Below are 87589 nucleotides of genomic sequence, written 5' to 3' on the forward strand. Positions count from 1 at the left end.
CCACAGGCCGCACAGCGGGAGGTACCAGCGCAGCGGGCCGCGGTAGCGGCCGACCTTCAGCACCGCGATGCCGAGGACCAGCATCCCCAGGTTGGACAGCGGCCAGCACGCGTCGATGATCGCCAGCCAGGGCGGCAGGTCCTCGTACGTGTGGCCCACATACGACATCGAGAGCAGGTTGAACAGGAACGCGCCGGGCGTCAGCGCCAGCACCGCGATCGGGAACGCCCGCCCCTTCCGCGCGCCCGTCCCCCCGGTGCGCAGCACGACCAGCGCCAGGCAGAACAGCCCGGCCACATAGCCGAGCCCGGTCACGCAGTCCACCAGCGTGATCCCCTTCTTGACCTCCTCCCCGACGACGACGAGCCCCACCGCCCACACCGCCGCGCCGGCGGCCAGCATCACCCCCGCCAGGCGCACCGCGGCCGCCGTCCGCGGCGCGGGCAGCCCCGGCCCCCCGGAGGCCGCGGGCGCGCCGGCCTGGCCCATGTTGACGAGCCTGCTGCGTTCCACGCGGACCGGCGGCTCCGGCGGGTGCGGGTGTTCCGTGGGGTCCTGTCCCATCGGCCGTATCGACATGCTCACTCCACGATCTTCCATGCGGCGCCCCCTGCGCCGCGGTACGTCCACCATCGGCGGGGGACGTCCCGGGCGGGCAGGGGCGGCGCGCACTCCGCCGTCCCGGATCTGCCCGGCCGGACCGGGATATCGTCCCCGCTGGTCAGGGGCGCCCGTCCCGGCCCGCGGGACGGCGGGCATGGGATCCTCGGTGCGTGAGAAAACCGCTCCCTGCCTCCCGTTTCCGGTGGTCCGGGCGGTGGCTCACGACCGCGGCGGTGGCCGCGGCCGTCGCCGTCGCCGCGGGTACCGCCGCCGGGTTCTGGCTCGACGCGCTGAACGGCGACGGCCGCCGTCCCGAGCCCCTGGCCTGGTCGGCCTGGGGCTCCACGGTGCCGGGGCTGGCGCTGGCGCTGGCCGGCGCGATCCTGGCCACCCGCCTGCCCCGGCACGTGATGACCTGGCTGCTGGTCGGCGGCGGCGTGCTGGCGTGCGGCAACGGCGTGGCCGCCGCGTACGCGTCGTTCTCGCTGCTGGAACATGGCGGCGCCCTGCCGCTGACCTCGCTCGCCGCCTACATCGGCGGCCGCACCGGCCCCTCGCTCAACCTCATCCCGCCGCTGTTCCTGCTGTTCTTCCCCGACGGGCGGCTGCCCTCGCCGCGCTGGCGGTGGCCGGTGGGCATCTCGCTGGCCTGCACCGGGCTGGCGCTGCTGTTCGGCCTGACCGCCCCGTGGCGGGTCTTCGTCTCCGCCGAAGGCGAGAGCCCGGACGGTCCGAGCATGGCCGGCCTGGCGCTGGACCCGACCACGCCGCCGCTGCCCGACGCCGCATGGCGCACGCTGCTCGGCCTCATCCTGCCGCTCATCGCCGTCAGCCTGTTCGTGCCGGTCGCGGCGTTCGTCCGCCGGTTCTTCGGCGCCGACCCCGAACGGCGGGCGCAGCTGCGGTGGATGCTGCTGGCCGCGCTGCTGAACCTCGCCCTGATGGCCGTCCCGCTGCTCGCGCCGGGGAACTGGGTGAACGACGCCGCGTTCGCCGCCGGGTTGGTGGCGCTGGCCGCCGCCGTGCTGATCGCGGTGTCCCGGTACCGGCTGTACGAGGTGGACCTGCTGCTCGGCCGCACCCTGCTGTACGGGGGGCTGGCGGCCGCGGTGGTCGCCATCGACATGGCCGTGTTCCTGAGCGTGGGCACGCTGCTCGACGAGCCGCTGGCCGCGATCACCGGCGCCGGCGTCGTGGCCGTGCTGTACGCGCCGCTGCGGGCCCGGCTGCAGCGCTCCGTGGCCCGGCTGGTGACCGGCCGCGGCGACCCGTACGACGTGGTGTCGGCGCTGGCGCGCCGCCTGGAGGACTCCAGCGGCTCGGGCGAGCTGCTGGTGGAGGTCGCGCAGGCGGTGGGCGCCGCGTTCCGGTCGCCCTACGTGCGGGTGGAGATGAACCGCACCGACGGGCACACCGTCGTCGCCGAGCACGGCACCGCGAGCGCCGGCGCGGTGGTCCTGCCGGTGGCCTACCGGGGCGTGCCGATCGGCCGGCTCACCCTCGTGCCGCAGACCGGGACGCGCCTGTCGGACGCCGACCAGCGGCTGCTGGCCGACGTGGTCCGGCAGGCCGCCGCCGCCGTCCGCGCCACCGCGCTGACCGAGGAACTGCAGCGCAGCCGGGAACACCTGGTCACCAGCGTGGCCGAGGAACGCCGGCGGCTGCGCCGCGACATGCACGACGGGCTCGGCCCCGCCCTGGCCGCCGCCGCCCTGAAGATCGAGGCCGCCCGCAACCTGGCGGCCCGCGACCCCGCCGCCGCCGACCGGACCCTGGCCGACGTGCGCCGCGACCTGTCGGCCGTGCTCGCCGACGTGCGCCGCCTGGTGCACGACCTGCGCCCGCCCGCCCTCGACCAGTTCGGGCTGGTCGGCGCCGTCCAGCGGCAGATCAGCCGGTTCGACGGCGCCGGCCTGGCCATCACCCTCGACCTCGGCGCACCGGGCGCCGCCGCCGGCTCCGGCGAGGCGCTGGCGGACCTGCCGGCCGCGGTCGAGGTCGCCGGCTACCGCATCGTCTGCGAGGCGCTGGCCAACGTCACCCGGCACGCCGCCGCGAGCCGCTGCACCGTGCGCCTGGCCGCGCCCGCGGACGCCCTGGAGATTGAGATCACCGACAACGGCCGCGGGATGGCGCCGGACGCCGTCGTCGGCGTCGGACTGCTCGGGATGCGCGAGCGGGCCGAGGAACTCGGCGGGCAGTGCACGGTGACCTCTCTGCCGTGCGGCGGGACACGGGTGCACGCCGTCATCCCGTACCGCGCCTCGGCGCGGCGGCACGACCACGAGAAGCGGGACGCCGGGATAGAGTCGCTGCCCGCCGCCGACCTGGGAGGAGCCTGATGACCGCTGCGGAACGGCCGCGGGTGCTGCTGGCCGACGACCATCCGATCTATCGCGATGGCCTGTCGCTGATGCTGACCTCCACCGGTGCCGTGGAGGTGGTCGGCACCGCGGCCGACGGCGTCGACGCCGTCGACATGGCGCGGCGGCTGCAACCGCATGTGGTCGTGATGGACCTGCAGATGCCCAAGCTGGACGGCATCGAGGCGACCCGCCGCATCACCGGCAGGCACCCCGACATCGCGGTGCTGGCGCTGACGATGCACGAGGACGACGAGAGCGTCCTGGCCGCCATGCTCGCCGGCGCCCGCGGCTACCTGGTCAAGGGCGCCGACCAGGCCGAGATCCTGCGCGCCATCACCGCCGTCGCCAACGGCGAGATCATCTTCGGTCCCGCGCTGGCCGCGCGGGTCACCGCGTACTTCGCCAGGCTCGCCGCCCCCCGCGCCGCCGAGCCGGACCCGTTCCCCCACCTCACCGCGCGCGAACGCGAGGTGCTCACGCTCATCGCCGGGGGCCTGACCAACCGCCAGATCGCCGACCGGCTGTCGCTGTCGCCCAAGACGATCCGCAACAACGTCTCCGCCGTGCTCGCCAAACTCCAGGTCGCCGACCGCACCCAGGCCGTCCTGCGCGCCCGCGAGGCCGGCCTCGGCCCCTGACCCCGCCCACCGCACGCGCGTTCGTCAGCGGAGCCTGCTCTCGATCCAGGTGACGGCGTAGTCGACGGCTTGCGACGCCTCGAACAGGTGACTGTCGGCGGCGCCGACCCTGCCCTTCCGGCCGATTCCCTCGGCGAGCATGTCCTCGGCGATGACCGCGAACGGGTCCCGCCCTCGGGCACCCGCCGCCCTCATCCGCCTGGCCCATCCGATCGACGACGAACGGTACGCCCTCATCGCCGACATCTAGTCACCCGGCGACGCCCACCACGAGAGCCGTACGGCGTCGACGCGCGGCGAGCGCCTTCGGCCATGCCCGTAGAGGTACCGACCATGTGGCCGGTGGTGCTGGTGATGTTGCCGAACGGTGCCGGTCAGGCGGCGTCGTCGGGTGTCCCGGGTGCTCGGCCCGCTCAGCGCAGGACGGCCGCCAGCAGGTCGGCCCCCAGTGCGGTCAGATCGGTCAACTTCGCGGTGTACCGAACGTAGCGGCCCTGCCGCTGGGCCGTGAGCAGGCCTGCGCGGCGCAGGACGGCGAGGTGGCGGGAGACCTCCGGGGGCGAGAGCTCCCAGGCGTGGGCCAGCTCACCGGTGGTGTGCGGGCCGCGGGCCAGGGTGCGCAGCAGCCGCAGCCGGACCGGATGCGCGAGCGCCTCCAGCCGTAGCGTGACCGTTTCCAGCGATACCGGTTCCGATGGACTCGCCTCGGCGACGGGGTACTGCACCACCGGCTGCCACCCGGGCGCGTAGACCGCCACCAGATGCGGGCGGCCGAAGACGCTGGGGAGGAAGGTGACCCCGGTGCCGCGGGCGGCGGTCGCGCTGTCCTGCAGCTTGTCCACGATGATGTGGTCGCCGTCCGGTGCCAGGGTCACGGCGCTGGAGACCGACGCGAGTGCCGCCCTGACGCCCTGCTGCTTCAGCAGGTCGTTCTTCAGACGCAGGTCGGTGGCCAGTTGCGCGGCGACGCCCGTCCAGGCGAGGTCGAAGAAGGCCTCGGCGCACTGTTCGAGGGTGTCGCGCACCCGGGCTCGCACGCCGGCCGGGTCCGCGAGCAGCCGTTCCGCGAACGCCTCCTGGAGCGCGCCGCGGGCCTGGGCCAGGTCCAGGGCCCGCTCGCGCGCCGCCGCGTCGGCGAGCGGCGACGGCGCGGCGAAGTGGACCCGGTTGCTGCCGCACGTGGTGATGAGCGCGGCGGTCACATAGGTCTCGTCGTCGATCCGGTCCACCTCGTCCAACTCCTCGGCGAGGGTCGGCCGGGGACGAGCGGGGACCAGGAAGTCCGCTCGTGAGGAACGCCAGAGGAACTCCGCCTCCCTGAGCCGCTCGGCAAGCTCCGGTCGCAGTCCGGCCCAGACGCCCCCGGCCCAGCCGGCGAGCCCCGGGTGATGCCCGGGTTCGGCCAGCACGTGCAGCATCGCGGTCAGCTCGGCCAGCGGGGAGGCGGCGAACCGCAGCCGCCCGGCGGGCAGATCGCCGATGTCGATCCTCAACGTCATCCCTTCATCCTCGCTGGTCGGACGGCCTACCGCCGTCTCGGTTGACGGTCTTCGTCAACCGAGACGGCCGGCCGGGCGGCCGGACGCACCGTTGACGCCATGGCGACCACCACCGAGATCCACCCGCGCGCCCTCCTCCGTGCCTCCGGAGGCCCCCGCTATGCCGTCGCCCTGGCGGTGGACGCGCTCGGCACCGGCTTGCTGCGGCCCTTTCTGCTGCTCTACGGGGTGATGGTGCTGAGGCTGTCCGCGTCGGGCACCGGCATCGCCATGACGGCCGGCGTCGTCGCGGGGCTGGTGTGCATGCCCGCTGTCGGCCGTTGGATCGACCGGGGCGCACGCAGCACGGTCGTGGCGGCATCGATGCTGGTGAGGGTGCTGGGCGTGGCGCTGCTGCTGGCCGCTCCCGCAGGGCACGCCTGGCTGTTCGCGGCGGCGGCGCTCTTCCTCGGTATCGGCAACCAGGCGTGGCCGGCCGCCCACGCCGCCCTCGTGGCCACGGTCGCCCACGGCCGCGAACGCGACGCCGCTCTCGCGGGAGGCCGCGCCCTGCGCAACGCCGGCCTGGGCGCGGGCGCCCTCCTCGCCACCGCATGCCTTGCGGGCGGCGCCACCGCGCTGCAGGCGCTGGCGGCCGTCACCGGGCTCGCCTATCTCGCTGCGGCCGCCTTGGCATGGTCGGTCCGCCTGCGCACGCGTCCGGCTGTTCCGGCCAAGGGCGGGGTCGGCGGCCCCGCACCTCGGATGCGTGCGCTGCTGGCCGCCAACGTGGTCTACGTCTTCTGTCTCAACGTCCCCGAAATCGCGGTGCCTCTGGTCCTGGTGACCCAGTTGCACGCATCCCCGCTGTGGTCGGCGGGCGTCTTCGTGGCGAACACGGTGCTGGTGGTCACCCTGCAAGTGCCGGTCACCGTCCTGATGTCCCGCTTCTCCCGGCGGACCGTGCTGGCTCTCGCCGGCGTGGTACTCGCCGCGTCCTACCTCGGTTTCCTGGCGGCCACGTCGCCGGGACACCGCTGGAGTGCCCCGGCCGTCGCCGCGGTCTCCCTGGTCTGCGCCATCGGCGAGATCATCTATGCCGGCAGCGCCACCGCGCTCGTCACCGCCCTCGCCCCGGCCCCGGTCCTCGGACGCGCCCTCGCCCGCTTCCAGCTCTCCACCGGCTTCGGCCTCGCCGTCTCCCCGGCGGTCATCACCGCTCTCGCCTCCTGCGGCCCGCTCGCCCTCTGGGGCGGCCTCGCCGCTTCGACGCTCCTCTCCGCCTCGGCCGTCGCCACCGAGAAAGATCAAGGACCACGCCCGGCTGGTCGCCGCCGCCCGGCGAGAGCGGATTCGTGAGCTCGGCGGTCGCCCCGGGGCCGGCTTGAAGCAGCTACGGCGGACTTTCACTGGCTTCTTGTGCCGGGACTTCGCCATTAGCGTCAAAGCAAGGCGTCCTGTTCACCGGCGGGTGCCTCGCCCGTGCACCGCTCATTCGAGAGGAGTGGAAGATGATCTTACTGAGCCGGGGGCGGTCCTCTGTGACCGTAGAGGCCGAGGGGCCGGAGCGCTCGTCAGAGTGGCCCGGCTCCTCGGCCCGCTCTTTACTGGGCGCACCCGGGCGCCCTGGGCGGCGTGCGACTGCATGAACGCCCAGCACCTGACCGGGTCGACTGTCGGTGCTCGATGGCACATTGCTTCAATGCCTGAACTCGGATCGATCTCTGCTTTCTGGGACGCGGCCGCCGACTCCTTCGACGAGGAAGCCGATCACGGCTTGCGCGACCCGGGGGTCCGGGCCGCCTGGGCTGACCGCCTGCGTTCATGGATGCCCGCCGCGCCGGCCAGGATCCTGGATCTGGGCTGCGGGACCGGCTCGGTCTCCCTGCTGCTGGCGGAGCACGGGCACCTTCTCGTCGGGGTGGACCTGTCCGCCCGCATGATCGAAGTCGCCCAGGGCAAGATGCGCCGGCACCGGCGGCAGGTCATGCTCCTGGTGGGAGACGCCGGCGATCCGCCGCCCCAGGCCGGAAACTCCTTCGACGTCGTCCTCACCCGGCACCTGATTTGGACACTGCCCGACCCGCAGACGGCATTGCGCCGCTGGACAAGCCTGCTGCGGCCGGGCGGCCGCCTGATCCTCATTGAAGGCCGCTGGGGAGCCGTCGACGACGACATGCCCTACACGCCCGGAGCAACGCCGTTGCCCTGGAGCGGTGGAGTGACCGCGGAACACCTTTCCGAAGCCGTCCGTCCACTGGTTCGAGACCTGCGGACCGAGCCGCTGGACGATCCGGTCCTCTGGGGCCATCCGATCGACGACGAACGGTACGCCCTCATCGCCGACATCTAGTCACCCGGCGACGCCCACTACGAGAGCCGTACGGCGTCGACGCGCGGCGAGCGCCCTTCGGGCATGCCTGTAGAGGTGCTGGTCCTGTGGCCGGTGGTGCTGGTGATGTTGCCGTACGGTGCCGGTCAGCGGCATGGGCTGGGCGGCCGCGATGCCGCTCTACCTGATGCTGGGCCGGGCACATTTCGCGATGGACCACGGTCCCCGCCGCGCACCCCGGGGCTCGGCGGCCGGCTTGGTGGTGTCGGTGGCGATCGTCATCTGGCAAGACCCGACGATCCTCCGACCTGTCGCATTCCGATATGGGCATATGATGACGGCCATGGCACGGGCAGCGACGACGTCGGACGTCTTCAACGCGATCGCCGAGCCGCAGCGCCGGGAGATCCTGGCGCTGCTGCGGGCTGGTGAGCGGTCGGTGACCGAGTTGGCCCGGGAGTTGGGGATGACCCAGCCGGGGGCGTCCAAGCACCTGCGAGTGCTCCGGGAGGTCGGGCTGGTGCGGGACCGCAAGGCAGGCAAGCAGCGCCTCTACGACCTGGACGCCCGCGGGCTGCGGCCGATCCATGAGTGGACGGGCGGGTTCGAGCGGTACTGGAACGAGAGCTTCGACCGGCTGGACGCGTACGTGCAGGACCTGAAGCGGGCAAGGCAGGAAGAGGAGTAGCTGATGAGCGCGACGGGACGAGGAGCGCCGGCGCAGTCCGCGACGGCTGACCGCGAGATCGTCATCTCCCGGGCCATCGACGCCCCACGGGAGTTGGTGTTCGAAGCGTTCACCGAGGTGCGGCACCTGTCGCAATGGTGGGGGCCCGATGGGTTCACCACCACCACGCGGGCGTTCGAGTTCCGCGTCGGCGGGGAGTGGGACTTCGTGATGCACGGGCCGGACGGGACGGACTACCCCGAGTGGATCTCCTGGACCGAGATCGCCCCACCGGAGCGGATCGCGCTGCTGCACGGCGAGTCCCGCGACGACCCCGACGCCTTCGAGTCTGTCCTGACGTTCGCGCCCGACGGTGCGGCGACCCGGATCGAGATGCGCACGGTGTTCCCGACCAAGGAACTGCGTGACGAGGCGGCCGAGAAGTACCACGCGATCGAGGGCGGCCGGCAGACGCTGGGCAACCTCGCCGCCTACGTCACCGAGATCGTTCGGAAGGGGGCGGAGGGCTGAGGCCGGGAAACGCTCAGGGTTGAGGAACATCAGTCACAGACCACTAGATGGAGTTCATGGTGTCGGATACCACCTGCCATATGTCGATCTCACTGGACGGCTTCGTCGCCGGACCTGACCAGAGCCGTGAGGCCCCGCTGGGAAAGCGGGGGCGGGAGTTGCACGGCTGGCACATGGGCGACCCGCGGGCCAACGAAGCGGACAAGATCGCCAACGAGTGGCTGATGCGCCCGCGGGGCGCATACGTCATGGGCCGCAACATGTTCGGCCCGATCCGCGGGGACTGGGACGCGGACTGGTCGGGCTGGTGGGGCCCCGAACCGCCGTATCACGCGCCGGTGTTCGTGCTGACCCACCACCCCCACGATCCGATCACGATGGACGGGGGGACGACGTTCCACTTCGTCACCGAAGGCTTCGACGCGGCGTACTCCGCGGCGTGCCAGGCCGCAGGCGACAAGGGCGTGGACATCGCCGGCGGTGCCTCGACCGTCCGGCAGGCACTGGCGGCCGGGGTGATCGACGAACTCACCCTCGACATCGCGCCCGTTCTGCTCGGTTCGGGCGAGCGGATCTTCGACGGGGTCGACTTCGGCTTCGAGCCCGCCGAGGTGCTTCACTCCCCGCTGGCCACCCACGTCCGCTACCGCCGTATCAGCTGACCCTCGGCCCGCCGCCGCGCTGAGCCCGACGTCCTCTCGGATCACGACGAAGAGCACGGCGATTCCGTGCGGGACGGCGTGCGGCTGATGGCCGCCGGGATGTTCGCTGAGATCGCGGGCTACCAAGGACGGACGGCCCAGGCGCGCGCCTACGAAGACCGGGGTCACAGCGCCCCGTTCGACCACGGCTGGCGCGAACTCGCCGACGACACGCTCGCCTGGTTCGACGGCCCTGCGTGGGCCCAACGGGATCGTCGTTGAGGCGATGCCGCCGGGCGTCGCGGTGACGGGCCGGGTCCCGTCTCAATGATCCGGCGCCGCCTCGGCCGGCCGCCCGTAGAGGGTGGTGGTCCAGGCGTTGGTGAGGACGTCGACGAGGGTGTCCTCGTCGTCGAAGGGCGGGATCCCGGCCGCGGCCAGATAGTAGAGCCGCTCGCCGTGCCAGGTCAGTGACGCGGCGATGGCGCGCACGTTCATCCCGGCGAGTCGTTCCATGGCCTGCGGGTCGGACCGGATACGCGTCACGGCGGCTTCGGTGAAGAGGTCCATCTGTTCGAGCCAGAGAGCTCGCAGGTCCGCGTCGGAGGCCCAGTTCTCCACGATCGCCGTGAGGACGCCCGCGTTGTCGCGCCACAGCCGGGCGCCTTCCCGCGTCCCCGCTCGCAGCGCGGTGATCGGGTCCTGCCGTCCGCCGGTCCAGGGATCGGCGGCCTGCCGGCCCTGCGCCACGGCCCGTCGTACCAGCTCGGCCAGCACGGCCTGCTTGTTGGGGAAGTAGAAGTAGAAGCTGGCGCGGGACACCCCGGCGGCGGTCAGGACGTCGGCGACGCTGAGGCTGTCGAACCGGCGCTCCCGCAGCAGCTCGCGCGTCGCCGACAGGATCTGCTCCCGGGTTCGGCCGGAGGCGGGCGGCGTGTCCGATCGGCGAGCGGGCGGGGTGGAGCGCTTGGCGGCCATTTTAAGATCATACGCCATGTCTATACGCTATGTCCGTACAACGTGTATGGTCCGCTCCATGGCAGATATCGCGATTCATCTGGTCGTCACCGATCCCGACCGGGCGGCCGTCTGGTACGCCGAGGCGTTGGGCGCACGCGAGACGAGCCGCATAACCCTTCCCGGCGGGCCGACGCTGACCGTCGAACTGCGGCTCGGCGACACCGTCCTGGCGGTGGCGGGAGAGATGCCCGAACGCGGCATACGCGCACCGGCCGTCCTCGGTGGCACCCCCGCCGCGCTGCATGTCGACGTCTCCGACGTCGACGCGGCATGGGCGCGGGCGACGGCGGCCGGTGCCACGGTCTTCGAGCCGGTGCACGACGCGTTCTGGGGTGATCGCACCGGCCAGTTCCTTGATCCGTTCGGGCACCGGTGGGCGCTGGACCAGCACGTGCGCGACGTGCCGCACGAGGAGGTCGTCGCGCGGGCCGCGCAGATGTTCTCCGGGTCGGAGGAGGCATGAGGTACCGCACGCTGGGCGCCAGCGGCCTACGGGTCTCCGAGGCGATCCTGGGTGCGATGACCTTCGGCGAACAGGGCGGAGTGGGCGCGCCCCTGCCCGAGTGCCGCCGGATGCTCGACCAGTACGCCGAAGCCGGCGGAAACATGATCGACACCGCGGTGAACTACCGCGACGGGGCCAGCGAGGACTTCCTCGGCGAACTCCTGGAAGGCCGGCGGGACTCGTTCGTGCTCGGCACCAAGTACACCGTCTCCCGCGACCGCAATGATCCGAACGCGGCCGGCAACCAGCGCAAGAATCTGCGCGCATCGCTGGAGACCAGCCTGCGCCGGCTGCGCACCGACTACCTCGACGTGTACTGGGTGCACATGTGGGACCGGCACACGCCGGTCGAGGAGACAATGCGCGCGCTCGACGACGCGGTCCAGGCCGGCAAGGTGCTGTACGTGGGGATCTCCGATGCCCCCGCCTGGGTCGTCGCGCACGCCAACACGCTGGCCCAGTGCCGCAGCTGGAGCCGGTTCATCGCTCTGCAGGTCCCCTACAGCCTGCTGAAGCGCGATATCGAACGAGACCTGCTGCCGATGGCCGAGATGCTCGGACTCGGCGTCACGGCCTGGAGCCCGCTGGCCGGCGGGGTGCTGTCGGGAAAGTACACCCGATCGGGGACCTCCGGCGGCCGGCTCGCCGGCGCACCCCTCTCGGACGGCGACCACGCCGTCGCCCGCGTTGTCGGAGAGGCCGCCGACGAGCTCGGAGCCACGCCGGCGCAGGTGGCGATCGCTTGGACGATGAGCCGTTCGCCCATCGTCCAGCCCATCATCGGGGCGCGCACCAGTGATCAGCTGCGCGAGAACCTCGCCGCCGTCGACCTCGCCCTCCCGCCCGAGATCGTCACTCGCCTGACCGAGGCCACCGAGTTCACGTCCGGTTTCCCGAACGACTTCATCGCCGAGACCTCTCCATGGGTCTTCGGCTCCGCCTTCACCGCCCTTGCCTCGTCCCACGCGTCCTCCCCGTGAGGCGGGCCGAAACATGATCATGCTCGGCGCGCGGTGATGCCGGGCGGCGGCGGGCCGCCCGGCAGTGCACCGGCGTTGCGAATCAGGTCAGCGGGGTGCTGGACAGGACGCGGCGCAGGACGCTCCAGGAGAGGTCGGAGTGGGTCGTGAACTTGTCCCGCTCCTGGTTGTCCTCGCGGATGTAGTCGAAGACGTTGCGGTTGTGGCTCTCGCCGTCGTTGATCTCGATGGCGGTCTCGTCGGGGTTGAGGTACACGTGGAAGCTGGCGCCGAACTCGTCGGTGGAGTTCACGAAGCCCGGGCCGGTGGTGCCGTCGCCGCCGTCCATGGGGCAGAACACCCGGTGCACGGCGTAGGTCTCCTTGGTGAGCCAGGCGCACTGCCCCGGGGTGAGGGTGACCAGGCCGAGCTTGGTGGCGTCCCAGTCCAGGTCGTCGTAGAGCATGACGTCGAGCTGGCCGGCGAGGCAGAAGACGATCCCGGACGTGTGCCCGTGGGAGTGGATGGGCGAGTAGTGCTGCGCCGGCCAGATCTCCAGCACCACCGGTGAGCCGATGTCGCCTTCGGTGTCGTCGAGGCTGTCGAGGTGCCCGTGTTCGGTCGCCAGATGGTCGAAGTCTCCCCGGCCGGTGCAGGCGACGCGGATGTAGGGCGGGTGCGAGTCGTCCTTGTCGTTCTTCTTCAGCAGGATCCGGCGCAGGAGCCCCATGTCCTCGTCGCTCTCGGAGGGGGCAAGGTGCTTGCGCATCGCCTCCACCTCCCACGCGGAGAGCCGCAGGTCCGCGGCCTTCCGCGCCAGGTCCATCACCGCGGGCGGGATCATCAGCTGCCGGTTGTACTCGTCGAACGACGTCGCCTGCCCGATCACCGGCGACGGGACGGCCCGCGCGCCCTGCAGGCGCAGTCGCCGCTCCTCTTCCTTGGTGATGTGGAAGGGGTACGCCCCCTCGACCTCGTCGAGGGTGTCGGCGGAGTGCGTGGCGTTGGTCATGATCATGACGGACTCCTGTCGCGGGGGGCTTGGTCCACCGGGACCACTCGATGCGGCACGAGCCTTCCACCGCCCCAAAAGCCCGAACAATCACCACCACAACCATGTAGATGTCACTAGGAGTAATCATGTGGAAGCGTTAGGGAAAGACCGGGCGACCGGCGTTCCGGAGCGGTCCTCGCCGACTGGCGGCCGGGGCGCAGCGGGCCGGACGACCTCACCGCGGACCCGGCCGCGGCGCGTCAGCGCCGTCCGGTGACGGCGCGCTCCTCCTGTTCGAGGATCTCCACGAGCGGTATGTCGTCGTAGTTGGTCAGGACGACGCCGACCCAGCCGGTGTCGGGGTAGATGTTCCAGTTGGCGCCGCTGCCGGCGGTGCCGCCGCCGCGCCCGAACTGCCACTGGCCGTTGACGATGCGCATCGGCCCCGTGTAGCCCTCGAAAGACGCGTCGGCGGAGGCCGCCCGGCGGCCCCCGCCGTTCTCCTGCGGAGCCAGGGGGTACTTGGCCCCGGTGAGCAGGTCGGCGTAGGGCCGGTCCAGCACTTTGCCTTCCTGCAGGGCCTGCGCGAACCGGACCAGGTCGCGCGCGGTGGCGAAGCCGTCGTCGCTCGCGTAGCCGATGAAGGCGCGGCCCGGGTTCTTGCCTGCTACCTCCGGCTGCACGCTGCCCTTGTCCAGGTTGCGGACGGCGTCCACCCGGCCCCCGTCGGCCTGCCGCATGTACGAGTGCGCGATGTGCTCGTCGGCGAGCCATTGCGGCCTGGTGTAGAACCCCGAGCCGGTCATGCCGCAGCGCGCGAAGATGTGCTCGTGCACGTAGTCCCAGTAGGTCATGCCGGTCACGGCCTCCACGATCTGGGCGGCCATGGAGAGCCCGACGCCCCCGCCCGCGATGTGGCCCTGGTTGGCCGAGCCGGGCGGGACCACCAGCCTCGCCTGCCGGATCCACTGCCGGTTGAACTCGTGCACTTCCTCCTTGCCGTTGAAGACGCGGCGCAGGTCCAGTTCCGGGGCGTCCATCCCGCCGGAGGTGGTGAGCAGATGGTGGATCGTCACCCGCTCCGCGATCTCCTTGTCGATGCCCGTCAGGTGGGCGCCCACCGTGTCCGCCAGATTCACCTTGCCCTGCTGTGCCAGCTGCAGGACGGCCACCGCCAGGAACGGCTGGATCGCCGAGGAGAGGTTGACCGCGATGCCCTCGTGGTTGCGGACCCCTCTCTCCTTGTCGGCCATGCCGTAGCTGCGCGACAGCACCGTCCGTCCCCGGTGCGACAGGAGCACCACGCCGGAGAACTTGTCCTCGGCGGCCAGGTTCGCGACGAACCGGTCGTAGGCCCCGCCGGGCCGAGTGGCCGGCGGGATGTCGGAGGCGGCCGGGGCCTCGTCGGCGTGGCCGCTTCGGGCGTCTGCCAGCGGCGCGCCGGCCGCCACCACGCCGGCGGCCGCCAGCCCGCCCCATCCGAGCAGCCGCCGCCGGTCCATCCCGGGTGCGGAATCCGAGCCCATGATCACGCCTTTCCCCTGCTCGACGAACCGGCCTTGGATGCGCTGTGTTTCATGCCTCCACTGAAGTCGGGGGCCTGTTGCGGTGGCGTATGCGGTTCTCGATACGCCCGCGATATGCGGCATCAAGGCATCGAGGAATCGGCGCAAGCCGACGGCGGGACCGCTGCCGATCGTCGGGACGGCCCGGCGGGCGGCTTCCAGGGCCGGCGTGCCGGTCACCGGGGGCGGCAGTGGCGGCCTGTTCGCAGGTTCGTCGTGGCGTTGGCGATGACGGTGTCGAGGCGGTCCCGTGTGCCCGCCAGATCGGTGATCTGCCGGTCGATGCGGTCCCGTTCGACCGAGAGGCGGTCGAGCAGTTCCGGTGTGGCCTCGCCGTCCACGACGCACGGCAGCAGGTCCCGGATCGACCTGCTCGCCAGCCCGGCGGCGTACAGACGCTGTGAGGGTCTCCGCGCCGGTGACCGGAAGCGAACTGCCCCTCGTCGTCTTCTCGCACGGCTTCGGCTCGTCGCTGGACGGCTACGGGCCCCTGGCCGACTTCTGGGCCGCGCATGGCTTCGTGGTCGTGCAGCCCACCCACCTCGACTCCAGGACGGTGGGCCTTCCCCAGGACGATCCCCGCACTCCGCGGCTCTGGCGGTTTCGCGCCGAGGACATGAAGCGTGTCCTCGACCGGCTCGATCTGCTGGAAGCCGCCGTGCCCGGTCTCAGCGGCCGTCTCGACCGCGGCCGCATCGCCGCCGCCGGGCACTCCTTCGGCGGCCAGACGGCGGGCAACCTGCTGGGCCTGCGCGTCCTCGATCGGGGAGGCGGACAGGGCGAGGACCTCTCCGATCCGCGGATCACGGCGGGGGTGCTGCTCGCCACGGCCGGAAGGGGCGGAGCGGGCCTGACGCCGTTCGCGGCCGAGCACTTCCCGTTCATGAACCCCGACTTCGCGGACATGACCACGCCGGCCCTCGTGGTCGCCGGTGAGAACGACGACTCCCCGCTGTCGGTCCGGGGACCGGAGTGGCTCGCCGACCCGTACTTCCTGAGCCCGGGGCCCAAGAGCCTGCTCACCCTGTCCGGGGCCGAACACTCGCTCGGCGGGATCGCCGGCTACGAGGTCCGGGAGACGACGGACGAGAACCCCGAGCGGGTCGCCCTGATCCAGCGGGTCACCTGGGCCTACCTTCACCATGCGCTCGGCGTCGACGACGCGGGTTGGACCGCGGCGCAGAAGGCCTTGGCGGACGGCGCGAACCCCATGGGCCGCCTCGAATCCAAGTGAAGCGCTGAGGACCCGGTCACCGCCGTTCGCGTCATCGGACGGCCAGGTCGAAGCGGTCCTTGAGGCCGGTGAGGCGTTCGAGGGGTTCGTTGGCGAACACGAGCCGCAGGTAGTGCGTTCCGCTGGGGCCCCAGCCGTCCATGGGGGTGGCCGCGGTCTTCGCCCGGTGGAAGAGGCGCCGGGACAGCTCGGCGGCGGTCAGATCCAGGGGCCTCGTGTCGATGAGGAGTGACCAGCCGCCGTGCGGCCGGATGACCGGGTGGCCGGCGAGCTGGTCCAGGACCCGCTCGCAGCGCCGCTGCCATTCGGCGGTGGCGGCGGCGACGTCGGCCTCGGCGTCGGGCGCGTCCAGCGCGGCGGCCACGGCGTTCTGGGCGAGGCCGACCTGGCAGACGACGTTGGTCAGGCCGACCATGCGGATGTCGGCGACGATCGGGGCCGGGCCCACGACCCAGCCGACGCGCCAGCCGATGAGCCGCAGCTCCTTCGAGGCCGAGCCGACGGTGATGGTGCGCGCCGCCAGGCCGTCGTGGGCCGCGGGGTGGCTGGGAGGACGGCCGTCGAAGCGGATGCGCTCCATGGCCGCGTCATAGATCAGCCAGGCGTCGTGGCGCTCGCAGGCGCCGGCGAGGGCGGACCAGTGGCGGTCGTCCAGGACGAGGCCCGTCGGCATCGCCGGGCCCATCATCAGGACCGCCGCCGTCTCGGGGCCGACGGCACCGGCGAGCCGTTCGGCGTCGATGGTCCAGCCGTCCGCGGTGGGCTCCGCGGGGACGAACCGCGGAACGCCGCCCGCCAGCCGCACCCTGTTGACCAGACCGGCGTAGATGGGGTCGCACAACACGACCTCCTGCCCTGGTTCCACCGTCGCCAGCAGCGTGTTGAGGATGCCGTTGAGCCCGCCGGCCACGCTGACGCACTCGGTGGCGGGGTCGTAGTGACGTCCCGCGATTCGTCCCACGTGCGCCGCGGCGGCCTCGCGAAGGGAGCGGTGCCCCTGGAACGGCAGATAGCTGTTGGCCGCGTCGTCGTCGACGGCCGCATGCGTGGCGGCGAGGGCGACGGCGGGCGGCCGGAGGTCGGTGTCGAGGTTCTCCAGCCGCAGGAACTCCGGGTCGTTCACGGCGTCGGCCGCGTCACCGACGGCGTCCACGCCGATGCCCGGGATGTCGCGCAACCGCGTCACCGTCATGACCGCCTCCACCGTCGTTCAGTTTCACTGGTACAGGCATACCACTATGCTGATACGCATGGATTCTGCGCAAGTGGTGGGGCGGAACGTGCACCGGCTGCGGACGGCGGCGGGGATATCGCTGGCCGACCTGGCGTCCGCCAGCGGCATCAGCAAGACCACGCTGCACGGCATCGAACAGGGCCAGGGCAACCCGACCCTGAGCACCCTGTGGGCCATGGCCACCGCGCTGAAGGCGTCCCTCGGCGAACTGCTGGAAGCACCCCCCTCGACGCTGGAGGTGGTCCGCGCCGGTGACCGGCGGCCGCGGGTCGAGGGCGACGCGGTCAGCGCGCGCCTCCTCCACCGCATCAGGCTGCGCGGCACCGTGGAGGTCTACGACATCGCCATCGCCGAGAGCACCCAGCACTCCGACGCCCACCTGCCCGGTGTGGAGGAATGCCTCGTGCTCACCCGGGGACGCGTCACCACGGGCCCGGCCGCGTCCCCCACCGACCTCTCCGAAGGCGATTCCATCCGGTTCGACGCCGCCCACCCGCACCTGTACCGAGGGCGCACCGCGGACGCCCGAGCCGTCCTCCTGATGATCCACCCCGAGAACTGACGCACGACCCCGGCGCCAAGACCACCGCACGAGTGGTCCGCGCCGAGGTGGGGTGGCCACCACGTCCTCTGGTCGGCGGCACACGCGCAGCGCAACGGCAACCCGCGCGAAGCTTGATGGGCGCTCCGGGGGACGGGGTACGGAGATGGCATGACGTCGGTAGAGCGGCTTTCACCTCCCCTGTTCGACGGCGACCTGGTGTTCGGGGGCCCGGCCCTTGAGGCCGCGGCGGACGACTTCGGGCATCTCGTCCGGCGGGAGCCGCTGGCAGTGGTCAGGCCGCGCACGGCGGCGGACGTCGTCCGCGCGACCCGATGGGCCGCCGAGCGGGGATGGAAGATCGCGCCCTGCGGGGAAGGGCACTCCCTCTACGGCCGGGCGCAGGTGGACGGCGGCATCGTCGTCGACATGAGCGGGCTGAACGGCGTCCACGACCTCGGCGAGGACCAGGTGGCCGTGGACGCCGGCGCGACATGGCGCTCGGTCCTGGCCGAGACGCTGCCGCGCGGGCTCACGCCGCCGGTGCTGACCAACTTCCTCGACCTGTCGGTGGGCGGCACCCTGTCGGTCGGCGGGCTCGGCGGCACGACCCACCGGTACGGGCTCCAGACCGACCAGGTGCTCGAACTGGAGGTGGTCACCGGCGACGGGCGGCTCCTGACGTGCTCGGCGCACGAACGGACCGACCTGTTCGACGCGGTGCGCGCCGGGCTGGGCCAGTTCGGGACCATCACCCGTGCGCGCCTCGCCCTCATGCCCGCACCCGAACGGGTCCGCCGCTACACCCTCGCCTATCCGGACCTCGCGGGCCTGGTGCGCGACCAGCGGCTGGTCGTCGAGGACGGCCGGGCGGAGCACCTGCAAGGAGCGATCATCGCCGGAGGCGCGGGCCGGCAGTACCAGCTGGAGATGGTCGTCTTCGCCCGGGACGGCGAGCTGCCGCCCGACGCCGAGGTGCTCGCCGGTCTCACCGACGACCGGGCAGGGGGACGCGTGGAAGAGCAGTCCTACTGGGAGTACGCGCTGTCCTTCGACGCCCTGGAGTCGGCCCTGCGTTCGACCGGTCAATGGTCGAACCCCCATCCCTGGCTGCTCACCGTCCTGCCGGGCTCCACCGCGGAACGGATCGCGGGCGACATCCTGGGCACCCTCACCGCGGACGACCTGGGCGAGTACGGCCGGGTGACGTTCTATCCGATCCCGACCGGCCGGATCACGACGCCGCTCCTCCGCCTCCCTGCAGAGGAGACGGTGTTCCCGTTCAACCTCGTCCGGTTCCCCGTGGATGGTGATCCGGCGCAGGCCGAGCGGATGGTGACGCAGAACCGCGTGCTCTACGACCGGGTGCGCGCGGCGGGCGGCGTGCTCTACCCGGTCAGCGGGTTCCCCTTCACGCCCGACGACTGGCGCGACCACTTCGGCGAGCGGTGGCCTGCCTTCCGTTCCGCCAAGGAGCGGTTCGACCCCGGTCGCGTTCTGACGCCAGGCCAGGGCGTCTTCGCGGCCGCCGCGTCGCCGTGACCGGGTGGCGCCGGCTCTCGTAAGGACCGGCGCCCCGGAGACCGCGGGCAGGGGTCAGTCCTTGCCGGCGGAGGGCTTGAGCCGGTACGACAGCAGCACGATGCCGGAGTCGAACGTCCGGGTCTCGACGACGTCGAACATGGCGTGGGTGTCCTGCCGGAAGAGCAGCCCCTCCTCGTCGGCCTTCCCGACGAAGAACGGGTGGACCCAGAGCCGGAGCTCGTCGAGCAGTCCGTGCCGCATCAGGGTGTGGGAGAGGCGGCCGAACCCGTACAGGAGGATGTCCCCGCCGGGCTGCTCCTTCAGGCGGGAGATCTCGCCGACCACGTCGCCGCCGATGACGACGGAGTCGTCCCAGTCGGCCTTCTCGAGGGTGGACGAGACGACGTACTTCGTCACCGCGTTCATCTTGTCCGTGTAGGGGTCGCCGGACCGCCCCTTCCACACCGAGGCGAAGCTGTCGTAGGTATGCCGGCCCAGGAGGACGCCGTCGCAGCCGAGCAGCAGCTCCGTCTGCGCGCCGGAGTCGCCGCCCCCGAGGGACGGCCAGTCCTGCGGGTCCTGGATGACACCGTCGATCGAGACGAACGCGGAGTTGATGATGCGTCGCACGTGATTCTCCGATCCGGGACGTGTGGGTGATCGCCGTATGCCGCAAGTCTCCGGGGCGGGCGGGCGCCGGGACATCCGTGCCGCCACGGAGACGGCACGGAAGCCGCCACCGGAGTTCTCCGGATTGGTAAGACTGGCGTGATGACCCCCCAGCGTCCGGTCCAGGTGTCCAAACGTGAGGCGGAGGTCCTCGCGGCGCTCGGCGAGCGGCTGTCGAACGTCCAGATCGCCGGCAGGCTCCACATCTCCGTGCGGACCGTCGAGAGCCACATCTCCTCGCTCCTGCGCAAGTACGGCGCGGCCGACCGGTGGGAGCTGGCGGAGGAGTCGCGGCGGGGGACGCCCCCGCCGGGGCACATCGCCGGCCTGCCGGCCGCGCGGACCACGTTCCTCGGGCGCGCCGAGGAGATCGCGACGGTGCTCGGCCTGCTGGAGGGCGAGCGGCTGGTCACCCTCCTCGGCGCCGGCGGGATCGGCAAGACGCGGCTGGCGGCGGCGGCCGCGGAGGCGGCCGCGCCCGCGTTCCCGCTCGGCGGCGCGTTCGTCGACCTGGTGCCGGTCGCCGAGGGGTTCGTCGCGCAGGCGGCGGCGTCCGCGCTCGGCGTGACCCAGCGGCCCGGCCAGGCGCTGGAGGACGCCATCGCCCGCCGCCTCGCGCGGGGCCGGACACTGCTGGTCCTGGACAACTGCGAGCATCTCCTCGACGCCGCCGCCGAGTTCGCCGACCGGCTGCTGACGGCCTGCCCCACCCTGACCGTCCTGGCCACGAGCCGCGAGCGCGTCGGCGTGCAGGGCGAGCGGACCGTTCCCGTCCCGCCGCTACCCACGGGCTCCGACGCCGAACGGCTCTTCCTGGACCGCGCCGCCGCGGCCGATCCGGGGTTCACGGCCGCCCGCGCGGACGTCGCCGAGATCTGCCGCCGGCTGGACGGGATGCCGCTGGCGATCGAGCTCGCGGCGGCGCGCGGCGCGTCCCTCGGGGCGGGCGGGCTGCTGTCGGCGCTGGACGACGTGCTGCGGCTGCTGGCCGGAGGGCGCGGGCCGGTGGAGCGGCACCGGTCCCTGCGCGCGGTCATCCGCTGGAGCCACGACCTGCTGACCGAGGACGAGAAGGACCTGTTCGAGTGCCTTTCGGTATTCGTCGGCGGGTTCGACCTGGCGGTCGCGGGCGCCGTCTTCCCCGGCCTCGGCGCTGGGGCGGTCGCCGACCTGCTCGGGCGGCTGGTCGACAAGAGCCTCGTCGTCCGGACCGCGGAGGGCCGGTGGCGCATGCTGGAGACCGTCCGCGCGTTCGCCGCGGAGCGGCTGGTCGCCGGGGCCGCGCGGGGGGTCGTCCGCCGGCGGTACCTGGGATGGGCCGCGGACACCGCCGCCGAACTCGAAGGCCTGCTGGACGGCGATTGGCGCGCCCGCTTCGACGCCGTCGCCGACGACCTGCGCGCGGCGCTCGCGGGTGCGCCGCCGGGCCGGGCGGAGGTGCCGCACCGCCTCGCCCGGTCGCTGGGGCATCTCACCTATGCCCGCCGGTTCCTCGACGAGGCGCCCGGCCATTACCGGGAGGCGGCCCGGCGGGCACCGACCCCGAACGAGGCGGCGCTCGATCTGCGGGACGCCGCGGACGCCGCGCACGCCCTGATCGAGACCGGACGGGCCTTCGACCTCCTGCTGGAGTCGGCGGAGCAGTCCCGCAGTGCGGGTGACGGCGACGGCGAGGCGGTGACCCTCGCCTTCGCCGTCGTGACCGCCGAGCGGCACCCTTCCGGATTCGACACCGAGATCCCCCACGAGCGCCTGCGGGGACTGCTGGCACGGGCCCGCGCCGCCGGGGACGCCCGCGACCGGGTCGTGGCGGCGCATGTCGCCGCCGCCAGGGCGTGGAACCACGGCGCCGAGAAGGTGACCCCGGACCCGTCCCTGGCCGAGGACGCGTTGGCCGCCGCCAGGGCCACCGGCGACCCGGTCCTGCTGTCGGCCGCGCTGGACGCGTCCGGCATCGCCGCCCTGACCGAGGGCCGGTTCCGGGCGGCGCACCGGATCGCCGCCGAACGCGTCGGCCTGCTCCCGGCGATGCCGCGCGACGTCCCGTACACCGCCCCGGAGATCACCGACACGTACCACATGGCCACGGCCTGCGCCGTCGCGGCCGGCGACCTGCCCGCGGCCCTGTCGGCGGCCCGGCTCGCCGCGTCCGACGACCTCATCGGCGACCGGTCGCCCGTCGCGATGAGCACCCTCGTCCAGGCGCTGGTCCTCATGGGCGACCTCGACGGGGCGCTGTCGCAAGCCGGCACGCTGTGGGACGCCTGCGAGGACGCCGGAAGCCCGCTCGCGTGGACGGCGCCCTCGGTCGCCGCCGTCGCCCTGGCCCACGGACTCCTCGGCGACGAGGACGGCCTCCGGCTGTGGCGCGCCCGCGCGGAACGGATCGCCGGGGACGCCCGGTCCCGCTACCTGGCCTCCTACGCGGCGTTCGTCGACGCCCGGACCGCTTTGCGGGCCGTTCGGACCGAAGAGGCTCCGGCCCTGGTGGAGCGGGCTCTCGCCGCGTTCCCGCCCCAGGACTGGTACCGGGGGTACGCGCGCGCGGCCGGGGCCGAACTCGCCGTCGCCGCCGGCCTGCCCGACGCCCCGGAGCGCCTGGCCGCCGCGTCGGACGCCGCCGCGGAGAACGAGTGGGCCGCCGCCTGCCTCGCCCGCGCCTCCGGGCGCCTCCACCGCGACACCGGTGAACTCACCGGCTCGGCCCGCGCATGGGAGCGCGTCGGCGCCCGCCACGAACACGCCTGCACCCTCGCCCTGATCGAGGACCTGCGCGCCGACCCCTGAGCCTCGCGGGCGCGGCCGGGATCTCAGGTGGGAGCGCGCGGATGCTGGGTAGCGCGACTGCATGGACAGGATGACGCGCGGGCTGGTCGCCGGAGCGGCCGGGACCACCGCACTCAACATGGTGACCTATCTCGATATGGCCCTCCGGGGGCGGCCGGCCAGCAGCACGCCCGAGCAGAGCGTGGAGAAGCTGGCCGACGCCGCCGGGGTCGACCTGGGCGAAGGGGAGAAGGCCGAGAACCGCAAGGCCGGGCTCGGCCCGATGCTCGGCTTCGGCACGGGCCTCGGCGCCGGGCTGGTCTACGGCCTGCTGGCGGGACGCCGGCGCCTCCCGCGGCCGGTCGGGACGGCCGTCCTGACCGGGCTGGCCATGGCCGGATCGAGCGTCCCGATGACCGCCCTCGGCCTGACCGACCCCCGCGAGTGGTCGGCGTCGGACTGGGCGTCCGACGCCGTCCCCCACCTGGCGTACGGCGCGGTGGCCGCCCTCGTCTACGACGCGCTCAACTAGTCAGGAGAGCGTTCGCAGGGTGGCTCACGGGCTTGGGGCGGTGAACGGGGGCTCGTCCTGCGCGCAGGTGGTGCCGGGTGCGGGAAGCTTCCCGGTCACCAGGTAGGCCGCCTGGTGGTCGTCGGCGCAGGTGCTCCTGTTCTGGATGGCGCCGTGTCCGTATCCCTCGACGGTGAGGAGCCGGGCTCGGGACAGTTCTCTCGTCAGGGCCACCGAGTTGGCGTAGGGCGTCTGCGGGTCGTGGGTCACGCCGATCACCAGGACCGGGGCGGACGTGCGCCGGTTCCAGGGGCCGGCGTAGCGGTCGCGGTCGGTGAACGCCCAGTCCGCGCACACGGCCAGTTTCCAGGCGGACATGCGTCCCGCGTCGCCGGAGCGGCCCTGGGCCCAGGCGGCCTGCGCGGGGTAGGACGAAGGGTCGCGCGGGTTCGGGCTCTCCGAGCAGGCGATCGCGGCGAACTGCTCGGGACCGTCGTACCTGTCTCCGGTGTCCTGGACGCGGGTGTGGTGCGGGGCGCGAGGAGCGGTGCCGTGGGCGCCCTGCCAGAGCGTCTGCAGGAGCTCTGCGCCCTGGGGCCACCCGGCGTCCACCGCGCCGGGGATCGCCGTCGTGGCCTCCAGCGTCCACGAGACGGCGGCCACGGTCGAGGCGTACGTGTAGGTCTCGTCTCCGACCTGGACCGGTCGGTGGCGCAGTGCTTCGAGGAGAGCGTCGTACTTGGCGTGGGTCCCTTCGGCGGTGCCGGTGGAGAACGGGCAGCGGGCGGACCCGGCCCGGCCGCACAGGTCGAGGAAGGCGTTCAGCGTCCGCATCCGGTCCACGTCCTCCCGCAGGCGCAGGGCCGTGCCCAGCCGCCTGGCCTCCCCGTGCCGTCCCTTGGTGTACGCCACCGGTTCCAGGACGCTGTCGAGGACCATCGCGCGGACCCGCCCCGGGAACAGGTTCGCGTAGGTCGCGCCGATCAGCGTGCCGTACGAAAGGCCGTAGTAGCTGAGCTTGGGATCGCCGACGGCCCGGCGGAGCAGATCCATGTCCCTGGCCGTGTTCGCCGTGGAGACATGGGACAGCAGGGCCGGATCGCGCGTCGCGCACGCCTTCGCGAAGCGGGCGAAGACGTCGAGGGTCCGACTTTCCTCGGCCTTCCCGACCGGGAAGCCAGCGGGAAGCCGGGAGAACAGCTCCTGCTCGTCGGCGGCGGTCGGGAAGCACTGCGCGGCGGTGCTCTCGCCGACCCCGCGCGGGTCGAACCCGACGACGTCGAAACGCTCCTTCACCTGCTGGGGGAACCGGTCGTAGAGCGCGGGGAGATAGGACGTGAGGGCGTTGCCGGGCCCGCCGGAGTTGAAGAAGAGGGTGCCGATGCGGCGCCGCCGGTCGGCCGCCGGGCGTTTGATCACCCTGAGGTTGATCTGGGGGCCGTCGGGACGGTCGTAGTCGAGCGGGACGCGCGCGGTGTCGCAGACGTACGCGCCGCCGCCCTGGGCGCAGCGTTCGTCCCAGCGCAGCGTCGGGACCGGTGGCCGGTGCCCTGTGCCGTCCGAGGCTCCGGTCCGCACCGTCGCGGCCGAGGCGGTGCAGGCCGCGAGGGCGGAGGCGGCGAGCGCCAGCGCCACGGCCGACCAGGGGGTGCGGCGTGAGCGGGGCCGCTCTGGGGAACGCCGAAGAATGCCGTACATGATGATCTCCTTGCGGTGCCGGCGGGTGGTGCCCGCGAGGCCGGGGAACGGTGGGGTCACGCGGGGCTCGCCATCACCTCCGCCGGATGCGGGCGCATGGCGGCACGGCCCGACAGCAGCGTGACGACGAGCGTCAGCGCGCTGGCCGAGCCGACCACGGTGAGGAAGATCCAGGGCGGCCCGCCTGGTACCGGGGAGCCGTTCAGCGCGATGCCGAACGGCACCAGCGTCAGGGCCGCGACGGCGCAGCCGAGGAGAACGCCGGAGAAGGCGACGATCAGCCCCTCGACAGTGATCATCCGCAGCAGCCGGTCCCGGTCGGCTCCGACGATCCGCTGCAGCGCGAACTCGCGCCGCCGTTCCGCCGCGGCGATGATCAGCGTGTTCACCAGGGTGATCACCGTGTAGCCGATGATCACGGCGACGAACAGGTAGTTCACCGAGGCGCCCGTCCGCTCCTGCTCGGCCTGTGCCGCGACGGCCTCGTCCCGCCCCGCGACCCGTACGCCGGGCCGGTCCGAGACCCGCGCGGAGAGCGCGGCGGCCAGCCGGCCGCGGCCGGCGCCGGGGGCGGCGCGCACGAGGATCTCCGCGGGCATGCCGGCCGTGGTGTGCCGGGCCAGCAGGGGTGCGGGCATCAGCACGGTCGCGGGCCCGGTCCGCGTGGTGAACAGCGCGACGACCCGGAGGCCGGCCTTCGCGCCGTCGCCGAGCCGGAACGTCACGGTGTCGCCCACGCCCACCCCGCCGCCGATCCGCCGCGCGTGCCGGACGTCGAGGGCGACAGTGTCGTCGCGCAGGTCGGTGAGCGCGCCGGCGGTGACGGTGACCGCCGTGGTGGCGCCGGCGCCCTCCGGGCTGACCCCGCGCAGCTCCAGCCCGTCCTCGCTCTGCCCGGCGAGGCGCGGCGTCTCGACGAACCCGGTGCTGGTGACCAGCGCCGACGCCGCCGCGACGCCCGGGGTCGCCCGGACGGTGTCCACCAGGCCGAGGGGAACGCCTCCGGTGGACGAGGTGACCACCGCGTCCGCGCGCAGGCTGCCGGCGAACACGTGCCGCGCGTCGGCCGCCTGCGAGGTCTGGAGGTAGATCAGGCCGGTGGCCAGCCCCGTCGCGAGCATCACCGGGGTGAGGGCCGCGGCCGTCCTGTCCCTTCGTGCCCGCACGTTCAGCAGCGCCAGGTACCCGGCGTTCCCCGGCAGGGCGCGCAGCGCGGGCCGCAGCGCCGCCGCGACGACCGGAACGATCAGCGGGGCCAGCAGCGCCAGTCCGGCCGCCCAGAGCATCGCCGACGGTCCGGCGGTGCTCGCCGCCACCGGCCCGGACAGCACGATCGCCGTGACGAGCATCAGCGCGAAGGCGCCGCAGAGGCAGACCAGCGCGGCGCCGATCCGGAGCGGGCCGAGCCGGCGGTCCAGCAGGGATGCCTGGACGAGCGTGCGGGCGGGACGGGCCGTCGCCGCGCCATGGACCGCGACCAGCGCCGCCACCACGGCGGTCAGCAGCGCGACCCCGGCCGCGGCGGCCGGCGGGATCCAGCCCTGCCGGAAGGCGATCTCGGCGGGGACCACGTCGTGCCCGGTGATCTGGCCGAACAGCGCCCGTCCGGCCCGGGGCCCGAGCGGCCGGGCCAGCGCGGCGGCCGCGGCGGCCGCCACGACCGCCTCGCCGAGGACCATCCGGCGCAGCTGCCCCGGCGTGGCGCCGATGATCCGCAGCAGCGCCGTCTCGCGCTGCCGCTGCTGGACCGACAGCCCCAGCGTGCTCGCCGCGACGAAGACCACCACCATGATCGCCAACCCGCCGAAGACGGCCGCCAGCACGATGAGGACCTCCCCCGCGGGCCGGACGTCGGTGAACTCGGCGTGCCCGCGGTCGCCTCCGGTGGCGACGGTCGCGTCGTGTCCCGCGAGCGCGGCGGAGATCCGTCCGGCGAGTTCGCCGGTGCCCGTGCCCGGGACCGGGAAGACCGCGAGCGCGTCGATCTGCCGTGGGGCGATCCGCCGCACGTCCGGATCGGAGAAGAACACCCCGGCCGGCAGCTCCGGGCGGCCCGCGGCCAGGCCGGCGACGCTGAAGCGCTCGACCGTGCCGCGTACCGCCAGATCGACGGTGCCGCCTGGCCGCGCTCCCACAGCGGCGGCCGTCCTGACGTCCAGCACCACTTCGCCGTGACTTCCGGGCTCCCGCCCGGCGGTCAGGGTGTAGGGCGCGAGCGAGGCCGATGACCAGCCGTGACCGGCCGGCCGTTCGGGCATGGGCAGGGGACCGCGGCCGTCCGGGCCGAGCACGGCGACGGGGAAGGAGACATCGGGCACCGCCCTCCCGACACCGGGCACGGCCCGAACGGCGTCCACCAGTTCGGGTGCGAGCCGGACCCGTTCGGGGAGCGTCACATGCTCGGCGTCGCCGGACTTCGGCACCCGGTAGGACTGGTCGCCGGTCACCACGACTGGCGCGCCCGCCAGCCTGCGCGGCGGCGCGTCGGCGCGGATGCCGGTCTCCATCAGCCCCCCGCACGCCGTGACGATCAGCACGCCGAGGAACAGGGCGGCGAAGGAGGCGGCGAGGCCGCCCTTCCGGAAGCGCAGGGTGCGCAGGGCGAGCCGGAGCATCACGACACCTCCTCGCGCGGGCGCCCGCCGTCGCGGCCCCACGCGCCCAGCCGGGTCATCCGCTCGGCGATCGCTTCGGCGGAGGGCTCGCGCATCTCGTCGGTGATCCGCCCGTCGGCCAGGAACACGACCCGGTCGGCCTGTGCGGCCGCCACCGGGTCATGGGTGACGATCACGACGGTCCGCCCCGCCGCGCGGACCGCGTCGCCGAGCAGGGCGAGGACCTCCCGGGCGCTGCGGGTGTCCAGCGCGCCGGTCGGCTCGTCCCCGAAGACGACCGCCGGGCCGGTGATCAGCGCCCGCGCGATGGCCACCCGCTGCTGCTGGCCGCCGGAGAGCTCGGCGGGACGGCGCCGTCCCATCGAGGCGAGACCGACCCGCTCCAGCGCGTCGTCCACGGCCCGCCGCCGCGGCCTGCCGCCCGCGAGCCGGATGGGGAGCGCGACGTTCTCGGCCACGCTCAGCGCCGGCAGCAGGTTGAACGCCTGGAACACGAACCCGACGCGTTCGCGCCGCAGCCGCGTGAGGGCCCGCTCGCGCATCCTCGTCAGGTCGTGGCCGTCCAGTACGGCCGAACCGGAGGTCGGCCTTTCGAGGCCCGCCGCGCAGTGCAGGAGCGTGGTCTTGCCCGAGCCCGAGGGGCCCATGATCGCGGTGAAGCCGCCCCGCCTGATCCCGATGGTGACGTCGTCGAGGGCGACGACGCCGTTCCGCTTGTTCCCGAACGTCTTGCGTACCGCCTGGAGGCGGACGACATCATCCGCGTCCGGCTCTTCCGGACCCATGGCCGGACCGGCGAACCTGGTCATCTCGCTCCCTCTGCCGTCTCCGGTGCCCCTGCGTGGACCGGGTGGTGCGCGCCGCTTTCGGAGGGCGCTCGTCCTGATGCGTCGAGCCTCGCTCGACCCGGGGGGAACGCGGCAGATGCCGATGTCGTCAGTCGGCAGTGATGAACGTCATCGGTCAGACGGGGACATCGGCATCTGCCCCCGGGCCCGGCCGGGTGGCGACAATGGTTCGCGATCGTCCAGGGGCGGCGGTCGTCGCCAGCGGGATCGTCGTCGCGAGAACGATCGGGGCGGACAGCCATGCGGAGAGTCCGGGGAGGTCACGTGCTGGACGCCGTCGCCTTCCCGGCCGCGTCCCGGGGCGAGCGCATATCCTGGTGGATCCCGGGTTCACGGGTGGAGGGCCACCTGAAACCGCGTTCGAGAACCGATCTGCTCGCCTCACCCGCGGCGGGCTTGGTTCCGCTCGCCACGATGGGCGCGGTCGCCTACAGCGTGCTGATCCCCGCGGTGGAGCTGTGGCGGTTCGCCCTCATCTCCACCGACACGGCGCGTACCGCGGGGGCGGTGCTGGCCACGGCGGGCTATCTGCCCCTGCACGTCAGGCACGTGCGCCACGCCGCCCGGGGGACCCGTCCCCCGAGAGCCGGCTGGACGGTCGCGGCGATGGCGCTGATCATCGTCGGGGTGCTGCCGTACCTGGGCGCGCTGTGGCTGGGGCAGTTCCACGCGCTGGCGGTCTCGGTGCTCATCGTGCTGCGCCGCCCCTGGTCGGTGGCGCTGTTCGGGGTGATCGTGGTGGCTCAGCCGCCGCTGGCGGTCCTGCTCGGCCGCCCCGACATGGCCGCGTTCTTCACGATCGCCGGGGCCCTCAAGGGCCTGCCGGTGTTCCTGCTGATCTGGCTGGTCGGCGCGGTGCGCCGGCTGCACGCGGCGCGGCGCGCGCTGGCGGACAGGGCGGTCGCGCGCGAGCGGCTGCGGATCGACCGGGAGCTGCGGGAGACGGTGGGCGCGGCCCTGGAGTCGATCACCGTACGGGGTGAGCGGGCGGGCGCGCTGGCCGGGTCCGACAGGGCCGCGGCGGAGGCCGAGCTGCGCGCGCTCGCCGGGGGCTCGCGGCAGGCGCTGGCCGAGGCCCGGCGGCTGGTCCGCGGCTACCAGCGGACCTCGCTGCACGCCGCGCTGGACACCGCGACGACCCTGCTGTCGGCGGCGGGCATCGAGAGCCGCGTCGCCCTGCCGGACGGAGACGTCCCGGACACCGTCGACGAGGCCCTCCATGCCGCGCTGCGCGCCGACGTCGCGCGCCTGCTGCAGGACGACCTGGTCCGGCGCTGCGTCATCGTGGTCGCCCGCCACGACGGACGGCTGCGTCTGGAGGCCAGGGCCGAACCCGGCGACCCCGGCGAACCCGGTGGACCCGGCGACATCGCGGCCGGTGCCCGGTGAGCGCCGCGTCCGCCGAGTGGCTGGAGGGGCCCGCCTGGTCGCCGCGCCGGGCCCGCTGGTTCCTGGTCGCCGCGCACCTGCCGTTCATCCTGGCGTCCCCGATCTACGCGATCAGCGGCCCGGACGGCCCCGTCGCCCGGCATCCCGCGGTGCCGCTCCTCGTCGGGTCGGTCATCGGCGCCCTGCAACTGCGGCACAGCTTCGCCGCGGTGCGCGGAGAACGCCCGCGCGGCTGGCACTGGACGTTCCTGGCGCTGGTCGTCCTGGTCTACCTGCCGATGCCCTGGTTCACCGGCAACTGGATCGACATGCAGCTGTTCGTGGTCGTCTCGGCGATCATGCTGCTGCGCGGGGCCGCCGCGGCCGTGGTGGCCCTCCTGCCCGTGGTGGGGACCCTGGTCGCGCTGATCATGTCGCCGCCCGGCGACTACGCGGACGTGGGCGTCGTCGAGCGGGTGGCGTGGGCCGCCTTCTGGCTGTCGGCCGGCTTCACGATCGGCGTGGTGGCCACCTGCGGGTCGGTCTGGCTGGTGCGGATCGCCGACGAGCTCCAGGCCACCCGCACCGAGCTGGCCGAGGTCGCCATCGGGCGGGAGCGGCTGCGCGTCTCCCGCGACCTGCACGACCTGCTCGGCCAGAGCCTGGCGGCGGTGTCCCTCAAGGGCGACCTCGCGCTGCGGCTGCTGTCGAAGGACCCGGCCGCGGCCCGCGCGCAGATCGAGAACCTCACCCTGGTCGCCCGCGAGGCGCTGGTCGGGATGCGGGCCGTGGCCAGGAACGAGCATTCGGTGTCGCTGGAGGAGGAGACCAGGGGCGTGGCCGCACTGCTCGACGCCGCCGGCATCGAGGCCCGGGTGGAGGTGCGCCTGCCCGACCTCGACCCGGCCGTCCAGGACGTCCTCGCCTGGGCGGTGCGGGAAGGGGTGACCAACGTGCTGCGCCACAGCGACGCCCGCACCTGCTCCATCACCGCGCGGCGCCGCGGCGGCGCCGTCCGGCTGGAGATCGTCAACGACGGGATGCGCGAGCCGAAGGGCGAGGGCAGCGGCCTGGCCGGGCTGGCCGAACGCGCGCGGGCCCTGTCCGGCACCGTGTCCGCCGACGGGGCGAGGGGCCGGTTCCGGCTGCTCGTCGACGTTCCCGAGGAGACTCTCTGATGATCAAAGTGCTGATCGCCGAGGACGTGCACATGATCCGCGGCGCGCTGGTCGCGTTGATCCTGCTGGAGGACGACATGGAGGTCGTCGCGGAGCTCGACCGCGGGGACCGGATCGTCGCCACCGCCCTGGAGACCCGGCCGGACGTGGCCGTCGTCGACATCGACCTGCCGGGCATGGACGGCCTCACCGCCGCGGGCGAGCTGTACGAGCGGATGCCCGAGTGCCGGGCGCTCGTCCTCACCGGGCTCAGCCAGCCGGGCAACCTGCTGCGCGCGCTCAAGCTCCACGTCCGAGGCTTCATCGTCAAGGACGCGCCCGCCGAGACCCTCGCCGACGGCATCCGGCGCGTCGCCGCGGGGGAGCGCGTCATCGACCCCGACCTGGTCGCCGCCGCCCTGGAGACCGGCAGCAGCCCGCTCACGCCGCGCGAGGCCGACGTGCTCCGCGCCGCCGACGGCGGCCTGTCCACCGAGGAGATCGCCGTCTCCCTCTCCCTGACGCGGGCGACGGTCCGCAACTACCTCTCCAACGCCATCACGAAGGTCAACGCCCGGAACCGCATCGACGCCATCCGGATCTCCCGCAACGCCGGCTGGCTCTGATCCGCCCGCGTGCCGGACGGTGCGCGCGCTCGCGGTGCAACCGGGGGCGGCGGGGCGGGGTTCAGAGGGCGAGGCGCGTCCGAGGCGGGCGCGCTCGCCTATGAGAGGGGTACCCATGGACCTGCGGCTCGCCGGACGCGTCGCGATCGTCACCGGAGCGTCGAAGGGGATCGGGGCGGCCGTCACGCGGACGCTGCTGGACGAGGGCGCCCGCGTCGTGGCCGTGTCCCGCAAGCCCGGCGGGGAACTGGACGCGCTCGCCGGGCCGAACCTGCTCCACGTGTCCGCCGACCTGATGGACGCCGCCGCCCCGGCGCACGTCGTGGAGCGGGCGGTGGAGGAGTTCGGCCGGCTCGACGTCCTGGTCAACAACGCGGGCGGGCCGCCGCCCGGGGCGATGCTGCCCCGGTTCGGGTTCCTGACCCCGTCGGACGACGACTGGCGTGCGATGTTCGAGTTCAACCTGTTCGCAGTGGTCCGCGCGGTCCGGGCGGCGATGCCGCACCTGCTGGAGAGCGACGCGGCGTCGATCGTCAACGTGTCGTCGGGGAACGGGCGGCGCCCCGGGCCGATGAACTACGACTACAACGCGGCGAAGGCGGCGCTGAACAACCTGACGAAGGGGCTGTCGGAGGAGTTCGCCCCGCAGGGCGTGCGGGTCAACTCGGTGTCGCCGGGCCCGGTCCGGACGCCGTGGTGGACCGACGAGGGCGGCGCCGCCGACATCATCGCCGGGGCCACCGGCTCCGACCGCGACGCCGTGCTGGACGGCGGCGCGGCCGAGATGATGAGCCTCACGACCGGCCGCCTCGCGACGCCGCAGGAGGTCGCGGACGTGGTCGTGCTGCTTGCGTCGCCGCGGTCGGCGAGCACCACCGGGGCCGACTTCGCGGTCGACTCCGGCTTCCTCAAGGAGGTCTGAGCCTCCCGGTGCGGCCCCCGGCTCCCGTGGCCGGGGGCCCGCACGGTCATTCGGCCTTCTTGCGCGGCAGCAGCAGCGCCGGGATCAGGGCCAGGGCCAGCATGGCCACCGCGAAGAGGTAGGTGTGCTGGAACGCGTCCGCCAGCGGCCCGGCGAGCGCCCGGTGCCCGCCCGGTCCCAGCCTGTGGACGGCCTGGAGCGGGCCGCCCTCCCCGTCCGGCACCAGGCCGCTCATCAGCGCGGACAGCACGACCGACGCCGCCGCCATGCCGACGGCGCCCGACATCGTGTTGAGCAGGTTGACCGTCGCGCTCGCCGCCGGGGCCCGGTCGTGCGGCAGGCCGCGGGTCGCCGCCGCCATCGCGGGCATCATCGTCGCGCCGCCGCCCGCGCCCATCAGCAGCATCGTCGCGCACAGCCCCCAGTAGGACGCGTCCGCGTCGAGCTGGGCGGTGAACAGCGCGAACCCGGTGAGGGCGGTCGCGACCGACACGGGCACGAGCCGCCCCGGCGGCACCCGGTCGGCGATGCGGCCCGCGACCTGCATCGCCGTCCCGGAGCCGAGCGCGAACGGGATGCCGATCACCCCGGCCATCGTCGCGCTCTCGCCCCGGACGACCTGCAGGTACAGGGGGAGCAGCAGCATCGAGCCGAAGTAGCCGAACGAGAACAGCGTCAGCGTGCCGGTCGCGGCGGCGAACGTCCGGTCCCGGAACCCGCGCAGGTCGATCAGCGGATGCCGGGCCGTCAGCGCCCGGACGGCGAACGCGATGACCAGCGCCGCGCCCGCGGCCATCGGCGCCAGGACGCCCGGCGAGCCGAACCCGCCGCGGTCGCCGCCCGTCGTCACGCCGTACAGCACGAGGGCGATGCCGGGCGAGAGCGTCAGCAGGCCCGGAAGGTCCAGCGGCCGACCCTCCGCCGGGACGTCGCGCGGGAAGACCCGCAGGACGAGGACCACGACGGCCGCCGCCACGGGCAGGTTCACGAAGAACATCCACCGCCACGAAACCTCGTCGATCAGCCAGCCGCCGAGGACCGGCCCGGCCAGCGGCCCGACGAGGATCGACAGGCCGAGCGTGCTCATCAGCCGGCCGAGCCGCTCCGGCCCGGCGGCGCGCAGCAGGATCGTCATGCCGACCGGCATCACCAGCCCGCCGCTGAACCCCTGCACGACCCGGAACGCGATCAGCGACTCGATGTTCCACGCCAGCCCGGCCAGCAGCGACCCGGCCCCGAACGCCGCGATCGCGCCCAGGTAGAGGCGGCGGGCGCCGAACCGCCCGACCGCCCACGCGCTGGACGGGATCACCGCGCCGAGCGCCAGCGAGTACCCGGTCGCCACCCACTGGATCGTGCCGAGCGGCGCGCGGAACTCCTGGGACAGCCGATTGATCGCGACGTTCACCACCGTGGTGTCCAGCGTGATCATGATCGAGCCGAGGACGAGGACGAGCGCGACCGCCATCGGGTCCGGCCCCGTCCGCTCCCGCGGCGGGGCCTCCGCCGTCGCGGTCATCTCAGCTCCCGTACGGGCGGACGGCCCGGGCGTCGCGCAGCGCGTGCCCCCACCAGGCGAGCTGGTCGAGCATCCCCTTGGCCGCCGCGGACGCGCCCTCGGGGTCGTTCGGCCGGCCGTCGCCGCCGAACCAGTTCCACGGGCTGTGGAAGCTGACGGTGTCGCGCACGGTGACGGCGTGCAGTTCGGCGAAGACGGCCCGCAGGTGCTCGACCGCGCGCAGCCCGCCCGCGAGCCCCCCGTACGAGACGAACGCGACCGGCTTGGCCCGCCACTCGTGGAAGTGGGTGTCGATCAGGTTCTTCAGCGTGCCGGGGAAGCTGTGGTTGTACTCGCAGGTCACCACGACGAAGGCGTCGGCCTCGCGCAGCGTCGCGGTCACCCGCGCGAACCGCTCGGACGCCTTCGCCCCGAGCGCGGACGGCGGCGGCTCGTCCGCCACGTCGACGACGTCGACGATCAGGTCCTCGCGCTGCCGGGCCTGCTCGGCGAACCAGTCCCCCACGGTCGGCCCGAACCGTCCCTCGCGCGTGCTCGCGATGATGATCGCGACGCGCAGCGGTGCCTTGGTCATCGGTATCTCCCTTCAAGGGCGCGGTCTGATGATGCGTCCGAAGCTATGGAGACCTCTGCGGGCGGCTCATCTGTCAGATGACTGGGCGCCCTACCTGTTCACCACCAGGGGATCTCGTCGACCGCTCCGCCTCCCGAGCCGCACCGGGCCGCCGGGCGGGTGCCCCTGCCGGCGGAGGCCCGGCTGGTCACCGCGGCGGCACGAGGGTGGCTTACGATCATGTGATCTGGTCCTCTGCATCGGAGCGCCAGGGGTGCCGGGAGGGCCGCCGTGGATCTCGTACTCGGCTATGCACTGGGGCTTGCCAGCGCCCTGCCCTTCCTCTTCGTCTTCCGGATGCGGCGCTCGGCGGCGCCGCCGAATCCCACCGCCGCCGCGGCCGACGCCGTCCGGGACGGGGGTGTACGAACACCGGACCGGCGGATCGCCGAACTCACCGAAACAGTCACGGAGCTGGGCGAAGAGATCGGTGGGCTCACCTTCGACCCGGCCGCGCCCGGCGTGCCGCCGGAGTCCATGAAGGACTACCGGCGTGTGCTCGACGGCTACGCCAACGCCAGGGACGCCCTCGACTCCCGTGACTTCGAGCAGGTCCGTCAGGAACTCGCCAACGCCAGGAACGCCCTGGTCCGTATGGATGCCCGCGCCCACGGGCTGCCGGTGCCCGTAGACGTCTCCCGCGCCGCACGCGAACGCGGCGAGCCGCCAGGGCCCCAGCCGCTGTCGAACCGGCGGTTCTCCTACTCGGGGAGCAACGAGCGGGCGTACACGGTCCCGATCGACTGGCCCGAGCCCGGCCGGTCGGCCATCATGGAGGTGACCAGGAACGGTACGGGATCCACCGAGTTCAACTCCGTACTGGTCAGGGCCGAGCAGAGCAGGCCGAAGACCCTCAGGACTCGCTTCCTCGGGGGCAGCGCGCGGGCTCGCTTCTATCTTGAGACGACCCCGGACGTCTTCGAGGCCCCGACGCACCTGCGGATCGCTCCCGATGAAGTGCACCGGGGTACCGGGGCATGGACGGTCCGGCTGCATCCGCTCAGCGAGGCCGTGGAACTGGTCCGCGAATACCAGGGGAGCGGCGCCGAGGTACTCGTTTACCGTGCGAAGGCACCGGCCGTCCTCGGCATCCATGTCGCCGGCCCGTCCGGTTGGGAGGTCGAGTACCGCTGTATGAGGGAGCACCGTCGCTGGGAGCAGTGCCGGTTCGGCAGGCTGAGGACCTTGATGTACGACCTCCGGGACGAAGACCGCCGAAGTGCCCGGATCTGTGGGCGCGGGTTGATCGTCGTCCACGCCGCGGGGTCTGCCCGGTGGTCGTTGTCCGCCGCGCCGGAGCAGCCTGCGTCCCCCTCCGGTCCGCTGTCCGGGATCCGTCGGTTGTTCGAGGTCTGAGGGCGCGCCGGGAGACCTGGAAGTAGCGGTTGCGGACCAGCACCTCCCCCTCCGCCGGCACAGGCACGTCCACCTCCACCATGCTGAAGTGCTCCAGTGACCCGCGCGTCAGGGTCAAGCGTCCGCCGGCGCCTGGTCCGGTGCGGCGGCGGGACGGCCCGGGGTGAGGACGGCGGACGCCAGGGTCGCGACGGCCGCGGTGGCGGCGGCGAGGACGAAGCCGTTCGTGAAGCCGTCGAGGGTGTCGCCGGTGAGGCTGGCGGCCGCGACGCTGGATATGACGGCGGCCCCGATCGACGCGCCGAACTCGTGGAAGGTGCTGACGATGCCGGACGCGATGCCGGACTCGTGCGGCGCCACCTGGCCGAGGGCCGTGGCGGAGGCGACGACGAACATCGCGCCCGCTCCGGCGCCCGCGATCGCCGTGCCGGCCACGACCGTCACGGGGTGCAGCGAGACGGCCGGGATCGCCATGCCGGCGGCGGCGGCGACGAGCCCGGCGACGGCGAGGCGGCGCGGTCCCGCGGCGGCGATGGTCCGCCCGGTGAGGTTGGCGCCGGCCATCGTCGCGACCGCGATCGGCAGGAACAGCAGGCCGGTGCGCAGCGCGCCGTAGTCCCGGGCGTGCTGGAAGTAGAACGTGCCGAGGAAGAACATCGCGATCATCAGGGCCGTCGCGGTCACGATCAGGAACGTGCCGGTGGCCACAGGGCGGCGGGCCAGCAGCGAGAGGTCCATCATGGGGGAGGCGGCGGTCTTCTGCCTGGCCGCGAACGCCAGGTAGCCGACCGCGGCGAGCAGCACCGGCCAGCCGGTGCCGAGGTCCAGCCAGCCGGCGTCGCCGGCGCGGATGAACGCGTAGATCAGGGCGCCGGACGAGGCGGTGACCAGCAGCGCGCCGAGGACGTCGAGCCGGGGGCGGAACGCGGCCGCCTCGTGGCGCGGCAGCATCCGGGCGAGCGCGGCGAAGATCACCAGGCCGATGGGGACGTTGACGAAGAACACCCAGGGCCAGCCGGGACCGGCGGTGAGCGCTCCGCCCAGCAGGACGCCGAGGGCGGCCCCGCCGCCGCCCAGCGCGGACCAGACGCCGAGCGCCTTGTTCCGCTCGTCCCCCTGGAACAGCGTGACCACGAGGGACAGGGCCGACGGGGACAGCATCGCCGCCCCCACCCCCTGGGCGACGCGGCCGCCCAGCAGGACCGCGGCCGATCCGGCCAGGCCCGTCACCAGCGACGCGGCCGTGAAGACCAGCAGGCCGGCCAGGACGACCCGCTTGGCCCCGAACAGGTCGGCGGTCCGCCCGCCGAGCAGCATCAGGCCGCCGAACGCCAGGGTGTAGGCGCTGACCGTCCAGGTCACGGCCTGGCGGCTCAGCTCCAGGTCGGTCTCCATGTGCGGCAGCGCGATCGCGACGACCGTGACGTCGAGGATCAGCATGAGCTGGGCCACGCCGAGCAGCCCCAGGATGCGCCAGCGCAGCGGATGCGGCCGCGCGGCCGCGTCGTGACCGGTGTCTGTCATGACGACTTCTCCTCAATAACTCGTATAGGACCATACGAGTTAGGAGAGTAACACGTACTTCGATGTACGAGTTAGGATGCGGGCATGTCCTCCGCCGCCCCGGGCCGGCGCCGGCGCGCAGACGCCGAGCGCAACATCGCCCGCATCGTGTCCGCCGCACGCGAGTGCCTGGGCCGGGACCCCGGCGCGAGCATCGACGACATCGCCAAGGCGGCCGGTGTCGGACGGATGACGCTCTACGGCCACTTCCGCAACCGGGCCGACCTGGTCGAGGCCGCCCTCGCCGACGCGCTGCGCGTCGGCGAGGAGAAGCTGTCGGGCCTCGACCTGTCCGGGAGCCCCGAAGAGGCGCTCACCCGGCTGGTGGAGTCCAGTTGGGCCCTCGTGGCCGAATCCAGGGCGCTGCTCATGGCGGCGCAGGAGGCCCTTCCGGCGGGGCGCGTCCGCGAGTTGCACGCCGATCCGGCGAAGCGCGTGGAGGACATCGTCCGCCGCGGCCAGGACGAGGGCGTGTTCCGCACCGACCTGCCGATCACATGGCTGGTCAACGTGGTCCAGTACGTCCTGCACGGCGCCGCCGAGGAGACCCGCGCCGAGCGGCTGGACGAGGAGGAGACCGGCCGCGTCGTGTCCGCGACGGTGCGCTCCATCCTCACCACCTGACCGACCGCGGTCTCATGTCCCAGGCGATCGGCCCTTGCCGGAGCGCGCCGGAGCCGAGGCTTCGCCGGATCGCCCGTGCCGGCGCAGGGCGGCCGGCGGGCTGTGCCGGATCGCGGCCTTACCTCCGAGGTAATCGGTTCGTGGCGGGGCGTGATGGGAGGGTCGCGGCATGGAGCGAACACTGGAGATGCTTGCGGGCGGCCGGGTGGCGTGGGGTGCGCTGGCGCTGGCCGCGCCCGGCCTCAACGTGCGGCTGGCGGGCATGGGCGACCGCGACGGCCCCGAGCTCAGGTACCTGATCCGGGTCTTCGGCAGCCGGGCCGTCGCGCTCGGCCTCGGCTACCTGCTGAGCGATCCGCGGGCGCGGCGGCGCTGGCGGAGGCTCTGCCTGATGGTGGACGCCTGCGACACCGCCGCCGGGCTCGCGCACGTGGTCCGCGGGGACGTGCCGCGCGGACCGGCGGCCGGCCTGACGGCGATCACCGGCGGCTACGCCGTCCTCGGCGCCCTCGCCCTGCGCGCGGAAGGGGCGCCGACCTGACCGCCGTCCGCCCGCGGCCGCGCGGTCAGACCGGGATGAACAGCGCCTCGAACGGCGCGTCGCCCACCCCGGTCGTCACATGCCCGGTGCCCGTGGTGTCGGTGGCGAGCACCAGGTCACCGGGGCCGAAGCGACGCCGGTCGCCGTCGCCGACGGTCACCTCGATGGTGCCGCGCAGCATCACGACCCACTGCTCGCGGGGCGCCGGGTGCGGTGCGCTGTCGAACGCGGCACTGCTCAGGAACTGGACGCCGCCGCTCGACCCCAGTTCGCCGATCGCCATGGCCGGCACTCCCTCGGCGACGATCCGGCGGTCGAGGGCCAGCTCGCCGTTCTCGAACGCCGATCGGCCGTCCCGGGTGCGGACGATCTTCGTGAAGCGCGTCACGGGGCGATGAACTGGTGGTCGGTCCGGATGCGGCCGGCGGGGTCCAGGGAGAGGACGTCCAGCCCGCCGCCGACGGCCTCGCGTCCCCCGGTCGTCACCATCGACCAGCGGATGGCGACCACGTTGGGGAGCAGCTCGGCCGGCTCCTCGGCGGCGAAGACGTGCTCGCCGGACGCGACGAACATCTCGTAGGCGCGGCCCACCCGGGCGTCCAGCGCGTCGTGGCCGTGGACCTCCAGGAACGGCGCGGGGACGGCGAGCGCCGCGGCCGCTTCCCGGACCTCCTGCGGCGGGTCGACCAGCACGTGGACCGCGTCGGACGTCCACAGTTCGCGGACGAGCGCGCTGCGCGCCGCCGGGTCGGGTTCGTTCCACTGGGCGACATAGCGGTCGGCCAATCGCTTCACATCGAGTTGAGTGCTCATGTGCGGCAGTCTGCGGGCCGCCCTGCGGCTCCGCGATTCCCTGCAGGGAATGGAGCCGGCGCGGGCGCCCGGTGTGGAATGGGGGCATGACAGTGGTGGCGGAGCCCGGGACGTTCGCGCGCGACCTGCGGCGATGGCGGACGCGCCGGCGCTTCAGCCAGCTCGAACTGGCGATCAGGGCCGACACGACCCAGCGCCATCTGAGCTTCCTCGAACAGGGCCGCTCCCAGCCGGGCCGCGCCATGGTGGTGCGGCTCGCCGAATCCCTGGAGCTGCCGTTGCGGGAGCGCAACGGGCTCCTGCTCGCCGCCGGCTACGCGCCGGTCTACACCGAGTCGGGCCTGGACGCCCCCGAGCTCGGCCCGGTGCGCGAGGCCCTGGAACGCATCCTCGACGGGCACATGCCGTACCCGGCGGTCGTCGTCCGGCCGTACGGCGAGCTCGTCGCCGCCAACCCGGCGTTCGGCGTCCTCACCGAGGGCGCCGCGCCCGCGCTGCTGGAACCGCCGGTCAACGTGCTGCGCCTCGCCCTGCACCCGGACGGGACGGCCCGCCGCGTCGAGAACCTCGCCGAATGGGGCCGGCACATCACCGGCAGCCTCCGCGACCAGGCGCGGCGCGTCCCCGACCCGGCCCTGACGGAGTTCGTCGACGAGCTGGACGGCTACCTGCCCCGGGTGGAGCCGGCGGGCGACCACCTCGGCTTCGCCGTCCCGCTCCGGCTGCGGGTACCGGACGGCGAGCTGCGCCTGATCACGACGCTGACCTCGTTCGCGACCGCCGTGGACGTCACGCTCTCCGAGCTGCGTCTCGAAGCGTTCCTGCCCGCCGACGACACCACGGCGACGCTCCTGCGGCGGCGGTCGTGACGTGCCGGGGCACGCCGCTGCGGGCGGCCGCTATATGCCGGTGATGTGGCCGCTGTCCCATGCCCAGGCCGCGATCCCGACCCGGTTGCGGGCCCCGACCTTGCGCTGGATCGCGGCGACATGGTTCTTGACGGTGCCCGGCGAGATGAACAGCGCCTCGGCGATCTCGCCGTTGGTGTGCCCGCGCGCGACGAGCCGCGCGACCTCGGCCTCCCGCTCGGACAGCCGCCCGCCCGCGGGGGGCCGGTCCGCCCGCTCGGCCAGCCGGCGCAGCAGCCGGACGGTGATCTGCGGGCTGATCAGCGTGTCGCCGGACACCGCCGCGCGCACCGCCTCCACCAGCAGCGCGGGGCTCGACCGCTTGAGCAGGAACCCGCACGCGCCGTTGCGCAGCGCGGTGTGCACGTACTCGTCGAGGTCGAACGTGGTGACGACCACGACGCGGATCGGGTCGGCGGCGTCCGGTCCGGCGAGGATCCGGGTGACCTCCAGCCCGTCCATCCCGGGCATGCGGACGTCGGCGAGCACGACGTCGGGGCGCAGCAGGCGGGCCTGCTCGACGGCCGAGGCGCCGTCCGCCGCCTCCGCGATCACGGTCAGGTCGGGCTGCGCGTCCAGGATGATCCGGAACGCGCCCCGGACGTGCTCCTGATCGTCGGCGATCAGGATGCGCGTCGTCATGTCCGCCATCATTTCACCCGGGCCGGTCAGCGCCGCCTCGCGCGCCGGGTCCGGTCGCCCAGCGGCAGGACGGCCGCGACCTGCCATCCGTACGGGTCGCGCGGGCCGGCGGTCAGCGTGCCGCCCAGCATCTCGACCCGTTCGCGCAGGCCCGGCAGACCCGCCCCGCCCCGCCTCGCGGGCGGACCCGCCGCACCGCCCCGTGCGTCGTCGGTGACGAGGACCCGCAGTGAGCGGACGTCCCCCGCCGAGCCGCGCACGCTCACGTCCACCCGGCCCGCGCCAGGGGCGTGGCGGCGCACGTTCGTCAGCGCCTCCACCACGATGCGGTAGGCGGTCGTCCCCACCTCGCGCGGCACGTCCAGGTCGGGGTCGAGGTCCAGGTGGACGGGGGCGTTGCCGGACGCGGTGAACCTCGCGGCCAGGTCGGGGAGGTCGGACAGCGACGGGGCCGGCGCCAGGGCCGGCCCGCCCTCTTCGGAACCGGCGTCGGCGCGGAGCATCCCCACGGTGCGGTCCATGGCCGCCATCGCGCGGAGCGCCGCCTCCTCGATGATCGTGAAGGTCCGCGCGGCCGCGGACGGGTCGCGCTCGGCCAGGATCTGGCCGGCCCGGGCCTGCGCGAGCATCTCGCTGACGTCGTGGGCGACGAAGTCGTGCAGGTCGCTCGCCAGTTCAAGGCGCTGCCGCCGCCGCGCGGACGCGACCGACCGGCGCCGGCGGTCGTCCAGCGAGCGCAGGTAGAGCCCGGTCGTCACGGCGAGCACCGGGGGCAGCGCCCACGCGGCGAGGGCGGCGAGCCCGGCCGCTCCAGGGACGCCGAAGCGCAGGATCCAGCACGGCACCGCCAGACCTGCGAGACCGGCTCCGACCAGCGCACCGCGGAACGCCGCCACCCGGACGACCACCGCCACCAGCACCGTCAGGGCGGCGACCTCGACCAGCCCCAGCAGGTTCTCCGGCCCTTCACCCTCCTGGAACCGCGCGCCGGGCGACGACCAGGCCGCCGCCGTCGCGGCGAGCGAGACACCGCCCGCCACCGCGGCGGCGATCCAGGTCGCGTCCCGCCTGGCGGGCCGCATGGCGAGCGCGGCGAGGGCGCCCGCCATCGCGACCGCGCCCGGCACGGCGGCCCAGCCGAAGACCGGCGCGGCGGCGGCGCCGAGCGGCACCAGCGCTCCGGCCGCGGACAGGCCCGTCCTTCGCACGAGTCCGTTTCGCACGGTTCGAGCTTAGGCAGCGATGACGGGGCCGGTCCCCCTGCCGAACGGCACATCGCCCCGCCCTGACCGCCCCGTAACGTGCGGAAAGGCATATGTTCGCGGGACTCGCGGCGCGCCCACGCTGAAGGCATGCGCACTTCGAGATGGATCTTCCGCTGGTGGGGAGCGTGGCCCACCTGGACCGGCTACGCGGCCGCGGCGTGGTCACTGCTCTACGGGGCGCTCGGGCTCTTCTGGGCCATGGGCGGCTCCGGCTACCCCTTCGGCCCGGTGGACGAGGACCACCTCTCCGGGTCGGTCCTGGAAGGGGCCGACGTGGGCGTCACCGCGCCCGCGATGGCCGCCGTCGGGGCCGCCGGCGCCGTCCTCGGCGTGGTGATGGCACGCGGCCGCGGCCGCCCGGCCCTCCGGAACGCGCTGCTCGGCCTCGCCTGGGCGCAGGCCGTCACCTTCGCGCTCGTCATCCCCGACTACTTCCTGATCGCCTTCGTCGCGCTCGCACCGCTGCTCGTGGTGTTCGCGTTCACCGGGGTGCCCGGCGCGCAGGGCGGGGTGGGCGACATCCTCTACTGGCACCGGGTGAACCTCCTCGTCCTCTTCGCCGGCGGCGTGCTCTGGGCCGCGACCGCCCTCGCCTACCAGCGCCGGACGGGCGGCGCCTGCGTCCACTGCGGGCGCGGCGACCGTCCGGCCGCCCACTGGACCTCCCCAGGATCGGCCCTGCGCTGGGGCAGGTGGGCCGTCTGGGCCGCATGCGCCGCGAGCCTCCCGTACGAGGTGACCCGCGTCGCCTGGTACTTCGGCTGGCCGCTCGGCATCACCGAGGACTTCGAGCGGATGATGCAGGACACGCCGGGGATGCTGGAGGCCGGTCTCGGGTTCGCGATCGCCTCGCTCCTCGGCGGCGTCCTCACCCACGGCCTCGTCCACCGCTGGGGCGCGGTGTATCCGCGGTGGATCTGGTTCAAGGCCGGAAAGCGGGTGCCGCCCGCGCTGGCGATCGTCCCGGCGTCCGTCGTCGCGGTCGCGCTCGTCCCCGCGGGCCTGATGAACCTCCGCGTCGACCTGGAACCCGGCCTGTGGGCGGTGAGCCTGCCGGGCGTGATCTTCGTTGCGTGGGGCGCGGCGCTCGGCGCCGCCACGCTCTCCTACCATCTGCGGCGCCGCGGCGCCTGCCGGCGCTGCGGGCGGGGCACCGCCGAACGCGCCGGACGCGACGACCGCGCCGGGGACGAGGCGGGAGCGGGAGTCGCCGTCGGCCCGTGATCCGCCGGAGCGTCTCCGGCGGAGGGACTCGGCCCGTGTCAGGGGAGACGGTCGGCGCCGCGGGCGGGCAGGATGGCGGGGTGAACGAACTCGAAGAAGGCACCCGGCTCACCTTGGACTTCGACAAGCTCGCGGGCGTCGCGGCGACCGGGGCGCGGGTCGTCCCGGTGGTCCTGCAGGACGCGGGCAGCGGAGAGGTCCTGTTCATCGGATACGCGAACGACCAGGCGCTCAAGGCGACCCTGGACGAGCGGATCGCCGTCCTGTGGTCGACGTCCCGCAACGAGCTGTGGCGCAAGGGCGCGACCTCCGGGGACGTCCTCGAACTGGTCGACGTCCGCGTCAACTGCGAGCAGAACTCCCTGCTCTACCTCGTGAACCGCACCACCGGCGGCGCCTGCCACACGAACCTGCCGTCCGGGGAGCCCCGCCCCACCTGCTACTACCGCTCCGTCGCCGGCGACGGGACGCTGCGCCACCTCCTGCAGTGAGCGGCCGGCCGCGGGCCGGTCATGCCGGGCCGGACCGGCTCCGGCGGAGCGGGCGGGGCTGCGCCCGCTCCATCGGCGTGCCGGACGTCACGCGTTCTGCGGCCTGTAGTGCATGACGGCGATGCCGCAGTCGAACACGCGCGACTCCACGAGGTCGAGGCGCTGGTAGGACCCCTCCGGGAACACCGGCATGCCGGTGCCGATCGCGGTCGGGTTGACGAACAGGTACAGGTCGTCGAGCAGTCCCCGGCCGATCAGGTCGCGGACGAGCGTGCCGCCCCCGTAGACGATCATGTCGCCGCCGGGGCGGGACTTCAGCCGGTTCACGGTCTCGGTGAGGTCGCCGCCCGCGACCTCCGCGTTCTTCCACGGCGACTCGCTGAGGCTGTCGGAGATCACGACCTTGGGCGTGTTGTTCATCTGGTCGATGGCCTCCTGGGTCTCGCCCTGGGGCCCGGACTCCCAGGCCGGGATGAACCCCTCGGCGAGCTTGCGGCCCAGCACGATGGTGTCCACCGGCTCCATCAGCCCGTTGATGTACTCGCCGATGTCCTCGGTCCAGGGGAACTTCATCCAGTCCATCTCGCCGTTCGGGCCGGCCATGTAGCCGTCAGCGCTGACCTGCACCTGGAGCTTGAACTTCCGCATCGTCTTCTCCTTCGGTCCCGCGGTTCTCCGCGGTTGTTTCCAGTGCCCACAGCTTCGCGGACACCGTTTACGGAATGTTTACGGCTTCCCGGAAGGCCCGTGGCCGCCGCCGGTGCGGTGCCGTCGCGGACGGCCGCACCAGCGCGGCCCCGCCCCGGCCGGGCGGCGGTCGGGGGCCGGATCCGGCCACCGGGTGGAGGGGCGCCGGGCCGCCCTGCGATCTTGATGGCGGATGCGCCCTGACCAGGGCCGTGCGAGGGGACGGACCATGCGGCGACCGATCGCGGCGGCACTGGCGGGCTGCCTCCTGCTCGGCGGGTGCGCGAGCCGCGACGAGGCGTCCATCCTCGACGGGGACACGCTGACGGCGGGCGTCCGGCCGGACCTGCCGGGCATCGGGTTCAAGGGCCCGGACGGCACGTACGAGGGCCTGGACGTGGACGTGTCCCGCTACCTCGCCGCGCGGATGGGAAAGAAGGTTCGCTTCGTCCCGGCGCTGGCGCGGGACCGGGAACGGCTGCTCCAGGACGGGGACGTCGACATGGTGCTGACGTTCTGGCTGGAGCCCAAGTGGAAGGAGCGGTTCTCCTTCGCGGGCCCTTACCTCACGTCGTACCAGGACATCCTCGTCCGCGCCGACGAGCACGGCGTGCGCGGCGTCCGCGACCTGAAGGGCCGGAGGATCTGCGCCGTCATGGGGGCGGGCGCGGCCGAGGCGGTGACGGTCGAGCGGGAGGTGCCGGCCGTGCCGGTGGCGGCGCGGTCCTGCGAGGAGTGCATGGGCATGCTCGCGGACGGCCGGATCGACGCGATCACCACGAACGACACAATCCTGGCCGGGATGAAGACGCGGCGGGGCGCCGGCTTCCGGCTGCTGAACGCCCGGTTCGGCGAGCGGCGGACGGCGATCGCGATCCGCCGCGGGGATCTGGACGGCTGCGAGGCGCTCAACACGGCGATCACCCAGATGTACCAGGACGGGACGATGGCGAAGTTCATGCGCAAGTGGTTCGGCACGTCCGGGCTGGACCTGTCGGACGTGCAGGTGCCGCAGTTCGAGGGCTGTCTCTGACCTTCGCCCCCGACCGGAGCGTCCGGTGGCGCGTCGCCGGTCCGGAGGACGCGGGCGGGGATCAGCGCCGGGAGTTGCCGCCGCTGAGGAGGGGAGTGCCGGTCGTGGCGCCGTCGCTTGGGACGGTGCCGTCCGACGTACCGCTGTTGGCGGCCCCGTTGCCCTGGGAGCCGCTCTTGCTCTTCTTCGCCGGGATGCTCGGGCGGGTCGTGGCGTTGTTGTTCCCCGGGCCGCGCGGAGTCGTCGGCTTCGCCTTCGGGGTCTCGGTCTTCCTCTGCTGGCCGGGCGCGGTCGTCTTGCCGTGCTCGCCGGACTTGCCTGGCTCCTGGGACGGCTTGGACGAGGGCGCCGTCCCGGGACGCTGCGAGGTGCGGGACCCGGGCGCGCCGCCCTGCTCGCGGCCCTTGTGCTCTCGGGGCGTCGGCGAGGGCGCGGGCGCCGGGCCCTGGCCGGGGAAGTTCCCGGTCGCGTAGGCCACGCCGCCGGACAGCAGGATCGAGCCGCCCACCACCGCGATGACCTTGGCGGTGAGGAACCGGCGCAGGCGCGCCGTCCGGGAGGCGCGGGCCGTCCGGGGCGCCGCCAGGAAGGCGGCAACGGCGGCGTCCTCTCCGGCGAGCTCCTCTGGGCGGCCGGGGGCGGCGGCCGCCGCGAGGAGTTCGCGCAGCTCGGGGTGCCCGCCGGCGCCGTCGAGCAGCCGCTCGGCGGCGCGCGGATCCAGCCGTCCGGGCTCGTGGTCTCTCATGTCACCCCTTCAGCGCCACTGCCGCCGTTTCTGTCACCCCGGACGAGGGGACGGGTGTCCGCGGCGTCGGCGCGGGGCGCCGGCAGCCGCTCGGCGAGGCGCCGCAGGCCGCGGTAGGCGGCGGTCCGCACGGCGCCCGCGCGCTTGCCGAGGACCTTGCCCGCGGACTTGGCGTCGAGGCCCACGACGACGCGCAGCAGCACCGCCTCGGCCTGGTCGCGGGGCAGGTCGGCGATGAGCCGCAGCGCCTCCTCGGTGGCGAGCCCGTCGATGGCGTCGAGTTCGGTGTCGGCGGCCGCGGCCATCGTCACCAGCTCCTCGACCGGCAGGTCGGAGGCGGGGCGGCGGGACCTGCGGCGCAGGTGGTCCAGCGCCCGGTGCCGGGTGATCGTCGCGGTCCAGCCGCGGAAGCCGTCGAGGTCGCCGCGGAACGTCGGGAGGTCACGGGCGATCTGCAGCCACGCCTCCGACGTCACGTCCTCCGCGTCCGCTCCGACGATGGCCCCGGCGAAGCGGATCAGGCGCGGCTGCACGTCGCGGTAGAGCATGCGGAAGGACTCCTCGTCGCCGTTCTGCGCCGCGCGCAGTGCCCGGCCGAGCTCGTCCTCGTCCACCGCGCCATTGTGCAGGCATTTGCACCGTGGTGTGACACGTACGCGCGGGTTCGCGCTGACGCAGTGAACCCCCTCCCGCGGCCGCCCGGCCGATCCCCGCGCACGAGACGGACGAAGATGATCCGCAATGCCTCACATGACCGGGATGAGCTCCTTGTCACCGGCATAGCGCCGGCCGCTCCGCCGCTGACCCGGCCGCTTCCGGGACCCGTTCCGGAGGCGCTGCCGGACGAGGCGCAGCCGGTCTTCGTCGACGCGACCGGGTGGCGTGCCCGGCTCGGACGGCGGCTCGGCCTGCTCGTCGGGGCGCTGCTCCTGGTGTTCCTGGGCGCGCTCGGCCTCGGCATGACCACCGGCGCCGACGTCCCGCTGACGCCGTGGAGCGGGCCGTCCGCCAAGCCGCAGGTGAAGCTGAGCCGTCCGAGCGTCCCGGCCGGAAAGACGAAGGAGCCGCCCGCCGCCGTGCGTCCCCGGCACACCGCGCCGTCCGGGGCGCCCCGGGCATCGGCGGCGCCCGGGACATCCGCCGCCCCCGCGGCGCCCGCCGCCTCGCCGGGCACGCCCGCGCCGGCGGCGACGGGCACCGCGACGGCTCGGCCCGGCAGATCGCAGGCGACGCCTCCCGCGTACGGCAAGAAGCGGAAGAGCGGCTGAGCATGAGACGCGGTGAACCGCGGGGTCACTGGATCCTGCTGTCGCTCGGCGGCCTGGTGCTCGCCATCCTGCTCCTCTTGGACGGCTTCGCGAACGGCGCCGTCGGTGAGGCTGCGCGGGCCGAGGGGGACGCCGCGCCGGCGCCGTCCCAGGTGACCGGGGGCGGACCCGTGGTCAACCTCTCGGGCGGCGCCCCGCAGAGCCGCCGCATGCCCAGGAAGACGATCGCGCTGACGTTCGACGACGGCCCCGACCCGCAGTGGACGCCGCGGCTGCTGGACGTCCTGCGCCGCCGCAACGCCCACGCCACGTTCTTCACCGTCGGCGCGCGCGTGGCCCGCGAGCCGGAGCTGACCCGGCGCATCCTCCGCGAGGGCAACGAGATCGGCTCCCACACCTACACGCACGCCGACCTCGCCGCCGCCCCGCGGTGGCGGGGACGCCTGGAGATGGACCTCACGCAACGCGCGCTGGCGGGCGCGGCCGGCGTCCACACCAGGCTGATGCGGATGCCGTACTCGTCCCGCCCCGACGGCCTGACCGCTCCCGAGTGGCGCGCGGCCGAGCGGGCGGGGAAGGACGGCTACGTCGTCGTGCTCACCGACCGCGACACCGAGGACTGGGCGCGTCCCGGCACGGCGACGATCGTCCAGCGGGCGCTGGCGGCGGAGGCGCGCGGCGAGGGCGCCGTCGTGATGCTGCACGACTCGGGCGGCGACCGGTCCGAGACGGTCGCGGCCGTGGCGCAGATCATCGACAGGCTCCAGCCGCGGGGCTACCGCTTCACCACGCTCACGCAGGCGCTGGGCATGCCGTCCGCGGAGGTCGCGGTGCCCGCGCGCGAGCGGGCCGTCGGCTGGACGCTGGTCGCCGCCCAGCGGGCGGCGTCCGCGCTCACCGGCACCATGGGCGCGGTGTTCGGGGTCGCGGGCGTCCTCTGCGTGCTCAGGCTCGTCGCGCTGCTGGTGTTCGCGCACGTCCACATGCGCCGGGTCCGCAGGCCCCAGCGGCGCCCGCGCCGCGCCCGCGGCCGCCCGGGGCCGCCCCCGGGCGGACTGCCGCCCGACCCGTTCCCGCCCGTCTCGGTGGTCGTCCCCGCCTACAACGAGGAGGCCGGCATCGCGGCGACGGTCAGCTCGCTGCTGGACACCGACTACCCGGGCACCGTCGAGGTGATCGTGGTGGACGACGGGTCCGCCGACGCCACGTCCGCGATCGTGGAGTCCATGCGGCGGCCCGGGCTGCACCTCATCCGCAAGCCGAACGGCGGGAAGCCGAGCGCGCTCAACGCGGGCATCGCCGCGGCTCAGGCCGACATCCTCGTGCTCGTGGACGGCGACACCGTCTTCCAGCGCGACACCCTCCGGCACCTGGTCTCCCCCTTCGCGGACCCGGAGGTGGGGGCGGTGAGCGGCAACACCAAGGTCGCGAACCGCGGCGGCCTGCTCGGCCGCTGGCAGCACATCGAGTACGTCATCGGCTTCAACCTCGACCGGCGGATGTTCGACCTCCTGCAGTGCATGCCGACCATCCCGGGCGCGATCGGGGGGTTCCGGCGGTCCGTCCTCGCCGAGGTGGGCGGCGTCCCGGGCGACACCCTCGCCGAGGACACCGACCTCACCATGGCGATCTCCCGCACCGGGCGGCGCGTCGTCTACGAGGAGAAGGCCCTCGCCTGGACGGAGGCGCCGTCGTCGCTGCGGCAGCTGTGGAGGCAGCGGTACCGCTGGTGCTACGGGACGATGCAGGCGATGTGGAAGCACCGCGGCTCCGTCGTCGACCGCGGCGGCTCGGGCCGGTTCGGCCGCCGCTGCCTGCCCTACCTGACGGTGTTCCAGGTCCTGCTCCCCCTGTTCGCCCCGGTCATCGACCTGTTCGCGGTGTTCGGGCTGATCTTCCTGGACCCGGTGGTGCCGGTCGTCTCCTGGACGCTCTTCGTCGCCGCGCAGGCCGCCGCCGGCGCCTACGCCCTGTGGCTGGACGGCGAGTCCGTCCGGCCCCTGTGGGCGCTGCCGCTCCAGCAGTTCGTCTACCGGCAGCTCATGTACCTGGTCGTCGTCCAGTCCGTGGTGACCGCGCTGCTGGGGGCCCGCCTGGGGTGGCACACCATCCGGCGGACGGGGACCTTCGCCGATTTCGGGACCCGGGAACAATCCCCGGGGCCCATCGGTTACAGATGACAGCCGGTGTGCCTGGTGTCCCCGGGCCTCACCTATCGCCTTCACGGAATACCGTTCGGCTGGAGCCGTGTTGTGCCTTTCGCCGAGAGGCGACCCGCACACCGGTGCAAGACCAAGGCCCCGCCGGGTCGCACGACCCGGCGGGGCTTGGTCGTGTCTGGGGCAGACTGGCGCCATGAGTCTCGCCGCGCACCTGGAGGAACTCGGCCGCCCGCTGGTGGACGAGCAGCTCCAGCACCCCACCGTGAAGGGCATCGCCCAAGGCAGCCTCGACGAGGCCGTGTTCCGCGCCTGGCTGGAACAGGACTACCTCTTCCTGCACGACTACGTGCGCGTCTTCTCCCGCCTCGCCTGGCAGGCTCCCAGCGCCCACCTGGGAGACCTGGTCGATCTGGCCCACGCCACCTTCCACGACGAGCTCGACCTGCACCGCTCCCTCTCCGCGAGCTTCTCCGCCGACCTCGACGGCGCGGTGAAGGGGCCCGCGTGCGCCGCCTACACGTCCTTCCTGCTGGACAGTGCCGCCGTGTACGGCGAAGGCCTCGCGGCCCTGTACCCGTGCATGTGGGGCTACTCCACGCTCGGACGGATCCTCGCCGAGGACCCGCCGTCCGAGCCCCGCTACCGCCGCTGGGTCGACACCTACGCCGACCCGGGCTTCGCCGCCCTCGCCGCCCGCATCGCCCAGATGATCGACGAGGCGGCCCCAGACCCCGCCGCCGCGGAGCGCCTCTTCATGGAGGGCATGCGGCACGAGGTGGCGTTCTGGTCCGTGGAGACCTGAGCCGTCATACGCGGGCGAGCGAGGGGTAGTCGACGTAGCCCTCGGCGTGGCCGCCGTAGACGAGGTGCTCCACATGGGCGGCCAGCGGGGCCGACGTCGCGAAGCGGGCGGGCAGGTCGGGGTTGGCGATGAACAGCCGGCCATAGGAGAAGACGTCGGCCAGGCCGGCCGCGAGGACCTCCTCGCCGGCGCGCCGGGACGTCGGCTCGGGCCCGTTGAAGTTACCGATCAGCGTGCCCGACCAGCGGGGGCGCAGATCGGCCAGGGCCCCGTAGGCGCCGCGCTCGATGACGTGCAGGTAGGCGAGGCCGAGCGGGTCGAGCGCGTCCACCAGGGCGCGGTAGGTGCCCTGCGGGTCCTCCTCGGCGATCTCGTTCTCCGGGTTGTCGGGGGAGATGCGCAGCCCGACCCGCTCCGGGCCGACCGCGTCCGCCACGGCGTGCACGACGTCGAGGGCGAAGCGGAGCCGGCCCTCGCGGGAGCCGCCGAACCGGTCGGTGCGCCGGTTGGTGTTCTCGGCGAGGAACTGCTGGATCAGGTACCCGTTCGCGCCGTGCACCTCGACGCCGTCGAACCCGGCCCGGACGGCGTTGCGGGCCTCGGCGGCGAAGGCGGCCACCGTCGTCTCGGCCTCGGCGGTCGTCATCGCGCGGGGCGTGACGTGGGGGACGCTCCCCTCGCTGGTGTGGATCCGCTCCGACCGGATCCCGACCGCCGAGGGCGCGACGGGCGTGGCGCCGCCGGGCAGGACCAGCGGATGCGTCATCCGGCCCACGTGCCAGAGCTGGGCGAAGATCGTCCCGCCCGCCTCGTGCACGGCGTCCGTCACCTCGCGCCACCCGGCGACCTGCTCGTCCGTCACCAGGCCGGGGATGCCGGGACCGCCCTTGCCGAGCACGTCCGGCCAGATCCCCTCGGTGACGATGAGGCCCGCGCTCGCGCGCTGCGCGTAGTACTCCTTGGTCAGCGGGTGCGGGACGCCGGTCACGTCGTCGGCCCGGCCCCGCGTCATCGGCGCCATCGCGATCCGGTTGCGCAGCCTGAGGTGCGGGCCTTCGTACGGGGCGAGCAGGGGGCTGGTCATCGGGCCTCTCCTCCCGGCAGAGAACCTGCATGTACATGTGTTGTATGTACATGCAGATATTGGCATTGCATGTAAGCTGGCGTCAAGAGGAAGCGGGGTGCGCGATGAGCGCTGACGGAAAGGCCGCGGCGGACGCGGCGCTCTGGGACGGCATCGTCACGCTGCACGGCCGGGTCGAGCACCGGCTCTCCAAGTCCCTGCAGCGCCGCCACGGGATCGGGCTGTCGGAGTACCGCGCCCTGTGCCGGCTCGCCCGCGCCGCGGACGGCGAGCTGCGCATGCAGGAGCTCGCCGACCTCATCGGCCTCAACCAGAGCTCGGTCAGCCGGCTCGTCGCGCGCCTGGAGTCCGCCGGCCTCACCCGCCGCGACATGTGCCCCAAGGACCGCCGCGGCGTCTACACCGTCATCACCGACGAGGGCCGCGCCGTCCAGGCCAAGGCCGCCCCGACCTACGACGAGACCCTCACCCAGGCCCTCGACGAGGCCACCACCGACCCCACCCTCGCCCCCCTGCTCACAACCCTTCGTGCTTAATGGCGATGCCGTGCGGCTCCGGGCCCTGGAGGCCCGTACCCGCACGGCATCGCGTGCGATTGCTGCATCGCTCCGACTCGCCCTGAGGGCTCGCTGCGCGATCGGTTTCTCGCAGGCTCGAAACCGGCTTCGCGCGCAATCGCGACGGCCGGCATCACCGGATGGCCGCGGGTTTGATCACGCCCTAAAACGCCTGAGGCGGAGGCTGTTGGTGACTACGAAGACCGAGGAGAACGCCATGGCGCCTCCGGCGATCATCGGGGTGAGCAGGCCGGACGCCGCGAGCGGCAGGGCGGCCACGTTGTAGGCGAAGGCCCAGAACAGGTTGCCCTTGATCGTGGCGAGCGTGCGGCGCGACAGCCGGATGGCGTCGGCCGCGGCGCGCAGGTCGCCGCGCACCAGCGTCAGGTCGGACGCCTCGATCGCCACGTCCGTGCCGGTGCCCATCGCCAGGCCGAGGTCGGCCTGCGCCAGCGCGGCGGCGTCGTTGACCCCGTCGCCGACCATGGCGACCGTCCGCCCCTCCGACTGGAGGCGCTTGACGACGTCCACCTTGTCCTGCGGCAGGACGTCGGCGATGACCTCCTCGATCCCGACCGCGTCCGCGACCGTGCGGGCCACCGTCTCGTTGTCGCCGGTCAGCAGGACCGGGCGCAGCCCGAGCCCGCGCAGCCGCTCGATCGCCTCCCGCGAGGTCGGCTTGACCTGGTCCGCGACGGTGACGACCGCGCGGGCCTCGCCGTCCCAGCCGACCGCGACGGCGGTGTGGCCGAGCGCCTGGGCCTTCTCCATGGCGCGTTCGAGGTCGGGCGTGAGGTGCTGTGACCACTCGGCCAGCAGCCGGGGGCGGCCCGCGAGGACGCCGTGGCCGTCCACCATCCCCTGGACGCCGAGGCCCTCGACGTTGGCGAAGTCCTCGACCCTGCCCAGCTCGCCGACCCGCTCGACGGCGCCCTTGGCGATGGCCTGGGCGATGGGGTGCTCGGACGCGTTCTCCAGCGCCCCCGCCAGCCGCAGCACGTCCTCCTCGGAGACGCCCTCGGCGGTGACGACGTCGACCAGGGCCATCTTGCCGGTGGTGACGGTGCCGGTCTTGTCCAGGACGACGGTGTCGATCGTCCGGGTGGACTCCAGCACCTCCGGGCCCTTGATCAGGATGCCGAGCTGCGCGCCGCGCCCCGTCCCGACCATCAGCGCGGTCGGGGTGGCCAGGCCGAGGGCGCACGGGCAGGCGATGATCAGCACGGCGACGGCGGCGGTGAAGGCGCCCGCGAGCGGCTCGCCGGTGCCGATCCAGAAGCCGAGCGTGCCGAGCGCCAGCGCGATCACGACCGGGACGAAGACGCCCGAGATCCGGTCGGCGAGCCGCTGCACCTGCGCCTTGCCGGTCTGCGCGTCCTCCACCAGCCGCGCCATCTGCGCGAGCTGGGTGTCGGAGCCGACCCGGGTGGCGCGCACCAGCAGCCGCCCGCCCGCGTTCACGGTCGCGCCGGTCACGGCGTCGCCGGGCCCGACCTCGACCGGGACCGACTCGCCGGTCAGCATGGACGCGTCCACGGCGGACGAGCCCTCCTCGACCGTCCCGTCCGTGGCGATCTTCTCGCCGGGGCGGACGACGAACAGGTCCCCCGCCGCGAGCGCGTCGACCGGGATCCGCTCCTCGCGCCCGTCCCGGACGACCGAGACCTCCTTGGCGCCGAGCTCCAGCAGGGCCCGCAGCGCGGCGCCGGCGCGGCGCTTGGAGCGCGTCTCGAAGTACCGTCCGGCGAGGATGAACATGATGACGCCGGAAGCGGCCTCGAGGTAGATGTTCATCGACCCGTCGGAGCGGGTCATGGAGAACTCGAACCCGTGCTTGATGCCCAGCTCGCCCGCGGTGCCGAAGAACAGCGCCCACAGCGACCACGCGAACGCGGCCAGCGTGCCGAGCGAGATCAGCGTGTCCATGGTCGCGGCGCCGTGCCGCAGGTTGACGGCCGCGGCCTTGTGGAACGGCCAGCCCGCGTACACCACGACCGGGGCGGCGAGCGTCAGCGACAGCCACTGCCACGCCTCGAACTGGATCGCCGGGACCATCGCCATCGCGATCACCGGGATCGACAGCACCACCGCGGTGACCAGCCGCTGCCGCAGCGGGCGCAGCTCGTCGGGCGGCTCCGGGGCCGCGTCGTCCGCGGCCCTGGGCGGGGCGGGGAGGGCGGCGGAGTAGCCCGCCTTCTCCACCGTGGCGATCAGCTCGTCGGGGGAGATCCCCTCCCCGAACTCGACCCTGGCCTTCTCGGTGGCGTAGTTGACCGTGGCGGTCACGCCGTCCATCTTGTTGAGCTTCCGCTCGATCCGGTTGGCGCACGACGCGCACGTCATACCGCCGATCGCCAGCTCGATACGCCCGGACACCGCGTCCGTGCTCATCGCGTCCTCCTCTGCTTGGATCGTGCGGAACGTCAGTGGGTGTGGGGCTGGTCGTCGTGGCCCGGCTCGGGCTCCTGGCCCTGCTCCTGGACGGGGACCTGCCCCGCGTGCACCGTGAACTCGGCCGTGCGGACCTTGCCCCCGTGCTTGAAGTCCAGGTACAGGCGGTACGCGCCGGAGCTGGGAGCCTCGGCGAAGAACGTTATGCCGGGTCCTGGTTTGGTCTCGCCGTCGCCGGGCTCGCCGTCCGGGTGGACGTGGAGGTAGGCGAGGTCGCCCTGCCGCAGCGCGACGAGGTGCCCGTACGCCTCCAGGTACGGCTCCAGGTCGGTGACCGGCCTGCCGTCCTTGCTCACGGTGAGGGTCAGCTCGCTGGACCTGCCGGGAGTGAGGCCGCCGGTGAGGCGCACCTCGTAGCCGTCCACCTTCGCGACCTGCTCGGGCTCCGGCAGCGGCGCCGGCTTCAGGTCGCCGGGGGCGAAGACGTCGGCGCCGAGCGTGAGCTGCCGCTTCGCGCCCTCCGGCTGGATGTCGGTGAAGAACCGGTACGCGCCGGGCTTGGCCAGCGTGATCGGGACGGTCCAGACGCCGCCCCCGGCCTCGGTCGGGTGCAGGTGCTGGAAGCCGGACAGGTCACGCCGCGCCACGATCAGGTGCAGGAGCTTGCCGTGCAGCGGCTTGAACCCGGTGACGGGCTTGCCGTCCGGCCCGTTGATGGTGAACCGGAAGTCCGTCTTCTCGCCGGGGGTGAGGACCGTCCGCTGCGGGACGAGCGTGAAGCCGTCCTCCGACACCTGGAGGCCGCCCGGCACGAGGGACGCCGCGCTCTCGTGGCCTCCGCCCCCGTGCTCGCCTCCGCCCGCACCGCCGTGGCCCCCGCCGGTCTCATGGGACGCCATCTCCGCCGTCCCGCCCACGGGCCCGACGATCTTGCCGACGCCCGCGGCGCCGCCGAAGACGACCGCCAGTCCCACGGCGTAGGCCCCCAGCCTGGTCGCGCTGTTCATGCCGTTTCACTCCACTCGATGTCCGAGGGGCGCACCCCGCCCGGAGGCGAGGTGCGGTCCGCTCATGAGGTCAGCTGGTATCCGGCCTCCTCGACGGCGTCCTTCACCTGGGCGTCGTCGAGGGGCGTCTCGCTGGTCACGGTGACCTTGCCGGTCTGGAGGTCGACGTCCACGCCGGTCACGCCGGCGATCTGCTCGACCTCCTCGGTCACCGAGCTCACGCAGTGGCCGCAGGTCATCCCGCTGACGGTGTAGGTGGCGGTGCTCATCGTCGTCTCCTTCGGGTCAATTACCCCTAGGGGGTATCTCTTCGGCCTCATGCTGCCATAACCGGATACCTGTGACAACCCCAGGGGGGTATCAGCGATTCCGAGATCCGGGTCACATCGCCCCCAGGGTTTTCCACAGGTGTCCACAGGGCTGTGGACGAACGTTCCGGCGGCGCTGCTCGTCGCGGATACTGAAGCCATGCCTGAGCTACCTGAGGTGGAGGCGCTGGCGGGCTTCCTGCGGGAGCGCGCGGTCGGCCACGCCGTCGCCCGCGTCGATGTTCTCGCCGTCTCCGCGCTGAAGACCTACGACCCGCCGGTGACCGCGCTCGGCGGGCTGACCGTCACCGGCGCGGCCCGGCACGGCAAGTTCCTCGACCTGGACGTCGACGGGCTGCACCTCGTCGTCCACCTCGCCCGCGCGGGCTGGCTCCGGTGGCGCGACGAGATCCCGGCCAAGCCCGTCCGGCCCGGAGGCAAGAACCCGCTCGCCCTGCGCGTGCACCTGGACGACGGCTCGGGCTTCGACCTCACCGAGGCGGGCACCAAGAAGGGGCTCGCCGTCTACGTCGTCCGCGACCCGAAGGACGTGCCCGGCGTGGCCTCCCTTGGCCCCGACCCGCTGGACGACGCGTTCACCCCCGCGGCGCTGGGCGAGATCGTCCACGGCAAGCGCACGCAGATCAAGGGGCTGCTGCGCGACCAGAAGGTGATCGCGGGCATCGGCAACGCCTACTCCGACGAGGTGCTGCACGCCGCCCGGATGTCCCCGTTCAAGATCGCCTCTTCGCTGACCGAGGAGGACGTCGCCGTCCTGCACGAGGCGATCGTCACCACGCTGCGGGACGCGGTGGAGCGCTCGCGCGGCCTGGAGGCGCAGGACCTCAAGGGCGAGAAGAAGACCGGCCTGCGGGTGCACGGGCGCGCCGGCCAGAAGTGCCCGGTGTGCGGGGACACGGTCCGCGAGGTGTCGTTCGCCGACTCGGCGCTCCAGTACTGCCCCACCTGCCAGACGGGCGGCAAACCGCTCGCCGACCGCCGCATGTCCCGCCTCCTCAAGTAGGACCGGGCGAATCCGGCTGTGGGCCCGGCGGTCCGGGCGTATCGTGTCGCGCGTCGACCGCGGTGATCGCCTTCTCAGGAGCCGCCATGGGATACCCCCCGCCCCCACCAGCCCCGCCCGGCGGCCCTGGTCGCGGCGCTCCGCCGCCGCCCTACGGCGCGCCTCCGCCCGGCGGCGCGCCCGCTCCTCCGTACGCGCCTGCCGCCCCGCCTCCCGGCTACGGATATCCGCCGCAGGCCCCCGGCTACCCGCCGCAGCAGCAGGGCGGCTACCCGGCGCCGCAGCACGCCGGCTATCCCGTGCCCCAGCACCCCCAGGTCCACCACCAGCGGCCGCCGCAGCAGCCCGCCGACCTGTACGGATCGCCGATCCTCGTCTACGACCAGCCGGCGCAGTTCTTCTCGACCGAGGCGAACTACACGATCTGGAGCCCGCAGGGGCAGCCCGCGGCGTACGTCCGGGAAGAGGGCGTGAGCGGCGCGAAGAAGGCCCTGCGCGTGATGAGCCAGGGCAGCCAGACCAAGGCAGAGCGGAAGCTGTCGATCCTCCGGCCCGACGGCATGCCGTACTTCCTCTTCTACAAGCCGTACGGGTTCATGGGCACGCCCATGATGCAGGTGCTGACCCCGCAGGGCGGGCTGATCGGGCACCTGCGCAAGCGGGCGATGCGCGGCTGGGAGATCCTCGACCCGCACGAGCGGCAGCTCGGCTACTACGAACTGCTGGGCGGCCGGATCACCGACTGGCGGCAGCAGGAGATCGCCCGGATCCAGCGCGGCTTCGCCGGGATGGGCGAGTTCCTGTCCCAGATGTTCACCGGGGCCGACCGGTACGTCCTGCGCATGCACGTCCAGTTGCAGGAGCCGATGCGCACGCTCGTGCTGGCGTGCCCCCTCGCGTTCGACACAGCCGTCTCCCAGAACCGCAGCATCGGCGGCCTGCTCTGACCCCGCCGCTCCGGCGGGCGGGGGCGGGGGCGGGAACTGAGACGCGTCAGGCCCCGGCGGGCGCCGGGGCCTGACTCAGTGGGTCGCGGACGGAGCCGGAACGGGGATGGCTCGTCCGCCGGGTTCAGCGGACCTTCGGGACGTTCCCGAAGACCGGGCCGATCTGGCTCCAGCGGTGCAGCTGGCAGCCGTCATCGCGGGTGAACGTGGTGTCGACCTGCTTCCCCTCCCAGGTGCCCTTGACCGTGGCGATCTCCGGACCGCCGTAGATCTTGGTGCACATCTGGTCCTTGGGGACGGGTTTGAAGGGATCCTTGACCTTGGTGAGGGCCGCGCAGGCGCCGGCCGCCTGGGGATGGTCGCCGCCGGGCGGGCCGCAGGTCAGTCGCCAGGTCTTGGCGGGCGCCTCCTTGGAGGCCTTGACCTGCACGGTGAGTGTGTCCGCCGGTGAGCCGGACGGCTGCACGGACGTCGTGCCCGAAGGCGCTCCGGCGGGGTTTCCGTTTGCCTGTTCGTCGCCGCAGGCGGCCATGGACAGGAGCAAGGCCAGCCCGGGCGCTGCGAAAAGGAGCGTCCGATACCGCATGCGTGATTCGACGCAGGGGGGCTTCGCGCGGTTCCATGGGGGGTGTGATGAATTTCGGGGAAGACGTGCCGGCCGTGGTCGCCGCGGAGGTCCCGCAGGACGGCTACCTGCTGGACGTCCGCGAACAGGACGAGTGGGAGGCGGGCCACGCGCCCGAGGCGGTCCACATCCCCATGAGCCGGCTCGGCGACCGCGCCGGGGAGATCCCGCGTGACCGGGAGGTCTATGTGATCTGCCGGTCCGGGGCGCGGTCCGCGCAGGTGACGGTCGCGCTGAACCAGGCGGGCTGGCTGGCGCGCAACGTCGGCGACGGCATGCACGGGTGGGCCCGGGCCGGCCGCCCGATGGAGGGGACCGGGGACGGCCCGCCCTTCGTCGCGTGATCTGACCGGCCGTCGAGTGATCTGACCCGGATGCCCCCTTTTGGGGCGTGACGGGCGGTTGTACGATCGGGCCTGACCGATAACCGCGGGAGCTCGGGCCACAGCCGGGCTGAGAGGGCGGCCTCCAAGGCGTCGCCGACCGCATGAACCTGTCCGGGTAATGCCGGCGTAGGGAGTGTGTCCCGTGACGTCCGACGTCGAAAAGCGCCCTCAGGACGAGCGCGTCCGCGACGAGGTCCCGTTCACCCTCGACGAGCCCGCCCCCAAGGTCCTCGGATTCTGGGACCAGAGCGCCTTCTGGGGGAACCTCGGCGTCAGCCTCCTGGCCTTCTCCGGCGCCTACACCGTCCTCGCGCCGGACGCCGCCGGCCGGCCCACCATCTCGATCATGGCGGGCATCGTCGCGATGGCCGTGGGAACGGCACTCGGCGGGCTGATGCTCGGCCTCGCCGCCGTCCCCGGCGCGCGCACCGGCCAGCCCGCGATGGTGCTGCTGCGCGGCCTGTTCGGCGCGCGGCTGTCGTACGCGCCGACCGTCCTCAACATCGCCCAGCTCGTCGGCTGGGGCACGTTCGAGCTGATCGTCATCGCCGACGCGGCCCGCGAGCTGTGGGACGGCGTCCCCCGCTGGGGCTACGTCGTCGCGGCGGGCGCGATCACGACCGTGCTGACGGTGTGGCCGCTCGGCTCGGTGCGGCTGCTGCGCCGCTACGTGACCGTCGCGGTGGCGATCGCGCTCGTCTACTTCTACGTCCGGCTCGTCCGGGAGCCGCTGCCCGACCTGAACCAGGGCTCGTGGGGCGGGTTCTGGGTCGGCGCGGACGCCGCGCTGGCCGTGTCGATCTCCTGGGTGCCGGTCGCCGCCGACTACACCCGGCACGCGCGCACCGAGCGCGGGGCGTTCGGCGCCGCGGCCGTCGGCTACTCCGTCACGCAGATCGTCGCCTACGTCCTCGGCCTGCTCGCGCTCGCACTGGTCGCGGGCGACTCGGGCAAGGTCTTCGACCCGTTCCTGGGCGCCTCGCTGGGCGTGGTCTTCTTCGCGGTGTTCGTGCTGCGGGAGGCCGACCAGTCGTTCGCCGACACCTACTCCACCGCGGTGTCGATCCAGAACCTGTTCCCCCGGGCCGACCGCCGGGTGCTGAGCGTCGGGCTCGGCATCCTCATCACCGTGCTCGCACTGGTCCTGGACATCGGCGACTACGCGGGCTTCCTCTCGCTGATCGGCTCGGTGTTCGTGCCGATGCTCGGCGTCCTGGCGGCCGACTTCTTCCTCGGCCGCGGCCGGGACCGCGCCGGCTGGGACGTCTCGCGGACGGCGCCGTCCCGCTGGGGCATGATCGCCGCATGGGCGGCGGGGTTCGTCGTGTACCAGCTCGTGAACCCCGGCACCGTGGCCCGCTGGACCGAGCTTTGGTCCGGTGTCCGGGACGCGCTGCACTTCACGCCGCAGACCTGGATGAGCGCCTCGCTGCTGTCGTTCCTGGTGGCAGGGGTCGCGGCCCTGCTCATCGGCAGGCTTACCAAACGGTAAGGTTTGGGTCGGCAGCAAGTTCCGACGCAAGTTGCCCGGCGGTACGCCGGAGTGCGGTGGCACGATGACAGACGTGTATCAGCACGTGCACGATCCGATCGCGCGGGCCGTCATCGAGAGCGCCGCGGACGCGATCGTGGCCGTGGACCAGCGGCACCGGGTCACCGTGTGGAACCCGGCGGCCGAGCGCATGTTCGGCTGGACGGCCGCCGAGGTGATCGGCCGCGTCCCGCCCATCGTCCCGGACGAGCTGAAGGCCGAGCACAACGCCGTCCAGGAGCGGCTCCTCACCCGGCGCGGCGGAGAGGGCGAGGCCGACGGCGGGCAGATCTCGATCGCGACCCGCCGCTTCCACCGCGACGGCCGGCTCATCGACGTGCGCATCGACACGAGCCTGCTGAAGGACCCGAACGGCACGCTGCTCGGCTGGGTCGGGGTGTACCACCCGGTCGAGGACGACGAGATCCTCCAGCACCGCATGACCGAGCGGGCCCGGCTCGTCCGGCGGCTGAACGACATCGTCGCCGACCTCGGCGCCGAACTCGACCTCGCCGTGGTGCTCGACCGGATCACCGCCGCGCTCATCGAGCTGACCGGCGCCGACGCCGGCGGGTTCGTCAAGATCGAGGGCGAGCGGCTGCGGCTGGTCAGCATGTCCGGGCTGCCGGAGCGGATGCGCGGCAGGTCGGCCGAGCTGCGGCCGAGCCTGGTCGGGGAGCTGCTGCGGTCGGGCAAGACCGTCAAGCTCGCGACGGGGGAGCGGCGCCTCGGCGACCTGATCTGGTCGGAGCTGCCCGGCCTGCACACGATCGCGCTCGGCCTGTCGTACCTGCAGAACCGGCCGTACGGCGCGCTGTACGCGCTGTTCTCCGGGCGCAAGGTCGGGCACACCGAGCTGGAGCTGCTGGAGCTGCTCGCCGGGCATGCCGGGGTCGCGGTCGGCAACGCCGTCGCCTACGCGGAGGTCGTCCGGCAGCGGGCGCACGAGCGCGCCGTCATCGACTCCAGCGCCGACGGCATCGCCGTGCTCGACCACGACCTCGTCGTCCGGCACTGGAACCACGCCGCGCACACCCTCACCGGCATCCCGCCGGAGGACGCGCTCGGCCGCCCGCTGCCGTTCGACATGCCCGCGCTCGGCGAGATGCTCACGTTCCGCCTGGAGTCGGGGAGGTGGCTGAACGTGCTGGCCGCCGAGATCGAGGAGACCGGCGAGCTGGTCGTCGACTTCCGCGACGTCTCGGAGGCCAAGGCGCTGGAGGAGGCCAAGGACCTGTTCCTCGCCACGACCAGCCACGAGCTGCGGACCCCGATCACGGTCGTGCAGGGGTTCGCCTCCACGCTGGTCAACCGGTGGGACGAGCTGACCGACACCGACCGGCGCGCCGCCGTCGCCACCATCGCCGAGCGCGCCCAGTCGCTCGGCCGGCTCGTCGAGCACCTGCTGCTCGGCTCCCGCGCCGGCGCCGACGAGCTGGCCGTGGCGATCGAGTCGTTCGACCTCGTCCGCGTCCTGGAGGGCGTGGTCGCCGGGTTCCGCTCGCTGTCGCCGCTGCACCGGGTGGAGCTGGACATCGACCCGGAGCTGCCGCCGTGCCGCGGGGACGCGATGGCCACCGACATCGTCCTCGGCCAGCTGCTGGAGAACGCGTTCAAGTACTCCCCGGACGGCGGGACGGTGCGCGTCCGGGCCCGCTGCGAGGGCCCCGACATCGTCGTCACGGTCTCCGACGAGGGCATCGGCATCCCGCTCGGCGACCATGAGCGGATCTTCGAGCGGTTCGTCCAGGGGGACGCCGGGGACCGCCGCCGGTTCGGCGGGATCGGGCTCGGCCTGTACATCGTGAAACGGCTGACCGAGGCGCAGGGCGGCACGATCTCCGCCCATCCCGCGGGACGTGAGACATCTCACATAGAGTCCGTTCAAAAGCCGCTTAACGGGACGATGGCGGCAGAACCGGCCGATATGGAACGAACCACTCGGCTACTGGCCGTGAGCGAGGGGCGCGGACCCGCAGGTGGCGCGCGGGCGGGCGAGGGCACGTGCATGCGGCTCGTGCTGCGCTCGGCCGGCTGATCCGGCGCCGGCTTACCGCGCGGACAGTCCGTCCCTGGTGGCCCGGTGAGACGGGCGTGACCAGGGCTTTCGGCGGTCCCGGCGGCGGGCAGGCTGGGTTGGTGCGGAGAAGTGCGGCGGCAGCGGGGTGTGATGGACGAAACGCGTGTGCGAGGAGTAAATCCGCCGTTGGCTGGATAGGTCCTTGGTTGGTCGCCGTTTGGGGACGAGATTCCGATCCGGGGGTGATCACCGTGACCGGACGGCCGATGACTCGTTGTGCAGGTGGTGAACTGAACCGTTCGGGTTTCCGGCCATGGCCATCAGGGCATTTCGGTCGTACCGGAAGAGCGATGACGGGACTCGTCCGAGAGAGCGGAGCATCGGGGAGGTGAGGGCGTCGAGCGTCGTACTGCTGCCACACGCACCGTCCAGCGTCGCGGTCGCCCGCAGGCGCCTCAGCTCTGAGCTGGCCGACTCGGGCGTCTACGACTCGATCGTCGACGACGCCAGCGTCATCATCAGCGAGCTGCTCAGCAACGCCCTGCGGCACGCGCGGCCGCTCCCGTCCGGCCAGGTGAAGGTGTGCTGGCTGTGCCGCGGCGACCTCCTCGAACTCGAGGTCAGCGACGGCGGCGCGATGACCGAGCCGCGCCGCGGTCCGGGCACGCTCTCCTCGCTCGGCGGCAGGGGGCTCGGCATCGTCGAGGCCCTGTCCGAGGGCTGGGGGGTGCGCCACGAAGACGGCACCACGACGGTCTGGGCCGTCCTGAGGGCGCCCAGGACGCCCGGCGACGAGCGGATGGCCGCCCCCGCCGGGATGCACGCCGTCGCCCCGGATTTGTCCGCCTTTCCGGACCTGCTGGACGAGCCCGGAGAGGACCTTTGTAACGGAACCAGGAGTGAAGTGGCTCCGAGCCGGGCATATCCGGCATAGAGCGACCCTGCCTGGAAGGAACCCCGCCCGACCTTGTATGGTCCTCTGCAACGCCCGGGCGATGTCGTGCCCCCGTCGACATCGCGGGCGTTGTCGGTCCTTCCCGGCGCCGCGCGCCTTGAGCCCCCGGCGCCGGGAAGGGCGCTAAACCCCCACTTCGCAGGGCATCGCGGTGCCGTTCTCGCGCCCGCCGCCCGACCCCGTCGACCCCGGATGCCCGGATGCCTCCGGCCGTCCGGAGCTCAGATCTCCTCGCGCAGGATCGGGCAGGACATGCAGCGAGGGCCGCCGCGCCCCGTCCCCAGCTCGCTGCCGCTGATCCGGATGACCTCGATCCCCGAAGCCTCCAGCTGCGCGTTGGTCTCGATGTTGCGCTCGTAGGCGACGCACAGGCGCGGGGCCACGGCGAGCGTGTTGTTCCCGTCGTCCCACTGCTCGCGCTCGGCGGTGACCGGGTCGAGCCCGGTGTCGATCACCTTTAGGTGGTCCAGGCCCATCGCGTCGGCCGCGGCCTGGAGGAACGGGCGCGGCTCGGCGACGCGCAGGTCCCCGTCGGCCAGCGTCACCGTGTAGGCGGTCAGCGAGTGCGCCACCGGCGGGTACATCACGACGGTGTCGACGTCGACCATCGTGCAGACGGTGTCGAGGTGCATGGTCGCGCGCTCCTGCGCGATCGGCACGGCCAGCACGGTGTGGGCGAGCCCGGCCCCGATCACCTGGCGGGCCAGGCGCTCGACGCCCGCCGGGGTGGTCCGCTCGCCGGTGCCGACCGCGATCACGCCCGGCCGCAGGAGCAGGACGTCCCCGCCCTCCAGATGCTCAAGGGAGGGGGTGTACACCGGCTCCACACCGGCGAACCTCGGGTGGTGCGCGTAGATCAGGCCGGTGAGGGCCGACTCGCGCCGGCGCGCCTCCATCGCGAGGCTCGTCACCGCCACGCGGTCGCCGATCCAGGTGCTGTTGTCGCGGGTGAACAGCAGGCCCGGCAGCGGGTCGACGATGAAGTCCTGCTCGTCCATCAGCCGGTAGACGAGGCCGTGCCCGGCCTTCAGCTCCTCGTGCGCGAGCCCGGCGATCAGCGTGTGCGCGAGGTTCTCCGGGTGGAGGCCGCGCAGGTGGTCCTCGACGACGCGGCGGAGCTGGTCGCCGAGGCGCAGGTCGACGATGGCGTCCGCGATCGCCTGGTCCCGCGCGGCCTCGTACTCCAGGGCGTCCTGGAGCAGCTCCGTCACGTACAGGACCTCGACGCCGCGTGACCGCAGCGCCTCGGCGAACGCGTCGTGCTCCTCCTGCGCCCGGCCCGCCCACGGGATCGCGTCGAACAGGAGCTTGTCGCTGTTGCGCGGGGTCAGCCGCTTGAGCTCCGCGCCGGGGCGGTGCAGCAGCACCGTCCGCAGCCGTCCGACCTCGCTGGTGACCCGGTGCTCGTGTGCTGTCTTCGCTGCCGTCACCCTCCGCAGTCTAGGCGGCGGAGGCCGTGCCACCATGCAAGGGTGATCGGCAGGACCGCGGCGCTCCCCCTCCACCTCACGTCGGCGACGATGCTGCGCGTGTCCGCCGAGGGGGTCGCGACCGCACTGGTCCTGACCGTCCAGGCGCGGACGGGCCACGCCGCCACCGCCGGCTACCTGCAGACCGCGATGACGCTGCCGTACGTGCTGAGCGGGCCCGTGATCGGGAACGCGCTGGACCGGGTGGCGCGCCCCCGCCGCGGCGCCCTCGCCCTCGCCGCCTGCTACGTCGCCGCGACCGGGCTGCTGCTCGCCGTCGCGGGACGCTCGCCGCTCGCCCTCGCGCTGGTCGTCGCCGCCGTGATCGGCTGTACAGAGCCCATCGTCGTCGCGCTGACCAGCCTCCTGCCGCGGTTCGTCCCCGCCGACCGGCTCTCGCGCGCGTACGGGCTGGAGGCGTCCAGCTACAACCTCGCCGGGATCGCCGGGCCCGGCCTCGCCGCCGGCCTGGCCGCCATGGCGGGCGGCCGGTACGCCGGGACCGCCGTGGTCGCGGTGGGCCTCCTCGGGCTCCTGACCTTGCCGTTCCTGCCCTTCCCCGGCCCCTCCGCGACCGTGGACGACGCCGTGCCCGGGCCGGCCGCCGTCGAGGCGACGGCGGACACGGGCGCGGTCGGCGGTCCGGCGGCCGTCGAGACGGAGACGGCCGCCGCCGGGACGCGGGCGGGAGCACTCTCAGTGATCACGGGCGGGCTGGTGGTCCTGGCCGAGGGCCGGGTCCTGCGGGCCCTGACCGTCGCGACGACGCTCGCTTGGATGGGTTTCGGCGGCGTCGCCGTCACGGCGGTGCTGCTCGCCGAGCACATCGGCGCGCCGCCCAGCGCGGGCGGACGGCTCCTCGTGGCCATGGCCGTCGGCTCCCTGATCGGCTCCCTGGCGTCCAGCCGGTGGCTGACCCCCAAGCACGCCGAACCGGTCATGCTCACCGGGCTCGTCGCGTTCGGGGCGTCGCTGGCCGCCCTCGCCGCCGCGCCGTCCATGCCGTGGGCGACGGCGGCGTTCGTCGCCGCGGGGATCGCCGAGGGGCCGGTGTTCGCGGCCACGCTCATGCTGCGCCAGCGCGAGTCGCCCCCGGACCGGCTCGGGCAGGTCAACACCACGGGAGGCAGCCTCAAGATCGGCGCTTCCGCGGTGGGCGCCGCGCTGACCGCCGCGTCCGCCGACGCCATCGGCCCGATCGGCCTGGTCCTGGCGATCGCCGGATTCCAGTTCGCGGGCGCGCTGAGCGGCTACCTGCTCCTGCGCGCCCCGGCCCGCGCCGGCATGGTCGAGGACGGTTCCTGAACCCGAGGGACCCGCGCACGGCCCGTCGGGCAAGAGGAGGTGACACGTCCACGACCGAGAGGCCACGCATGCAGACAACGAGCCGCTCCTCGCCGGCCCGGCCCGGTCCCGCGCCCCGGCCCGATCCGGCCGCCGATGACGAACCCACCGACGCGTCCCTGATCGCCGCGTCCCGCACCGACTCCGAACGGTTCGCGGGACTGTTCCAGCGGCACGCCCAGGAGATCATGCGCTACGTGGCGCGGCGCCTCGGCCGGGACGCGGCCGAGGACGTCGTCGCCGAGACCTTCCTCGTCGCGTTCCACCAGCGCCACCGGTACGACGCGGCGCGCCCCGACGCCCGGCCCTGGCTCTACGGGATCGCGACCAACCTGATCCGCCGCCACCGCCGCGCCGAGGTGCGGGCGCTGCGCGTGCTCGCCCGCGGCGGCCTCGACCCGGTCACCGAGCCGTTCACGGACGCGGTGGAGAACCGCGTGCAGGCGGGCGCCCGGTCGCGGGCCCTCGCGGCGGCCATCGCCGGGCTGCCCGCCAAGCAGCGCGAGGTGCTGCTGCTGGTGACGTGGGCGGGGCTCACCTACGACGAGGTCGCCGAAGCGCTCGGCGTCCCCTCCGGGACGGTCCGGTCCCGCATGAACAGGATCCGCCGCAAGCTGCGCGACGCGCTCGGCAAGGAGGACCACGATGGATGAACTGAAGCTGGTGGAGCGGCTGCGCTCCGAGGTCCCGGAGGACATCGACGTGACCGGGGCCGAGAACCGCTGGCGGCGGAGGGCCTACGGAAGCCCTGGCCGGCGGGCCTACGCCGCCCCCGCCCGGCGGCGGCGTCCGCTGCTGCTGTCCGGCGTCGCCGCCGCGGCCTGCGCCGGCGTGGTCGCCACGTTCCTGGTGGGCCACGAGGACGCGAGGCCGATGGCCAACGTGGCGGCCGTCCTCGACAAGGCCGCGGACCAGGCCGCGGACGACCCGGTGCCGCGCGCCGACCAGTTCGTCTACCAGGAGAGCGTGACGCGGCACCGGGTCGGCGGCGTCGGCCGCTGGTACGAGACCCGCCATCGGACCTGGGATCCCGTCGGCGGCCAGGGGGGCGGCCTCGTGATCGAGAAGAACTCGATCCGGCCGCGACCGGGCGAAGTGCTCCCGCCGGAGGACGAGAGCATCATCGGCCCCTGCCGCGACAAGGCGCCGATCGACCGTCCCTACCTCGGCGACCTGCCCACCGACACCGGCGAACTGCTCGACCTCCTGGCGAGGCAGGGCGAGGGCGACCGGAGCGACCGGCAGTGGAACGCGGTGACCGACCGGATCGACCGGCCCGCGCCGCCCAAGGTGCGCGCGGCCCTCTTCCGGGCGATCGCCGAGATTCCCGGCGTCCGGCTGCGAGACGACGGCGTGGACGCCGTGGGACGCCACGGGGTCGCGGTCGCCCGCACCGATGACGACGTCCGCGACGAGATCATCTTCGACCGCGCGAGCCACCGCTTCCTCGGCACCCGCACCGTCGTCGCCGGGAAGGGCCACCCGTTCGGGCCGCCGGGGACCTCGAACTGGTCCACCGCCCTCCTGACCAGCAAGATCGTCGACCGGGCTCCGCGTCCGGGCCCCGACGCCACTCCGTCGGACTGCTGATCACGAAGCCGCGGTGACCGGTCGCGCACCCGGGCGCGGCCGGTCACCGCGGCCGGACGAATAATCGGTCGACTTCCACCGGGGGCGGCCGTAGTGTCCGGGGCATGTTCCTCGCAGCCGGCACCCGGACGCTCGCAGGTCTCGACCTGCTGAGCGCGGTGCCGGCTGCCTTCTCGGCGGCAGCGGACGCAGACGCCTTCGACGGCCTGCGTGCCGCATGTGTGGGGGCGACCCCCCACGCCCCCCGGTTCGCTGCGCTCATCCGAAGCTGACCCCTCTCCGTTCCACCCTTCCGGAGAACCAGCGGAGGGGGGTTGGGCAAAAACTGCGCACGCCTGCGCAGTGGTTCTCACGGGATCCACCAGTGAGGACAAGGCCAATGGCCAAGCAGCTTTACGAGCGCGACAAGCCGCATCTCAACATCGGCACGATGGGGCACGTCGACCACGGCAAGACCACGCTGACCGCGGCGATCACCAAGGTGCTCGCCGACCGCGGGCTGGCGTCCCCGGTGCCGTTCGAGCGCATCGACCGCGCCCCGGAGGAGCGCGACCGAGGCATCACGATCAACGTCGCGCACGTCGAGTACGCGACCGCGACCAGGCACTACGCCCACGTCGACATGCCCGGTCACGCCGACTACGTGAAGAACATGATCTCCGGTGCCGCGCAGGTGGACGGGGCCGTGCTGGTCGTGTCCGCGCAGGACGGCGCCATGCCGCAGACGCGCGAGCACGTCGTGCTGGCGCGGCAGGTCGGCGTCGGGCACATCGTGGTGGCGCTGAACAAGGCCGACACGGTCGAGGACGCCGAGCTCCTCGACCTGGTCGAGCTGGAGGTCAGGGACCTGCTCACCGAGTACGGCCTCCCCGGCGAGGAGGTGCCGGTCGTGCGCGTGTCCGGGCTGCGGGCGCTGGAGGGCGACCCGTACTGGACGGCGCGGATCGTCGACCTGCTCGACGCGATCGACGCCTACGTGCCCGTGCCGCGCAGGGTGCTCGACAAGCCGTTCCTGATGCCGGTCGAGAGCGTCCTCACGATCACCGGTCGCGGCACCGTCGTGACCGGGGTCGTGGCCCAGGGCGCGATACGGCTCGGGGACGCCGTGGAGGTCGTCGGGCTCGGCGAGACGTTCGGCTCCGTCGCGACGGGGCTGGAGACGTTCGGGCAGACGATGGACCATGCGGAGGCCGGCGACAACACCGCCATGCTGCTGCGCGGCGTCAAGCGGGACCAGGTGCGGCGCGGCCAGGTCGTCAGCGCGCCGGGCGCGATCCGGCCGCACCTGCGGTTCCGGGCGCGGGTCCGGGTGCTGACCGCCGACGAGGGCGGTCGGAGCAGGCCGTTCCTGCACGGCTACCGGCCGCAGTTCCACTTCCGCACCACGGACGTGGTCGGCGGCGTCGACCTCGGCGAGGGCGGCATGGCGCTGCCCGGCGACTCGGTCGAGATGGCCGTCGAGCTGGGCAAGCCGGTCGCGATGACCGAGGGGCTCGGCTTCGCGATCCGCGAGGGCGGCCGGACGGTCGGCGCGGGCACCGTCACCGCGCTGCTCGACTAGCGGGAGAGGGGCCCCGGCACTCGCCGGGGCCCCTTAGCCTTGATCGCGTGGATTCGTTCGGCCCAGGGTGACCGAGTGGTCGCGAACGGCTGGCGGATGCGATCTTGATGTGGTGAGATTCCGGCATCACCCCCGCAGGTAACCCCCCGTCTGGAGAACGTGTGCGATCCCCCCGCGCCCTGATTCCCCTGCTCTCGGTCTGTGCGGCCGCCGCGGTCGTGACCGCGGCCGCGACCGGCGCCAGCATCGAGGGCCTGCCGGGCGGTGGAGGCCCCGCCCACGCGGACGGGGCCGCTCCCCGCCCCGAGGCGGTGACGATCAACACGCTGAGCTGGAACGTCTGCGGAGGCACCGGCTGCCCCTCGGGCGCCGCGCCCGCCAAGCTCACCAAGGAGATCGTCCAGCGGATGCGCGCGACCGAGGTCGGCGGGCGCACGGTGCGCCCGAACGCCGTCCTCCTCCAGGAGGTCTGCGACGGGCAGGTCCGCTCGTTCAAGACGTCCTTGCCCAAGTGGAGCTGGGTGTTCGCGCCGTCCCCGGGCGGCGAGGCGTGCGCGGCCGGGCAGGGGCGCTCCGGCGTCGCCATCGGCACCGACGTCCCGCTCACCGCGCACCGGCAGGCGAAGCTGCCCGCCCCCGCCGGACGCACCCGGATGGCCCTGTGCGGCGAGGTCCAGTCCTGGTCGACCCGCGTCTGCGTCACCCAGCTCAGCGCCGGCGAGAGCGGCCAGTGGCGCCGCAAGGAGGCCGGCGCCCTCACCACCCTCGCCGGGACGGGCCGGATCCTCCTCGGCGGCGAGCTCGCCGACGTCCCGGAGAGCCCGGCGCTCGACCCCCTCTACGCCGCCTACGCCGAGTGCGACCAGTCGGGCTCGTCCCGGACGGGGGCGAAGACCCGGCAGGACTGGCGGGGCACCGCGCTCGACAAGACCGACTACCTGTTCATCGGCAAGTCGGCCGCCGTCTCCTGCAGCGTCCCGGCGGACCAGGTCAAGGTCTCGGACCACCGCCCGCTGTCGGCGGTGGTCCGATACCAATAGCCTGCGTCCTTCTCCTCCTTCGGGCCTGGCGGCCCTCCATCGTCGAAAAACGCGGGCGATCGCTGGCATCGCTTCGTCTCGCCTTGCGGCTCGCTGCGCGATCAGATTCTTGCTTCGCTCGAATCTGCCTTCGGACGCGATCGCGGTCCCTCAGGCCGTCGCGGGTGTCAGTTGACTCCTCGGTCTGCGCCGTCCCAGTAGGGGGCGCGGAGGTCGCGCTTGAGGATCTTGCCGGTGGGGTTGCGCGGGATGGCGTCGCGCCGCTCGACCGAGGTGGGGCACTTGAAGTGCGCCAGGCGCTCGCGGCAGTAGTCGATGATGTCCTGGTCCGGGACGTCCTCGGACAGCACCACGATCGCCTTCGGCGTCTCGCCCCAGCGCTGGTCGGGGACGCCGATGACCGCGCAGTCGGAGACGGCGGGGTGGCCCATCAGGACGTTCTCCACCTCGGCGGGGTAGATGTTCTCCCCGCCCGAGATGATCATGTCCTTGACGCGGTCGTGGATGTAGAGGTAGCCGTCCTCGTCGAGGTAGCCGGCGTCGCCCGTGCGGAACCAGTTGTCCTCGGACAGGGCGCCGGCGGTCGCCTCCGGCATGCCCCAGTAGCCCTTCATGTTCTGCGGCGTCCGGCAGAGGATCTCGCCGACCCGGCCGGGGGGCAGCTCCTCCCCGGTGGCCGGGTCCACGATCTTGAGCTCGGTGTTGTCGTTCGGCAGGCCGGCGCTGCGCAGCCGGTGCGCGTTCGGGCCGTCCGGGTCGTGGTCCTCGGGCGGCAGCGAGGTGATCGCCCCGGTGACCTCCGTCAGCCCGTACACCTGCCGGAAGTCGGTGGTCGGCAGCATCCGCATCGCGGTGCGCAGGACGTCCTCGCTGATCGGGGACGCGCCGTACAGCATGAGCCGCAGGCTGGACATGTCGGCGGCGGTGACCTCGGGGATCAGCGGCATGAACTGCAGCAGCACCGGGACGAGGAAGATGTGCGTGACGCGGTGCCGCTCGATGCCCTGCGCGATCGCGGTCGGGTCGGGCTCGCGGGTGATGACGCCGGTGAGGCCGTTGTAGACGGCGGAGACGGTGAGCACGTTGCCGGCCACGTGGTACATCGGCATCGCGATCATCAGCACGGACGAGCCGTCGATGTTCCACACGTCGTTGGTCACCGCGAGCGCCGACAGGAAGTTGTCGTGCGTCAGCATGACGCCCTTGGGCAGCCCCGTCGTTCCGGACGAGTACAGCTGGACGAACACGTCCCCGGAGTCGGACTCGTACGCAGGGGGCTCGGCGGGGGCCGCGTCGACCCAGGCGGCGTAGTCCTGGTGGGCGTGGCCGGAGCCGCCGGCCACGAGCATGAGGGCGGTGTGCTCGAGCTTGCCGGCGATCGCGTCCAGGACGGGGACGAACTCGGGGCCGACGACGAAGACCTTCGCCTGCGCGTTGTTGACGATGTAGGCGACCTCGTCGGGCGCCAGCCGGTAGTTCACCGGGACCTGCGCGGCGCCGATCCTGGTCGCGCCGAAGAGCAGCTCGGCGTATTCGAGGGAGTTCTTGTCGAGGACCGCGACCCGGTCGCCGGGCCCGAGGCCGGCGGCGGCGAGGGCCGCGGCGACCCGGTCGACGCGCCGGTCGAAGTCGCGGTAGGTGACCTCGGTGTCGCCCGCGATGTACGCGATGCGATCGGGGTACGCGAGCGCGCGTTCGCGCAGTACTCCGTCAAGACCTGGCACGATGAGCCCCTTCGACGATGACCGCCTGGTTATTCCGGCATCATGCGGTCACCGGCGACATCGCGGCAAGGGGAACGGGCCGCCCGCTAGCGGCTTTTCGACATCTTGGACACCGCGGTCACGGCGAGTACCACCGCGACGGCGACGAGTCCGATGAAGAAGAACATCTTCAGCATCGAGAAGATCGCGCCGATGACGGTGAACAGCAGCCACACCGCGAGGATCACACCGAGAATGGTCAGGATCGTCTTACCCATGGCTCCACCGTATGCGCTCGGGCGGCACAGGTCATCAGCCTGGCGGACGACCTAGGCACCGCCGTGCGGCGGAGGAGCACCCTGAGGGCCCCCGGAGGCCGGACCCTGACCCGCGCCGGGGACGGGCGGCGGCTGGTAGACCGGCGCCGGCGGCTGCATCGGCTGCCCCGCCGAGGGCTGCCCCGGGAACGGGCCCTGGCCCGGCATCGGTGCGTAGCCCGGATTGGGCGGCAGGCCGGGAGCGAACGGCCCGGCGGGAGAGCCGAAGGGCCCCCCGGGGGCGCCCGCGTTCCACGGCTGGGACGTTCCGCCCTTCGAGGCCGTCATCACCCGCAGCCCCGCGAGCCCGGCCGCCGCCGCCACCGCCAGCAGTTCGTACGCCTGGTAGATCGAGAATGTGGGCTCCAGGACCCGGAGGATGAACCCGCCGGGCGGTATGTCACCGTCCATGACCTGGCCGAGGATGAGGCCGATCCGCGCGCCGACCTCCACCGCGACGTACGCCGCCGGCCCCGCCGCGATCGGGGCCAGCGGCCCGCGAGGCCGCGCGAGCAGCATGGGCGCGCTGGTGGCGACTCCCGTGACCAGGCATGTGAACAGGAAGTAGGGAACGGACGGGAAGAAGCCCAGCAGTATGTGCAGGGCCCACAGCAGGGCGGCGGCACCGGTGGCGACCGCGCCGCCGACCAGGATCAGTGCGATGACCCCGCCGTTGGAGGTCGCGGAGCGAGGCTGCGGCATCCGGACATTAAAGCGGTGTTCGTCCGGTTACGCAGGTCGTCCAGGTCGAACCATGATCAACTCCTTACGGGGTGGTGACATGCCGCATGGCACCGGCGTCCGGGGCCTAGCGTGGGGACGTGAACACCGTCCCCCAAGCCGGGCGCGTCCTGGTGGTCGACGACGACCCGACGGTCGCCGAGGTCGTCGCCCGCTACCTGGCCCGCGACGGGCACGACGTCGTGTGCGTCGCCGACGGCCGGACCGCCCTGCGCAAGGCCCTCGACGAGCCGCCCGACCTCGTCGTCCTCGACCTCATGCTGCCCGGGATGGACGGCCTGGAGGTGTGCCGGCGGCTCCGCGAGACCTCGACCGTCCCGATCGTGATGCTGACGGCGCTCGGCGCGGAGACCGACCGGCTCGTCGGCCTGGAGACCGGCGCCGACGACTACGTGACCAAGCCGTTCAGCCCCCGGGAGCTGGCGCTGCGCGTCCGGTCGGTGCTGCGCCGGGCGCGGGGCGCGCTCGTCCCGACCGGCCCGTCCGGCCCGCTGCGCGACGGCGGCCTCGTCGTGGACGTCAGCGCGCACGAGGCGGCGCTGGGCGGCGAGCGGCTCGCGCTCACCTCCCGCGAGTTCGACCTGCTGGCGTTCCTGCTGCGCCACCCGCGGCAGGCGTTCACCCGCGAGGAGCTGCTCGAACGCGTCTGGGACTGGACGTTCGGCGACTCCTCCACGGTGACCGTCCACGTCCGGCGGCTGCGCGAGAAGATCGAGGACGACCCGACCACGCCGCGCCGCATCGTCACCGTGTGGGGCGTCGGCTACCGCTACGAGCCCGCGGAGACCTCGCCGTGATCCCCTTCGAGGATCTCCTCTGGGTGGTCTACTACGCGGCGGTGGCCGCTTTCGCCGTCGCGGCCGTCGCGCTCGGCCTCCTGCACGCGCTGCGCGGCCGCTCGGTGGCCACCCAGCTGGTCGTCGTCGGCGCCGCCACGGTGCTGGCGACCATCTCCGGCATCATCGTGATCTCGTTCATGATGCTGCTGAACGACCACGACCGCGCCGTGGTGCTCGCCGTCGTGACGTCCGCCGGGCTGGTCGCGATGGCGGTCTCGGTGCTCCTCGGCCGCCGCCTGGTGGCCGCGAACCGGACCCTGGTCGAAGCCGTCCGCGCGGACCGGTTCCGCGCGCCGCCGACGCGGCTTCCCGCCGAGCTGGCGGAGCTGTCCCGCGAGCTGGAGGCCGCCTACGACCGGCTGGCCGCCGCCCATGAGCGCGAGCAGGCCCTGGAGGCGAGCCGCCGCGAACTGGTCGCCTGGGTGAGCCACGACCTGCGCACCCCGCTGGCCGGGCTCCGCGCGATGGCCGAAGCCCTGGAGGACGAGGTCGTCGCCGACGAGGAGACGATCCGCCGCTACCACGGCCGCATCCGCGTCGAGGTGGAGCGGCTGACCGAGATGGTGGACGACCTGTTCGAGCTGTCCCGCATCCACGCGGGCGCGCTGCGGCTGTCCCGCGAGCGCGTCGGCCTTGCGGACCTCGTCGCCGAGGCCGTCGCCGGCACCGAGCCCCTGGCCCGCGCCAAGGGCGTCCGGCTGCGCGGAGACGTCCGCGAGGGCCTGCCCATCCAGGTGGACGCGGGCGAACTGGGCCGCGCCCTGCGCAACCTCGTCGTGAACGCGATCCGGCACACCCCGAGCGACGGCGCCGTCGAGATCATCGGCGAGATCCACGGCGGCCAGGCTCGGGTGACGGTGGCCGACGCGTGCGGCGGCATCCCCGAGGACGACCTGCCGCGCGTGTTCGACGTCGCGTTCCGCGGCGAGGCGGCCCGCACCCCGGGCGGCGGCGCCGGCCTCGGCCTCGCCATCGCCCGCGGCATCGTCGAGGCCCACGCCGGCGAGATCGGCGTCGCCAACAGCGGCCCCGGCTGCCGCTTCGAGGTCCGAATTCCGTGTTGACTGCCTTTTTCTCCTCCTTCGGTCAGGGGTCTAGGGCCTCTGAGATCGTGCGGTAGGTGGAGCAGGGCCAGCGGGACATGCAGGCTCGGCAGCGGCGGATGGGGCGGTCGGGGTCGCTGGTGATGCCGCCGGCCTCTTGGGGGCGATGCAGGTCTATGAGGCGGAGGGTCAGGTCGGCGAAGACCAGGACCTCCTCCCTGGCACCGGCCAGGAAGGCCAGGTCTTCGCGGGACAGGCGCGTCCTGATGGGGACGAAACCGTTCTTGTTCACCAGGCGGGCGAGCACCTGGGTGGACGTCCGCCACGTGCTGGACTTCGCCGCCCGCGCCCGGATCGTCTCCAGGCGCTCGCGCAGTCGACCATGCCGCTGTTGCACCCGTTCAGGGTCCCCTACTCGGGGCGCCCGTGCGGGCCGAACCCGCGATATCGGCGGGCCGGATCGGCGTCCCGTGCGCATGAAATCGCCACATTACGGTGCGTAGTACTCGAAGCGTGCGGGACTGGCAAGGCGGCGGCGCGCCCCGGAAACGCCCACGGCGCAGGGGACTTGGCGAACCGTCTGGCTCCCGGGCCGTTCGCGAGATAGTGTGCCGGACGTGGAGCTAAACGTCTCGACCGCGTCTCAAGGAGGTCACGCCGTCGTCACGGCGACAGGTGAGCTCGACCTGTACACCGCGCCACGGCTGCAGGCGGCCCTCGCGGGCCTGCTGCGCGACCAGGCCGACCGCATCGTGGTCGACATGAGCGGTGTCGAGTTCTGCGACTCGACGGGCATGAACGTGCTGCTCGCGGCCATGAAGCGGCTGAAGGAGCAGGGCGGCTCGCTGGAGCTGGCCGCCCCGCGTCCGGCCGTGAAGCGGATCCTGCAGGTGACCGGGCTCGACACCGTCTTCACCGTGACGGAGGCCGCACCCGTCCTGGACGCCGGCTGACCCGTCCCGAGCACCCGCGCCGCGGATGGAGCGCAGGAGGCGCCCACCTGTCGCGCGGGTGATGACTTGGGTGGTTCGCCCGTGCCCTGCGGCACCGCGGTCCCGTCCCCGACTACGATCGCCGATATGCAGGACGTAGCGGTATGCATCCCGGCCAAGGACGAAGCCGACCGCATCGCGGCGACGGTCAAGGCCGCGCAGGAGCTTCCCGGCGCCGACCTCGTCGTGGTGATCGACGACGGCTCCTCCGACGGCACCGGCCGGGTGGCCCGCGAGGCCGGGGCGCGGGTCGTGCGGCACAGCCGCAACCGGGGCAAGGGCGCCGCGATGGAGAGCGGGGCCGAGGCCGTCCGGCTGCTGGACGAGGGCCGCGAGCAGCCGCGCCACCTGCTGTTCCTGGACGCCGACCTCGCCGAGACCGCGCGCGAGGCCGCCCCGCTGGTCGAGCCGGTCAGGTCCGGTGAGGCCGACATGACGATCGCCGTGTTCACCACGACCGTGAAGCTCGGCGGGCACGGGTTCGTCGTCCGGCTGTCGCGCGACGGGATCCGCCGCGCCACCGGCTGGGAGGCCACCGCGCCGCTGAACGGGCAGCGCTGCCTGACCCGCGCCGCGTTCGACGCCGCGCTCCCGCTCGCCGCCGGGTTCGGGGTGGAGACCGCGCTCACGATCGACCTGCTGCGCAAGGGGTTCCGGGTGGCGGAGGTGGAGGTGCCGCTCGCGCACCGCGCCACCGGCACGGACTGGCGCTCCCAGCTGCACCGCGCGCGGCAGTTCCGGGACGTGGCGAGAGCGCTCGCCGCGCGCGAACCGGCGGTGGCCAGAGGGCTCGACCGCCTGCGCGGCAGCCGCCCGTGACCCGTCTCGGCACGGGCGGGCTGTGGGGGATCGGAGTCGGCGTCGCCTGCTTCGTGACCACCGCGCTGCTCGGGCCGTCGGTGTTCGAGCCGGAGCTCGAGGGCCCGCGCGCCGAGCCGCCGTACGCGCTGGACGTCCATCCGTCGCCGTACGTGGTCATCGGCCTGGTCGTCGCGGGCATCGTCGCGAGCACCGCGGGGCTCGGCCTGTGCCTGGCCGCCGTCCGCAAGGGGTGGCGCGTGCGGGCCCTGCCGCTCGTGGTCGCGGGCCTGCTGGCGGCCGTCGCGTTCATGTTCATGCCGCCGGTCGGGTCCACCGACCACCTGAACTACGCCTCGTACGGGCGGATGGCGGCGACCGGCCACGACCCGTACCGGACGAGCGCCGTCGACCTGCCGAAGGACCCGGTCGCCGGGGCGCCCGAGGAGTGGCGGACGACGCCGTCGGTGTACGGGCCGGTCGCCACGGGCGGGCAGGCGTTCGCCGCGTGGATCGGCAGCGGTTCGGTGCGGCTGACCGTGTTCGTCCTGTCGGTGCTGAACGTCCTCGCGTTCGCGGTCACGGCGCTGATCCTCTACCGGATGTCCAGGACGGAGGAGCGGCGGCTCCGCACGGCGCTGCTGTGGACGTGCAACCCGCTCGTGCTGTTCCACCTGGTGGCGGGCGCGCACAACGACGTCCTCGCGATCGCGCCGATGGTGGCCGCGCTCGCCGTCTTCGGCGGCGCCGCGGCCGGGCGGGCGGGCTGGCTCCGCGCCCTCGCGGCGGGGGCGCTGGCCGGGTTCGGGACGGCGATCAAGCTGCCCGCCGCGCTCGTCGCCGGCGGGCCCGCGTGGGGGGCGCTGCGCCGCACCTGGACGGACCGCCGCGCATGGCCGATCGGTCACCTGGCCGCGCTGCTCGCCGGGGGCGCGGCCGTCACGGCGCTGTCCTACGCGCTCGCCGGGCCGCACGCGCTCGACCAGGTCCGCGAGGCCAGCAACATGGTCTCCTTCGCGACCCCCTGGCACCTGCTGGACGAGACGCTCGGCCGCGGCTCGCAGCGCGACGTCATCAAGCTGGGCGCGCTGCTGCTCGGCCTGGTGCTGCTCCTGCTGCTCTTCCGGGCCCTGCCGAGGGAGGACGACCTCGTGCCCGGCGCGGAGGAGCGCCGCGTCGCCGCCGCGATCGTCCTCGCGTGGCTCCTCGCCGCGCCCTACGCGCTGCCCTGGTACGACGGGTTCGGGTGGGCGCTGCTGGCGCTGCTGCCCTGGACCCGGATCGACTGGATCCTCCTCGCCCACACCGCCGCGCTCAGCCTCGCCTACCTGCCGGCCCGCGCGCCCGCCCGCATCCGGCTGCCGGACGATCTGGAGTGGCTGTTCACCGTCGTTCGGCCGACCGTGGTCCCGTGGACGCTTCTGGTGATCCTGACGGCCCTGGTGGCGGCGTGTCTGCGCTCCTCAGGTCGAGCTCCAGCGACCGGAGCCCCGCGGCGAGCATCAGCGGGGTCGCCAGGCTGAACGCCACCGACAGGATCACCACGCCCGAGTCGTTCACCAGCGTGCCGATGACGCCGACCGCCAGCGCGCAGATCACGGCGGGGCGCATCGTCAGGCTGTGCTTGTAGGCGCCCTGCAGCAGCGACACCCGCCACCGCGTGGGCCGCGCCAGGACGAAGAACAGGAACACGATGGCGGCGGCGAGCGCGAGCGTGTACGGCCAGTACCCGAGGCTGTTCAGCATCGCGTTGAACTTGCGGGTGACGACGTCCAACGCGTCCCCGGCCATGAGGTCCTGCCAGAACCGGCCGAGGTGCGTCGGGTTGGCCGACCGGGCGTTCAGGTAGGAGATGAACAGCACGAGGACCAGCCCGGCCAGGAAGAACAGGCCGAGCTTGAGCGGTGAGATGCGCTTGCCCGCGACCATCAGGCCGAGCATCGCGAACGCCGGGACGATCGCCAGCACGCCGCCGAAGTCGCTGCCGAACGCGGGCAGCCCGTCGACCGCGACCGTGAACGCGCCGATCACCGCGACGATCGCGACGGCGGCGGCCTTGTTGCCGCGGCGCAGCGGGTACTCCGTCAGCCAGGCCGCCGTCAGGATCGCCGCCACGGCGAACAGCGAGAACGCCTGGTTGCCGAAGCCGTAGAACCGTCCGGCGATGAGGGCGGTGTAGCCCATCAGCGTGTTGAGCTGGAGGGACGAGCCGGTCATCACGTCCACCGCGAGGACGACCGCCGTCACCCCGGTGATCACCAGCCCGGGCAGGACGGTGGAGCGGCGCCAAGGCCCGGCGAGCGCCACGCCCGTCAGCAGCCCGGCGAAGCCGAGCACGGTGCAGATCAGGACGGGCGTCGGGTACTCGGCCCGCCACCACGGCAGCAGACCGGCGAGGAAGGACGCGCCGGGGGCCGCGCCGCCGAGCAGCGCGATCACCCTGGTGCCGCCGAGGATCCGCTCCCGCGAGCGGCGGTCGCCGCCGAGGCGCCGCAGCGCGACCACCGCGATCCCGTACAGGACGAGCTGCACCGCGAAAAGCACCCAGTAGAACGACGTCTGGACGGCCCGGATCGCCTGCGCGGCCACGTCCTCGTCCATGAGCGCGTCGACCCGGTCGTGCGTGGACGACGCGGACGGCTGCGACCGCCACGCCGACCCGACGGCCTGCTTGGGCTGCTTCGCGCCGAGCGTCTTCAGCGCGGTCGCCGTGAGGTCGGTGAGCGTGACCAGCCCGTCCTGGCGGGTGGCGCTGGAGGTCATGTAGCCGGGCCCGTACGCGGCGCCCTTGGCCAGGGCGACCCGCAGGTGCGGGTTGACGCCGGTGTCGGACAGCCCCGCGACCAGGACCGTCGTGCCCTCGGGGAGCCCGGTCACGACCTGCGCGACCCGGCGGTCGGCGGCCTTCGCCGCGGCGGCGCGGCCCTTGTCCGACAGGGGGATCTGGTCGCCGTGCGGGTCGACGCCCGCGTTGATGTAGGCGCGGAACAGGTCGTCGACGTCGACCGCCGCGAGCGGGCAGCTCGCCCAGTCGGCGGCGGTGGCCTTGTCGGGGGAGGCGACGTAGCGGTCGACCCGGCCGGCGCCGTCGGCGGCGCCGAACACCGCGCCGGGCCCGACCGCCATCGTGCAGCCGCCCGCCCGGTGGACCTCGTCGCCGAGCAGCCCGATCCGCGCGTGGTAGTTGGTGCCCGCGTTGTCGCTCTTGATCGCCGGCCATCCGGCGGCGACGGCGCCGCCCGCGGGGGGCGGGCCGGTGGGGGAGGACTGGCCCGGCAGAACGGGAGCGGACGGCAGCGCGCAGTCGCCGTGCGGCAGCCGCGACCGCTGCCCCGCCGACAGCGTGAGCCAGCCGTCCGTCGGGCAGGTGACGACGCGGGTGGTGCGGACGCTGAGGCCGGCGGCCGAGCCCTGGGAGGTCAGCCCCCACAGCGCCGGCGTGTTCGCGCGGGTGATGTCGCTCCACATCAGCCCCGGCACACCGACGATCACGACTCGTCCCGTGGCGGCCGGCTCGGCGGGGGCCGAGCCGGGGGTCGAGGCGTGCGCCGCCACCGGCCCGAGCAGGGCCGCGAGCGCCGCCCCGAGGGTCGCGAGGAACAACGCGATCTTCGTTCCCCGGGACGTCATGGCGTTCAGGTTACAAGAGCCCTACCACCGGGCAGGGGCCATATCCTGCGGGCTGTGGACGGTCTCATCGCGCGGGATGCCCGCGACTCCCCCGGCGAGGCGGCCGGAGCCCCCGCCAGGCGGAGCCCCCGCGACCTGCTGATCCTGCTCGCCGGGATCGCCGTCGCCGTGGCCGCCGCCGCGCCGGTCGTCCACCGGTGGCTCGGCAACCAGCCCGACCAGCGCCTCGTCGACCTGGAGGTCTACCGGGAGGGCGGGCTGGCCGTCCTGCGGGGCGCGCCGCTCTACGACTTCCTCACCCAGCCGCCGCAGCTGCTCCCCTTCACCTACCCGCCGATCGCCGCCGTCCTGGCGGTCCCGTTCACCCTGCTGCCCTGGCGTGCGGCCCAGTGGGCGTGGACGGGGCTGATCTACGCCGCGCTCGTGATCGTCGTCTGCTACGCCTTCCGCGACCTCATCCGCCGGACGGGGCGCTGGGCGCCGCTCACCGCCGGGGTCCTGGTCGCGGCGGCGACGTGGCTCGACCCCGTCCGCGACCAGGTCAGGTTCGGGCAGGTCGGGCTGTTCCTGCTGGCCATGTGCCTGGCCGACTGCTGCGCCCGCACCGCCCGCTGGCCGCGCGGCATGCTCGTCGGCCTCGCCCTGGCGATCAAGCTGGTGCCGGGCGTCTTCCTCGTCTACTTCCTGATCACCGGACGGCGGGAGGCGCTGGGCAACGCCGTGCTGACCGCCGTCGTCGCCACGCTCGGCGGGTTCGCGCTGCTGCCGTCCGACTCGTCCGGCTACTGGTTCGGGGCGCTGCTGGAGGGCGGCGACCGGACGGGCGCGGTCGACGGCACCACCAACCAGGCGATCCACGGGATCGTGGCCCGCATCCTGGACGAGGGGCCCGCCCGGACGCTGGTGTGGTTGGCCCTGGCGCTGGTCGCCGCCTGGTTCGGCTTCGCCTGGGCGCGCCGGGCGACGCTCGCCGCCGACGCCGCGACCGGCGCGGACGCCTACAGCCTCCTGCTCGCCGGGGTCGCGATCGTCGGGCTGCTGTCCGTCGTCCTGTCCCCCGTGGGGTGGATCCACCACCTCGTCTGGATGATCGCGGTAATCGGGGCTCTGGTGGGGGACGGGCGCGACACGCGAAGATGTCTGGTCGCGTTCGGCCTCTGGCTGCTGTTCCTGTTCCCGCTCCCGTGGTGGGCGCGCGGACTGATCGGCCCAGATCATTCCGCCGCAACGGTTTTCGCGGGGCAGGTCCTGCGCGACTCGTTCGGCATCGCGGCACTCGTGTCGATCATGGTTCTCGGAACGTGGCTGGTCAGACGGCTCGATCCGGACGACCACCCCCGAGATCCTTCGCAACGGCAGGTCGGCCTGGGTACGCTCGGCCCGTGATGCTTGTCGCGGTGGCCGTCGCTGGCCTGGTCGCCGGGGTTGCGGGGCTCTCCATCGCGGTGGTCGCGCACAACCGGGTCAACCAGGTCGTCGACGAGTGCGGGGAAATGCTGAGGCGCCAGCTCCAGGTCGCGAGCGGCGAGGTCGACGAGCGCGCCCTGCGCGACCTCGCCATCGTCCACTACGACGCGCTCAAGGAGATGTCCGGGCACCGGTCCTTCTCCCTCGCGCTGATCAACGCGGTCGGCGACGGGGTGGTGGTCAGCTCCATCAACGGGCGGACCGAGACGCGGACGTACGCCAAGGCCGTCCAGGGCGGGCACGCCGTCGAGACGCTCTCCCCCGAGGAGAACCAGGTCCTGCGGGCCGCCCGGCTCGGCAAGGGCCCCGTCGTCTCGATGGACGACCCGCTGCCCGACTTCGGCAACGGCGCCCGCACGTCCACGGCCCGCGCCTGAGCACGCCCGAACGGCGCCCGAGGCGGCCGCCCGCCGGACGGTAGACTCGGGGTTCTCGCCTTGCCGCAAGGCGGCTTCCGCACAGCCGAAACTTCCGCACCGCCGAAACACGTACCCGGGGGATCCCGTGACCGCAGACGACAGGCCAGCGCGCTACGCCTACCTGGGTCCGCGGGGCACCTTCACCGAGGCCGCGCTGCTCACCCTCCCCGGCGCCGCCGAAGGCGAGCACATCCCGTACGCGACCGTCCCGGCCGCCCTCGAAGCCCTTCGCCGCGGAGAGGCCGACACGGCCGTCGTCGCCCTGGAGAACTCCGTCGAGGGCTCGGTCCCCACCACGCTGGACGAGCTGGCGACCGGCGAGCCCCTCCAGATCGTCGGCGAGATCCACCTGCCGGTCTCGTTCGCCCTCCTCGGGCGCCCCGGCACCGCGCTGGACGACATCAAGACCGTCGCGTCGCACCCGATCGCGCAGCCGCAGTGCCGCCGCTGGCTGCAGGAGAACGTCCCGGACGCCGAATGGCGCGCCGCGACCTCCAACGCCGAGGCCGCCCAGCACGTCGCCGACGGCCACTACGACGCCGCCCTCGCCGGCTCGTTCGCGGCCCCCCGCTACGGCCTGTCCGTCCTCGCCGAGGACATCCACGACGTCGCCGACGCCGTCACCCGCTTCGTCGTCCTGCACCGCCCCTGCCCCCCGCCGCCGCCCACCGGCATGGACAAGACGACCGTCGTCGCGTTCATCGGCGAGGACCACCCGGGCGCCCTGCTGGAGATCCTCACCGAGTTCTCCGTCCGCGGCATCAACCTCACGCTGATCCAGTCCCGGCCCACCGGCGCGGGTCTCGGCTCCTACCTGTTCTGGATGGACTTCGAGGGCCACGTCACCGACGCCCGCGTGGGCGAGGCACTGATGGGCCTGCGCCGCATCTGCGCCGACGTCCGCTTCGTCGGTTCGTACGCCCGCGCCGACGAGGTCCGCCCCGAGATCCGGCGCGGCACCCACGACGCCGACTTCACCGAGGCGGCGGCCTGGCTCACCGGCATCCGCCACGGGCGCCCCTGAGCTCGGAAATCAAACGCGCCGGGGACGTGTTGGCACGGTTGACCGTCCTGAGAGAGGTATCCCTGTGCGTGTTGAGATCTGGGCCGACGTCGTGTGCCCGTGGTGCTACCTCGGCAAGCGGCATTTCGAGCGGGCGCTGGAGGGGTTCCAGCACCGGGACCAGGTCGAGGTGGTCTACCGCGCCTTCCAGCTCGACCCCTCGTTCCCGCAGGGCGAGACGGTCGACGTGGCCGACATGCTGGCCGAGAAGTACGGCATGACGCGAGCCGAGGCCGTGGAGAAGAACCGGGAGATGGAGCAGCGCGCCGCCGCGGCGGGCCTGGAGTACCGCCTCGAAGGCCGCCGAGCGGGCAACACTCTCGACGCGCACCGCCTCGTCCACCTCGCGGGCCGCCGCGGTGTGCAGGGCGTCGTCGTCGAGGCCCTGTTCAAGGCGTACTTCACCGACGGGCGTCCGGTGTTCGACCGCGACACGCTCGTGGACATCGTGGCCGAGGCGGGCCTGGACCCGGCCGAGGCGCGCGAGGTGCTCGCGTCCGGGGAGTTCGCCTCGGAGGTGGACGCCGAGCAGCGCGCCGCCCGCGACATCGGCGCCAACGGCGTGCCCTTCTTCGTCATCGACCGCCGCTACGGCGTCTCGGGCGCCCAGCCCACCGAGACGTTCGCCCAGGTCCTCGACCAGGCCTGGGCGGACGCGAACGCCTGATCGGCGGCGCCTTCCCGGGTGTGACGCAACCGAGATCATTCAGCGCCGCCGCGGGGGCAACCGGTTGTCGATCTTGGGCGTCCTCTTCACACCAGTGAACAGTGGAGAGGTCGTCCCGTGCGCCGATTGCTCGCCCTCGTCACGGCCGTGGCCGTGACGTTCTCCCTCGCCGCGGTCCCGGCGGACGCGATGGAGCCCCTGCGGCTGCTCAGCACCCGCCTGCTGTCGCCGGGCGCCACCACGAAGATCGAGGTGGCGGCGGAGTCGGGACTGGACATCACCGAGGTGCGCGCCGTCACGGAACCCTACGAGGGCGGAACCGCGACGCCGCTCACCGCGGACGACTTCGAGCTGGTCGAGGGCACCGCGAAGAACGGCGTCTGGCGGACCAGGACGGCGGTCACCGTCGACCCCGGCCGCTGGTGGGTGGACGTCGAGCTGACGAACGCCGAGCAGACCGTCCTGGCCCGCCACCGCGCCACCATCGACAATGGCGCCGACACGGTGATCAGCGACTTCGAGGTGACCCCGCAGGTCGTCGACATCGAGAACCCCTGGGTGACCTTCCGGGGGCGGTTGACGAGCAGGGCCGCCAACGGCGATCCGGTGCCCGTCGCGGGTGAGACGCTGCGCCTGGTCGCGGAGGACGGCCGGAGCACCCCCGCGGTCACCGACGCGGACGGCAGGGTGGAGGGGAAGGCCTCCTTCTCCAGCGAGTACCTCCGGATGAGCCTCGTCTACCGCGGCTCCTTCCTCTACCGGCCCGCCGAGAGCGAGCGGACCTCCGTCGCCATGCGGAAGCTGAACACGCGGATCACGGTGAGCGTGCCCGAGCACCTCGTCGCGGGCGACCAGGTCGACCTGACCGGGAGGCTGGAACGCGAGGACCGCGGCGGCGTCTGGGCGCCCTTCGCGGGCAAGCAGGTCGAGATCAAGTTCGCCGCGCCGTCCCCCGAGCCGGTCTGGACGACCGTGGGCCGTGCGACGACCGGCGCCGGGGGCGTCTTCACGTTCCCGATCAACCCGAGCGAGGACGGTGCGTGGTCGGCCGCCTTCGCGACGGACGCCCTCGGCTGGCCCGCCGACTACCGCGGCTACTTCCGGTCCGAGGAGCGGACGCGCGTCCAGAACGTGGCGTACCGGACCTCCGTCACCGGGTTCAACGCCACGCCCGAGCCGATCGGCCGGGGCGAGAACGTGAAGGCGTACGGGCGCGTCCTCACCAAGCTCGCGGACGGCCGCTGGATCGGCGCCCCCGGCAACGCCTCCGTGCGACTGCAGTTCTCCACAGACCGCAAGACGTGGAGCACCAAGGGCGAGGTCGGCGTGTCCGGGGACGGCAGGTTCACCGTGGAGGGCAGGGCCGACCGGACCGGCTACTGGCGGGCCCTCGTCCCCAAGAGCGACAGCACCGAGCAGTCGGTCAGCGGGACCGACAACGTGGAGGTCCGGTACCGGACGAAGATCCTGGACTTCAACGCGGCGCCCGAGCCGGTGAAGAAGGGCGGCACCGTCACGGTGATGGGCACGCTCTACCGCCAGACCTCGAAGTGGTACACCTACGGCGGCAAGACGATCACCTTCTACTTCCTGCCCAGGGGATCGTCCAAGTGGGTCTACATGGGCAAGCAGACGACCGACAGGATCGGCCGGTTCCGGAAGGGCTTCAAGGCGACCAAGGACGGCACCTGGCGCGCCTACTCCGGGGCCACGTCCACCTATGCCAAGACGTATCGGGACGACTACGTGGACGTCCGCTAACGGCCATTGATCAACCGCTAGTCGATCTTGGACGTAGGCTCCATACCAGTAATCAGTGGAGAGGTTTCCCCTTGCGTCGATCATCCGCACTGCTCGCCACCGCAGCCATCACCGCCGCGCTCTTCGTCGCGCCCGGCACCGCCCACGCCGACGCGACCGAGACCGGCCCGACCCTCGCCGTCACGGTCGACAAGCAGGCCACGGCCATCACGGCGCAGCTGGCGCCGGGGTCGACCGTGGCGCCGTCCACGCCGGTGACCATCCGAGGCAGGGTCGTCCTGAAGGCGTCCGCTCTGCCCGCGGCCGGCGCCGAAGTCCAGGTCGATGTGCCGGACGAGATCAAGGGCCCCGGAGGCGCCACGCGGGTCCGGACCTCCGACGACGGCACCTTCCGCGCCTTCTTCGTCGCCGGGCAGGAGGTCGGCAGGTCGGGCACGGTGACGGCGCGCGTCCTGGAGGACGATGTCCTCACCGCCAGCCAGGTGAACCTGGGGACGGTGAACATCCGGAACGACTCCGTGTTCACCGAGTTCGACGCCCTGCCGGAGCCGCTCGCGTACCGCGACCCGATCGTCGTGCGGGGACGGCTGGACATCCGGCCCGACTACACCAACAGCACGAACGTGCCCGTGTACCTGGAGTACTCCCTGGACGGCAAGACCTGGAAGGTCTGGGCGACCCAGACCCTGGGGCGGCCGGGGCGCTTCTACTTCGACGAGGACAAGCCCGTGACGAAGGACGCGGACTGGCGCGTCCGCTACCCCGGCAGCGTTCTGAACACGCCGGCCGTCAGCGTCGTCGACCACGTCGACGTGAAGTACCGGACGGAGTGGCACTACTTCAACGCCTCACCCGAGCCCGTGAAGAAGGGCAAGGCGATCACGGTCAAGGGGCAGCTCTACCGGTTCCGGGACAAGGCCGGCCCGGGTCCGAACGCGCCCGTGTACGTCTACTTCAAGGCCGCCGGCACCTCGACGTACAAGCAGGTGGCGGCGACGAAGACCGACGCCGGCGGCTGGTTCGCGAAGAGCTTCAAGGCGTCCGTGGACGGCACCTGGAAGGCGGTCTACAAGGAGACCTCCGGCTACCTCGGCTCGACCTCGCCGGGCGACGCCGTGGACGTCCGCTGACGTAGGCTGCGGGGCGTGACGATGGACTTCGATCTTTACGAGCGGGAGCTGTGGGCCGGGCGGGCCCCCGCGTACGAGCGGGGGTTCGCCCGCGTCACGCGGTACATGATCGATCCGCTGCTGGACGCGGCCGGGGTGCGGGACGGGACGCGGCTGCTCGACGTCGGCACCGGGCCCGGGTTCGTCTCGCGGGAGGCGGTGCGGCGCGGCGCGCGGGTGTCGGCCATGGACGCCGAGCCCGGCATGGCCGAGACGGCGCGCCGGAACGTCCCCGGGCTCGACGTGCGGGTCGCCGTCCTGCCTGAGGTCCCGTTCGAGGACGGGACGTTCGACGCGGTCGCCGGCAACTTCGTCATCAACCACGTGGGCGACCCCGACGCGGCGCTGGCCCGGCTGCGGCGCGTCCTGCGCAAGGGCGGCCGGCTGGCGGTGACCTGCTGGGTCATGCCGGGCAGCGGCGCCCTCGCGGTCGTCCGGGAGGCGATCGAGGCGGCCGGCGTCCCGTGGCCGGACGACATCCCCCAGACGCCGTTCGTGGAGTACGGCGAGCCGGCGGCGTTCCGGCGGCTGGTCGCGGAGGCCGGGTTCGGCGAGGTCGCGGTCGAGGAGGTGACCTGGGAGCACGTCGTCGACCCCGAGGAGTGGTGGGAGACGGGCGCGCTGTCCAGGGTCGGCACGAACGGCGTGATCGTCGGGCGGCAGGACGCGCCGACCGTCGCCCGCGTCAAGGCCGCCTACGACGAGATCATCGCCGGGTACGCGGCCGGCGACGGCAAGGTGGCGCTGCCCGCGCACGCGCTGCTGGCGAGCGGCGTCCACTAGGCCGTGTTTAGGAAGTCTTGTCCCAGGTCGGCATGTCGTGTCTGGAGATGAGTGAGGTCTCCGGTAGATGGATCAACGACCAAGAAGACC

The 87589-nt window shown here is 73.2% G+C and carries 84 protein-coding genes, 2 pseudogenes and 1 riboswitch (1 of these 87 running past the window's edge); of the genes and pseudogenes, 53 read left to right on the top strand and 33 right to left on the bottom strand.

Annotated features, from left to right (window positions below; genetic code table 11):
* Window positions 1-579, bottom strand: partial view of a hypothetical protein gene (locus ABWI07_RS25320; RefSeq protein WP_353820012.1) — the 5' portion only. It extends 138 nt beyond the left edge of the window; the window shows 579 of its 717 coding nt (coding positions 1-579); it begins with the start codon at window positions 577-579; its stop codon lies off the left edge, out of view.
* Window positions 580-773: 194 nt separating this feature from the next.
* Here ABWI07_RS25320 and ABWI07_RS25325 point away from each other — a divergent pair, with 194 nt between their 5' ends.
* Together ABWI07_RS25325 and ABWI07_RS25330 are read left to right on the top strand one after the other, a co-directional pair.
* Window positions 774-2945 carry a sensor histidine kinase gene (locus ABWI07_RS25325; RefSeq protein WP_353820013.1) on the top strand — a complete coding sequence of 724 codons (2172 nt, stop codon included), beginning with the start codon at window positions 774-776 and terminating at the stop codon, window positions 2943-2945.
* Window positions 2945-3607 carry a response regulator transcription factor gene (locus tag ABWI07_RS25330; RefSeq protein WP_353820014.1) on the top strand — a complete coding sequence of 221 codons (663 nt, stop codon included), beginning with the start codon at window positions 2945-2947 and terminating at the stop codon, window positions 3605-3607. Before ABWI07_RS25325 ends, ABWI07_RS25330 begins: the two co-directional genes overlap by 1 nt.
* A gap of 24 nt (window positions 3608-3631) precedes the next feature.
* Here the strand turns inward: ABWI07_RS25330 and ABWI07_RS25335 are convergent.
* Both ABWI07_RS25335 and ABWI07_RS25340 read right to left on the bottom strand, forming a co-directional pair.
* Window positions 3632-3798: pseudogene (locus ABWI07_RS25335) on the bottom strand (AAC(3) family N-acetyltransferase); the annotation flags it as partial.
* Window positions 3799-4020: 222 nt separating this feature from the next.
* Entirely contained in the window at window positions 4021-5106 is a 1086-nt protein-coding gene (locus tag ABWI07_RS25340; protein ID WP_149262702.1) for a DUF5937 family protein, read from the bottom strand.
* Window positions 5107-5205: 99 nt separating this feature from the next.
* Between ABWI07_RS25340 and ABWI07_RS25345 the strand changes: the two genes are divergently transcribed.
* The 6 genes from ABWI07_RS25345 to ABWI07_RS25370 all read left to right on the top strand — a co-directional run bounded on the left by ABWI07_RS25345 (window position 5206) and on the right by ABWI07_RS25370 (window position 9538).
* A complete protein-coding gene (locus tag ABWI07_RS25345; RefSeq protein ID WP_353820015.1) occupies window positions 5206-6444 on the top strand; it encodes an MFS transporter in 1239 nt (412 codons plus the stop codon).
* A gap of 343 nt (window positions 6445-6787) precedes the next feature.
* Complete coding sequence (locus ABWI07_RS25350) at window positions 6788-7438, top strand: class I SAM-dependent methyltransferase (RefSeq protein ID WP_353820016.1); 651 nt, start codon at window positions 6788-6790, stop codon at window positions 7436-7438.
* Between the two features lie 322 nt (window positions 7439-7760).
* A complete protein-coding gene (locus ABWI07_RS25355; RefSeq protein ID WP_149262699.1) occupies window positions 7761-8105 on the top strand; it encodes an ArsR/SmtB family transcription factor in 345 nt (114 codons plus the stop codon).
* 3 nt (window positions 8106-8108) lie between these two features.
* On the top strand, window positions 8109-8615 hold the full coding sequence (locus ABWI07_RS25360) for an SRPBCC family protein (protein WP_353820017.1): 507 nt from the start codon (window positions 8109-8111) through the stop codon (window positions 8613-8615).
* A gap of 80 nt (window positions 8616-8695) precedes the next feature.
* Window positions 8696-9277 carry a dihydrofolate reductase family protein gene (locus ABWI07_RS25365; protein ID WP_235037189.1) on the top strand — a complete coding sequence of 194 codons (582 nt, stop codon included), beginning with the start codon at window positions 8696-8698 and terminating at the stop codon, window positions 9275-9277.
* Window positions 9278-9343: 66 nt separating this feature from the next.
* Complete coding sequence (locus ABWI07_RS25370; protein ID WP_353820018.1) at window positions 9344-9538, top strand: hypothetical protein; 195 nt, start codon at window positions 9344-9346, stop codon at window positions 9536-9538.
* 42 nt (window positions 9539-9580) lie between these two features.
* Here the strand turns inward: ABWI07_RS25370 and ABWI07_RS25375 are convergent, their stop codons facing one another.
* Window positions 9581-10252, bottom strand: coding sequence for a TetR/AcrR family transcriptional regulator (locus tag ABWI07_RS25375; protein WP_200842000.1), 672 nt, complete (start codon window positions 10250-10252; stop codon window positions 9581-9583).
* Between the two features lie 40 nt (window positions 10253-10292).
* On the opposite strand from ABWI07_RS25375, the gene ABWI07_RS25380 reads away from it, so the two are divergent.
* Entirely contained in the window at window positions 10293-10739 is a 447-nt protein-coding gene (locus ABWI07_RS25380) for a VOC family protein (protein ID WP_353820019.1), read from the top strand.
* Entirely contained in the window at window positions 10736-11761 is a 1026-nt protein-coding gene (locus ABWI07_RS25385; protein ID WP_353820020.1) for an aldo/keto reductase, read from the top strand. Before ABWI07_RS25380 ends, ABWI07_RS25385 begins: the two co-directional genes overlap by 4 nt.
* Window positions 11762-11843: 82 nt before the next feature.
* Here the strand turns inward: ABWI07_RS25385 and ABWI07_RS25390 are convergent, their stop codons facing one another.
* The 3 genes from ABWI07_RS25390 to ABWI07_RS25400 form a co-directional block, all read right to left on the bottom strand.
* Window positions 11844-12758 (bottom strand): cupin domain-containing protein, encoded by a 915-nt coding sequence (locus tag ABWI07_RS25390; RefSeq protein ID WP_149260706.1) that lies wholly within the window; start codon window positions 12756-12758, stop codon window positions 11844-11846.
* A 236-nt stretch (window positions 12759-12994) separates the two neighbouring features.
* On the bottom strand, window positions 12995-14260 hold the full coding sequence (locus ABWI07_RS25395) for a serine hydrolase domain-containing protein (protein WP_353820021.1): 1266 nt from the start codon (window positions 14258-14260) through the stop codon (window positions 12995-12997).
* A 215-nt stretch (window positions 14261-14475) separates the two neighbouring features.
* On the bottom strand, window positions 14476-14640 hold the full coding sequence (locus tag ABWI07_RS25400; RefSeq protein WP_200841999.1) for a MerR family transcriptional regulator: 165 nt from the start codon (window positions 14638-14640) through the stop codon (window positions 14476-14478).
* Here ABWI07_RS25400 and ABWI07_RS25405 point away from each other — a divergent pair.
* The gene (locus ABWI07_RS25405) at window positions 14622-15533 is read left to right on the top strand and encodes an alpha/beta hydrolase family protein (RefSeq protein ID WP_502912852.1); all 912 of its coding nucleotides are present in this window, start codon (window positions 14622-14624) and stop codon (window positions 15531-15533) included. The two genes, ABWI07_RS25400 and ABWI07_RS25405, sit on opposite strands and share 19 nt — an antisense overlap.
* A gap of 31 nt (window positions 15534-15564) precedes the next feature.
* Here the strand turns inward: ABWI07_RS25405 and ABWI07_RS25410 are convergent, their stop codons facing one another.
* Complete coding sequence (locus ABWI07_RS25410; RefSeq protein WP_149260703.1) at window positions 15565-16725, bottom strand: pyridoxal phosphate-dependent aminotransferase; 1161 nt, start codon at window positions 16723-16725, stop codon at window positions 15565-15567.
* 58 nt (window positions 16726-16783) lie between these two features.
* Here ABWI07_RS25410 and ABWI07_RS25415 point away from each other — a divergent pair, with 58 nt between their 5' ends.
* Window positions 16784-17329, top strand: coding sequence for a helix-turn-helix domain-containing protein (locus tag ABWI07_RS25415; protein WP_353820022.1), 546 nt, complete (start codon window positions 16784-16786; stop codon window positions 17327-17329).
* 150 nt (window positions 17330-17479) lie between these two features.
* The gene (locus tag ABWI07_RS25420; RefSeq protein WP_353820023.1) at window positions 17480-18850 is read left to right on the top strand and encodes an FAD-binding protein; all 1371 of its coding nucleotides are present in this window, start codon (window positions 17480-17482) and stop codon (window positions 18848-18850) included.
* Between the two features lie 54 nt (window positions 18851-18904).
* On the opposite strand, the gene ABWI07_RS25425 is transcribed toward ABWI07_RS25420, so the two are convergent.
* Entirely contained in the window at window positions 18905-19462 is a 558-nt protein-coding gene (locus ABWI07_RS25425) for a dihydrofolate reductase family protein (RefSeq protein ID WP_353820024.1), read from the bottom strand.
* A 141-nt stretch (window positions 19463-19603) separates the two neighbouring features.
* Here ABWI07_RS25425 and ABWI07_RS25430 point away from each other — a divergent pair, with 141 nt between their 5' ends.
* Both ABWI07_RS25430 and ABWI07_RS25435 read left to right on the top strand, forming a co-directional pair.
* Window positions 19604-22288, top strand: coding sequence for an ATP-binding protein (locus tag ABWI07_RS25430; protein WP_353820025.1), 2685 nt, complete (start codon window positions 19604-19606; stop codon window positions 22286-22288).
* A 61-nt stretch (window positions 22289-22349) separates the two neighbouring features.
* A complete protein-coding gene (locus tag ABWI07_RS25435) occupies window positions 22350-22799 on the top strand; it encodes a hypothetical protein (RefSeq protein ID WP_149260698.1) in 450 nt (149 codons plus the stop codon).
* A gap of 24 nt (window positions 22800-22823) precedes the next feature.
* Here ABWI07_RS25435 and ABWI07_RS25440 read toward each other — a convergent pair whose 3' ends face one another.
* From ABWI07_RS25440 to ABWI07_RS25450, 3 genes are read right to left on the bottom strand one after another with little or no spacing between them, the layout of a single operon-like run.
* The gene (locus ABWI07_RS25440) at window positions 22824-24536 is read right to left on the bottom strand and encodes an alpha/beta hydrolase (protein ID WP_353820026.1); all 1713 of its coding nucleotides are present in this window, start codon (window positions 24534-24536) and stop codon (window positions 22824-22826) included.
* The gene (locus tag ABWI07_RS25445) at window positions 24533-27091 is read right to left on the bottom strand and encodes an ABC transporter permease (protein ID WP_353820063.1); all 2559 of its coding nucleotides are present in this window, start codon (window positions 27089-27091) and stop codon (window positions 24533-24535) included. The genes ABWI07_RS25440 and ABWI07_RS25445 overlap by 4 nt, the downstream gene beginning before the upstream one ends.
* Window positions 27091-27900: an ABC transporter ATP-binding protein gene (locus tag ABWI07_RS25450; RefSeq protein WP_353820027.1), complete on the bottom strand. Its 810-nt coding sequence runs from the start codon at window positions 27898-27900 to the stop codon at window positions 27091-27093. The genes ABWI07_RS25445 and ABWI07_RS25450 overlap by 1 nt, the downstream gene beginning before the upstream one ends.
* Window positions 27901-28203: 303 nt before the next feature.
* On the opposite strand from ABWI07_RS25450, the gene ABWI07_RS25455 reads away from it, so the two are divergent.
* From ABWI07_RS25455 to ABWI07_RS25470, 4 genes are all read left to right on the top strand, one after another.
* Entirely contained in the window at window positions 28204-29328 is a 1125-nt protein-coding gene (locus ABWI07_RS25455; RefSeq protein ID WP_353820028.1) for a histidine kinase, read from the top strand.
* On the top strand, window positions 29325-30485 hold the full coding sequence (locus ABWI07_RS25460) for a sensor histidine kinase (protein WP_149260694.1): 1161 nt from the start codon (window positions 29325-29327) through the stop codon (window positions 30483-30485). Before ABWI07_RS25455 ends, ABWI07_RS25460 begins: the two co-directional genes overlap by 4 nt.
* Complete coding sequence (locus ABWI07_RS25465; protein ID WP_353820029.1) at window positions 30485-31090, top strand: response regulator transcription factor; 606 nt, start codon at window positions 30485-30487, stop codon at window positions 31088-31090. The genes ABWI07_RS25460 and ABWI07_RS25465 overlap by 1 nt, the downstream gene beginning before the upstream one ends.
* Window positions 31091-31205: 115 nt before the next feature.
* Window positions 31206-32012 carry an SDR family NAD(P)-dependent oxidoreductase gene (locus ABWI07_RS25470; protein WP_149260692.1) on the top strand — a complete coding sequence of 269 codons (807 nt, stop codon included), beginning with the start codon at window positions 31206-31208 and terminating at the stop codon, window positions 32010-32012.
* Between the two features lie 46 nt (window positions 32013-32058).
* Here ABWI07_RS25470 and ABWI07_RS25475 read toward each other — a convergent pair whose 3' ends face one another.
* Complete coding sequence (locus ABWI07_RS25475; RefSeq protein ID WP_353820030.1) at window positions 32059-33531, bottom strand: DHA2 family efflux MFS transporter permease subunit; 1473 nt, start codon at window positions 33529-33531, stop codon at window positions 32059-32061.
* Window position 33532: 1 nt separating this feature from the next.
* Entirely contained in the window at window positions 33533-34105 is a 573-nt protein-coding gene (locus ABWI07_RS25480; RefSeq protein ID WP_149260690.1) for an NADPH-dependent FMN reductase, read from the bottom strand.
* A gap of 270 nt (window positions 34106-34375) precedes the next feature.
* Between ABWI07_RS25480 and ABWI07_RS25485 the strand changes: the two genes are divergently transcribed.
* Window positions 34376-35500, top strand: a complete 1125-nt coding sequence (locus ABWI07_RS25485) for a hypothetical protein (RefSeq protein WP_353820031.1) — start codon at window positions 34376-34378, stop codon at window positions 35498-35500.
* A 114-nt stretch (window positions 35501-35614) separates the two neighbouring features.
* On the opposite strand, the gene ABWI07_RS25490 is transcribed toward ABWI07_RS25485, so the two are convergent.
* Window positions 35615-37024, bottom strand: coding sequence for an MFS transporter (locus tag ABWI07_RS25490; protein WP_353820032.1), 1410 nt, complete (start codon window positions 37022-37024; stop codon window positions 35615-35617).
* A gap of 84 nt (window positions 37025-37108) precedes the next feature.
* Between ABWI07_RS25490 and ABWI07_RS25495 the strand changes: the two genes are divergently transcribed.
* On the top strand, window positions 37109-37687 hold the full coding sequence (locus ABWI07_RS25495; RefSeq protein WP_353820033.1) for a TetR/AcrR family transcriptional regulator: 579 nt from the start codon (window positions 37109-37111) through the stop codon (window positions 37685-37687).
* 169 nt (window positions 37688-37856) lie between these two features.
* On the top strand, window positions 37857-38228 hold the full coding sequence (locus tag ABWI07_RS25500; protein WP_149260686.1) for a hypothetical protein: 372 nt from the start codon (window positions 37857-37859) through the stop codon (window positions 38226-38228).
* A 25-nt stretch (window positions 38229-38253) separates the two neighbouring features.
* On the opposite strand, the gene ABWI07_RS25505 is transcribed toward ABWI07_RS25500, so the two are convergent.
* Together ABWI07_RS25505 and ABWI07_RS25510 are read right to left on the bottom strand one after the other, a co-directional pair.
* Window positions 38254-38616 carry a cupin domain-containing protein gene (locus tag ABWI07_RS25505; RefSeq protein WP_149260685.1) on the bottom strand — a complete coding sequence of 121 codons (363 nt, stop codon included), beginning with the start codon at window positions 38614-38616 and terminating at the stop codon, window positions 38254-38256.
* Window positions 38613-39041 carry a hypothetical protein gene (locus ABWI07_RS25510; RefSeq protein ID WP_353820034.1) on the bottom strand — a complete coding sequence of 143 codons (429 nt, stop codon included), beginning with the start codon at window positions 39039-39041 and terminating at the stop codon, window positions 38613-38615. The genes ABWI07_RS25505 and ABWI07_RS25510 overlap by 4 nt, the downstream gene beginning before the upstream one ends.
* 86 nt (window positions 39042-39127) lie before the next feature.
* Between ABWI07_RS25510 and ABWI07_RS25515 the strand changes: the two genes are divergently transcribed.
* Window positions 39128-39910, top strand: coding sequence for a helix-turn-helix domain-containing protein (locus ABWI07_RS25515; RefSeq protein ID WP_353820035.1), 783 nt, complete (start codon window positions 39128-39130; stop codon window positions 39908-39910).
* 30 nt (window positions 39911-39940) lie between these two features.
* Here ABWI07_RS25515 and ABWI07_RS25520 read toward each other — a convergent pair whose 3' ends face one another.
* Window positions 39941-40591, bottom strand: a complete 651-nt coding sequence (locus ABWI07_RS25520; protein ID WP_149260682.1) for a response regulator — start codon at window positions 40589-40591, stop codon at window positions 39941-39943.
* 26 nt (window positions 40592-40617) lie between these two features.
* Window positions 40618-41814 carry a sensor histidine kinase gene (locus tag ABWI07_RS25525; RefSeq protein WP_353820036.1) on the bottom strand — a complete coding sequence of 399 codons (1197 nt, stop codon included), beginning with the start codon at window positions 41812-41814 and terminating at the stop codon, window positions 40618-40620.
* 129 nt (window positions 41815-41943) lie between these two features.
* Here ABWI07_RS25525 and ABWI07_RS25530 point away from each other — a divergent pair, with 129 nt between their 5' ends.
* Both ABWI07_RS25530 and ABWI07_RS25535 read left to right on the top strand, forming a co-directional pair.
* Window positions 41944-43080, top strand: a complete 1137-nt coding sequence (locus tag ABWI07_RS25530; RefSeq protein ID WP_353820037.1) for a hypothetical protein — start codon at window positions 41944-41946, stop codon at window positions 43078-43080.
* A gap of 80 nt (window positions 43081-43160) precedes the next feature.
* Complete coding sequence (locus ABWI07_RS25535) at window positions 43161-43571, top strand: phosphoribosyl-AMP cyclohydrolase (protein ID WP_200841996.1); 411 nt, start codon at window positions 43161-43163, stop codon at window positions 43569-43571.
* 87 nt (window positions 43572-43658) lie between these two features.
* Here ABWI07_RS25535 and ABWI07_RS25540 read toward each other — a convergent pair whose 3' ends face one another.
* Window positions 43659-44219 carry a dihydrofolate reductase family protein gene (locus tag ABWI07_RS25540; protein ID WP_149260680.1) on the bottom strand — a complete coding sequence of 187 codons (561 nt, stop codon included), beginning with the start codon at window positions 44217-44219 and terminating at the stop codon, window positions 43659-43661.
* A 268-nt stretch (window positions 44220-44487) separates the two neighbouring features.
* Here ABWI07_RS25540 and ABWI07_RS25545 point away from each other — a divergent pair, with 268 nt between their 5' ends.
* On the top strand, window positions 44488-45291 hold the full coding sequence (locus ABWI07_RS25545; protein ID WP_353820038.1) for a transporter substrate-binding domain-containing protein: 804 nt from the start codon (window positions 44488-44490) through the stop codon (window positions 45289-45291).
* 61 nt (window positions 45292-45352) lie between these two features.
* Here ABWI07_RS25545 and ABWI07_RS25550 read toward each other — a convergent pair whose 3' ends face one another.
* Window positions 45353-46036 (bottom strand): hypothetical protein, encoded by a 684-nt coding sequence (locus ABWI07_RS25550; protein WP_353820039.1) that lies wholly within the window; start codon window positions 46034-46036, stop codon window positions 45353-45355.
* A complete protein-coding gene (locus tag ABWI07_RS25555) occupies window positions 46033-46650 on the bottom strand; it encodes an RNA polymerase sigma factor (RefSeq protein WP_149260677.1) in 618 nt (205 codons plus the stop codon). Before ABWI07_RS25555 ends, ABWI07_RS25550 begins: the two co-directional genes overlap by 4 nt.
* Before the next feature lie 117 nt (window positions 46651-46767).
* On the opposite strand from ABWI07_RS25555, the gene ABWI07_RS25560 reads away from it, so the two are divergent.
* From ABWI07_RS25560 to ABWI07_RS25570, 3 genes are all read left to right on the top strand, one after another.
* Window positions 46768-47304, top strand: a complete 537-nt coding sequence (locus ABWI07_RS25560; protein ID WP_353820040.1) for a hypothetical protein — start codon at window positions 46768-46770, stop codon at window positions 47302-47304.
* A 2-nt stretch (window positions 47305-47306) separates the two neighbouring features.
* A complete protein-coding gene (locus tag ABWI07_RS25565; protein WP_353820041.1) occupies window positions 47307-49484 on the top strand; it encodes a bifunctional polysaccharide deacetylase/glycosyltransferase family 2 protein in 2178 nt (725 codons plus the stop codon).
* Window positions 49485-49659: 175 nt separating this feature from the next.
* Window positions 49660-50268, top strand: coding sequence for a TenA family protein (locus ABWI07_RS25570; RefSeq protein ID WP_353820042.1), 609 nt, complete (start codon window positions 49660-49662; stop codon window positions 50266-50268).
* 4 nt (window positions 50269-50272) lie between these two features.
* Here ABWI07_RS25570 and ABWI07_RS25575 read toward each other — a convergent pair whose 3' ends face one another.
* Window positions 50273-51352: an alkene reductase gene (locus ABWI07_RS25575; protein ID WP_353820043.1), complete on the bottom strand. Its 1080-nt coding sequence runs from the start codon at window positions 51350-51352 to the stop codon at window positions 50273-50275.
* A 104-nt stretch (window positions 51353-51456) separates the two neighbouring features.
* Here ABWI07_RS25575 and ABWI07_RS25580 point away from each other — a divergent pair, with 104 nt between their 5' ends.
* Window positions 51457-51888: a MarR family winged helix-turn-helix transcriptional regulator gene (locus ABWI07_RS25580; protein WP_353820044.1), complete on the top strand. Its 432-nt coding sequence runs from the start codon at window positions 51457-51459 to the stop codon at window positions 51886-51888.
* A 177-nt stretch (window positions 51889-52065) separates the two neighbouring features.
* Here ABWI07_RS25580 and ABWI07_RS25585 read toward each other — a convergent pair whose 3' ends face one another.
* From ABWI07_RS25585 to ABWI07_RS25595, 3 genes are all read right to left on the bottom strand, one after another.
* On the bottom strand, window positions 52066-54300 hold the full coding sequence (locus tag ABWI07_RS25585; RefSeq protein WP_353820045.1) for a heavy metal translocating P-type ATPase: 2235 nt from the start codon (window positions 54298-54300) through the stop codon (window positions 52066-52068).
* A gap of 32 nt (window positions 54301-54332) precedes the next feature.
* On the bottom strand, window positions 54333-55307 hold the full coding sequence (locus tag ABWI07_RS25590) for a DUF8832 domain-containing protein (protein ID WP_353820046.1): 975 nt from the start codon (window positions 55305-55307) through the stop codon (window positions 54333-54335).
* A gap of 62 nt (window positions 55308-55369) precedes the next feature.
* Window positions 55370-55576, bottom strand: coding sequence for a heavy-metal-associated domain-containing protein (locus tag ABWI07_RS25595; RefSeq protein ID WP_149260670.1), 207 nt, complete (start codon window positions 55574-55576; stop codon window positions 55370-55372).
* A gap of 199 nt (window positions 55577-55775) precedes the next feature.
* On the opposite strand from ABWI07_RS25595, the gene ABWI07_RS25600 reads away from it, so the two are divergent.
* Entirely contained in the window at window positions 55776-56639 is an 864-nt protein-coding gene (locus ABWI07_RS25600; protein WP_149260669.1) for an Fpg/Nei family DNA glycosylase, read from the top strand.
* A gap of 86 nt (window positions 56640-56725) precedes the next feature.
* Window positions 56726-57586 carry a hypothetical protein gene (locus ABWI07_RS25605; RefSeq protein ID WP_200841995.1) on the top strand — a complete coding sequence of 287 codons (861 nt, stop codon included), beginning with the start codon at window positions 56726-56728 and terminating at the stop codon, window positions 57584-57586.
* Window positions 57587-57710: 124 nt separating this feature from the next.
* On the opposite strand, the gene ABWI07_RS25610 is transcribed toward ABWI07_RS25605, so the two are convergent.
* A complete protein-coding gene (locus ABWI07_RS25610; RefSeq protein WP_235036954.1) occupies window positions 57711-58016 on the bottom strand; it encodes an SSI family serine proteinase inhibitor in 306 nt (101 codons plus the stop codon).
* A 203-nt stretch (window positions 58017-58219) separates the two neighbouring features.
* Here ABWI07_RS25610 and ABWI07_RS25615 point away from each other — a divergent pair, with 203 nt between their 5' ends.
* The 4 genes from ABWI07_RS25615 (at window position 58220) to ABWI07_RS25630 (ending at window position 63082) form a co-directional block, all read left to right on the top strand.
* A complete protein-coding gene (locus ABWI07_RS25615; protein WP_149260667.1) occupies window positions 58220-58555 on the top strand; it encodes a rhodanese-like domain-containing protein in 336 nt (111 codons plus the stop codon).
* A gap of 75 nt (window positions 58556-58630) precedes the next feature.
* A riboswitch (TPP riboswitch) is annotated at window positions 58631-58747 on the top strand.
* Window positions 58740-60089, top strand: a complete 1350-nt coding sequence (locus ABWI07_RS25620) for a purine-cytosine permease family protein (RefSeq protein ID WP_353820047.1) — start codon at window positions 58740-58742, stop codon at window positions 60087-60089. Its footprint overlaps the riboswitch before it by 8 nt.
* A gap of 64 nt (window positions 60090-60153) precedes the next feature.
* Entirely contained in the window at window positions 60154-62166 is a 2013-nt protein-coding gene (locus ABWI07_RS25625) for a sensor histidine kinase (RefSeq protein ID WP_353820048.1), read from the top strand.
* Window positions 62167-62536: 370 nt separating this feature from the next.
* Window positions 62537-63082, top strand: coding sequence for an ATP-binding protein (locus ABWI07_RS25630; RefSeq protein WP_149260665.1), 546 nt, complete (start codon window positions 62537-62539; stop codon window positions 63080-63082).
* Window positions 63083-63324: 242 nt separating this feature from the next.
* On the opposite strand, the gene ABWI07_RS25635 is transcribed toward ABWI07_RS25630, so the two are convergent.
* The gene (locus ABWI07_RS25635; RefSeq protein WP_235036952.1) at window positions 63325-64533 is read right to left on the bottom strand and encodes an arginine deiminase; all 1209 of its coding nucleotides are present in this window, start codon (window positions 64531-64533) and stop codon (window positions 63325-63327) included.
* A gap of 42 nt (window positions 64534-64575) precedes the next feature.
* Between ABWI07_RS25635 and ABWI07_RS25640 the strand changes: the two genes are divergently transcribed.
* The 5 genes from ABWI07_RS25640 (at window position 64576) to ABWI07_RS25660 (ending at window position 70107) form a co-directional block, all read left to right on the top strand.
* The gene (locus tag ABWI07_RS25640) at window positions 64576-65877 is read left to right on the top strand and encodes an MFS transporter (RefSeq protein WP_353820049.1); all 1302 of its coding nucleotides are present in this window, start codon (window positions 64576-64578) and stop codon (window positions 65875-65877) included.
* Between the two features lie 68 nt (window positions 65878-65945).
* On the top strand, window positions 65946-66569 hold the full coding sequence (locus ABWI07_RS25645; RefSeq protein WP_149260662.1) for an RNA polymerase sigma factor: 624 nt from the start codon (window positions 65946-65948) through the stop codon (window positions 66567-66569).
* A complete protein-coding gene (locus ABWI07_RS25650; RefSeq protein ID WP_353820050.1) occupies window positions 66562-67506 on the top strand; it encodes a CU044_5270 family protein in 945 nt (314 codons plus the stop codon). Before ABWI07_RS25645 ends, ABWI07_RS25650 begins: the two co-directional genes overlap by 8 nt.
* 379 nt (window positions 67507-67885) lie before the next feature.
* Complete coding sequence (tuf, locus tag ABWI07_RS25655; protein ID WP_149260660.1) at window positions 67886-69067, top strand: elongation factor Tu; 1182 nt, start codon at window positions 67886-67888, stop codon at window positions 69065-69067.
* A 161-nt stretch (window positions 69068-69228) separates the two neighbouring features.
* Window positions 69229-70107, top strand: a complete 879-nt coding sequence (locus ABWI07_RS25660; protein WP_149260659.1) for an endonuclease/exonuclease/phosphatase family protein — start codon at window positions 69229-69231, stop codon at window positions 70105-70107.
* A gap of 167 nt (window positions 70108-70274) precedes the next feature.
* Here ABWI07_RS25660 and ABWI07_RS25665 read toward each other — a convergent pair whose 3' ends face one another.
* The 3 genes from ABWI07_RS25665 to ABWI07_RS25675 all read right to left on the bottom strand — a co-directional run bounded on the left by ABWI07_RS25665 (window position 70275) and on the right by ABWI07_RS25675 (window position 72829).
* Window positions 70275-71831, bottom strand: a complete 1557-nt coding sequence (locus ABWI07_RS25665) for a long-chain-fatty-acid--CoA ligase (protein WP_353820051.1) — start codon at window positions 71829-71831, stop codon at window positions 70275-70277.
* 86 nt (window positions 71832-71917) lie between these two features.
* A complete protein-coding gene (locus ABWI07_RS25670) occupies window positions 71918-72088 on the bottom strand; it encodes a hypothetical protein (protein ID WP_353820052.1) in 171 nt (56 codons plus the stop codon).
* Between the two features lie 51 nt (window positions 72089-72139).
* Window positions 72140-72829, bottom strand: coding sequence for a hypothetical protein (locus ABWI07_RS25675; protein ID WP_149260657.1), 690 nt, complete (start codon window positions 72827-72829; stop codon window positions 72140-72142).
* Between the two features lie 119 nt (window positions 72830-72948).
* On the opposite strand from ABWI07_RS25675, the gene ABWI07_RS25680 reads away from it, so the two are divergent.
* Window positions 72949-73665 (top strand): response regulator, encoded by a 717-nt coding sequence (locus ABWI07_RS25680; protein WP_353820053.1) that lies wholly within the window; start codon window positions 72949-72951, stop codon window positions 73663-73665.
* Window positions 73662-74771 (top strand): sensor histidine kinase, encoded by a 1110-nt coding sequence (locus ABWI07_RS25685; RefSeq protein ID WP_235036951.1) that lies wholly within the window; start codon window positions 73662-73664, stop codon window positions 74769-74771. The genes ABWI07_RS25680 and ABWI07_RS25685 overlap by 4 nt, the downstream gene beginning before the upstream one ends.
* A 22-nt stretch (window positions 74772-74793) precedes the next feature.
* On the opposite strand, the gene ABWI07_RS25690 is transcribed toward ABWI07_RS25685, so the two are convergent.
* Complete coding sequence (locus tag ABWI07_RS25690; protein ID WP_149260655.1) at window positions 74794-75147, bottom strand: hypothetical protein; 354 nt, start codon at window positions 75145-75147, stop codon at window positions 74794-74796.
* A gap of 220 nt (window positions 75148-75367) precedes the next feature.
* Here ABWI07_RS25690 and ABWI07_RS25695 point away from each other — a divergent pair, with 220 nt between their 5' ends.
* The 3 genes and pseudogenes from ABWI07_RS25695 to mptB all read left to right on the top strand — a co-directional run.
* Window positions 75368-75703: an STAS domain-containing protein gene (locus tag ABWI07_RS25695; RefSeq protein ID WP_149260654.1), complete on the top strand. Its 336-nt coding sequence runs from the start codon at window positions 75368-75370 to the stop codon at window positions 75701-75703.
* A gap of 126 nt (window positions 75704-75829) precedes the next feature.
* Window positions 75830-76561 (top strand): glycosyltransferase family 2 protein, encoded by a 732-nt coding sequence (locus tag ABWI07_RS25700; protein WP_149260653.1) that lies wholly within the window; start codon window positions 75830-75832, stop codon window positions 76559-76561.
* A gap of 80 nt (window positions 76562-76641) precedes the next feature.
* Window positions 76642-77385 (top strand): annotated as a pseudogene (mptB, locus tag ABWI07_RS44505) (polyprenol phosphomannose-dependent alpha 1,6 mannosyltransferase MptB); the annotation flags it as partial.
* 538 nt (window positions 77386-77923) lie between these two features.
* On the opposite strand, the gene ABWI07_RS25710 reads toward mptB, so the two are convergent.
* Window positions 77924-80170, bottom strand: coding sequence for a hypothetical protein (locus tag ABWI07_RS25710; RefSeq protein WP_353820055.1), 2247 nt, complete (start codon window positions 80168-80170; stop codon window positions 77924-77926).
* A 54-nt stretch (window positions 80171-80224) separates the two neighbouring features.
* Here ABWI07_RS25710 and ABWI07_RS25715 point away from each other — a divergent pair, with 54 nt between their 5' ends.
* From ABWI07_RS25715 to ABWI07_RS25745, 7 genes are all read left to right on the top strand, one after another.
* Window positions 80225-81556 (top strand): glycosyltransferase 87 family protein, encoded by a 1332-nt coding sequence (locus tag ABWI07_RS25715; protein WP_353820056.1) that lies wholly within the window; start codon window positions 80225-80227, stop codon window positions 81554-81556.
* Window positions 81556-82014, top strand: coding sequence for a DUF4446 family protein (locus ABWI07_RS25720; protein ID WP_149260764.1), 459 nt, complete (start codon window positions 81556-81558; stop codon window positions 82012-82014). The genes ABWI07_RS25715 and ABWI07_RS25720 overlap by 1 nt, the downstream gene beginning before the upstream one ends.
* Before the next feature lie 127 nt (window positions 82015-82141).
* Window positions 82142-83080 carry a prephenate dehydratase gene (pheA, locus tag ABWI07_RS25725; RefSeq protein WP_353820057.1) on the top strand — a complete coding sequence of 313 codons (939 nt, stop codon included), beginning with the start codon at window positions 82142-82144 and terminating at the stop codon, window positions 83078-83080.
* Between the two features lie 64 nt (window positions 83081-83144).
* Entirely contained in the window at window positions 83145-83786 is a 642-nt protein-coding gene (locus ABWI07_RS25730) for a DsbA family oxidoreductase (protein WP_353820058.1), read from the top strand.
* A gap of 117 nt (window positions 83787-83903) precedes the next feature.
* Window positions 83904-85547, top strand: coding sequence for a hypothetical protein (locus ABWI07_RS25735; protein WP_353820059.1), 1644 nt, complete (start codon window positions 83904-83906; stop codon window positions 85545-85547).
* A 71-nt stretch (window positions 85548-85618) separates the two neighbouring features.
* Window positions 85619-86677 carry a hypothetical protein gene (locus ABWI07_RS25740; RefSeq protein ID WP_353820060.1) on the top strand — a complete coding sequence of 353 codons (1059 nt, stop codon included), beginning with the start codon at window positions 85619-85621 and terminating at the stop codon, window positions 86675-86677.
* Window positions 86678-86698: 21 nt separating this feature from the next.
* On the top strand, window positions 86699-87499 hold the full coding sequence (locus ABWI07_RS25745; RefSeq protein ID WP_235036965.1) for a class I SAM-dependent methyltransferase: 801 nt from the start codon (window positions 86699-86701) through the stop codon (window positions 87497-87499).
* Window positions 87500-87589 lie beyond the last annotated feature (90 nt).

Origin of the sequence: Actinomadura sp. NPDC000600, assembly GCF_040492135.1 — a bacterium.
Lineage (GTDB): Bacteria > Actinomycetota > Actinomycetes > Streptosporangiales > Streptosporangiaceae > Spirillospora.

Coding starts and splice junctions, on each gene's coding strand:
- ABWI07_RS25330 (WP_353820014.1), top strand. CDS start 2,945: ATGACCGCTGCGGAACGGCCGCGGGTGCTGCTGGCCGACGACCATCCG.
- ABWI07_RS25340 (WP_149262702.1), bottom strand. CDS start 5,106: ATGACGTTGAGGATCGACATCGGCGATCTGCCCGCCGGGCGGCTGCGG.
- ABWI07_RS25345 (WP_353820015.1), top strand. CDS start 5,206: ATGGCGACCACCACCGAGATCCACCCGCGCGCCCTCCTCCGTGCCTCC.
- ABWI07_RS25350 (WP_353820016.1), top strand. CDS start 6,788: ATGCCTGAACTCGGATCGATCTCTGCTTTCTGGGACGCGGCCGCCGAC.
- ABWI07_RS25355 (WP_149262699.1), top strand. CDS start 7,761: ATGGCACGGGCAGCGACGACGTCGGACGTCTTCAACGCGATCGCCGAG.
- ABWI07_RS25360 (WP_353820017.1), top strand. CDS start 8,109: ATGAGCGCGACGGGACGAGGAGCGCCGGCGCAGTCCGCGACGGCTGAC.
- ABWI07_RS25365 (WP_235037189.1), top strand. CDS start 8,696: ATGTCGATCTCACTGGACGGCTTCGTCGCCGGACCTGACCAGAGCCGT.
- ABWI07_RS25375 (WP_200842000.1), bottom strand. CDS start 10,252: ATGGCGTATGATCTTAAAATGGCCGCCAAGCGCTCCACCCCGCCCGCT.
- ABWI07_RS25380 (WP_353820019.1), top strand. CDS start 10,293: ATGGCAGATATCGCGATTCATCTGGTCGTCACCGATCCCGACCGGGCG.
- ABWI07_RS25385 (WP_353820020.1), top strand. CDS start 10,736: ATGAGGTACCGCACGCTGGGCGCCAGCGGCCTACGGGTCTCCGAGGCG.
- ABWI07_RS25390 (WP_149260706.1), bottom strand. CDS start 12,758: ATGATCATGACCAACGCCACGCACTCCGCCGACACCCTCGACGAGGTC.
- ABWI07_RS25395 (WP_353820021.1), bottom strand. CDS start 14,260: ATGGGCTCGGATTCCGCACCCGGGATGGACCGGCGGCGGCTGCTCGGA.
- ABWI07_RS25410 (WP_149260703.1), bottom strand. CDS start 16,725: ATGACGGTGACGCGGTTGCGCGACATCCCGGGCATCGGCGTGGACGCC.
- ABWI07_RS25415 (WP_353820022.1), top strand. CDS start 16,784: ATGGATTCTGCGCAAGTGGTGGGGCGGAACGTGCACCGGCTGCGGACG.
- ABWI07_RS25420 (WP_353820023.1), top strand. CDS start 17,480: ATGACGTCGGTAGAGCGGCTTTCACCTCCCCTGTTCGACGGCGACCTG.
- ABWI07_RS25430 (WP_353820025.1), top strand. CDS start 19,604: ATGACCCCCCAGCGTCCGGTCCAGGTGTCCAAACGTGAGGCGGAGGTC.
- ABWI07_RS25435 (WP_149260698.1), top strand. CDS start 22,350: ATGGACAGGATGACGCGCGGGCTGGTCGCCGGAGCGGCCGGGACCACC.
- ABWI07_RS25445 (WP_353820063.1), bottom strand. CDS start 27,091: ATGCTCCGGCTCGCCCTGCGCACCCTGCGCTTCCGGAAGGGCGGCCTC.
- ABWI07_RS25450 (WP_353820027.1), bottom strand. CDS start 27,900: ATGACCAGGTTCGCCGGTCCGGCCATGGGTCCGGAAGAGCCGGACGCG.
- ABWI07_RS25465 (WP_353820029.1), top strand. CDS start 30,485: ATGATCAAAGTGCTGATCGCCGAGGACGTGCACATGATCCGCGGCGCG.
- ABWI07_RS25470 (WP_149260692.1), top strand. CDS start 31,206: ATGGACCTGCGGCTCGCCGGACGCGTCGCGATCGTCACCGGAGCGTCG.
- ABWI07_RS25475 (WP_353820030.1), bottom strand. CDS start 33,531: ATGACCGCGACGGCGGAGGCCCCGCCGCGGGAGCGGACGGGGCCGGAC.
- ABWI07_RS25480 (WP_149260690.1), bottom strand. CDS start 34,105: ATGACCAAGGCACCGCTGCGCGTCGCGATCATCATCGCGAGCACGCGC.
- ABWI07_RS25490 (WP_353820032.1), bottom strand. CDS start 37,024: ATGACAGACACCGGTCACGACGCGGCCGCGCGGCCGCATCCGCTGCGC.
- ABWI07_RS25495 (WP_353820033.1), top strand. CDS start 37,109: ATGTCCTCCGCCGCCCCGGGCCGGCGCCGGCGCGCAGACGCCGAGCGC.
- ABWI07_RS25500 (WP_149260686.1), top strand. CDS start 37,857: ATGGAGCGAACACTGGAGATGCTTGCGGGCGGCCGGGTGGCGTGGGGT.
- ABWI07_RS25510 (WP_353820034.1), bottom strand. CDS start 39,041: ATGAGCACTCAACTCGATGTGAAGCGATTGGCCGACCGCTATGTCGCC.
- ABWI07_RS25515 (WP_353820035.1), top strand. CDS start 39,128: ATGACAGTGGTGGCGGAGCCCGGGACGTTCGCGCGCGACCTGCGGCGA.
- ABWI07_RS25520 (WP_149260682.1), bottom strand. CDS start 40,591: ATGACGACGCGCATCCTGATCGCCGACGATCAGGAGCACGTCCGGGGC.
- ABWI07_RS25530 (WP_353820037.1), top strand. CDS start 41,944: ATGCGCACTTCGAGATGGATCTTCCGCTGGTGGGGAGCGTGGCCCACC.
- ABWI07_RS25540 (WP_149260680.1), bottom strand. CDS start 44,219: ATGCGGAAGTTCAAGCTCCAGGTGCAGGTCAGCGCTGACGGCTACATG.
- ABWI07_RS25545 (WP_353820038.1), top strand. CDS start 44,488: ATGCGGCGACCGATCGCGGCGGCACTGGCGGGCTGCCTCCTGCTCGGC.
- ABWI07_RS25550 (WP_353820039.1), bottom strand. CDS start 46,036: ATGAGAGACCACGAGCCCGGACGGCTGGATCCGCGCGCCGCCGAGCGG.
- ABWI07_RS25560 (WP_353820040.1), top strand. CDS start 46,768: ATGATCCGCAATGCCTCACATGACCGGGATGAGCTCCTTGTCACCGGC.
- ABWI07_RS25565 (WP_353820041.1), top strand. CDS start 47,307: ATGAGACGCGGTGAACCGCGGGGTCACTGGATCCTGCTGTCGCTCGGC.
- ABWI07_RS25570 (WP_353820042.1), top strand. CDS start 49,660: ATGAGTCTCGCCGCGCACCTGGAGGAACTCGGCCGCCCGCTGGTGGAC.
- ABWI07_RS25575 (WP_353820043.1), bottom strand. CDS start 51,352: ATGACCAGCCCCCTGCTCGCCCCGTACGAAGGCCCGCACCTCAGGCTG.
- ABWI07_RS25580 (WP_353820044.1), top strand. CDS start 51,457: ATGAGCGCTGACGGAAAGGCCGCGGCGGACGCGGCGCTCTGGGACGGC.
- ABWI07_RS25585 (WP_353820045.1), bottom strand. CDS start 54,300: ATGAGCACGGACGCGGTGTCCGGGCGTATCGAGCTGGCGATCGGCGGT.
- ABWI07_RS25590 (WP_353820046.1), bottom strand. CDS start 55,307: ATGAACAGCGCGACCAGGCTGGGGGCCTACGCCGTGGGACTGGCGGTC.
- ABWI07_RS25595 (WP_149260670.1), bottom strand. CDS start 55,576: ATGAGCACCGCCACCTACACCGTCAGCGGGATGACCTGCGGCCACTGC.
- ABWI07_RS25600 (WP_149260669.1), top strand. CDS start 55,776: ATGCCTGAGCTACCTGAGGTGGAGGCGCTGGCGGGCTTCCTGCGGGAG.
- ABWI07_RS25605 (WP_200841995.1), top strand. CDS start 56,726: ATGGGATACCCCCCGCCCCCACCAGCCCCGCCCGGCGGCCCTGGTCGC.
- ABWI07_RS25615 (WP_149260667.1), top strand. CDS start 58,220: ATGAATTTCGGGGAAGACGTGCCGGCCGTGGTCGCCGCGGAGGTCCCG.
- ABWI07_RS25625 (WP_353820048.1), top strand. CDS start 60,154: ATGACAGACGTGTATCAGCACGTGCACGATCCGATCGCGCGGGCCGTC.
- ABWI07_RS25645 (WP_149260662.1), top strand. CDS start 65,946: ATGCAGACAACGAGCCGCTCCTCGCCGGCCCGGCCCGGTCCCGCGCCC.
- ABWI07_RS25650 (WP_353820050.1), top strand. CDS start 66,562: ATGGATGAACTGAAGCTGGTGGAGCGGCTGCGCTCCGAGGTCCCGGAG.
- tuf (WP_149260660.1), top strand. CDS start 67,886: ATGGCCAAGCAGCTTTACGAGCGCGACAAGCCGCATCTCAACATCGGC.
- ABWI07_RS25670 (WP_353820052.1), bottom strand. CDS start 72,088: ATGGGTAAGACGATCCTGACCATTCTCGGTGTGATCCTCGCGGTGTGG.
- ABWI07_RS25675 (WP_149260657.1), bottom strand. CDS start 72,829: ATGCCGCAGCCTCGCTCCGCGACCTCCAACGGCGGGGTCATCGCACTG.
- ABWI07_RS25700 (WP_149260653.1), top strand. CDS start 75,830: ATGCAGGACGTAGCGGTATGCATCCCGGCCAAGGACGAAGCCGACCGC.
- ABWI07_RS25710 (WP_353820055.1), bottom strand. CDS start 80,170: ATGACGTCCCGGGGAACGAAGATCGCGTTGTTCCTCGCGACCCTCGGG.
- ABWI07_RS25720 (WP_149260764.1), top strand. CDS start 81,556: ATGCTTGTCGCGGTGGCCGTCGCTGGCCTGGTCGCCGGGGTTGCGGGG.
- ABWI07_RS25745 (WP_235036965.1), top strand. CDS start 86,699: ATGGACTTCGATCTTTACGAGCGGGAGCTGTGGGCCGGGCGGGCCCCC.